General features: G+C 50.4%; 115 protein-coding genes, 1 tRNA gene and 3 pseudogenes (2 of these 119 running past the window's edge). 73 read left to right on the top strand and 46 right to left on the bottom strand.

Going from position 1 to position 115,343, the window contains the following annotated elements; all coding sequences use genetic code 11:
• The 3 genes from trpS to ABV298_RS01180 all read right to left on the bottom strand — a co-directional run.
• Window positions 1–318: the beginning of a tryptophan--tRNA ligase gene (gene trpS, locus ABV298_RS01190; protein WP_353720377.1), read on the bottom strand. 660 nt of this gene lie to the left of the window's left edge; only the first 318 of its 978 coding nucleotides appear in the window; its start codon is at window positions 316–318; its stop codon lies beyond the left edge, outside the window.
• 36 nt (window positions 319–354) lie between these two features.
• Entirely contained in the window at window positions 355–537 is a 183-nt protein-coding gene (locus ABV298_RS01185; RefSeq protein WP_353723120.1) for a hypothetical protein, read from the bottom strand.
• Window positions 538–674: 137 nt separating this feature from the next.
• On the bottom strand, window positions 675–872 hold the full coding sequence (locus ABV298_RS01180) for a hypothetical protein (protein ID WP_353720376.1): 198 nt from the start codon (window positions 870–872) through the stop codon (window positions 675–677).
• A 116-nt stretch (window positions 873–988) separates the two neighbouring features.
• Here ABV298_RS01180 and ABV298_RS01175 point away from each other — a divergent pair, with 116 nt between their 5' ends.
• The 3 genes from ABV298_RS01175 (at window position 989) to trxA (ending at window position 5,787) form a co-directional block, all read left to right on the top strand.
• Window positions 989–1,660, top strand: coding sequence for a DUF2461 domain-containing protein (locus ABV298_RS01175; protein ID WP_353720375.1), 672 nt, complete (start codon window positions 989–991; stop codon window positions 1,658–1,660).
• A 57-nt stretch (window positions 1,661–1,717) separates the two neighbouring features.
• Window positions 1,718–5,368, top strand: coding sequence for a DNA polymerase III subunit alpha (gene dnaE / locus ABV298_RS01170; protein WP_353720374.1), 3,651 nt, complete (start codon window positions 1,718–1,720; stop codon window positions 5,366–5,368).
• 86 nt (window positions 5,369–5,454) lie between these two features.
• Complete coding sequence (gene trxA, locus ABV298_RS01165; protein WP_012780045.1) at window positions 5,455–5,787, top strand: thioredoxin; 333 nt, start codon at window positions 5,455–5,457, stop codon at window positions 5,785–5,787.
• Between the two features lie 262 nt (window positions 5,788–6,049).
• On the opposite strand, the gene ABV298_RS01160 is transcribed toward trxA, so the two are convergent.
• From ABV298_RS01160 to ABV298_RS01130, 7 genes and pseudogenes are all read right to left on the bottom strand, one after another.
• Complete coding sequence (locus ABV298_RS01160) at window positions 6,050–6,928, bottom strand: aldose 1-epimerase family protein (protein WP_353720373.1); 879 nt, start codon at window positions 6,926–6,928, stop codon at window positions 6,050–6,052.
• Between the two features lie 5 nt (window positions 6,929–6,933).
• On the bottom strand, window positions 6,934–8,145 hold the full coding sequence (locus tag ABV298_RS01155; RefSeq protein WP_353720372.1) for an aminotransferase class III-fold pyridoxal phosphate-dependent enzyme: 1,212 nt from the start codon (window positions 8,143–8,145) through the stop codon (window positions 6,934–6,936).
• A gap of 1 nt (window position 8,146) precedes the next feature.
• Window positions 8,147–9,340, bottom strand: a complete 1,194-nt coding sequence (locus ABV298_RS01150; RefSeq protein WP_353720371.1) for a hypothetical protein — start codon at window positions 9,338–9,340, stop codon at window positions 8,147–8,149.
• Window positions 9,333–10,176 (bottom strand): annotated as a pseudogene (locus tag ABV298_RS01145) (GMP synthase). The gene ABV298_RS01150 and the pseudogene ABV298_RS01145 overlap by 8 nt, the downstream one beginning before the upstream one ends.
• Window positions 10,177–10,298: 122 nt before the next feature.
• A complete protein-coding gene (locus tag ABV298_RS01140; RefSeq protein WP_353720370.1) occupies window positions 10,299–11,399 on the bottom strand; it encodes a carboxylate-amine ligase in 1,101 nt (366 codons plus the stop codon).
• Window positions 11,400–11,427: 28 nt separating this feature from the next.
• Entirely contained in the window at window positions 11,428–12,714 is a 1,287-nt protein-coding gene (locus ABV298_RS01135; RefSeq protein ID WP_353720369.1) for a glutathione synthase, read from the bottom strand.
• Between the two features lie 26 nt (window positions 12,715–12,740).
• Complete coding sequence (locus tag ABV298_RS01130; protein ID WP_353720368.1) at window positions 12,741–13,454, bottom strand: alpha/beta hydrolase-fold protein; 714 nt, start codon at window positions 13,452–13,454, stop codon at window positions 12,741–12,743.
• A gap of 146 nt (window positions 13,455–13,600) precedes the next feature.
• Between ABV298_RS01130 and ABV298_RS01125 the strand changes: the two genes are divergently transcribed.
• Complete coding sequence (locus tag ABV298_RS01125) at window positions 13,601–14,440, top strand: alpha/beta hydrolase-fold protein (protein ID WP_353720367.1); 840 nt, start codon at window positions 13,601–13,603, stop codon at window positions 14,438–14,440.
• Here the strand turns inward: ABV298_RS01125 and ABV298_RS01120 are convergent.
• Window positions 14,375–15,154 carry an acyl-CoA reductase gene (locus ABV298_RS01120; RefSeq protein ID WP_353720366.1) on the bottom strand — a complete coding sequence of 260 codons (780 nt, stop codon included), beginning with the start codon at window positions 15,152–15,154 and terminating at the stop codon, window positions 14,375–14,377. The genes ABV298_RS01125 and ABV298_RS01120 overlap by 66 nt on opposite strands.
• 13 nt (window positions 15,155–15,167) lie before the next feature.
• On the bottom strand, window positions 15,168–15,401 hold the full coding sequence (locus ABV298_RS01115) for a hypothetical protein (RefSeq protein ID WP_353720365.1): 234 nt from the start codon (window positions 15,399–15,401) through the stop codon (window positions 15,168–15,170).
• A gap of 129 nt (window positions 15,402–15,530) precedes the next feature.
• On the opposite strand from ABV298_RS01115, the gene ABV298_RS01110 reads away from it, so the two are divergent.
• The 3 genes from ABV298_RS01110 to ABV298_RS01100 all read left to right on the top strand — a co-directional run bounded on the left by ABV298_RS01110 (window position 15,531) and on the right by ABV298_RS01100 (window position 18,806).
• Window positions 15,531–15,878 (top strand): 4Fe-4S dicluster domain-containing protein, encoded by a 348-nt coding sequence (locus tag ABV298_RS01110; RefSeq protein WP_353720364.1) that lies wholly within the window; start codon window positions 15,531–15,533, stop codon window positions 15,876–15,878.
• Window positions 15,879–16,223: 345 nt separating this feature from the next.
• Complete coding sequence (locus ABV298_RS01105) at window positions 16,224–17,420, top strand: porin (protein WP_353720362.1); 1,197 nt, start codon at window positions 16,224–16,226, stop codon at window positions 17,418–17,420.
• A 66-nt stretch (window positions 17,421–17,486) separates the two neighbouring features.
• A complete protein-coding gene (locus ABV298_RS01100; protein WP_353720361.1) occupies window positions 17,487–18,806 on the top strand; it encodes an ammonium transporter in 1,320 nt (439 codons plus the stop codon).
• Window positions 18,807–19,028: 222 nt separating this feature from the next.
• Here the strand turns inward: ABV298_RS01100 and mtaB are convergent, their stop codons facing one another.
• Genes mtaB through ABV298_RS01085 form a run of 3 tightly spaced genes read right to left on the bottom strand, consistent with a single transcriptional unit; the run spans window position 19,029 to window position 22,230 of the window.
• Window positions 19,029–20,357 carry a tRNA (N(6)-L-threonylcarbamoyladenosine(37)-C(2))-methylthiotransferase MtaB gene (gene mtaB / locus ABV298_RS01095; RefSeq protein ID WP_353720360.1) on the bottom strand — a complete coding sequence of 443 codons (1,329 nt, stop codon included), beginning with the start codon at window positions 20,355–20,357 and terminating at the stop codon, window positions 19,029–19,031.
• A gap of 36 nt (window positions 20,358–20,393) precedes the next feature.
• Window positions 20,394–21,311 (bottom strand): LTA synthase family protein, encoded by a 918-nt coding sequence (locus ABV298_RS01090; RefSeq protein ID WP_353723119.1) that lies wholly within the window; start codon window positions 21,309–21,311, stop codon window positions 20,394–20,396.
• A complete protein-coding gene (locus ABV298_RS01085) occupies window positions 21,283–22,230 on the bottom strand; it encodes a hypothetical protein (protein ID WP_353720359.1) in 948 nt (315 codons plus the stop codon). The genes ABV298_RS01090 and ABV298_RS01085 overlap by 29 nt, the downstream gene beginning before the upstream one ends.
• 148 nt (window positions 22,231–22,378) lie before the next feature.
• Between ABV298_RS01085 and ABV298_RS01080 the strand changes: the two genes are divergently transcribed.
• Window positions 22,379–24,565, top strand: coding sequence for a glutamine synthetase III (locus ABV298_RS01080; RefSeq protein ID WP_353720358.1), 2,187 nt, complete (start codon window positions 22,379–22,381; stop codon window positions 24,563–24,565).
• Between the two features lie 29 nt (window positions 24,566–24,594).
• Complete coding sequence (locus ABV298_RS01075; RefSeq protein ID WP_353720357.1) at window positions 24,595–25,146, top strand: hypothetical protein; 552 nt, start codon at window positions 24,595–24,597, stop codon at window positions 25,144–25,146.
• A gap of 153 nt (window positions 25,147–25,299) precedes the next feature.
• Here the strand turns inward: ABV298_RS01075 and ABV298_RS01070 are convergent, their stop codons facing one another.
• Complete coding sequence (locus ABV298_RS01070) at window positions 25,300–26,310, bottom strand: glutamine synthetase beta-grasp domain-containing protein (protein WP_353720356.1); 1,011 nt, start codon at window positions 26,308–26,310, stop codon at window positions 25,300–25,302.
• A 395-nt stretch (window positions 26,311–26,705) separates the two neighbouring features.
• Here ABV298_RS01070 and ABV298_RS01065 point away from each other — a divergent pair.
• The 4 genes and pseudogenes from ABV298_RS01065 to ABV298_RS01050 all read left to right on the top strand — a co-directional run.
• A pseudogene (locus ABV298_RS01065) lies at window positions 26,706–27,239 on the top strand (RsmE family RNA methyltransferase); the annotation flags it as partial.
• Window positions 27,240–27,297: 58 nt separating this feature from the next.
• Complete coding sequence (locus ABV298_RS01060) at window positions 27,298–27,417, top strand: 16S rRNA (uracil(1498)-N(3))-methyltransferase (protein WP_353720355.1); 120 nt, start codon at window positions 27,298–27,300, stop codon at window positions 27,415–27,417.
• Window positions 27,418–27,558: 141 nt separating this feature from the next.
• Entirely contained in the window at window positions 27,559–28,218 is a 660-nt protein-coding gene (locus tag ABV298_RS01055) for a DUF4159 domain-containing protein (RefSeq protein WP_353720354.1), read from the top strand.
• Window positions 28,219–28,346: 128 nt separating this feature from the next.
• Entirely contained in the window at window positions 28,347–29,093 is a 747-nt protein-coding gene (locus ABV298_RS01050; protein ID WP_353720353.1) for an acyl-CoA desaturase, read from the top strand.
• Between the two features lie 450 nt (window positions 29,094–29,543).
• Here ABV298_RS01050 and ABV298_RS01045 read toward each other — a convergent pair whose 3' ends face one another.
• From ABV298_RS01045 to ABV298_RS01020, 6 genes are all read right to left on the bottom strand, one after another.
• Entirely contained in the window at window positions 29,544–30,617 is a 1,074-nt protein-coding gene (locus tag ABV298_RS01045) for a HAMP domain-containing sensor histidine kinase (protein ID WP_353720352.1), read from the bottom strand.
• Window positions 30,589–30,927 (bottom strand): hypothetical protein, encoded by a 339-nt coding sequence (locus ABV298_RS01040; RefSeq protein WP_353720351.1) that lies wholly within the window; start codon window positions 30,925–30,927, stop codon window positions 30,589–30,591. Before ABV298_RS01040 ends, ABV298_RS01045 begins: the two co-directional genes overlap by 29 nt.
• 3 nt (window positions 30,928–30,930) lie before the next feature.
• A complete protein-coding gene (locus tag ABV298_RS01035) occupies window positions 30,931–31,608 on the bottom strand; it encodes a response regulator transcription factor (RefSeq protein WP_291202765.1) in 678 nt (225 codons plus the stop codon).
• The gene (locus tag ABV298_RS01030; protein WP_353720350.1) at window positions 31,605–32,138 is read right to left on the bottom strand and encodes a 5'(3')-deoxyribonucleotidase; all 534 of its coding nucleotides are present in this window, start codon (window positions 32,136–32,138) and stop codon (window positions 31,605–31,607) included. Before ABV298_RS01030 ends, ABV298_RS01035 begins: the two co-directional genes overlap by 4 nt.
• Window positions 32,138–33,427, bottom strand: coding sequence for a dihydrolipoamide acetyltransferase family protein (locus ABV298_RS01025; RefSeq protein WP_353720349.1), 1,290 nt, complete (start codon window positions 33,425–33,427; stop codon window positions 32,138–32,140). The genes ABV298_RS01030 and ABV298_RS01025 overlap by 1 nt, the downstream gene beginning before the upstream one ends.
• A 63-nt stretch (window positions 33,428–33,490) precedes the next feature.
• Window positions 33,491–34,762 carry a competence/damage-inducible protein A gene (locus ABV298_RS01020; RefSeq protein WP_353720348.1) on the bottom strand — a complete coding sequence of 424 codons (1,272 nt, stop codon included), beginning with the start codon at window positions 34,760–34,762 and terminating at the stop codon, window positions 33,491–33,493.
• A 107-nt stretch (window positions 34,763–34,869) separates the two neighbouring features.
• Between ABV298_RS01020 and ABV298_RS01015 the strand changes: the two genes are divergently transcribed.
• The 4 genes from ABV298_RS01015 (at window position 34,870) to ABV298_RS01000 (ending at window position 38,483) form a co-directional block, all read left to right on the top strand.
• The gene (locus ABV298_RS01015) at window positions 34,870–35,595 is read left to right on the top strand and encodes a DUF4197 domain-containing protein (RefSeq protein WP_353720347.1); all 726 of its coding nucleotides are present in this window, start codon (window positions 34,870–34,872) and stop codon (window positions 35,593–35,595) included.
• A gap of 70 nt (window positions 35,596–35,665) precedes the next feature.
• Complete coding sequence (gene gldC / locus ABV298_RS01010; RefSeq protein WP_353720346.1) at window positions 35,666–36,007, top strand: gliding motility protein GldC; 342 nt, start codon at window positions 35,666–35,668, stop codon at window positions 36,005–36,007.
• Window positions 36,008–37,153: 1,146 nt separating this feature from the next.
• Complete coding sequence (locus ABV298_RS01005; protein WP_353719806.1) at window positions 37,154–37,504, top strand: transposase; 351 nt, start codon at window positions 37,154–37,156, stop codon at window positions 37,502–37,504.
• A gap of 208 nt (window positions 37,505–37,712) precedes the next feature.
• Window positions 37,713–38,483 (top strand): transposase, encoded by a 771-nt coding sequence (locus ABV298_RS01000; protein WP_353720345.1) that lies wholly within the window; start codon window positions 37,713–37,715, stop codon window positions 38,481–38,483.
• On the opposite strand, the gene ABV298_RS00995 is transcribed toward ABV298_RS01000, so the two are convergent.
• The 5 genes from ABV298_RS00995 to ABV298_RS00975 all read right to left on the bottom strand — a co-directional run bounded on the left by ABV298_RS00995 (window position 38,454) and on the right by ABV298_RS00975 (window position 43,436).
• Window positions 38,454–38,852: an MmcQ/YjbR family DNA-binding protein gene (locus ABV298_RS00995; RefSeq protein WP_353720344.1), complete on the bottom strand. Its 399-nt coding sequence runs from the start codon at window positions 38,850–38,852 to the stop codon at window positions 38,454–38,456. The genes ABV298_RS01000 and ABV298_RS00995 overlap by 30 nt on opposite strands.
• Window positions 38,849–39,028 carry a DUF6728 family protein gene (locus ABV298_RS00990; RefSeq protein ID WP_223408000.1) on the bottom strand — a complete coding sequence of 60 codons (180 nt, stop codon included), beginning with the start codon at window positions 39,026–39,028 and terminating at the stop codon, window positions 38,849–38,851. Before ABV298_RS00990 ends, ABV298_RS00995 begins: the two co-directional genes overlap by 4 nt.
• An 8-nt stretch (window positions 39,029–39,036) precedes the next feature.
• The gene (gene ispG, locus ABV298_RS00985) at window positions 39,037–41,040 is read right to left on the bottom strand and encodes a (E)-4-hydroxy-3-methylbut-2-enyl-diphosphate synthase (protein ID WP_353720343.1); all 2,004 of its coding nucleotides are present in this window, start codon (window positions 41,038–41,040) and stop codon (window positions 39,037–39,039) included.
• An 85-nt stretch (window positions 41,041–41,125) separates the two neighbouring features.
• Window positions 41,126–42,208 (bottom strand): galactokinase family protein, encoded by a 1,083-nt coding sequence (locus tag ABV298_RS00980; protein ID WP_353720342.1) that lies wholly within the window; start codon window positions 42,206–42,208, stop codon window positions 41,126–41,128.
• Between the two features lie 4 nt (window positions 42,209–42,212).
• Complete coding sequence (locus ABV298_RS00975) at window positions 42,213–43,436, bottom strand: sugar MFS transporter (RefSeq protein WP_353720341.1); 1,224 nt, start codon at window positions 43,434–43,436, stop codon at window positions 42,213–42,215.
• Between the two features lie 441 nt (window positions 43,437–43,877).
• Here ABV298_RS00975 and ABV298_RS00970 point away from each other — a divergent pair, with 441 nt between their 5' ends.
• Window positions 43,878–44,294: a 6-carboxytetrahydropterin synthase gene (locus tag ABV298_RS00970; RefSeq protein ID WP_353720340.1), complete on the top strand. Its 417-nt coding sequence runs from the start codon at window positions 43,878–43,880 to the stop codon at window positions 44,292–44,294.
• The gene (folE, locus tag ABV298_RS00965; RefSeq protein WP_353720339.1) at window positions 44,254–44,943 is read left to right on the top strand and encodes a GTP cyclohydrolase I FolE; all 690 of its coding nucleotides are present in this window, start codon (window positions 44,254–44,256) and stop codon (window positions 44,941–44,943) included. The genes ABV298_RS00970 and folE overlap by 41 nt, the downstream gene beginning before the upstream one ends.
• A gap of 107 nt (window positions 44,944–45,050) precedes the next feature.
• Here folE and ABV298_RS00960 read toward each other — a convergent pair whose 3' ends face one another.
• Window positions 45,051–45,974: a sugar phosphate isomerase/epimerase family protein gene (locus ABV298_RS00960; protein WP_353720338.1), complete on the bottom strand. Its 924-nt coding sequence runs from the start codon at window positions 45,972–45,974 to the stop codon at window positions 45,051–45,053.
• Between the two features lie 26 nt (window positions 45,975–46,000).
• Entirely contained in the window at window positions 46,001–47,014 is a 1,014-nt protein-coding gene (locus ABV298_RS00955) for a cation diffusion facilitator family transporter (RefSeq protein WP_353720337.1), read from the bottom strand.
• Between the two features lie 38 nt (window positions 47,015–47,052).
• On the opposite strand from ABV298_RS00955, the gene ABV298_RS00950 reads away from it, so the two are divergent.
• The gene (locus tag ABV298_RS00950) at window positions 47,053–47,607 is read left to right on the top strand and encodes an NUDIX hydrolase (protein WP_353720336.1); all 555 of its coding nucleotides are present in this window, start codon (window positions 47,053–47,055) and stop codon (window positions 47,605–47,607) included.
• 1 nt (window position 47,608) lies between these two features.
• On the top strand, window positions 47,609–48,223 hold the full coding sequence (locus ABV298_RS00945) for a LysE family translocator (protein WP_353720335.1): 615 nt from the start codon (window positions 47,609–47,611) through the stop codon (window positions 48,221–48,223).
• 2 nt (window positions 48,224–48,225) lie between these two features.
• Here the strand turns inward: ABV298_RS00945 and ABV298_RS00940 are convergent, their stop codons facing one another.
• Window positions 48,226–49,794 (bottom strand): GH3 auxin-responsive promoter family protein, encoded by a 1,569-nt coding sequence (locus tag ABV298_RS00940; RefSeq protein WP_353720334.1) that lies wholly within the window; start codon window positions 49,792–49,794, stop codon window positions 48,226–48,228.
• A gap of 13 nt (window positions 49,795–49,807) precedes the next feature.
• Window positions 49,808–50,575, bottom strand: a complete 768-nt coding sequence (gene surE, locus ABV298_RS00935) for a 5'/3'-nucleotidase SurE (protein WP_353720333.1) — start codon at window positions 50,573–50,575, stop codon at window positions 49,808–49,810.
• 120 nt (window positions 50,576–50,695) lie between these two features.
• On the opposite strand from surE, the gene ABV298_RS00930 reads away from it, so the two are divergent.
• Window positions 50,696–51,190 carry a GNAT family N-acetyltransferase gene (locus ABV298_RS00930; RefSeq protein ID WP_353720332.1) on the top strand — a complete coding sequence of 165 codons (495 nt, stop codon included), beginning with the start codon at window positions 50,696–50,698 and terminating at the stop codon, window positions 51,188–51,190.
• A 5-nt stretch (window positions 51,191–51,195) separates the two neighbouring features.
• Here the strand turns inward: ABV298_RS00930 and ABV298_RS00925 are convergent, their stop codons facing one another.
• The gene (locus ABV298_RS00925) at window positions 51,196–52,182 is read right to left on the bottom strand and encodes a rhodanese-related sulfurtransferase (RefSeq protein ID WP_353720331.1); all 987 of its coding nucleotides are present in this window, start codon (window positions 52,180–52,182) and stop codon (window positions 51,196–51,198) included.
• Between the two features lie 209 nt (window positions 52,183–52,391).
• Here ABV298_RS00925 and ABV298_RS00920 point away from each other — a divergent pair, with 209 nt between their 5' ends.
• Window positions 52,392–53,006, top strand: coding sequence for a deoxynucleoside kinase (locus ABV298_RS00920; RefSeq protein WP_353720330.1), 615 nt, complete (start codon window positions 52,392–52,394; stop codon window positions 53,004–53,006).
• Between the two features lie 2 nt (window positions 53,007–53,008).
• On the opposite strand, the gene ABV298_RS00915 is transcribed toward ABV298_RS00920, so the two are convergent.
• From ABV298_RS00915 to ABV298_RS00900, 4 genes are all read right to left on the bottom strand, one after another.
• Window positions 53,009–53,374: a hypothetical protein gene (locus tag ABV298_RS00915; RefSeq protein WP_353720329.1), complete on the bottom strand. Its 366-nt coding sequence runs from the start codon at window positions 53,372–53,374 to the stop codon at window positions 53,009–53,011.
• A gap of 207 nt (window positions 53,375–53,581) precedes the next feature.
• The gene (locus ABV298_RS00910; RefSeq protein ID WP_353720328.1) at window positions 53,582–53,917 is read right to left on the bottom strand and encodes a helix-turn-helix transcriptional regulator; all 336 of its coding nucleotides are present in this window, start codon (window positions 53,915–53,917) and stop codon (window positions 53,582–53,584) included.
• Between the two features lie 372 nt (window positions 53,918–54,289).
• Window positions 54,290–54,574, bottom strand: a complete 285-nt coding sequence (locus tag ABV298_RS00905) for a S24 family peptidase (protein WP_353720327.1) — start codon at window positions 54,572–54,574, stop codon at window positions 54,290–54,292.
• 43 nt (window positions 54,575–54,617) lie between these two features.
• Complete coding sequence (locus ABV298_RS00900; protein WP_353720326.1) at window positions 54,618–54,995, bottom strand: helix-turn-helix transcriptional regulator; 378 nt, start codon at window positions 54,993–54,995, stop codon at window positions 54,618–54,620.
• A gap of 800 nt (window positions 54,996–55,795) precedes the next feature.
• Here ABV298_RS00900 and ABV298_RS00895 point away from each other — a divergent pair.
• The 40 genes from ABV298_RS00895 to ABV298_RS00700 all read left to right on the top strand — a co-directional run bounded on the left by ABV298_RS00895 (window position 55,796) and on the right by ABV298_RS00700 (window position 95,830).
• Window positions 55,796–55,978, top strand: coding sequence for a hypothetical protein (locus ABV298_RS00895; protein WP_353720325.1), 183 nt, complete (start codon window positions 55,796–55,798; stop codon window positions 55,976–55,978).
• Window positions 55,979–56,171: 193 nt separating this feature from the next.
• Window positions 56,172–56,474, top strand: a complete 303-nt coding sequence (locus tag ABV298_RS00890) for a hypothetical protein (RefSeq protein ID WP_353720324.1) — start codon at window positions 56,172–56,174, stop codon at window positions 56,472–56,474.
• A gap of 74 nt (window positions 56,475–56,548) precedes the next feature.
• On the top strand, window positions 56,549–57,478 hold the full coding sequence (locus tag ABV298_RS00885) for a BT4734/BF3469 family protein (RefSeq protein ID WP_353720323.1): 930 nt from the start codon (window positions 56,549–56,551) through the stop codon (window positions 57,476–57,478).
• Window positions 57,479–57,572: 94 nt separating this feature from the next.
• Window positions 57,573–59,282, top strand: coding sequence for a hypothetical protein (locus tag ABV298_RS00880; RefSeq protein WP_353720322.1), 1,710 nt, complete (start codon window positions 57,573–57,575; stop codon window positions 59,280–59,282).
• A gap of 274 nt (window positions 59,283–59,556) precedes the next feature.
• Window positions 59,557–59,856: a hypothetical protein gene (locus ABV298_RS00875; protein WP_353720321.1), complete on the top strand. Its 300-nt coding sequence runs from the start codon at window positions 59,557–59,559 to the stop codon at window positions 59,854–59,856.
• A gap of 28 nt (window positions 59,857–59,884) precedes the next feature.
• Window positions 59,885–60,289, top strand: coding sequence for a single-stranded DNA-binding protein (ssb, locus tag ABV298_RS00870; RefSeq protein ID WP_353720320.1), 405 nt, complete (start codon window positions 59,885–59,887; stop codon window positions 60,287–60,289).
• A 592-nt stretch (window positions 60,290–60,881) separates the two neighbouring features.
• Entirely contained in the window at window positions 60,882–61,061 is a 180-nt protein-coding gene (locus ABV298_RS00865) for a hypothetical protein (RefSeq protein WP_353720319.1), read from the top strand.
• Between the two features lie 14 nt (window positions 61,062–61,075).
• The gene (locus ABV298_RS00860; RefSeq protein WP_353718731.1) at window positions 61,076–61,363 is read left to right on the top strand and encodes a transposase; all 288 of its coding nucleotides are present in this window, start codon (window positions 61,076–61,078) and stop codon (window positions 61,361–61,363) included.
• Window positions 61,360–62,205 (top strand): IS3 family transposase, encoded by an 846-nt coding sequence (locus ABV298_RS00855; protein ID WP_353719349.1) that lies wholly within the window; start codon window positions 61,360–61,362, stop codon window positions 62,203–62,205. The genes ABV298_RS00860 and ABV298_RS00855 overlap by 4 nt, the downstream gene beginning before the upstream one ends.
• Window positions 62,206–62,416: 211 nt before the next feature.
• Window positions 62,417–63,373 carry a hypothetical protein gene (locus tag ABV298_RS00850; RefSeq protein WP_353720318.1) on the top strand — a complete coding sequence of 319 codons (957 nt, stop codon included), beginning with the start codon at window positions 62,417–62,419 and terminating at the stop codon, window positions 63,371–63,373.
• A gap of 980 nt (window positions 63,374–64,353) precedes the next feature.
• Window positions 64,354–65,985: a T6SS effector amidase Tae4 family protein gene (locus ABV298_RS00845; protein WP_353720317.1), complete on the top strand. Its 1,632-nt coding sequence runs from the start codon at window positions 64,354–64,356 to the stop codon at window positions 65,983–65,985.
• A 587-nt stretch (window positions 65,986–66,572) separates the two neighbouring features.
• On the top strand, window positions 66,573–67,208 hold the full coding sequence (locus ABV298_RS00840) for a hypothetical protein (RefSeq protein ID WP_353720316.1): 636 nt from the start codon (window positions 66,573–66,575) through the stop codon (window positions 67,206–67,208).
• Window positions 67,209–67,215: 7 nt separating this feature from the next.
• The gene (locus ABV298_RS00835; protein WP_353720315.1) at window positions 67,216–67,656 is read left to right on the top strand and encodes a hypothetical protein; all 441 of its coding nucleotides are present in this window, start codon (window positions 67,216–67,218) and stop codon (window positions 67,654–67,656) included.
• 58 nt (window positions 67,657–67,714) lie between these two features.
• A complete protein-coding gene (locus ABV298_RS00830) occupies window positions 67,715–68,722 on the top strand; it encodes a hypothetical protein (RefSeq protein ID WP_353720314.1) in 1,008 nt (335 codons plus the stop codon).
• A 260-nt stretch (window positions 68,723–68,982) separates the two neighbouring features.
• Window positions 68,983–69,291 carry a hypothetical protein gene (locus tag ABV298_RS00825; RefSeq protein WP_353720313.1) on the top strand — a complete coding sequence of 103 codons (309 nt, stop codon included), beginning with the start codon at window positions 68,983–68,985 and terminating at the stop codon, window positions 69,289–69,291.
• Between the two features lies 1 nt (window position 69,292).
• Window positions 69,293–70,603: a hypothetical protein gene (locus ABV298_RS00820; protein WP_353720312.1), complete on the top strand. Its 1,311-nt coding sequence runs from the start codon at window positions 69,293–69,295 to the stop codon at window positions 70,601–70,603.
• Between the two features lie 113 nt (window positions 70,604–70,716).
• Complete coding sequence (locus ABV298_RS00815; protein ID WP_353720311.1) at window positions 70,717–70,989, top strand: hypothetical protein; 273 nt, start codon at window positions 70,717–70,719, stop codon at window positions 70,987–70,989.
• Entirely contained in the window at window positions 70,986–71,471 is a 486-nt protein-coding gene (locus ABV298_RS00810; protein WP_353720310.1) for a hypothetical protein, read from the top strand. The genes ABV298_RS00815 and ABV298_RS00810 overlap by 4 nt, the downstream gene beginning before the upstream one ends.
• On the top strand, window positions 71,468–72,052 hold the full coding sequence (locus ABV298_RS00805; protein WP_353720309.1) for a hypothetical protein: 585 nt from the start codon (window positions 71,468–71,470) through the stop codon (window positions 72,050–72,052). Before ABV298_RS00810 ends, ABV298_RS00805 begins: the two co-directional genes overlap by 4 nt.
• Window positions 72,053–72,117: 65 nt before the next feature.
• Window positions 72,118–74,124: a hypothetical protein gene (locus ABV298_RS00800; protein WP_353720308.1), complete on the top strand. Its 2,007-nt coding sequence runs from the start codon at window positions 72,118–72,120 to the stop codon at window positions 74,122–74,124.
• A 4-nt stretch (window positions 74,125–74,128) separates the two neighbouring features.
• On the top strand, window positions 74,129–75,559 hold the full coding sequence (locus ABV298_RS00795; protein ID WP_353720307.1) for a hypothetical protein: 1,431 nt from the start codon (window positions 74,129–74,131) through the stop codon (window positions 75,557–75,559).
• A gap of 26 nt (window positions 75,560–75,585) precedes the next feature.
• Complete coding sequence (locus ABV298_RS00790) at window positions 75,586–76,449, top strand: hypothetical protein (protein ID WP_353720306.1); 864 nt, start codon at window positions 75,586–75,588, stop codon at window positions 76,447–76,449.
• Between the two features lie 127 nt (window positions 76,450–76,576).
• The gene (locus ABV298_RS00785; RefSeq protein ID WP_353720305.1) at window positions 76,577–80,485 is read left to right on the top strand and encodes a hypothetical protein; all 3,909 of its coding nucleotides are present in this window, start codon (window positions 76,577–76,579) and stop codon (window positions 80,483–80,485) included.
• 108 nt (window positions 80,486–80,593) lie between these two features.
• Window positions 80,594–81,136, top strand: a complete 543-nt coding sequence (locus tag ABV298_RS00780) for a hypothetical protein (protein WP_353720304.1) — start codon at window positions 80,594–80,596, stop codon at window positions 81,134–81,136.
• A 208-nt stretch (window positions 81,137–81,344) separates the two neighbouring features.
• A complete protein-coding gene (locus tag ABV298_RS00775) occupies window positions 81,345–81,815 on the top strand; it encodes a hypothetical protein (protein WP_353720303.1) in 471 nt (156 codons plus the stop codon).
• Between the two features lie 13 nt (window positions 81,816–81,828).
• The gene (locus tag ABV298_RS00770) at window positions 81,829–85,365 is read left to right on the top strand and encodes an SGNH/GDSL hydrolase family protein (protein WP_353720302.1); all 3,537 of its coding nucleotides are present in this window, start codon (window positions 81,829–81,831) and stop codon (window positions 85,363–85,365) included.
• Between the two features lie 130 nt (window positions 85,366–85,495).
• A complete protein-coding gene (locus ABV298_RS00765; protein WP_353720301.1) occupies window positions 85,496–86,341 on the top strand; it encodes a S49 family peptidase in 846 nt (281 codons plus the stop codon).
• Between the two features lie 29 nt (window positions 86,342–86,370).
• The gene (locus tag ABV298_RS00760; RefSeq protein ID WP_353720300.1) at window positions 86,371–86,880 is read left to right on the top strand and encodes a hypothetical protein; all 510 of its coding nucleotides are present in this window, start codon (window positions 86,371–86,373) and stop codon (window positions 86,878–86,880) included.
• A gap of 109 nt (window positions 86,881–86,989) precedes the next feature.
• Entirely contained in the window at window positions 86,990–87,991 is a 1,002-nt protein-coding gene (locus tag ABV298_RS00755) for a hypothetical protein (RefSeq protein WP_353720299.1), read from the top strand.
• A 93-nt stretch (window positions 87,992–88,084) separates the two neighbouring features.
• Window positions 88,085–88,786, top strand: coding sequence for a hypothetical protein (locus ABV298_RS00750; protein ID WP_353720298.1), 702 nt, complete (start codon window positions 88,085–88,087; stop codon window positions 88,784–88,786).
• Between the two features lie 72 nt (window positions 88,787–88,858).
• Window positions 88,859–89,005, top strand: coding sequence for a hypothetical protein (locus tag ABV298_RS00745; protein ID WP_353720297.1), 147 nt, complete (start codon window positions 88,859–88,861; stop codon window positions 89,003–89,005).
• A 51-nt stretch (window positions 89,006–89,056) separates the two neighbouring features.
• A complete protein-coding gene (locus tag ABV298_RS00740) occupies window positions 89,057–89,473 on the top strand; it encodes a hypothetical protein (protein ID WP_353720296.1) in 417 nt (138 codons plus the stop codon).
• 104 nt (window positions 89,474–89,577) lie between these two features.
• Window positions 89,578–89,952, top strand: a complete 375-nt coding sequence (locus ABV298_RS00735; protein WP_353720295.1) for a hypothetical protein — start codon at window positions 89,578–89,580, stop codon at window positions 89,950–89,952.
• Window positions 89,930–90,913, top strand: coding sequence for a DUF6712 family protein (locus tag ABV298_RS00730; RefSeq protein WP_353720294.1), 984 nt, complete (start codon window positions 89,930–89,932; stop codon window positions 90,911–90,913). The genes ABV298_RS00735 and ABV298_RS00730 overlap by 23 nt, the downstream gene beginning before the upstream one ends.
• Window positions 90,910–91,731: a hypothetical protein gene (locus tag ABV298_RS00725; protein WP_353720293.1), complete on the top strand. Its 822-nt coding sequence runs from the start codon at window positions 90,910–90,912 to the stop codon at window positions 91,729–91,731. The genes ABV298_RS00730 and ABV298_RS00725 overlap by 4 nt, the downstream gene beginning before the upstream one ends.
• A gap of 28 nt (window positions 91,732–91,759) precedes the next feature.
• On the top strand, window positions 91,760–94,147 hold the full coding sequence (locus ABV298_RS00720; protein WP_353720292.1) for a hypothetical protein: 2,388 nt from the start codon (window positions 91,760–91,762) through the stop codon (window positions 94,145–94,147).
• 231 nt (window positions 94,148–94,378) lie between these two features.
• Window positions 94,379–94,720 (top strand): hypothetical protein, encoded by a 342-nt coding sequence (locus tag ABV298_RS00715; RefSeq protein ID WP_353720291.1) that lies wholly within the window; start codon window positions 94,379–94,381, stop codon window positions 94,718–94,720.
• A 10-nt stretch (window positions 94,721–94,730) separates the two neighbouring features.
• Complete coding sequence (locus ABV298_RS00710) at window positions 94,731–95,060, top strand: hypothetical protein (RefSeq protein WP_353720290.1); 330 nt, start codon at window positions 94,731–94,733, stop codon at window positions 95,058–95,060.
• 1 nt (window position 95,061) lies between these two features.
• Window positions 95,062–95,520: a DUF5675 family protein gene (locus ABV298_RS00705; protein WP_353720289.1), complete on the top strand. Its 459-nt coding sequence runs from the start codon at window positions 95,062–95,064 to the stop codon at window positions 95,518–95,520.
• Between the two features lie 34 nt (window positions 95,521–95,554).
• The gene (locus tag ABV298_RS00700; protein ID WP_353720288.1) at window positions 95,555–95,830 is read left to right on the top strand and encodes a hypothetical protein; all 276 of its coding nucleotides are present in this window, start codon (window positions 95,555–95,557) and stop codon (window positions 95,828–95,830) included.
• 272 nt (window positions 95,831–96,102) lie between these two features.
• On the opposite strand, the gene ABV298_RS00695 is transcribed toward ABV298_RS00700, so the two are convergent.
• From ABV298_RS00695 to ABV298_RS00680, 4 genes are all read right to left on the bottom strand, one after another.
• Window positions 96,103–97,314, bottom strand: coding sequence for a hypothetical protein (locus ABV298_RS00695; protein WP_353720287.1), 1,212 nt, complete (start codon window positions 97,312–97,314; stop codon window positions 96,103–96,105).
• Window positions 97,315–97,357: 43 nt separating this feature from the next.
• Window positions 97,358–97,441 (bottom strand) — tRNA-Leu (locus tag ABV298_RS00690).
• 286 nt (window positions 97,442–97,727) lie between these two features.
• Window positions 97,728–99,404: a selenocysteine synthase gene (locus tag ABV298_RS00685; RefSeq protein ID WP_353720286.1), complete on the bottom strand. Its 1,677-nt coding sequence runs from the start codon at window positions 99,402–99,404 to the stop codon at window positions 97,728–97,730.
• Window positions 99,405–99,528: 124 nt separating this feature from the next.
• Window positions 99,529–100,857, bottom strand: coding sequence for an amidohydrolase/deacetylase family metallohydrolase (locus ABV298_RS00680; RefSeq protein ID WP_353720285.1), 1,329 nt, complete (start codon window positions 100,855–100,857; stop codon window positions 99,529–99,531).
• A 397-nt stretch (window positions 100,858–101,254) separates the two neighbouring features.
• On the opposite strand from ABV298_RS00680, the gene ABV298_RS00675 reads away from it, so the two are divergent.
• The gene (locus ABV298_RS00675; RefSeq protein WP_353720284.1) at window positions 101,255–101,809 is read left to right on the top strand and encodes a dihydrofolate reductase family protein; all 555 of its coding nucleotides are present in this window, start codon (window positions 101,255–101,257) and stop codon (window positions 101,807–101,809) included.
• A 372-nt stretch (window positions 101,810–102,181) separates the two neighbouring features.
• On the opposite strand, the gene ABV298_RS00670 is transcribed toward ABV298_RS00675, so the two are convergent.
• A complete protein-coding gene (locus tag ABV298_RS00670; RefSeq protein WP_353720283.1) occupies window positions 102,182–102,604 on the bottom strand; it encodes a hypothetical protein in 423 nt (140 codons plus the stop codon).
• 292 nt (window positions 102,605–102,896) lie between these two features.
• Here ABV298_RS00670 and ABV298_RS00665 point away from each other — a divergent pair, with 292 nt between their 5' ends.
• Genes ABV298_RS00665 through ABV298_RS00655 form a run of 3 tightly spaced genes read left to right on the top strand, consistent with a single transcriptional unit; the run spans window position 102,897 to window position 104,474 of the window.
• The gene (locus ABV298_RS00665) at window positions 102,897–103,250 is read left to right on the top strand and encodes a YciI family protein (protein ID WP_353720282.1); all 354 of its coding nucleotides are present in this window, start codon (window positions 102,897–102,899) and stop codon (window positions 103,248–103,250) included.
• Window positions 103,240–103,905: a sigma factor gene (locus ABV298_RS00660; protein WP_353720281.1), complete on the top strand. Its 666-nt coding sequence runs from the start codon at window positions 103,240–103,242 to the stop codon at window positions 103,903–103,905. Before ABV298_RS00665 ends, ABV298_RS00660 begins: the two co-directional genes overlap by 11 nt.
• Window positions 103,863–104,474 (top strand): DUF6596 domain-containing protein, encoded by a 612-nt coding sequence (locus ABV298_RS00655; protein ID WP_353720280.1) that lies wholly within the window; start codon window positions 103,863–103,865, stop codon window positions 104,472–104,474. Before ABV298_RS00660 ends, ABV298_RS00655 begins: the two co-directional genes overlap by 43 nt.
• 4 nt (window positions 104,475–104,478) lie before the next feature.
• Here ABV298_RS00655 and ABV298_RS00650 read toward each other — a convergent pair whose 3' ends face one another.
• The 3 genes from ABV298_RS00650 to ABV298_RS00640 all read right to left on the bottom strand — a co-directional run bounded on the left by ABV298_RS00650 (window position 104,479) and on the right by ABV298_RS00640 (window position 106,878).
• Entirely contained in the window at window positions 104,479–105,825 is a 1,347-nt protein-coding gene (locus ABV298_RS00650) for a WG repeat-containing protein (protein ID WP_353720279.1), read from the bottom strand.
• Window positions 105,826–105,989: 164 nt separating this feature from the next.
• Complete coding sequence (locus ABV298_RS00645; protein ID WP_353720278.1) at window positions 105,990–106,454, bottom strand: hypothetical protein; 465 nt, start codon at window positions 106,452–106,454, stop codon at window positions 105,990–105,992.
• Between the two features lie 55 nt (window positions 106,455–106,509).
• On the bottom strand, window positions 106,510–106,878 hold the full coding sequence (locus ABV298_RS00640; RefSeq protein WP_353720277.1) for a hypothetical protein: 369 nt from the start codon (window positions 106,876–106,878) through the stop codon (window positions 106,510–106,512).
• Between the two features lie 105 nt (window positions 106,879–106,983).
• On the opposite strand from ABV298_RS00640, the pseudogene ABV298_RS00635 reads away from it, so the two are divergent.
• Window positions 106,984–107,733 (top strand): annotated as a pseudogene (locus ABV298_RS00635) (PQQ-dependent sugar dehydrogenase); the annotation flags it as partial.
• A 193-nt stretch (window positions 107,734–107,926) separates the two neighbouring features.
• Complete coding sequence (locus ABV298_RS00630) at window positions 107,927–108,181, top strand: hypothetical protein (protein ID WP_353723286.1); 255 nt, start codon at window positions 107,927–107,929, stop codon at window positions 108,179–108,181.
• On the opposite strand, the gene ABV298_RS00625 is transcribed toward ABV298_RS00630, so the two are convergent.
• Complete coding sequence (locus tag ABV298_RS00625) at window positions 108,178–110,124, bottom strand: pectinesterase family protein (protein WP_353720276.1); 1,947 nt, start codon at window positions 110,122–110,124, stop codon at window positions 108,178–108,180. The two genes, ABV298_RS00630 and ABV298_RS00625, sit on opposite strands and share 4 nt — an antisense overlap.
• A gap of 272 nt (window positions 110,125–110,396) precedes the next feature.
• Here ABV298_RS00625 and ABV298_RS00620 point away from each other — a divergent pair, with 272 nt between their 5' ends.
• The 3 genes from ABV298_RS00620 (at window position 110,397) to ABV298_RS00610 (ending at window position 113,536) form a co-directional block, all read left to right on the top strand.
• Window positions 110,397–110,945, top strand: a complete 549-nt coding sequence (locus ABV298_RS00620; protein WP_353723118.1) for a CAP domain-containing protein — start codon at window positions 110,397–110,399, stop codon at window positions 110,943–110,945.
• Between the two features lie 228 nt (window positions 110,946–111,173).
• On the top strand, window positions 111,174–112,391 hold the full coding sequence (locus tag ABV298_RS00615) for an acyltransferase (protein WP_353720275.1): 1,218 nt from the start codon (window positions 111,174–111,176) through the stop codon (window positions 112,389–112,391).
• 17 nt (window positions 112,392–112,408) lie between these two features.
• Entirely contained in the window at window positions 112,409–113,536 is a 1,128-nt protein-coding gene (locus tag ABV298_RS00610; RefSeq protein ID WP_353720274.1) for a serine hydrolase domain-containing protein, read from the top strand.
• A gap of 66 nt (window positions 113,537–113,602) precedes the next feature.
• Here ABV298_RS00610 and ABV298_RS00605 read toward each other — a convergent pair whose 3' ends face one another.
• Window positions 113,603–115,048 (bottom strand): sulfatase, encoded by a 1,446-nt coding sequence (locus ABV298_RS00605; RefSeq protein WP_353720273.1) that lies wholly within the window; start codon window positions 115,046–115,048, stop codon window positions 113,603–113,605.
• Between the two features lie 182 nt (window positions 115,049–115,230).
• Between ABV298_RS00605 and ABV298_RS00600 the strand changes: the two genes are divergently transcribed.
• Window positions 115,231–115,343: the start of a metalloregulator ArsR/SmtB family transcription factor gene (locus ABV298_RS00600; RefSeq protein WP_353720272.1), read on the top strand. Its footprint extends 211 nt past the window's final position; only the first 113 of its 324 coding nucleotides appear in the window; the start codon lies at window positions 115,231–115,233; its stop codon lies beyond the right edge, outside the window.

Here is a 115,343-nt window from a genome sequence, read left to right as displayed (position 1 = left end):
ATTCGCCAGCATCGGGAATGGCGTGAAGCAGTTGAGGTACCACGCGAGTTCGGTATGCTCCTGCACCCGCGACTGCCGCCAGAATACATTTTTTTTGTAATCGAATCCGAATGCGAGCCAGGTAGCTGCGATCGCGCGGACATATTCTCCACGCTCGGCGCCATTTTTCAGCGTCGTGAGTGAATGGAGGTCGGCAATGAAGAAAAAAGATTCGTTCTGTGGATTTTTAGAGAGTTCGATAGCAGGTTTGATGGCTCCCAGGATGTTACCCAGGTGTGGTCGTCCGCTGCTTTGAATGCCTGTCAGGATTCTGGCCATTTGTAAAAGTGCCGGAACTGGATCCGGATGTAGGTATTAGTTAAAAATTGTTTCGATTAACTGACGGATTTGCCTTGGAGCAATGCTTTCCTGCTCCGACTTGTCATAAATGGTAAGTAAGTACAGTTCGCCGTCTTCTGTAACATAATATGTAATTACTCTCACACCGCCGCTTTTGCCCTTGCCCTTACTTTTAACTGGCCAGCGAATTTTGAACACATTTCCGCCAAGGGGGGGTACCAAGATCCGGCTTTTTACTTAACTGACTGACAAGGCCATTCATGTCCGCTTCCAGCGAGGGGAATTTTTTGGACAACCTCTTAAACTCCCTCTTGAAATGCGGTACGAAGGTGACCCTAGTCATTGAATAACTCGCTAATGTCCGGTTTGGGCAATTTACCGTCCCGCATCATCTTTAACTCTTTCAGGGACTGCGTGAACGACTCTAAAAAGTTACTTTTTTTAAGGCGGAGTTGCATATCTTCCCATTCTTCCATCGAGATCTGGACAGCAACCCTTTTCCCTTCTTCATTCGACAAATACTGCACATTCATAGCTATCAACAGGTTAGCGTTTTCGGGTAAGCATTAGCCTTTTCTTAATCCCAAAATTCGTTAAATTGAACCAGAAAACGTAGTAAATTTGAATTTTATACCTTCACCAACACGACATGGATTCTAAAACGCTGCACTTTCTCAGTCAATTAGCCGAAAACAATAACAGGGAGTGGTTTCAGGAAAATAAGAAATCGTACGAAGCCGCGAAGGCGGATATGGAAAAGCTGGTCGGGTACCTGATTACGGAGGTAGGGAAGTTTCAAGACCTGGGAAATGTGCAGGTCAAAGACTGTATGCTGCGCATTTACCGGGATGTCCGTTTTTCGAAAAACAAGGACCCGTACAAGAAAAATCTGGCCGCCGGCATCGGCCCGGGTGGCAAAAGTTCGGGCAAGATCGACTACTACCTGCAAATCCAGCCGGGCGACCAGTCGTTCCTGGGCGGTGGAATGTGGGAGGTTACAACCGAGCAACTCGCCCGTTTCCGTCAGGAGATCGATTACAATGCCGACGAACTGAAAAGCATTATCCACGAAAAGGAATTTCATAGCTATTTTCCTGAAATCCACGGGGAAAGCCTGAAAACGATGCCGAAGGGTTATGCCAAGGACCACCCGGAAATCGAGCTGCTGAAACGCAAGCAACTTTTCTTTATGCATCGCTATACGGATAAAGAGGTGGCTTCGAAGGACTTCGGCGACAAGGTTTTGAAAGGCATCAAGCTCTTGAAACCGTTTACCGATTATATGAATTATGTATTGTATGAGGAAGCGGAGGAGCATTGACCCGACACGCTGATTCCGATTTCACCAGGCTGCAAGACCCATTACAACCCGTTTAATATGCAATTTTCACATTTGCACTGTCATACGCAGTTCTCGCTGCTCGACGGTGCTGCCGATATTAAAAAGCTATTCAAGAAGGCCAAGGAGGATAACATGCCCGCCGTCGCCATTACCGACCACGGCAATATGTTCGGTGTGTTCGAGTTTGTGGCCGAGGGGAACAAGCAAGGCATCAAGCCGATCGTCGGCTGCGAATTTTATGTGGTCGAGGATAGGAGAGTCCAGCAGTTTACGAAGGATAAAAAGGACGTCCGTCACCATCAGTTGCTATTGGCCAAAGACGAGATTGGCTATAAAAACCTGGTGAAAATGTGTTCGCTGGGTTTTATCGAAGGGATGTACGGTAAATACCCGAGGATCGATAAGAGCCTGATCGTGCAATATCACCAGGGGTTGATCGCCACCACCTGTTGCATTGGCGCCATCATTCCCAAAACGATCCTGCGCCAGGGCGAAGAAGCTGCCGAACGCGAGTTCAGGTGGTGGCTGGATTTGTTTGGGGACGATTTTTACGTGGAATTGCAGCGTCACGATATTCGCGACCAGTATATCGTGAATGAGGTGCTTGTCAAGTTCGCACGGAAGTACAACGTGAAGATCATTTGCTCGAACGATTCACATTATGTCGACCGTGAGGACTGGAACGCCCACGATATCTTGCTGTGTATCAACACCGGCGACAAGCAAAGCACGCCGTCGGCTAAGGATTTTGACGACGAAAAAGGTATTCCGAAAGGTTCGCGTTTCGCCTTCTACAACGATCAGTTCTATTTCAAAAATACGGCGGAGATGCTGCAATTGTTCAACGACCTGCCCGAATCGCTGGACAATACCAATGAGATCGTAGACAAAATCAAAACGCTCGATCTCCGGAAAGATATCATGCTGCCCAACTTCCCGATTCCCGACGAATTCAAGACGCATACGCTGTCGGAAATGGTGGGCAAGAAGGAGCTTACCGCCGATGTTCTGAACCAGTGGGAGTACTTGCGGCACCTCACGTTCGAGGGGGCGCGCAAGAAATATGACGTGGTGACGCCAGAAATCGAGGAGCGGCTCAACTTCGAGCTGCAAACGATCCGGAACATGGGTTTTCCCGGTTACTTCCTTATCGTGGCCGATTTCATTGAAGCGGGGCGCAAAATGGGCGTTTTCATCGGCCCGGGACGTGGTTCGGCGGCGGGCTCGGCGGTTGCCTATTGTATCGGGATCACCAATATCGACCCTATTAAATACGACCTGCTTTTTGAGCGTTTCCTGAATCCCGACCGTATCTCGATGCCCGATATCGATACCGACTTCGACGATGACGGTCGTCAGAAAGTGATCGATTATGTGGTGAAAAAATATGGCTATAACCAGGTTGCGCAGATTGTGACCTATGGTACAATGGCCGCCAAATCGGCGATTAAGGACGTGGCGCGGGTGATGGACCTGCCGTTGCCCGAAGCGAATGCGCTGGCCAAACTCGTTCCCGACAAGCCGACGTACAATATGACACTGAACCGTATTTTCACTGCGCCGCTGGAAGGGGAGGGTAGTCTCATGAAAAAGGAGGGCATTTCGCCCGATGAACTGGAGAATGTGAAGCGAATGCGCGCCATTGCAATGGGCAACGACTTGCAGGCCAGTGTTTTGCAGGAGGCACGCAGACTTGAAGGTACCGTCCGGAACACCGGTATCCATGCGGCGGGTATCATTATCGCACCCAGCGATTTGACGGAGATCATTCCTGTAAGTACCTCTAAAGATTCCGACTTTCTCATTACCCAGTATCAGGGAAAAATCATCGAGGACGCGGGCGTAATCAAGATGGACTTTTTGGGTCTCCGGAACTTGTCCATTATCAAAGAAGCCCTCCGGATGATCAAGAATAACCATGACATAGATATTGTGATCGACGATGTACCGCTGGACGACCCGAAGGTTTTTGAACTCTTCCAGCGCGGCGACACCAATGCGATATTCCAGTTTGAATCCGACGGGATGAAGAAGTACATGCGCGACCTCATTCCCGACCGTTTCGAGCACCTTATTGCGATGAATGCATTGTACCGCCCGGGCCCGATCGCGTACATCCCCAACTTTATCCGCCGGAAGAATGGTCAGGAAGAAGTGACTTACGATTTGCCTGAACTGGAAGAATATCTGGCTGATACTTATGGTATTACGGTGTATCAGGAGCAGGTAATGCTCTTGTCGCAGAAACTGGCCGGCTTTACGAAGGGTCAGGCGGATACGCTGCGGAAAGCCATGGGTAAAAAGCAGATCGAAACGCTGAACAAGCTGAAAGGCGACTTCATGAAAGGCGGCACCGAAAAGGGCCTCGACCCCAAGAAGCTCGAAAAGATCTGGACCGACTGGGAGGCATTTGCGTCTTACGCATTCAACAAGTCCCACTCGACCTGCTACGCATTCGTGGCTTATCAAACGGCCTACCTCAAAGCGCATTATCCCGCCGAATATATGGCCTCGGTATTGACGAGCTCGCTCGGCAGCATCGATAAAATTACATTCTTTATGGAGGAATGTAAAAACCTCGGATTACCGGTTCTCGGGCCGGATATCAATGAATCGGAGCGGCAGTTTAGCGTAAACAAAAAGGGCGAAATCCGTTTCGGGCTCGCGGGCGTGAAGGGCAGCGGCGATGCGGCGGTGGAATCCATTATCGAAGAAAGGATGAAAAACGGCCCGTTCAAGGATGTTTTCGATTTCATAACACGTGTCAACCTGCGTACCGTCAACAAGAAAACCCTGGAAAGTCTGGCATACGCGGGCGCATTCGATTGCTTCACCGATTACCATCGTGCGCAGTATTTTGCCTCCGAGGCCGGGGAGAATGGTACGTTCATCGAGAAGCTGATCCGCTACGCCAACAACTACCATGCCGAAAAGTCATCCGCACAGGCATCGTTGTTCGGAATGCTGGGTGACAGCGGTTCTACATTGGCCAAGCCGAAAGCGGCCGATATCGAACCCTGGGACGATCTGGCCAAGCTCCGTTACGAGCAGGAGGTGGTAGGCTTCTACATTTCAGGCCATCCGCTCGATACTTTCCGTACCGAGCTGGATAATTTTTGCTCCTGTACGCTCGATAAAGTCCTGGAAATCCACGAAGGCGAACGGGTACCACGGTATTTTGGAAAGGAAATCAATGTGGCCGGTATCGTTACGAGCGCGCAGGAACGGATTTCCAAGAACGGTAGTTTGTTCATGATCTTTAAAATAGAAGATTACCAGGGCGCCATGGAAATGCTGATCGGAGGCGAAGATTATATTCGTTTTAAAAATTATCTGCAAACCGGTCAGTTCCTGTATATCAAAGGCAAAGTCCAGAACCGCTGGAAGCAGGAGGATCAGTTCGAATTCAAGATTTCGCAGATACAACTGCTGCCTGAAATCATGGAGAAAATGTGCAGAAAAATCAAGATCAACCTTACGCTGGATCAAATCGACGCGCAGTTCATTCATGTGCTCAACGAAACGTTCGGAAGCCACCCGGGAGGCTGCCAGGTGAGCATGACGGTGAAGGACCCGGAGACGCACCTGGAAGTTGAAATGTTGTCGCGCGGTTACAGGGTAGCGCCTAGTAATGAGCTGTTTAAGGTGCTAAGGGGTTTCCACGGCGTGAATTTCTCCCTAAACTGATCCCTATTGGTTTAAGTAAGGAACTTTTAGATATGAATATTCCTTATTAACCCAGATTGATAAATAACATTTTAGACACTTAAAACATGGGAAAAGCACTTGAAATTACCGATAGCACCTTCGACGAACTGATTCAGGGTGAGAAACCAGTACTTGTTGACTTTTGGGCTGAGTGGTGCGGGCCTTGTAAAATGATCGGTCCGGTTGTGGAGCAGCTTGCGGGTGAGTACGAAGGCAAGGCGGTTATCGGTAAAATGGATGTGGATATGAATTCTTCGGTACCTGCAAAATTTGGTATTCGGAGTATCCCTACGCTGATGATTTTCAAAGGCGGCCAATTGGTAGATAAAGTTGTAGGCGTTGTTCCCAAAACAACCCTTGAAGATAAATTGAATGCGCAAATCGAAGCGACCGTTTGATAATCGCTGATTTGTGAAAGAGTTAAAGGCCCCGGTGACGGGGCTTTTTTATTTGCCATGCATGGGGCAAATAGTTATCGTTTATCTATCTTAATCCGTCATGCACTATAAAATCATTGGAATTTCAGCGTATTGTTGTTCGGAACGGCTGTTCGATCGCCACTACCAACGCCATGTCGCGTAGCGCCGCAGTATCATAGCCAATTATCATACGCAAATCCTGGAATTCCGTAAGGGACGACCACGAAGCAAGCGAAGATGGCTATTCGTTGATTTCGATCGTGAAACTCGCTTCGAACGTCTCACCCGCTTTCAGCTTCAAAATTCCTTCTTTCGTCTCAAAATTCTGATCCGAATCCGCGCTGTCGGCGATGCCGAGCCAGGGTTCGATGCAGACGAAATGACCACCGGGTTTTGCCCAGATGCCGAGATAGGGGAAATCTTTGTAATAAACTGTAATGACCTGTCCGGATCTGGTGCTTCTCAGACTTACCTGTTTGGAGATTAAGTGTTTGAAAATCAATGCATCGTTGTCGAACAAGTGGCGGTTCAGATGCAGCACATTAGTATCTTCGAGAACCGGTTTCGTAATATCGCTTACCAGTCCGTTCTTTTCAAGCAGCCAGGTCGAGTCGTTTTCAATGGCCTCGAATTCAAGGTAATAATCCTCGTAAACCTCGCCTTCATGCAGCGGGCATTTGAATGCAGGGTGGCCTCCCAATGAGAAGAGCATTTCGGAAGCGTCGTGGTTAATCACTTTATGATCGACAACCACCCTTTTACCTTCAAGCCGGTAGGTAATTTGAAATTCGAACCGGAAAGGGTAAATGGCCAGCGTTTCTTCGCTGTATTTTAATGTAAATGTTAGACTGTCAGTTGTTTGGTTCGTCAGTCTAACATTTGTGTTGTTGCGGACCATTCCATGGCGAGGCACCGCGTATTCGCCTCCTTTGTATTTCACAAAACCATTCTTAATGGCCCCGATTACCGGGAAAAGCACGGGCGCATAGCTGGCCCAAACGGCCGGATCGGCATTCCAGAGGAAATCCTTGCCGGTTACGATCGACTGGATCTGGCAAAGCTCGGCGCCGGTTTCCTGCACCGAGATCTTTAAATGATCATTTTGAATGGAATAGTTCATATCGTTCAAGCATTCAGGACGTTGATAATAGTGGCACAGGCCTTCCGGATTTGCGCTTCGGTAATGGTGAGCGGTGGGGCAATGCGCATGGAATTATCGCAAAAAAGGAACCAGTCGGTGACGACGCCCCGCTCGATACACCGGTCGATGGTATCTTTTAACTTCTCGAACGATTCCATTTCCGCCGCAAGCATAAGGCCTTTTCCTCGGATTTCCCTGATTTTCGGATGAATTAACAGTGCTTTAAAGAGTTCGCCCTTTACGATGGCCGCCTGGGGCAGCTGGTCGTCGAGGGTTACCCGCAATGCAGCCAGCGAGGCGGCGCAGCTAACGGGATGCCCGCCAAATGTCGTAATATGTCCCAGTATCGGGTTGGTTTTCAGCACTTTCATGATTCGCTGCGATGCCATGAAAGCGCCGATAGGCATGCCTCCGCCCATGCCCTTGGCACTCAGCAGAATATCAGGGTAAATACCGTACTGCTCGAATGCCCAGAAACTTCCGGTACGGCCAAAGCCCGTCTGTATTTCATCGAGGATTAATAAAGCGCCGGTTTTATCGCATTTGCGGCGCAATGCGACCAGGTAATCGGCATCCGGTATGCGTACGCCGGATTCTCCACCGATCACTTCGATAACGACCGCGGCAGTTTGATCCGTAATTTTTTCAAGATCAGGGGAATAACCGTGCTGAATATGTTTTACGCCCGGCAGTAGCGGACGAAAATTCCGCTTGAAAAACTCCGCACCGGCCAGGCTCAGCGCACCCTGCGTCGCGCCGTGATAGGCATTGTAGCAGGAAATGAATTCACGCCGTTTCGTAAATCGTTTCGCCAGTTTCATGGCGCCCTCCACCGCCTCGGTGCCCGAATTCGTAAAATACACGTTGTCGATCAGGCCGAAGGGCGAGGGGTAGGGGGCACTGAGGCGTAACGTGTCGGACAACGCTTTCGCAAGTTGCACCTGCGCGCTTTGCACGTACTCGCCGTACACGAGCAGGTGCATATGTTTGTCCAGTTGGGCATGAATGGCTTCCAGCACTTTGGGGTGCCGGTGGCCGACGTTGCTCACGCCGATACCGGAGATCAGGTCCATATAAGACTTACCGTCCGGACCGTACATATAAACGCCCTCGGCTCTTTCTATTTCAAGGGCAAGCGGGAAATCGGAAGTTTGCGCGAGGTGGTCAAAAAAATGCTGGCGATGTGAAATATGCATTCTAATATTCAAAAAAACTGGCGCTGCCGCCCACCCAGGTGAAATCCTTGTTATACCGGACGCCGATCATTTCGCCCCGGCTCAATCGGCTCAGGCTGATCAGCAACTCGGGCTTTTCGGCATCGTCGGGCCAGCCGTACATCATGCGGATTTCGCATTTCACGAGGCCGTCGGGCGCCTGGATCACGGGTTCGTAGGCGACTTTTCGCTGCAAGATATAATTTTCCGGGTCTGGAATAGCCTCCAAGTCCTTTTTTGTGATATACAATTGTACACCGGAACCCGCAAAAGAGAACAGGGGTTTCAGCACGTAATTTTGAAGATCGGCGGGGAAACCATCCTTATAATCGCTCAGAAACCGCGTTTCCGGCACAAATTCCCCATTCAAAAAAGGCATGGCGAACTTGCTGATACGGAAAAACCAGTTGGGATGGCCTACCCATTGCACGTCCACGTCGTCGGTGAAATGATAGCTGGTTTGCAAGTCAGGATAGGTAAAGAGGTCGTCGAAAATAAGGCGGTTATAAATGCGTTTGACCTGGATTCTGCGGCCGTCTTTTTCGTAAAACAGCTGCCTGCCTTCGCGGATCAATGCCGTATAGCATAGCGGCTGAATGCCCAGCATTTGCTGGGTAACCGCGAAATCAATGCGTGTCTTCTGCTTTTCGGGGAAGATTTCAAGCAAAATCACATGCTCCGGCTCTTCGTCGCCGAGGATCAGCGCTTTCAGTTTAGACACGTATTCGTCAAGCGAAGCCGCCCCAAACAGGTATCTGAAATTCCCGGGAACATCGAAAAACTCTCTGAATGATTCGGAAAGAAATGCCTGATAGCCAAATATGGACGGAAATCCCTGTAATTCAATGAGCTGCGGGACAAGCTCGCCTGCGGCATTCCGGCAGATGGCATAGTCGATTGCCAGGAATGAGGTATGCGCGTTCTCGCCGGGCACGTGCTGGTTCGACGGCACGGCACGGTCCGTCTTTGTCCGGAAGTCAGGAGAGGTAAGCGTGGCGATGATATGATCCGATGCCCGTATGATCTTCTCTTTCAATTCTTTGGGTACAAAAACAGGCGTTTCCGCCACCCTGAAATCCAGCTGTCCGGGAAACGCCGAACTGAGCGATTCGACAAAATCCTCGTACTTTTTCTCCGTAAAGGAGTTGTTGAACGCTTCCCGGGCTTGCTTATGCATAGGCTGGCTGGAACGTTTTATTGAACGCGTTTTTCAGAAATGTCGGTATCACGACGGCTTCGGTCATCGAAATCTTGTCCGGGTCGTTCAGGTTCGCGATCATATCGTTGTATTTTTCCTCGCCGTGCGCTTTGATAATGGCTTCCTTTTTTGTCTTCTTTTAAAAAGTAGCGCAGCATTCCCTCTGCGTCGGCCTCGGGGTGAAATTGCGTGCCCACAATTTCATTTGAAAAGCGGATTGCCATCACGGCGCGTTCCAGCGGTACATGTGGACGGATTTTTTCCAGACAAAGCAGCTTCGCGCCCATGGCATCGAATGCAAACTGACTGGGCTGGGTAACCTGGAAATCGCGCGAATCGACAATCCAGAATGGGTCGTTCAATGCATTCAGCAACGGCTCTTTGCGCCCGGCCGACGTTTTATGAACCGGAAATGTGCCGAAAGAAGTTTTGCGCCGCTTGCTCACCGCGGCCAGTTCCCAGTGGACGCAGGCCATTTGAAACGAATGACAAATCAGGAACAAATGCTTTTTGATGCGGTTCTGCCGTTTTGCATTGTAAACCAGTATTTTATCCAGAAACCCAAAGAACTTTTTCTCCCATGCCTCGCCGACAGGCGCCGGGTTGCCCGGACCGCCCGTAGAAATGTATGCGTCAAAGTCCATTCCGGGCACTTCGAGCTTTTGTCTTACATCAAAAACAGTGAATTCAACCGGCACGCCTTCCTGCACTCCGAATGCGGCGATGATCTTTTTAATACATCGCATTCCCTCGTTGGGATGGCCGTTGTACATGTCCAGGATCGCAATCCGGAAATGTCTGTCATTAGTGGTCATTTCGGTCTGTGGCCGGTTGGTGTCAGCAAAACCGGCCTTTAAGTGATAAAATCGGGTAACCTATTTTTAACAAATGTGTTCCTGATTAGTTCGGGTTTCGGATTAAAAGTTTGATTTAATTCTTAACAAATTCCGATTTTGGTTTCTGAAACAATATAATCTACTACCGCGCTCAAACTGCCGGTTTTTTCAAAAACGGCTAGCTGGCGATCGGCGCCGGTGCCCATTTCGAGAATCTGGTGAATGTATTCGATCTCTTTGCGGCTGTCCAGCTCGTCCACCACGTCGTCGATGAATTCAAGTAACTCGCGGATCAGGATTTTATATTCCACTTCCTCCTGCTTTCCAAAATCGATGAGCTTGCTATGGATGCCATACCGCGCCGCACGCCATTTGTTCTCGTTGATCAGCATTCGCCGGTACGGGCGAAAACTCAGATTCTTGCTGTGCAGCTTATGGATTTTCGCCACGAGCGCCTGCATGATCGCGGCCAGGCATATGGTCTCGTCCGTACGCATGGGCACGTCGCACATGCGGAACTCGATGGTGTTGAAAAACGGGTGCACACGAATGTCCCACCAGATTTTCTTGCCATTATCGATGCAGTTTGTCCTGACCAGCAATGCAACATACTCGTCGTACTCGGCCGCGCTCGAAAAGAAGTCGGGTATGCCGGTCCTGGGAAACTTATCGAAAACCTTGGAGCGGTACGACTTGAAACCCGTATTGCGCCCGCACCAGAACGGCGAGTTGGTCGACAAGGCATAAATATGCGGGAGAAAGTACCGTACTGCATTCATGATTTGAATGCCTTCGTTCCTGCTTTCGATCCCCACATGCACGTGGAGTCCGAATATGAGGTTCCCACGGGCGACGTCGCGCATCTCGTCGATGATCCGGTCGTACCGCGGGTCGTCGGTAATGAGCTGGTCCACCCAGTCGGCGAAAGGGTGAGTGCCGGCGGCAGCTACTTGCAGGTCCTGCTTTTCGGCCAGGTCCAGGATCATTTTGCGCAGATAGGTGACTTCCTCCCGCGCTTCCCGGATATTATGGCAGATATTGGTCCCGACTTCCACCACCGCCTGGTGCATTTCCGCTTTTACACGCTCCTTTAAAGTTATTCTTCCGTCTTCAACCAACTTTGACATATGCGACCGCAGGTTGCGGGTAACCGGGTCGATGGTTTGAAATTCCTCTTCAATTCCTAGTGTGAATGTTGCCATAATGTAAAAGCGGCTGAATTTTAGTTCGTCAGGATTTCTTCAATTTGGAATTTTTAGCGGGTGCTTTGGTAACGGCCGCTCGATTGGTCGGGACTTTGGGTTCCGCCTCGGCGATAGGCTCGGTCGCGATGGCGCCCAGGGATTTGGCCGTTTTTTTCGGAGTCACGGCTTTTACTTTCACTTCCGTGGCGGAGGGTGCCGCTTCTTTTACGGGCTTTGCCGGCGCAGCTTTCGGTGCTTTGGCAGGCGCGGCGCTTTTGGCCGGAGCCTTTGTGGCAGCAGGCGCTTCTTCCGCTGTTTTCGCCGGAGCTTTGGTTTTTGCCGGTTCCACTGGCCCGGCAGCCGTCGCGACGGCTGCCGGAATACCATTCACCGCCTGGTTCATAAATGTTCCCCAGGTAAGGTTAATTTGGCCCGGAGCCTGTTTTTTCGCCCTTTCGATAGCCATATTGGCCGCAGCTTCCACTACCCATTCGAAATTATCGGGGCCTACGGAGTAAATGTCCGCGTCGGGCGCAGGGTTGCAGAAATCGATCGCGTACGGGATGCCGCCGCGTACGGCGAATTCGACGGTATTGAAGTCGTAACCCAATGCGATATTGAGTTTCAATGTATAATCTTTAATAGTTTCAAGCAGCTTTTCACGTTCCTCACCCTGCACTTTCAAGTCGGCGGCGTAGCGTAAATGGTGCGGATTGCGCGGTTCGTAAGGCATTACCAGCACATCTTTCTGGCCAATACAATAGCAGCGCACATAGTCGTCGAATACGATTTCTTCCTGCAACATCATCACCAGCTGGCCCGTTTCCTCGTGTTTGATCCACATATCCTGCGGGTTCACAACGCGGTAAACGCTCTTCCAGCCGCCGCCGTCGTGTGGTTTCATGTACGCGGGAAAGCCTACATATTGAAATATCTCTTCCCACGCCATGGGGAATGCGAGGTTGCGGAATGAGGTCTCGGAGGTGTTGGTAGGGCGTTGTTTTGAGGGAAGCAGCGCGGTCCTGGGCACCGGTATGCCCAGCTTTTCCGCCAATGCATTATTAAAGAACTTCTCGTCGGCACTCCACCAGAACGGATTGTTGATCACGGCGGTGCCGGTAAGCGCGGCATTTTTCAGATAAGACCGGTAAAACGGCACGTCCTGCGAAATGCGGTCGATAATTACGGCATATTCATTCGGTGCGGCTTGTATCACTTTATCGATGGTAACGGCTTCTGCGATAATGCCGTCCTCACCTTTGCTGTTGACCCTTTCGATAAATGCGTTCGGGAAGGTGTTTTCCATTCCAAACAAAATTCCAATCTTTTTCATATTCAGGTTTTGAGTTGTGTTTTTGATTATTGCAAAACAATGCGCGACAGGTAATCGGGAAACATCTTGTTCCAGAGCGGCCAGTCGTGCTTTTCCCAGCCACGGATGTCGAGCCAGTGTTCGATGCCGTTGTTGTTGAGAATGTTCGACATCCGGATGTTACTATCCAGGCAAATATCCCAGTCGGAAGTCCCGAGCACGATCTTCATGTGGCCGAAGCGCCAGCCTTGTTCGTTGGGCATAAAGTCGACAGGATTATTGAAATAAACCGCGTCGTCGTAAAAGTCGTCCATAAAGCCGCGGATGTCGAAGATCCCGCTCATGCTGATCAGGTAAGCGACCATATCGGGATGGCGGAAGGCGAAGTTAGCGGCGTGGAAACCGCCGAAACTGCAACCTGCGACGCCGATCTTGCCTACATTGCATTCATTTCTGATGTAGGGTACCAGCTCGTTTTTTAGAAATCTATCGTATTGAATGTGGTTCAACACGCGGTGCTCCGGGGCGAGGTGCTTGCCGTACCACGAATCGGCATCGATAGTGTCCACAAAATATAGTTTATACCTGCCCGATTCCACCAGCCATCGCACCGATTCGACCAGCCCCATATCCTTCGCCTGGTAGTACCGCCCCAGCGTGGTTGGAAAGAGAAGAATCGGGTAGCCCCAGTTGCCGAAAACAAGCATCTCCACATCTTTGTCGATATGATGAGAATAGTATTTAATGTACTTCTCTTCCAAACAGAGACGGTTTATAGTTGATAAATGAAATATACAAAACAAATCATAGGAAGCAAATTATTAACTTTCGGGTTTTATTTCCATCCATAGTTCGTGTATTTGCAGTGAAATCAGGCGCTTCTTTCCCTAAAATCTCACCCGAAAACGTGCTTTTACCATCCGCATTCCTGAGCCGGGAAGTGACTGTGACCGTATTGCCGCCGGCCGGTTTTGATCGGACCGTAACTTATCCGCTGGTGCTTTTCAACGACGGGCAGGATTTTGAGGCATTGCGCATGGTGGAAACCGCCGCGGCTTTGCAGTCCGAGGAGAAGATCGCCCCGTGCGTGATCGCGGGCATACATGCGGGCGAGGCGCGCATATACGAGTACGGGACCGCGTGCCAGCCCGACTATGCGGGCCGGGGCGACAGGGCGGGGTGTACGACTTCATTTATATTAAAGGAATTACTCCCTTACCTGACGGGGCATTATAATACCGTCACAGCCGGTGTTGCCTACGCCGGCTGTTCGTTGGGAGGCCTGATGGCGCTCGACGCCGTCTGGAACCATCCGGAGATATTCGCCCAGGCGGGTGTCTTCTCGGGTTCGCTGTGGTGGCGGCAGAAGGGGCTCGAAGAGGGTTATGCCGAAACGGATCGCATTATGCACCGGCAAATCCGGAACGCGGGGCGGACGGCTCCGCTGCGATTCTGGTTTCAGTGCGGTACCCGGGACGAGGACGACGACCGTGATAGCGACGGTGTGATCGATTCTGTCCAGGATACACTCGAATGCATTGCCGAACTGGAACGGAAAGGATATGCCTGGGGGCGGGATATCCGGTACCTGGAAGTGAAAGAAGGAACGCATAATCCCGAGACGTGGGCAAAAGCCCTTCCCGATTTCCTCGAATGGGCCATCGGGAAGGGCAGGGAAGGCCTAGTCTATCGAGGAGAGGAAAGTCATGGTGTCGATGCCGTCGGCGTAGTCGGAAAGGCCGGGTGACTGGGCGGCGCCGAAAGGCAGGGAGCCGGCCAGATGCAGTTCCGGTTTAGCAACCACGCATTGGATCTTCTCTTCCGATTGGCCGATCGATCCTTTCAGTTCTTCTAGCGAGTCATAAGGCTGGTAATGCAGCACGCTGATCGGCGACACCAGCGCTTCGCTCTCGGTTGCGAGCAAAAAGCCGTTGTCCGAATGTGCCACGCGGTTTACGAGGTAAATGGATTTGTTGTACTCGTAATTGTTGAAATACTTGTGATGGTGGACGTAGTCGTCGGCCATGTCTTCGATTGCCTGGTAAAACCCGGTAAAGTCATATCCGGACGGGACAAATACTTTGGATACGTTGCGGCAGCCGAGGCCGAAACATTGCAGGATATCGGTACCTAATGCGCGCAGTTCATCACGCGTTTCATCGCCTGTCAGCGCAGCGACCGACGTCCGGTTCTTACGGATGATGTTGGGCTTTTTGGCAAAATAGTAGTGGAAATAGCGGGCCGTATTGTCGCTTCCCGTGGCAATATAGGCGTCGGACTCGTTCAATCTTTCCACAAAATGAATGTAATCCTTGAATTCCGGCTCGATTTCGATCAGCCGGGCCAGCAACGCGCGGATGAGCAGCGGGTCGTCGGAGCTGGGTTTGGCAAGCAGCGTATGGCCGCTTACGAGCACGGACAGGGCGTCGTGAAAGCCTACGGCCGGGATATTGCCGGCCATTACCACGCCAATTTTACGCGATTGAGCAGGCTCGGGATAGCTTTCGGCCCAGTTCTTTTAGTTTTTCTTCATTTAAATACTGTTCGGCAATCGCATTGAGCGACAAGCGTACATTGGCGGGTGTAAACCAGTTGTTCCTGCTTTTTGCCGCCGCTACCCACTCCGCGATCGTTTCTTCGTTTGCCGCGTCGCCGATGAACTGGCCGAGACGGATGAATGCATTTATTCTCCGAATTCTTGATATCATTCTACTCTGACTCTAAAAAGTTAAATGGCAAGTGCCCTTTTTATTTTTCTGATTGTTGGGAAACTATAAATAGTTATATTTGTTACCCTAAACAGAAGAATAGCAACAAATATAAACAATCCGGCGACTATGGCTATAATGATAACCGATGAATGCATAAATTGTGGGGCGTGTGAGCCAGAATGCCCTAATACAGCAATTTATGAAGGAGGTGTGGAATGGACTTGGGGGGATGGAACGAGTTTAGATGAAGTGGACTTCGGTGATGGCACCATCGTAAGTGGCAAAGAAAAACAGGCCCCTGTTTCAGACGAGTTTTACTATATAGTTTCAGATAAATGTACCGAATGCGTTGGTTTTCATGAGGAACCCCAGTGCGCTGCGGTTTGCCCGGTAGACTGCTGCGTGCCCGACCCGGACAACGAGGAAGAAGAAGAGACTTTACTTGCCAAAAAGGCATGGATGCACGGTGAATAGACCCTGCTGAACATAAAAAACGCGAAGCCTGCTCCCAGCAGGCTTTTTTTGTGCCCTTTCGGCTCCGGAAATGGCATTATAATAATAAAATTTCTTAAAAATTACAACCGGTTTCTTTGAAGAAAATTCTGTATTGTAGCAGTTGTGCAGAATATTTAGTTTTTGTCAAAAAATGCGTTTTTCCTGTTTTTGTGTTTCAAAAACGATAAAAAACATGATAAAAATCAGAAAATTGGATTTTTTTCTATAAAATACTGCTTCATTATTTGAAAAATATAATTTAAGTACAATATTTGATCCAGTAATACAGCCGGAGAGTAATATTAACTTAAACAGAATATAATTATGAAAAAAGTCTATTGCACAGTATTATCTTTGACGATTCCTTTTTTGGGTTTTGCGAAGGCGGAAGAAGACAAAAAGGCTGTGAAGGCGGATACTGCGGTGGTAACGGAAGCAAAGGATGAAGAGGAGGCAAAAGGAGCATTCGCTTTCTCGGGATACCTGGATTCCTATTATATGGCTAATTTCAATAAACCCGCATCCCGCTCCAATATGGGTGCCAGCAATGCACGGGTGTTCGATCAGAAATCGGGACAGTTCTCGCTCGGGCTGGTACAGGCGAAGGTAGCCTATACCAATGCTAAGTCAGAAGCGGTGGTTGACCTGACTTTTGGCCCCAACGCGAACCTGGGTAACTACGGCAACGCGTTGTTCAGCACGGCGCTGGCTATTAAGCAAGCATACTTTACATACAAATTTACCGACAAGTTCTCGATGACGGCGGGACAGTTCGGTACGCATATCGGGTACGAAGTGATCGACGCACCGGCCAACTTCAACTACTCGTTGTCCAACCTGTTCAACAACGGTCCGTTCTACCACGCAGGTTTGAAAGCGACCTACGCATTCTCCGACAAGGCTTCGTTGATGGTGGGCGTTGTGAACAATGTCGACGGGTTGGGCGACAACAACCGCGCAAAAGGGATCATCAGCCAGTTGTACTTCAAACCGGTTGAAAACTGGAACGTTTACCTGAACTACATCGGAAGCAACGAAGCCAACACCGATTCGCTCGGCAAGCAGCCCGACGGCTTCTATCAGGTGTTCGACATTACGACGAGCTTCCAGGTAACTGAAAAGTTTCTCTTGGGGCTGAATGCCGCATACGGTTCACAAAAGGGCGACTATCAGGGTGCAGGTGGCCCGGTTGATACCGAATCTTGGGGTGGTTTCGCAGTGTATGCCAACACGGCGATTACCGACAACTTTGGAATTGGTGCACGTTACGAGTATTTCAACAACGATAACGGTGTGCGTGGTTTGCTGACTCCTGCCGGTACAGGTACCAAAGTTAATTCGGTCACCCTTACAGGTAATATCAATCTTGCGGACGGACACATTCTGGTCAAACCCGAGTTCCGCCTGGACGCATATCCTAAACAAAGCGGTGGCGAAGCACAGCAGTTCCAGGATTCGGACGGCGAGTGGACCAAAAACAGCCAGACAACTTTCGGGCTCGCATTCATTTACAAATTCTAAAATTCAACCCATAGCATTTCACACGAATACCTTCTTAATCTAATACAACAATAATTATTTACTACAATGGAAAAACGTAATTTTATCCCACTGATTATCCTCCTGGTAATCAGCATCCTCGGTGCCTTCGTCCCCAATGTTCCGACGCAGATTGCGACGGAAGGCATCAATTCAGGCGACACTGCGTGGATGCTCGTATCAGCCGCGCTGGTATTGCTCATGACCCCGGGTCTGGCGTACTTCTACGGAGGAATGGTCAACACCAAAAACGTCATTTCCACCATGCTTCAGAGCTTTATCGCAATGGGTGTGATCAGTGTGATCTGGGTAGTTTTCGGTTTCAGTCTCGCATTCGGTGAGGACATTGGCGGCTTCGTCGGTAACCCTAGTACGCACTTCATGTTCAAAGGCGTACTGGACGGCCCGATCTGGGGAACCATTCCTTTCGCATTGTTTGCGATGTTCCAGTTGAAATTCGCGGTAATCACTCCGGCGCTTGTCACTGGCTCGATGGCTGAGCGTATCAACTTCCGCTCTTACGTTCTTTTCATTATCCTGTTCTGTGTTTTCATCTACTCGCCGCTTGCCCACATGACATGGCATGCAGACGGCCTGCTCTTCAAAATGGGTGTGCTTGACTTTGCCGGTGGAACCGTGGTTCACATGTCGGCCGGCTGGGCTGCATTGGCAGGCGCTTTGTACCTGAAACGTCGCAAGTCGCTCCTGGAAGACCACGTACTTCCTCCTGCGAACATTCCATTCGTATTGTTGGGAACTGGTTTGCTTTGGTTTGGATGGTTCGGTTTCAATGCCGGTTCTGCCCTGACGGCTTCTCCACTGGCGGTTTCAGCGTTCGCTACTACCAACACCGCTGCGGGTGCCGCCGGTTTGGCCTGGGTTCTTTTCGATGCTGCGAAAGGTAAGAAAGTGTCTGCGCTCGGTTTCTGTATCGGTGCGGTTGTAGGTTTGGTTGCCATCACACCGGCCGCCGGTTTTGTAACCGTCCCTGCGTCCCTGTTTATCGGTACAGTGGCTGCGATCATTTCCAACTACATCGCTCACCTGCGTACCCGTTCAACTTTGGATGATACCCTGGACGTATTTCCATGCCACGGCGTTGGCGGTATGGTAGGTATGCTGATGACCGGTATCTTTGCAACAAGCGGTGTTAACTCGCTGGTAGTTGACCAGGGCCTTGCATTCGGCGAAACCAAGCTGTTCATCAACCACGTAATTGCCCTCGTAGGCGTATCGGTGTTCGCATTCGGAGGCTCGTTCCTGCTATTGAAAATCACCGACCTGATCCTGCCGCTCCGCGTGTCTGAGCAAGACGAAAAGGCCGGTCTGGATATCAGCCAGCACGACGAATTTCTTGTAGAAGCTTAATCTAAACTAACCTGAATAAACCGAAAGCCCGGCCAATTTAGCCGGGCTTTCTTGTTTTCCGGATTTTAAAAATTTCCAGATCCCTTTCTCTTTAAATCCCCGGGTTAAAACCCGGGGATTTAAATTTTTTTTGTTCCCTGCCGTCGACTTAAGTCGACGGTACTAGATTAGATTGATTATTAGAGCTAGATTGAATTGATTCCCAAAGCCAGCTTCTATTCTCTAATGCACCAAAATCTCTTCCTGCACCTCAGTCACTTCCATCAAGCCTTCGGCGTTGATGTGGTGGTAACGCACGTCCTTGGTTTCATTGATCAGCAGTGGGTCGTATTTGACGGCAACTCGCACGTAGTTGCCCGTAAAGCCGAGCATTTGCCCGTTTTGGACCTCGTCTTCGAACAACACTTTCCCTTCCTTGCCGATCTGGCTTTCATAGAAGAAACGTTTCTTTTTATCGGAAAGAATATGCAGCATCTTCGATCGTTCGGCACGTTCGCCCTTGTTAACGATGGGGCGAATGGCCAATGCCGCTGTATTCTCGCGCTCGGAATAGGTAAATACGTGCAAATAGGAAATGTCCAGTTCGTTCAGGAAGCGGTACGTTTCTTCAAAAAGCTCCTTCGTTTCGCCAGGATGGCCCACGATCACGTCCACGCCAATACAGCAATCCGGCATGAGCGATTTGATTTTCGCCACACGCTCGGCATACAGTTCCCGCTTGTAGCGACGCTTCATCAGCCCCAGGACTTTATTGGAACCTGATTGTAACGGAATATGAAAATGCGGGGCAAAACGTTTGGAATGCGCCACGAATTCGATGATTTCGTCGGTGAGCAGGTTGGGCTCGATGGACGAAATACGGAACCGTTCAATGCCTTCCACTTCGTCCAATGCCTTGATCAGGTCGATGAACGTTTCTTCCCGAACGCCGTTATGCAGACCGAAATCACCGATATTCACACCGGTGAGCACAATTTCCTTCACATCGCGGGCGGCAATGTCGTGGGCTGCCTTTACGATGTTTTCAATGCTGTCCGAACGGCTCCTGCCGCGTGCGAGCGGGATCGTGCAATACGCGCAAGGATAGTCGCAGCCGTCCTGCACTTTCAGGAACGTGCGCGTGCGGTCGTTGAGCGAGTAGGAGGTGTGGTACTCGACGGCATTGTCGATCGTGGAAGCGATTACCTGTGCCGGCTGGCCCGACGGCGCTTTTTCGAATGTATCGATCAGTTCCACCAACCGGAATTTCTCTGCAGCGCCCAAAACGGCGTCCACACCGGGGATTTCGGAAATTTCTTTCGGTTTCAGCTGCGCATAGCAGCCGATGATCGCCACATAGCCGTCCGCATTGATTTTCTGGGCCTCACGTACGATCTTGCGACACTTTTTGTCCGCGTTCTCGGTGACGGAGCAGGTGTTGATGATAAAAATATCCGGGTTTTCGTTGAATTCCACTTTGGTATAGCCCTTATCCTCGAACATCCGTCCGATCGAGGAGCTTTCGGAGTAATTCAATTTGCACCCTAATGTATAAAAAGCGACTTTTTTCATTGTTTTTGAATATCCTGCAAAATTACACCTTTATTATCAACGCTTTAAATAATCTCCGAAAGAAGATTGCAGGTAAGCCTTGCCAAGTTCTTCTTCCCGCTGCGGTAAAGCGCCGTTTTTCTCGGTGATATTGCCTCCGATGTTGTCCCGCACGAGGAAGCCGTCGGGACGCATCCAGCCCAGGCCATTGTTGAATGCGAAATAGGCAAAATCGTGGCGGCCTTTCCTGAAAATGTCGTTACTCCACGCAAAAGTTCCGGAAGGCAAATGCATTTGGTTTAAAAGCGTGGCGGCAAGGTCGGTTTGTGACGCGAGCGTATCCACGCGTGCAGGCGCGGCCGTGAGCGCGCCTCCGAGCCACAGCATCGGGATATAGAACTCCGAAGGCTTGTCTTTCCGCGTTTCCGGTAATGGATGGCCGTGGTCTGCGATGACGATCACGAGCGTGTTTTTCCACCACGGTTTGGTTTTTGCCTCACTCAGGAATGTTCCGAGAGATTCGTCGGTATAATGTAATGCGTTCAGGAACAAATGCTCGGGATCGCGGCCTTCTATCACGGTTTTGGTCGGTACCTCGAATGGCTCGTGGCTGCTTAAAGTGAACATTGTCGAGAAAAATGGCTGTTTCGCCCGGTCGAGATCGCGCATCAGCCTGTTAAAAACTATGTGGTCGTGCGCGCCCCATTTGGAGTTCATGTCTTTGGAATCGAACTCGTTTTTATCGACGATCCGGTCGAAACCCTGTTGAAGGAAGTAAGATTTCATATTAGCGAACTCGGTTTCGCCTCCGTAATAGAAGGAAGTTTGCCAGCCGTGTTCTTTGAAAATCGTCGGTAACGAAGGCAGCGAGGCGGTTTTCTTTGGTATTTTAATAATGGAAGTGGTTGGCTGCGCCGGGTAACCGCTCAAAATGGCCACCATACCTTTATCGCTGCGGTTGCCGCTCGCATATATATTGGTAAAGAGCAGCCCCTCTTTTGAAATCCGGTCGAACTGCGGGGTGACCCCCTTTAATCCCCCCCAGCGTCCCGACGGCCTTGGCTGTGAAACTTTCCCAAATAATGATCAGCACATTCTTTTTGCCAACCGTGTTGATAACCTGTCGCGTGGGGCCCCCGGCACGGTACAGGTCCGCCACGGTCCGGTTAGCTTTGATATCATCCGAGTATTTGAACGGGTTTTCATTGGAATACCCCTGATTCAGAACCGAACGCATAAAATTCCAGGGTACATTCACAGCCGCGTAATTGGCAAAACTCTTGTCGCTGAAAAATACAGCGCTCTCGTTCATGGGTGCAAGTTGAAAGCCGCCGCGAATGGGAATGATAAGACTGCCCGCAATAATGAGGAATGCCGGTATGGTATACACCAGCGGAGATCGCCGGAAGGAACCCGCGACGCGCCGGATAATGGTCTGTAAAATACTGTTAACGAGGAAGATCAGTGCTGCCAGCAGCAATATGAGCGGAAAAACAGGCGCCGCGCCCATCGAAGCCATGGCCTCCGCAGGCGTTTCGAGGTAAAGCAGCGAAGTAGCGTCAATGCGGAAACCCCAGGCCCGGAACAGTTCGAGGTCGACGACCGTCAGAAGCGTGATCAGGGATACGATGATGACGGTGTAAACCGACAATGTCTTCGTGTACCAGTTCCAGCGCAGGCCTGTGAACATCATTAGCAATGCAGGGATCGCGAGGATATAAGCGGCGAACGAAATGTCCATCGGCAAGCCGTGGCCCGCGCTCGCAACCCAGAGGGATGAGGGCAGTTCGAGCGCCTTCTTATAATGGTATGCCAGAAAGATAACCCGGAAAAACTGGAAAATTACGACCCAGGCCAGCCCGTACAAGGCAATAAATTCAAGTCTTTTACGCATTGGTGTCTGTAAACAATTTGCAAAGTTCTTAAAAATGCGCTAACCTGTGGCAACCGTTGGACACCTATTATGAAAATGTATAAGCGAATTATTGTTCATATCGGTAAATAGATAATTTTGGGGAGAATTAATATAAATCAATAAATACATGACGTTTCGTTCCAAAGCTTTTGAGATCGCGCAAGGTCGCGTCTTGCCTGTTTTGACCCCTCCCACAGAAAAAGTAGCCGACCTTTACGGTAGCAATACATTCAGTGATGATGTGATGAAGACCCTGCTTTCGGCAGAGGCCTATACCAAAATCTCCAACGCGATCCGCTCCGGTTCGACGATAGACCGCGAGGTGGCCGAAGAGGTAGCCGCCGCGATGAAATCGTGGGCCATTTCCAAAGGCGCTACGCACTATACCCACTGGTTTCAGCCATTAACCGGAACGACGGCCGAAAAACACGACTCGTTCTTCGACCTCACCATCGACGGCAAGGCAGTCGAGAAATTCAAAGGCAGTGCGCTGGTACAGCAGGAACCCGACGCGTCGTCCTTCCCGAGCGGTGGCCTGCGCGCGACATTCGAGGCGCGGGGTTATACCGGCTGGGACCCGAGCTCGCCGGCATTTCTGATGGATAATGGCGCGGGCGGAAAGACATTATGCATTCCTTCGGTATTCATTTCCTATAACGGGGAAGCGCTCGATTACAAAGCGCCGCTCCTGCGGTCGCTGGTGATGCTGGACAAGGCGGCTACTGGCGTTTGCCAGTTTTTCAACCGCGACGTTTCGAAAGTAACGCCTACATTGGGTATCGAGCAGGAATATTTTCTGGTTGACAAGGCATTATACTACGCCCGCCCCGATTTACTGATGTCGGGCCGGACTGTTTTTGGCCATAACCCCGCCCGGGGCCAGCAGCTAGACGATCATTACTTCGGTTCCATTTCGCCGCGCGTGAATGCATTTATGGTGGATTTCGAGTTCGAAGCATTGAAACTGGGTATCCCGGTGAGAACGCGACATAACGAGGTAGCCCCGGGGCAGTTCGAATGCGCGCCGACTTTTGAGGAGGTTAACCTTGCCATCGATCACAATGCATTGCTGATGGATTTGATGCAAAAAGTAGGCGACCGCCATAATTTTCAGGTGCTGTTTCATGAAAAACCATTTGCCGGCATTAACGGGAGCGGCAAACACAACAACTGGTCGCTGTCGACAGACACCGGTATTAACCTGCTCGCACCGACCTCGAAACCCAAGGAAAACCTGCGCTTTCTGACTTTCCTGATGAACGTCGTCAAAGCCGTGCACGATCATGCCGACTTGTTGCGGGCATCCATTTCGTCGGCTGGCAACGAGCACCGCCTGGGTGCCAACGAGGCGCCGCCGTCCATCGTGTCGGTATTTCTTGGCGGCGACCTGACGTCGATGCTCGAAGAGCTGGTCAATAAAGGGGAAATTACGCTCGAAAAAGGGGAGAATTTCTATTATAAGCTGGGTATTACCCGCATTCCCAACCTTCAACGGGACAATACCGACCGCAATCGCACGTCGCCGTTCTGTTTTACAGGAAACAAATTCGAGTATCGCGCGGTCGGAAGCTCGCAGAACAGCGCTTCGCCGATGATCATTCTCAATACGATCGTAGCGAACCAGTTGCTCGACTTCAAACGAGAAATGGACGAGCGCCTGGCAGCCGGTGAAGAGAAGAAAGTGGCGACCGTGGAGATACTGAAACGCTATTTCCTGGAATCCAAAAATATTCTTTTCGAAGGAAACGGCTACTCGGAAGAATGGATCGAGGAAGCCGCCAGACGCGGCCTGAGCAATATCCGCGAAACTTACGACGCATTGTATGCCTACAAAACGGACAAAACCATTGCCGTGTTCGAAAGAACAGGCGTGCTGAGCGCACGCGAGCTGCATGCGCGCTACGAGATCGAGCTCGAAAATTATGTGAAGAAATTGCAGATCGAATCGCGCGTGATAGGCGACCTGGCATTGAACCATATTGTATCGACGGTTGTGAAATACCAGTTCAAACTCGCACAAACCGCGCGCTCGCTGACCGACCTCGAGATGCTCGAAGAGGCCGGGCCGATCAAGGAAATCATCCGCGACATTTCATCGCACGTGGTGGTGATCAAGAAGCTGGTGCACGAAATGACCGAAAGCCGTAAGAAAGCGAACAATCTGGAAGACCTCTTCGAGCGCGCGAAATGTTATGGCTCGGAGGTGAAAGGCTATTTCGACGAGATCCGCTACCACGTCGACAAGCTGGAATTGCTGATCGACGACGAGGATTGGCCGCTGGCGAAGTACCGTGAAATGCTATTTTTGGAGTAGTTTTGCAATTGAAACAAACAACGAATAACATGAATCCCGGATTTGATCCAGAAGAAATCGCGCAGTTGAAGGCGGAATGCAAGGCCGAAAACTCGAACTTTATTTATGTAGAGGACGAGTTCGAGGAAGACGACGACAACAACGAGCACGCGCATGTGCAGTTTGTGGGCACTTACAAAAATCAGGAAGTGATCTACGACGCATTGATTTACACATTGCGCCTGCATCATTCGACGCTCGTGTACGATGAAGCGCTGGACCGTTTGAAAAAGGAGATTCCGGGCTATTTGTCGCCGGACGAGCGCCCGGCAAACTACAAGATCAGCGAGGAGCAGGAAGACGAAGCCGAACTGCTGCTGACCGAATTCATCGAGGAAATCGAGGATGGCGAGGAAATTACCGTTCGCGAACATATCGAGATCGACGATCAGTTCGAATACGGCATCGGTTTGGAAGTAGGCCTGAATAAAACGGAGATCAACGACAAGGTGATCAGCGATTTTGTAAAAGCCTATACATCTGGCAATGTCCAGCTCGATCCTACATTGTACTCGTTTACCGGCAGCGAGGACGAAGATTGATCATAGCAAACAATACGGGAGATTGTTTCATATAGAGCAAACTTTCAGTTAACTGTCACGCTGTGCGAACGGCCGCCGTCGCTCGCTCGGCGTGACAACAAAAACGACCACCTTTTCGGGGTGGTCGTTTTGCAAAATATATCGTTCTGCGGATCAGATAGCAGATTTAACAGTCTTGATGATACGAGCTGCCACTTTGTAAGGATCGGCAGCCGAGTTCGGACGACGATCTTCGAGGTATCCGCTCCATCCTTTTGCAGGAACTACAACAGGGATACGGATAGAAGCACCGCGGTCGGAAACGCCGTAGCTGAAATCGTGGATAGAAGCAGTTTCGTGCTTTCCGGTCAGACGGAGGTGGTTGTCGGCACCGTAAACTTCGATGTGCTCTTTCACCACAGGACGGAATGCTTCGCAGATTTTATCGAAAGTTTCTTTGCTTCCGGCAGTTCTCAAAGTAGAGTTCGAGAAGTTGGCGTGCATACCTGAGCCGTTCCAGTCGAGCGCGCCAAGCGGCTTGCAGTGCCAGTTGATGGAAACGCCGTATTTCTCGCCGATTCTTTCCAGGAGGTAACGGCCAAGCCAGATTTGGTCGCCAGCTTCTTTCGCGCCTTTTGCGAAGATCTGGAATTCCCACTGTCCTGCTGCAACCTCGGCGTTGATACCTTCAACGTTCAGGCCTGCATCGAGGCAAGCGTCGAGGTGCTCTTCGATGATCTCCCGACCGAAAGCATTTTTCGCGCCTACCGAGCAATAATATGGTCCTTGCGGAGCTGGGTACCCGTTTGCAGGGAAGCCCAGTGGTTTGTTGGTTTCATTGTCCCAAAGGAAATATTCTTGTTCAAATCCGAACCAGAAGTCGTTATCGTCGTCTTCGATAGTAGCACGACCGTTTGATTCGTGAGGGGTTCCGTCAGCGTTCAATACCTCGCACATTACCAGGTAGCCATTTTTACGCTGCGGATCAGGAATAATGTAAACAGGTTTCAGCAAACAGTCGGAAGAACCGCCGGGAGCCTGCTCGGTAGATGAGCCATCAAACGACCACATTGCGCAATCTTCCAGTTTTCCACTAAAATTGTTTTCAATTTTGGTTTTGCTGCGTAAACTTTGGGTCGGCTTGTAGCCATCCAACCAAATATATTCCAGCTTGGACTTTGACATAATAGTACTAGATAAAGTGGTGACGAATAATTATAACGGCACAATATTAATGCAAAAATGTATTTACAAAAAATAAATGTTAGGAAAAATTAACCTTCCGCAAAATATTATTGCGTTCGTGGTAGTATTGTCAGTAAAAAATGTACTATTCTAATAAATCAGGCTGGTTTCAAAAATGGCGGGTTGGATCGATATTTTTGTTAAAATGGTCGAAACAGGTGTAAAAATATACCTATGAAACTAAAAAATATCAGGAATGTGCAAGAAACCGGAGTGCCGGTGAACGGGCGCTTATAGAATTCTGCGGGGATGGCCAATTTTGTGCGGTTCCGGGAATTTTATATATTTTCGAATGCCCGCGAGGGATTGCTTTACATTATTACAATATTGGAAAAATGCATTTGTTTTATCAACCTGACCCACACGTTTTTGAGCTCGACGAAGAGGAGGCAAAGCATAGTTCGAAGGTTCTGAGGCTGGGTTCCGGCGACATGATTTACGTCACCGACGGCAAAGGGCTGGTGCAAAAATGCAGGCTCAATGTTCAGGGTCGAAAAGTAGGTTACGAGGTGATCGAATCTAAAATGATGGGACGGAGAGGATTTGCCGTCAATATGGCGATAGCGCCTACACGCAAGGCCGAGCGGAACGAATGGATGGTGGAGAAAATGACCGAAATAGGTGTGGAACGCATCGATTTCGTGGTGACCGAGCACACCAACCCTGAAACCCTGAACCGCGTAGTAAACCTGGCGAGGCTGAACCGCATTGCCGCTGCCGCCATGAAGCAGTCGCGGCAATATTATATGCCTTACATTACAGTAAATAACAAGTATGAGCCGTTTATTAAAAATGTGGGCGACGCCGTCCGACTGATTGCGTACGTTCCGGAACAAAATACGGTGGAACACGTTTTTAGCAAAATAAAAAAGGGAAATGATACGACATTGCTGATCGGCCCTGAGGGGGGATTTCAGTCCAAGGGAAGTGGAAGTGGCGCTGGAAAACGGTTTCCAAACCGTGTCCTTAGGCCCCACACGCCTCAGAACCGAAACCGCCGCCATAGCAGGATGCCACGCCATTAACCTGGCGCAGGTTTTGCAATGACCGAATGACCGAATGACCGAATGACACTATCTCAAAAACTGTGTAAGTGAATTCTGGTCATTCGTTAGTTTTCCACTTTAATCATTTGAAATTAATCGATCAGCCACTCATTCACTCATTCACTCATTCAATCATTCACTCATGAAAGTCCACCTCGCCGTTCTCGCCCTATTCCTCTGCGCGTCCCTGGCCTCGTTCGGGCAATCGTCGTTGAAGATCGCCAAGTTGAAATACGGCGGGGGAGGGGATTGGTATGCCAACAAGACCTCGCTGCCGAACCTGATCAAGTTCTGCAATGCGGAGCTTAAAATGAACATCAATCCGGTGGAGGATGTAGTGGAAGTGGGCAGCCCGGATATTTTCGCCTACCCGTTCGTGCACATGACGGGCCATGGAAATGTGGTTTTTTCCGAAGCGGAAGCACAGAACCTGCGGAATTACCTGCTTTCCGGAGGCTTTTTGCATGTGGACGACAACTACGGCCTCGACCAGTTTATCCGCCGCGAAATGAAAAAGGTTTTTCCCGAACTCTCGTTCGTCGAACTTCCTTACGATCATCAGATTTACCATATGAAATATAACTTCCCCGACGGTTTGCCGAAAGTCCACGAACATGACGGTAAGCAGCCGCAGGGCTTCGGATTGATATGGCAGGGGCGGTTGATATGCTTTTACAGCTACGAAACCGACCTCGGAAATGGTTGGGAGGACCAGAGTGTGTATAACGACCCTGAGGAAATGCGCCGCAAGGCATTGCAAATGGGCGCCAACCTGCTGAGTTACGCCTTTATGATCGAATAGCCGCAGAAGTCGAGGGCCTAAACGAGGCTATGGCTATATTCCAAATTTAGTTTGGGAAATTTCGGTTTTCTAACCTTTGGCACTTACTTTTGTACAAAGTTTAGCATATTAAAATTTTCTACCGTTCCATGTATATAGTTCTGATTGTATTTGTTGTACATTGGTATTTGTCATTATTCTGTCAAACCTTTTTCCTGCACCGCTATTCCGCTCATAAAATGTTCATAATGAGCAAGCCGTGGGAACGGTTCTTCTATCTGCTCACCTATCTTTCACAAGGTTCTTCCTATTTAAGCCCACGGGCATATGCGATCCTGCACCGCATGCATCATGCGTTCAGCGATACCGAAAAAGACCCGCATTCTCCGCATCATACCAAAAATGTATTTACCATGATGTGGGAAACCAAAAACATTTACAATGCCGTTTTGAATCGCAAACGGGCCATCGAAACGCGTTTCGAGCGTAACTATCCCGAGTGGAATTTTGTGGAAAAGCTGGGTGATTCCTGGATTTCGAGAATAGGCTGGGGGCTTCTTTACCTCGCATTCTACGTGCTGGCGTACATTTACCTGGATATGCACTGGGCGTTCTTTTTCCTGCTGCCGATCCATTTCCTGATGGGTCCGATCCACGGCGCGATCGTGAACTGGAGCGGGCACAAATATGGCTACCAGAATTTCGATAACCAGGACGAATCCAAGAACTCGCTGATCTTCGATTTCCTGATGATGGGAGAGCTCTTCCAGAACAATCACCACAAACGGCCTAATTCAATCAACTTTGGTTCGAAATGGTTCGAAATCGACCCGACTTACCCGGTGATCAAGCTGCTGAATAAGTTGAAGATTATCGAGATTCGAAAGAAGCACTGATGCATGATGTTCTGATCGGCTGGACGGTGTCGTGGATTGTCAGGTGTGGTCGTGGATAGTCAAGTGTAGTCTGAAATAGTTCTTGATAGGGAGGAGGAGAAATTGGTCAGTCGATCATTTTCTCCTCCTTTTTTTGCTCTCAGTCTACCAATTACAGTCCTCGACTACGCCTGACTACTAATGACAACACTTGATTATACCTGACTACCAATGCTAACACTTGACCACACCTGACTACCAATGACCACACTTGACTACCAATGACAATCCTTGACATTCCGACCATGACAAAAAAATTGGCAGGCGTGAGAGACACCTGCCAAATTTGCTTATTAACACCACAAAAAATGAAATCCTTTGAATTTGCGACCGGCGATGTTTTCGCCCTGTCGACATTACAAATAAGATCAACAATACTTAGAAAGGCGTTAATAATAAGTTAGAATTTGCTTAGAGGCGCAAAAAAGTCAGGCGAAATGTGGTGCCTTTCGGGACGTTCGATTGAATGCTGACGCTGCCGTTATGCAACTTCACGATCCGCTCCACCAGCGACAGGCCGATGCCATAGCCTTTAATGCTCGCGGTATTGTCGCTGCGGTAAAATGGCTGAAAAACGAGGCTCTTGTCCTTCTCCGGAATACCCTTGCCGTTATCCGAAAATGTCAGCCCGAGCTGCCCGCGCGACGGATGCAGGCACACGTTCACGGTGTTGTCGTCGGAGAACTTGCAAGCGTTGTCCATCAGGTTCAGGAAAGCGGTTTTAAGGAGTGTGGAGTTGCCGGTGATTTCGAGCCAGGTGTCGTCTTCGGGGAGCTCGTCGAAGTTCAGCTGGATATTGTAGGCCGGATTCGCTTCGGCCAGGTTCATCCGGCAATCGAGCAGCAGGTCGTCTACACGGATGACCTCCGTAAGCAGGTCGCGCTGGTCTTCGCTCACTTTGGCGAGTTCCAGCAGGGTGTTCGAAAGCTGGCCAAGCTCCTGAATGTCTTCGAGCACCGAGCGGATCGTCATCTGATACTCCTGTGGGTTCCGCTCTTTGAGCATACTCACTTCCAGTTGCGATTTGATTTTCGTGAGCGGGTTTTTCAGCTCGTGCGAAACATTGGCAACGAATATTTTCTGCATTTGAAAGGCCGTCTCGATACGGTCGAGCAGCTTGTTGAAGGTCACAGTCAGACGGCCGATTTCGTCCTTTTGGTTAGGCACATTCAGCCTGGTGTCGAGATTTTGGGGCAATATACCCTCCACGGCATTCATTACCTTGGAAATCGGGCGTAAGGCGCGTTTCGAGAATATCCAGCCTACAATCGCCACCACGAATGTCACGATAAAATAGAGGACGGTCAGCAGGGTTTTTAGGTTCGAAAGGTTTGCTTGTCCGTACAAGTCTTTCGCACCAAGCATTACCACGGCTTTATTGAAGGGATATTTATAATAAAGGCCTACCACTTTGTAATCGCCGTCGTCGTAACGGATCTGCCCGGCCTTGCGGATCTCATCCAGCCAGTAGTTCGAGACGTGCAATGCTTTCAGTTGGGGGGGTAGTAGAGTTGCTGTAAATGAGGCGGTTCTTCTCGTCGAAAATGAAGATGTTCTCATCATAAATCAGGTCCCGGTTGGTTTCGTCCAGGGCTTTCAGGACCTCGGCGTTGATAAGCGGTACCTGCACTTTCAGCAAAAGCTCGGCCTGCGACTTGGCCTTCGAGCGAAGGCGGTCGTAAAAGTCCTCCGTTACATTGTAATACGTAAAAAAGTAGACGGCGAGAAAGGTGATCAGCAAAATACCGCTTACCAGCAAGGAGAACTGAACCGTAAGTCGGGTGCGGATTTGCATAACTTATTCTACTTTAAGCACATAGCCCATTCCAAACTGCGTGTGGATGAGTTTGACCGGGTAATCTTTGTCAATTTTTTTACGAAGATAATTTACATATACTTCAATAACATTCGTACCGGTATCAAATCCGATATCCCATACCTGCTCGGCGATTTCGACCTTCGAAATAACCCTTCCCTGGTTACGGATCAGATAAACCAGCAGGTTGAATTCCCGCGCCGTGAGATTGATCTTGTTGCCTGAACGATAAACGGTTTTCGCATCGAGCGAAACCTCCAAGTCGGCGAAGCGCAGAACCTGCGCTGTGTGCGAAACGGTCGATCCGCGCTTCGTGAGCGCACGTACGCGTGCCAGGAGTTCCTTGAATTCAAATGGCTTGACCAGGTAGTCGTCCGCACCGGCATCGAGGCCGGTTACCTTGTCGTCGGTCGTTCCCAGTGCGGTGAGCATTAATATGGGCGTTTCATCGCCCCAACTGCGGATTTCTCGGCAAAGCTCGATACCATTGATACCGGGTATGATAATGTCGCTGATAATCAGCTGGTACACATTGCTGCGTGCCAGCTGCTTGCCAATGAGGCCGTCGTAGGCAATGTCTACCTCGTATCCGTTCTCTTCCAGCCCCTGCCGTATCGACTGCAACGTTTTGGGCTCGTCCTCTATCAGTAACAGTTTCATACGCTATGCAAAAATAATTCCGACACTTCCTTCCAGCTCGAAACGCGTTTATAGGCGGTTTCACGAAGGTTATGCGGGGATGAAAAAAGAATGCCTTTACCTTTGAAGGCAGCCAGGTTACGCACGTGGTCGTCGATCAGGTAATCCGATTGTACAATGCTTTTATACCCGCAGAAAACCACGTTGGTCCACGGAATGAACGGGAAATGCCGCTTCAACCAGTCAAATTTATCCCGAAACGAGTTAGGGAACTCCATGCAGGCGGTTGCCACAAAAAGTTCGTAGTATTTTGAAAGCTGGTAGACCGTTTCGATAGCACCTTCCTTTACCTCGATGTCGGCAAAAAAGCCCGGCGAATCCATTATCCTGTGCAGCTTCGAAAGTTGCTTCGGATGCAGCAGTTCCCTTAACCCTTTCGTCTTGAAGTCCTCCCGGTGCAAGGTGGTCGAAAAGTCGGTGAGGACAATCTCGACGAGTTTTTCGTGGGTGTTCGCCAGCACGTCGTCCATGTCCAGGGTTAATCTCAACATCAGCTAATCGTTCGGGTAATGTCGAAGTTTTCGAGGTAATCGTTTACGCGTTTGAGGAATAAACCGCCCAGCGAGCCGTCCACCACGCGATGGTCGTAGGAATGGGAGACGAACATCATGCTGCGGATACCGATCAGATCGCCCTGGGGCGTTTCTATCACCGCCGGCTTCTTCCTGATCGCCCCGAACGCCATGATCGCCACTTGCGGTTGTACGATAATAGGTGTCCCCATTAAATTCGAGAACGCGCCGATATTGGAAACGGTGTAGGTGCCGCCGGCGAGATCGTCCGCTTTCAGCTTGTTCTCCCGCGCACGCCTTGCGAGGTCGTTCACTTTGCGGGCCAGACCGGGCAGATCATAGTGGTCGGCATTGTGGATTACCGGAACGATCAGGTTACCATCCGGCAATGCTACGGCCATTCCTATGTTAATGTCCTTTTTCTTGACAATCTTGTCGCCTTCCACCGAAATATTGATCAGCGGGTAATCCCTGATGGCCTTTGCAACGGCTTCGATCAGGATCGGCGTGAATGTAATGCTGTCTCCGGTCTTTTTGCGGTATTCGGCCTTCACATGCTCCCGCCAGTTCACTACCGGCGTCATATCCGTTTCAATGAACGAAGTAACGTGGGCCGAAATCCGCTTCGACTCGACCATCCGCTGCGAAATCATCTTCCGCATCCGGTCCATTTCAATGATCTCCGTACTGCCATTCAACGAGGTGGCGGGGGCAGAGGGAGCACCTTTCTTCCGGCGGTGCTCCACATAGGAAAGAATATCGTCCTTGGTAACCCGGTTTTCCAGGCCCGTTCCTTTGATAATTTTCAACTCGTCAACCGGGATCTGCTCCTCGCGCGCGATGCTGAGGACTAGCGGCGAATAGAAAGAATTGACAGCGGTATCCGCCGGTGCGTATTCGTAAGCCGGTTCAGGCGCTCTGCTTACGGCCGCCCGGAAATCTTTTTCGAGCAATGCGGCCGTTGCGGCAACGTCTGCTTCTTCTTCCACGGGTACCAGCGGAGGAGCTTCGAGCGCTACAACGTCGTCCGCTACTTCAATCTGCGCCACCGCGCTGCCGATCGGCACCACGTCATCGACTTTTACAAGCCATTTCGTAAGTGTTCCCTCATAAGGACAGGGGACTTCGGTATCAACTTTATCGGTAGCAACTTCCAGGATGGAGTCATCGACACGCACCTTCGCACCTTCTTCCGCAAGCAGGTGAAGCACAGTGCATTCCATGATGCTTTCCCCCATCGGAGGCATTACCATTTCAATTATTTTCATAATCCTCTTTTTTCGAAGGTAAGGAAAACATGCTTTTGTTACCCCACCGGTTCTGATCTTCATTTATCCTTTTACCGCGAGCGATGTTTTTAAAATGGTTTTTCTCAGCAGATTAAGGGCATAGGAGCAGGTTAGTTCTATATTGATTTTTCTGTTGTTTCTTAATGTGAGCAGTTGTGTGAACGTCTCGTCGGGCGTGGCGCAGGCGATCCACACGGTGCCTACCGGCTTTTCCGGCGTACCGCCGTCGGGGCCTGCGATGCCGGTGGTCGAGAGGGCAAAGGTGGTATTCAGCACGCGGCGGGCCCCTTCGGCCATTTCGCGGGCGGTTTGCTCGCTCACGGCACCGTAAGCTTCGAGCGTCTCTGCTGATACACCGAGCAGGTTTATTTTCAGCGCATTGCTGTAACTTACCACCGAGCCTTCGAAATAGCGCGATGAACCCGGAACACTCGTGATCTGGTTGGCAACGTAGCCACCGGTGCAGCTTTCTGCGGTTCCCACGGTGGCATTGTTTTGCATCAGTAACGTGCCGACGACGGTTTCCAGCTCGTCGGAATCGTAGCCGAAAACATAGTCGCCGATCAGCGGGAGCGCCAATGCAACCTGCTCGTTCAGCTCTCTGTCCAAAACGGCCGGGTCGGTTCCGGTGCCGGTCAGCCGCAGCTTCACCTGCCCGAAATGCGGCAGATAGGCCAGCTTGATATGTCCAGGCAGGGCATCTTCCCATGCCGAGATTTTTTCCGCCAGAAAGGATTCACCAATGCCGATCGTTCGGATGGATTTATGTTGAATAATGTGGATCGAAAACCGCGCTTTAAGCCTCGGCAGGATTTCGAACTCCATCAGGTTTTTCATTTCGTAGGGCACGCCGGGCAGCGACACGTAAATGACCCCGTCTTTTTCGAACCACATGCCGGGAGCGGTTCCCCACAGGTTGGGAATGTAGGTACAATTTTTGGGGAGCGCCGCCTGCTGGATGTTCAGCTCGGTCATGGCGCGGCCGCGTTTTGCGAAAAATTCCGTAACGAGCGCGAGCGCGTCCTGGTTGATTTCGAGTTCGGTACCGAAATATTCGCAGAAAGTATGCTTCGTAATGTCGTCGCGCGTGGGGCCCAGGCCGCCTGTGACGATCACGATATCAGCCCGCCGGCTGGCTTGTGCGAATGCGTCGAGGATGTCCTGCCTGTTGTCGCCGACCGACGTTTTCCGCACCGGACGGATCCCGATATCAGTGAGCTGAGCGCCAATCCATTGGGTGTTTGTATCGACGATTTGGCCGAAAAGTATCTCGTCACCGATCGTGATTATTTCAGCTCTGGCAGAGGAAATCATAGGTTCGAAACAGGTTAAAGGGGACCGTTATTTTCCCAAAAATAAGTAAAATTAATCGTTATTGAGTACGTTTGAACCGTAGTGAAATATTAACAAACTCTATTGTAATGAAATACAAAATCCTTTCATTAACGCTGTTTTGGCTCATTTTTGCGCACACTTCAAAGGCGCAGTTCAATCTCGGAAAGGTGTTGGAGAAGGTGGGGGGCAAAAGTGGCGGGCTCAGTGAAAACGAGATCGTTCAGGGACTTAAAGAAGCGTTGAACGTAGGCATCACGAACGGCTCCGAATCGGCTTCGAAGGTGGACGGTTTCTTTAAAAATGAACTGATCAAAATCGCGGTACCGCCCGAGGCTCAGAAGGTAGCGGAGACATTGCGGAAAATGGGACTCGGGGAACAGGTCGATAAATTTACCCTGTCGCTCAACCGCGCCGCCGAGGACGCCGCCAAGAAGTCGAAACCGATTTTCTTCAAAGCCATCACGTCCATGACCGTCCCCGATGCATTGGGCATTCTGAAAGGGCCCGACGACGCTGCTACCCAATATTTGAAGAAATCGACCAACGACGAGCTTTTCAAGACATTCTTCCCTGTGGTGGACAGCACGTTGAACCTCAATAAGGCAACGCACTATTATGCCGATATCGTGAACACCTACAACCAGCTCCCGCTGGTAAAAAAAGTCAATCCCAACTTGAAAGAGTACGCGACCCAGAAGACGATCGACGGACTGTACGTGCTCATCGCGCAAGAGGAAAAGAAAATCCGGGAGAATCCGGGTGCCCGGGTGACTGATTTGCTCAAAAAAGTGTTTAGTCAGGCAGGCAAGTAGGGTTAACGCGAGCTGTCGGGACCGCTCGTCTGGCTCAAATGCTTACTTTTGTAAAAATTAACACCTCAATATGAAAAAATCAGAAATCCATTTCACGGTTGAACTAGACGATAAGAATATACCCGAGAAGATTTTTTGGGATGCTACCGATAACCCCAACGAGGGTATCAACGACACCCGTGCGATCGCCATCGGCGTTTGGGACCACTACCATAAAGGGACGCTGAAAATCGACCTCTGGACGAAGGATATGGAAGTTTTTGATATGAAGCGATTTTACATTGAACTCATGAGCGGTATCGCGGATACATTGCTGACTGCCACCAACGACCGGGGCATGGCCGATATGATCGAAGGTGTTTGCGATACGCTGAGCAAGCGTCTGGATGAAGAAATGAAGGCGGCGAAATAATGCACCGTTGTGCTACAAATATTACGGTGCGCTGCACCTGACGGGCGGTTTTGTTGCCAATGTTACAAATATTGCGGTGAGTTGCACCTGGCGGACGGTTTTGTTGCTAATGCTACGAATATACGGTGGGCTGTACCTGGCGGACGGTTTTGTTGCTAATGCTACGAATATTACGGTGCGCTGCACCTGCCGGATGGGTTTTGTTGCCAATGCTACAAATATTACGGTGCGCTGCACCTGACGGATGGGTTTGTTAACAATGCTACAAATATTACGGTGCGCCGCACCTGACGGATGGGTTTGTTAACAATGCTACAAATATTACGGTGCGCTGCACCTGACGGGCGGTTTTGTTGCCAATGCTACAAATATTGCGGTGCGCTGCACCTGGCGGACGGTTTTGTTGCTAATGCTACGAATATTACGGTGGGCTGTACCTGACGGGCGGTTTTGTTGCCAATGCTACAAATATTGCGGTGCGCTGCACCTGGCGGACGGTTTTGTTGCTAATGCTACGAATATTACGGTGGGCTGTACCTGACGGGCGGTTTTGTTGCCAATGCTACAAATATTGCGGCGCGCTGCACCTGGCGGACGGTTTTGTTGCTAATGCTACAAATATTACGGTGCGCTGCACCTGACAGGCGGTTTTGTTGCCAATGCTACAAATATTGCGGTGCGCTGCACCTGGCGGACGGTTTTGTTGCTAATGCTACGAATATTACGGTGGGCTGTACCTGACGGGCGGTTTTGTTGCCAATGCTACAAATATTGCGGCGCGCTGCACCTGGCGGACGGTTTTGTTGCTAATGCTACAAATATTACGGTGCGCTGCACCTGACGGATGGGTTTGTTAACAATGCTACAAATATTACGGTGCGCTGCACCTGACGGGCGGTTTGTTGCCAATGCTACAAATATTGCGGTGAGTTGCACCCTGGAAAATCGCCAAGGCGCAGAGCGCCGTAATACTTGTAGACAATAATAACCGATTAGAATGCAAAAGGTGCAGAGCACCGGAACATCCTGTTGGGTACCGCGATAAAACGTCTCAGCCAGCTGCTTCCAGCTCCTCCCGGATCAGTCCGAAAACTTGGGGAGCGGTGAAAAAAGTAGTTGTTTTGCAATGAATCAACATTGAATACATTGCAAGAGTCCTATTTAGCCCTAGTCCGCTTCCTGTTACCAGAGGGTATCCTCGATTATTTCGAGCTTTCCAAAATCGTCGAAGGCCTCACTGGTCTGCATATTTACTTGGAAGAGAAAAATCTTCCTCCTTCCGAATACAAGGATCAAAAATTAGAATCCAAAGGTTATTTACCTGAGATTTACATTCAGGACTTTCCTATTCGTAATCAAAAAGTTACGCTCTGTATCAAGCGTCGACGCTGGGAAGTCAAGGACACTGGCGAAATTATCAGCAGGGATTGGAATGTGGTGCAACAGGGAACTCGGATGACTAAAGAGTTCGCTGATTTTTTAAAAACAATGTATTGATAATAATCCTGTTAGCTGCTCACAATTAGGGAAATACTTTCATCTGGACGGCAAACAGCTTCAACAACAGTATAAAGACCATATAAGCGACTACAAAGATTGGGATCAACGCGAGCATGCTGCTGACTGGTTGTTGTACCCTGAGAACACCGGCCCGTATTTAAGCATTGACGAAACCTCTCTTTCCAACGGTGAGCTCTATACAATTGTGACTAACAAAGCAGCCAGAGGCAGAAAAGGCTCATTGGTGGCTATGGTCAAAGGCACGCAAGCTAGCTTGGTCATCGAGGTTTTGAGAAAGATTCCGAAAGGTATTCGAGGTAAAGTACGGGAAGTAACGCTGGATATGGCCGCTAACATGGGGTTGATTGTCAGTCGATGTTTTCCAAAAGCTCTGAAGGTCATCGACCGCTTTCATGTGCAAAAACTTGCCTTTGATGCAGTTCAGGAAATCAGGATACAACATCGTTGGCAAGCCCTGGATCAAGAAAATCAGGCTATTGAAGCTGGCAGGCAATCTGGTTTGGTTTACCAGCCGGAAATTCTTGCCAACGGAGATACCTTAAAACAGCTGCTTGTCAGGAGTAGATATTTGCTTTTCAAGCACCATGACAAGTGGACACCTTCACAGGTTCATCGTTCCAGGCTGCTTTTCGAGCGTTACCCACTAATCGCCCAGGCTTACACGCTCGCAACAGGCTTAGGAACCGTTTTTCGGGTTTGCAAGTCCAAAGAGCAGGCGTTTAAAAGACTGGCATTGTGGTACAATGCAGTTGAAAATTGCGGCTTAGATTCCTTTAAAACCGTTGCCCGATCTATTCAAACGCATTATCTGGACATCCTTAATTTCTTCAATAACAGGAGTACCAACGCTTCGGCAGAGTCATTCAATGCGAAGATCAAGGCTTTTAGATCCTCATCCAGAGGTGTGAGGGATATTCCATTCTTCCTATTCAGGCTTACCAAACTTTATGCTTAATCTCCCCCCAGATTTTCTGCTTGATCCCTCCTCCCGCGTTTTCTTCGGCAAGCTCGCCACGACCAGATCGTATGAATCCTTTACCCAGCTGAAAAGCTCGTCGCTCGGAATACTGCCGGTGACATACACCGTATTCCAGTGCTTTTTATTCATATGATATCCAGGCCGTACGTCGGGATATTTTTCCCTCAGCTCTTCCGCCTTCTCAGGATCGCATTTCGCATTGAACTGATGCTGGGGCGTATCCAGTGGTGTGAGCAGGAACACCTTTCCCATCACTTTGAAAACCAGCGTATCCGGACCGAATGGCAGCTCTTCCGTTACGCCGGGTAATTTCAGGCAATAGTCGCGCAGTGTTTCCAGGTTCATCGTGTTAAGGCTCTGACGATCATGATAATGACACAGATCAGGAACATGATGATGGAAATGCGGTTGATCCCGTGCATCATGCGTAAATTGAACGAATCGGGGTTATTCGGGTCGCGTTTTTTAAAAACGCGGATGAAGTAGGAAAATACCTCGCCCAGTTGAAAGTATCTTTTCATTGCAGTTGTTATGCCAGAATTTCACGTTCCTCCGGTTCAATCCACCGGCCGTCCTCCCGGATCAGCTCGATCAGCTCTTCCACCGCCTTCGATGAATGCACCGATCGCTTGATCACTTCCTGTCCGCGGTATAGCGCAATTTTGTCCTTGCCCATGCCCACGTAGCCATAATCGGCGTCGGCCATTTCGCCGGGGCCGTTCACAATGCAGCCCATAATGCCGATTTTGACCCCTTTCAGATGCTCCGTATGTTTGCGGATCATGGCCGTCGTCTCCTGCAAATCGAACAGCGTGCGGCCGCAGGAAGGGCAGGAAATGTATTCCGTTTTGGACATCCGCGTCCTCGCCGCCTGCAAAATGCCGAATGCAATGCTGTTATAGGAAGCAGCCGCTTTCAATTTGTCGGAATGCCCTGTATTTTCCGCAAATTCGGGTGAAAGCAGCGTTCCGTCACCGAAACCGTCCACCAGCAAACCACCGATGTCGGTTGCGGAATACAAGGTCAGTTTATCGCCCAGGTCCGTTTTGTAGCTCCGTCGGATAATTACCGGTACCGGGTTTTTCAGTTCTGTGAGTTTGTAAAAAAAACGTCGCATTTCCGGCATCGCATGCGCATTGTGCGTGTGCAGCACGAGTACGACGTTGTTCTTTTTCGCTATCTGTTCGAGAAATGCTTCATTGAATGTATGAATGCCGCCTTCGATAAAATTCAGTTCGGCCGAAGTTTCCTCTGCTGCGCTCCATTCGGCCAGGTCAAAGAGCGGGAACTTAATATGTTTTTCGGGATGTGCCTGCCATTGCGGGTAGTCCAGGATTTCGCGCAAACCATTCGGCAACATGAAGGGCACCGGTTTCCGGCCTGTGTAGATAAAGTCCGCTCCCTGGTCGTTCATAGCCCATTTGTCGGGTACCGGCAGGAAGAAATGGCCGATGCTCTTCAAATCTTCCAGTTGTCGGACCTCGATTTTCGAATAATCGGCAATCACCCGCGGTACATTTAAATGGCCGATATTATACACCTCGCGGGTATCGCGACGTGTATATTGAAAAGGATTGATCGGACAATGGTCGATCGGCTCAATGGGGGCGTGCGGAACCCGCGCCGTATATCGCTCGATTAGTGCGCGTGCAACCGGCGCTTCCTTCTCCGGCGCTTCCGTCAACGAAACACGCACCGTGTCGCCGAGCCCGTCTTCCAGTAAAGTACCGATCCCTACGGCGGATTTAATACGCCCGTCCTCGGCTTCGCCTGCCTCGGTAACACCCAAATGCAACGGGTAGGGTTTCAGGCCTTCCTCGTCCAGCCGTTGCACCAGCAGACGGTAAGCTTCTACCATTACCTGCGTATTGCTGGATTTCATCGACAGGGCGATATTATAGTAATTGAATTCTTCACAAATCCGCAAAAATTCGAGCGCGGACTCCACCATTCCCAGCGGCGTATCGCCATACCGGCTCAAAATGCGGTCGGAAAGCGAGCCGTGGTTGGTACCAATGCGCATTGCCGTGCCATATTCCTTGCAGATTTTAACCAGCGGTATAAACTTCTCCCTGATCCTTTCCAGCTCGGCGGCATAGGAAGCATCGGTATAATCGATCACTTCGAAACGCTTGCGGTCGGCATAGTTGCCGGGATTAATGCGTACTTTTTCCACGATGCGCGCAGCCAGTTCGGCCGCATTGGGCGTAAAGTGGATGTCGGCGATCAAAGGCACCTGAATGCCCAGTTTGCGCAATCCGTTGCGGATATTTTCCAGATTCTGCGCTTCTTTCACGCTGGGCGCGGTGATGCGCACATACTCGCAGCCCGATTCCACCATCCGGATCACCTCGTCGATCGAGCCCTGTGTATCCATCGTATCCACGGTCGTCATCGACTGCACGCGGATCGGGTAATCGGAGCCCATCGGCACGCCACCGATGTTGATGGTAATCGTCCGGCGGCGTTCATAGGCCGTCAGCGACGGGCAGTAAATATTGGTTTTTTGTTCAGAAGGTGTGATCACGGTCATTGGAAAGTAATATCGGCAAAGGTCTTAAAACTAAAACACAATTGGAATGCCAATGGTGCATTTTTCAATTTTTGCGACCGTCGCTTTATCCTTCGATCCGGGTACCCTTGTCCACCGTAATGATGTAACTCTTCCCGCCTTCGCGCTCGATGGCTTCGGCCACTTCTTCCGCGTGCGTAGGCGCGTAGGCGAACATGCAGCCGCCTCCGCCTGAGCCGTTGATTTTTCCGCCCAATGCGCCCGCATTCAATGCGGCGTTCATCATGCGTTCGATTTTGGGGGTGGAGGTGCGTTTATGGTCGCGGAGATTCTGGTAATGCTTGTAGAGGAGGCTTCCGAAGTGCTTGTCGAAACCGGTACCGGCGTGGTTTTCGGCGCTATCGATCAGCAGGGCTTTGCCCTCGACGAGGATGTCGCGGTCCTCGATGTTGGCTTTCAGCAGGCTTAGCTGATCGCCCGAGAGCACCGATCTGTAATCCCCCAGCTTTTCGACCGGCGTGGTGAAAATGGAAAATGCGGGATCGTGATCGGTGACGATTTTGATTACTTCCTCCATTCCGTAGCGGCAACGGGCTATGATGCCCAGCGTGTCTTTGGGTTCCAGCGAATCGCCGAGCACGAATGTGCCGAGCCTGGGGGTTAATGTCTCTACTTTAATGACTGGCGTCGATTCGAGATAAATGACGTTGCCGATGGCCGTAGAATAGTTGTCCATCATACCACCGGGTTCGCCGAATTCGAGCACTTCCGCCGCATTTGCTATTTCTCCGAGTTCTTTTGGGGAAAAGTTAAGCGGATTGTCGCTGAGCTTGTCCAGAAAATGCGCCCATGAAACGATGAGCGCCGACGAGCTGGATGTTCCGGAATTGATGGGAATATTGCCGTGAATGGTCACTTCGAAGCCTTTCGAGAACGTCAGGCCTTTTCTCCTGACGACATTGACGGTGCTGCGGAAATAGTCGCGCGGCTTGACGTAAGGGAAGGTCGTATCGAGTGTAAATTCCTCTTTCGAGCCCAGATCGGGCAGGTTTAGTATTATTTTATTGTCATCGCGATAACTGCCTTCGACGCTAATTCTTCGCGATATGGCCGCCGCGATCACGGGGAGCCCCAGGTAATCCTGGTGTTCCCCGAAAAAGCAGATACGGCCGGGAGTTGAAATCCTCATTGAACTACCAGCTTTTCTTTTTGTGACCGATCAGGCCGAAATACAGCATATAAATGTAAAGTGGAACCAAAATCCAGTAAGCTTTCTGCGTACTTCCGATCGAGTCGGCGATGCTTCCGTACACCAAAGGTAATATGGCGCCGCCGGAAATACCCATTACGAGCAAGGCGGATGCGATTTTTGTGAATTTACCCAGGCCACTCAGTGCCAGCGGCCACAAGGCCGGCCAGATCACCGCATTGGCAAAACCCAGAATGGCAATGCAAAGTACCGAAGTAAAACCGGTCGAATTAATGGCGATTACGGTTACCACCAGGCCCAGAACGGCCGAGAACATCAAATATGCCTGCTGGGATACATACCTCGGGATCAGCACGATCCCGAGAATGTAGCCGGTCATCATACCATATAAGGTGTAGGTGCCAAACAGACGGGCCTCTTCTTCGGGAAAGCCCAGCGACACGCCATAGCTGATAATGGTATCGCCAGCAATTACCTCCGCACCCACGTAGCAGAATAATGCGAGGACACCCAGTACAAGGTTAGGAAATTGCAAAACGCTGGTTTTCTGAGCAGTAGCTTGCTGGGCTGCGACGGGCGCGTCGTCCTCTTCCTCGCTTACTTCGACAAGCCCTCTCGACATCCTGATAATGACCGCCAAAGCCACCAGAACGGCCGTCAGCACGAGATATGGCATCGCCACCTTGTCGAGCTCCGCTTTGGGATCGGTGTCGGTTGCGCCTGCCAGCAGCAGTTTACCGAAAATAACCTGACTGATAATCCCCGCCGATTTATTGGCGATACCCATGATACTGATCCGTTGCGCGGCGCTTTCACGTGGCCCCAGGATAGTAGCATAGGGGTTCGAAGCCGTTTGCAATACGGTAAGGCCGATACCTATTGTAAATAAACCCACCAGGAACAGCGGGTAGGAAGCCATCTCGGCCGCCGGGATGAATATCAGCGTTCCGAGCGCCATTACGATGAGCGCCAGCGACATACCGTTTTTAAAACCGGTCTTTTTCAAAACCATCGAACAGGGGATGGCCATTACGGTGTAGGAGATGAAAAAAGCAAATGTTACCAGGTAGGAGCTGGTATTGTCGAGCGAAAATGCTTTTTTGAAGAAGGTGATCAGTGTTCCGTTAACCCATGTGACGAAACCCATCACAAAGAATAGAATGCCGATAATGAAGAGGGGGCCCAGGTAACTGTTCTTTTTGCTCATTTAAGTCGTATTGGATTAGGTTGTCGGGTTATGTATTTGGTTTGTGATAATACTCAATATTTGTCAATCCGGGCCAGAAATCTCTCCGCCACCGGAAAATTACTGCGGTTTCCGGTGGAAATTTACATCGACATACATCAGAATGTGTTGAAACTCACCTGGGCGGATGGAAGTATATTATTTGGCCTTCTGAGCTTCGGGGCTGCAATTTACACGCAAAAGCCAAATTTTTAAATTTTTTTATTAATTAAAAGTCGACAGTGCCGACGTTTTTGCGTAACAGGAAATGGGAATGCAATGAACAATTTCCCAACTTACGACGTTTACCCATTGCAAGAGACTTCTGAGAGCGACTCACAGCATGCTCGAACCCTTAGATGTGTTGGACACAAACTTTGTAACGACATCTAAGGCCGGTTTAATTTTTAAGTGGTTTAAAATATGGTGCAAAAGGTGGCGGTGTTCCGGAAGGAGCACTTTAATGCGGCCCATCGTCTTCACAATCCGGAATGGTCGGATGAAAAGAACGAGACGGTTTTCGGAAAGTGCAACAATCCCAACTTTCACGGACACAATTATGAGCTGATCGTGCAGGTTACCGGCCCGTTGGACCCCGACACCGGCTATGTAATGGATATGAAAGTCCTCAGCACCATATTGAAGGAATCTGTCATCGACCGGTTTGACCACCGGAACCTGAATCTCGACGTTGAAGAATTCAAAACCCTCAATCCAACCGCGGAAAATATCGCGGTGGTTATCTATTCAATTATAAGACCTAAAATTCACTCAGGTCTCGACCTGAAAATCAGATTATATGAAACAGAACGGAATTTTGTCGAGTATCCGGTCCAGTGAGGCTTTGGACATTGAAGAGGTTGGTGACGATCATTTGTTTTCAGGAATAGAGACGCCCCTCCGCAAGGACGCTTTCGCGATGGAGGATGAGCTTAAAATGGAGCTGATCGAGAAGCATTTCCGTCATATCATGGAGATCATGGGTCTGGATATGACCGACGACAGTCTCAAAGGCACGCCGAAACGGGTTGCGAAAATGTATATAAAGGAGGTTTTCAGTGGCCTCGACCCGAAGAACAAACCGGCTGTCACGCTTTTCGACAATAAATACAAATACAATCAAATGCTGGTGGAGAAGGATATTTCGGTGTTCTCCAACTGCGAGCACCACTTTGTCCCTATTTATGGCAAGGCCCATGTAGCCTATATTTCGAGCGGAAAAGTGATCGGCTTATCGAAACTGAACCGGATTGTAGAATATTATTCCAAACGTCCGCAGGTGCAGGAGCGGCTTACCGTGCAAATTGCCAACGAGTTGAAGCAGGCATTGCAAACCGAGGACGTGGCGGTGGTAATCGACGCCCAGCACATGTGCGTGCAGTCGCGCGGCATACGCGATTCGGGCAGCTCGACGGTGACCGCATATTACGGCGGGAAGTTTGAAGAGGAGACGACCAAAAAGGAGTTCCTCAGCTACCTGGGGATGTAAGAATACAAGAATTGACAACATCTGACCATAAATGACAACACCTGACAAAGACTGTCAGGTGTTGTCATTTATGGTCATGTATGGCCGGGTATTGTTCGTACTTGCGATTATACGGTTGGCCCGACGCGCTCCAGGAGTGCTTTCGTGGCTTTGATGCCGTCGTATTCCGAGAGCTTGCTTCCTTCGTATTCGATGCCGGCGATGCCTTTGAAGCCGCTGGCTTTCACGATTTTCAGGATCTTGGCATAATCGGTTTCGATACAGTTGCCTTTCTCGTCGAAATCGTACGTTTTGGCACTTACACCTTTTGCATAAGGCATGAGTTCCTGTGTTCCCTGGTAACGGTCGTAGGATTCCTCGCAGCCGTTGGCCGAACGTTTGATACAGAAGTTACCGAAATCGGGCAGGGTGCCTACGTTTTTCAGATTCACCTGCTTCATCACGCCCGACAACCATTTGCCGTTTGACGAAGAACCGCCGTGGTTTTCCACGATTACATTGATGCCCGTTTTGGCGGCGAATTCACCCAGCTTACCCAGGCCGTCCACCGCAGCTTTCGCGATTTCCTCGTCGGAACCTTTACCGAATGCATTTACCCGGATGGTTTTGCAACCGAGGTATTTGGCGGCTTCCACCCATTTATAGTGGTTTTCAACGGCTTTGTTACGAACCGCGGCATCCAGCTCGCCCAGGCCGCCTTCGCCGTCGATCATGATCAGGTGGTTGGTCACACCATTGTCCTTGGCTCTTTTGAGCAGCTCGGCAAGGTAGGTTTTATCTTCTGCTTTGTCTTTGAAAAACTGGTTTACATATTCGACAATCGAGATACCGAACTCTTTTTTGGCAAGTTCGGGGAAGTCGAGGTTGGTGAGTTTTTTCGCGAAAAGAGCCTTATGCAGCGACCATTCGGCCAGTGAAATGTCAAACCAGAGTTTTTTAGCGGCCGGTTCGGCAAACAGATCCGTGAATGCAGTGGCGGCAAGCGCGGAGGCTCCGGCCTTTTTAAGGAAATCGCGACGGGAAAAGTCCATGATTGGTTAGAATTTAGATTTGATTATTATTCCTGAATATTGATTCTGGCCTCGTGGTACAGCTTCTCGTTCTTGGTGAGCTTGGCTGAGTCCCATTCGATGTCCTGCACGAAGGCATGCTGCCGGACAGGACAATCGTCGATCCTGCAAAAGTAGCAACATTGGTATATGCACGGATCGGCATGCACGAAAATTTCCGTTTCGCCTACCTGCTGCGCTTTCAGGATATTCTCGAAGTCGTGGATCGTCTCGTGCACCTTTTGCAGCTGCCAATAATAGGGCAACGTCAAATGGCAGTCGATATGCAGATCGGAGCCGTATTGCTGCGCGCGCAGGTTGTGCACGTCGATCCATTCGTCCTTTTTGTTTTCGTTCAGCGTTTGGATGACTTTTTCCAGAAGCAGGTCGTCGCTGGCGTCCATTAACCCCGCCACCGATTTTCCCACCAATTGAGAACCGCTGTATGCCAGGAAAAGCCCGAAGAATAGCGAGGCGACGCTGTCGATCCACACATAGCCGGTGAGCATGATCAGTCCCACACTTAAAATAAGTATTACGCTGCTGATGCTGTCGGACATTAGGTGCTTTCCATCGGCTACCAACGCCAGCGAGTTGGCCCTGCGACCTTCTATCAGCAGTTTATAACCGATTGCCGTATTGACCGCTATCGTAAAAAGGATAAAACCCGAACCTTCCGCGAGGTTTTGAATGGGGGCTGGATGAAGCAGCCTTTTGACGGCCTCCACGATGATGAATATCGATGCGATAATAATCAGCGCACCTTCGAAACCGGCCGAAAAAAATTCGACTTTACCGTGGCCGTAAGGGTGGTTGCGGTCTTTCGGCTGTGCGGAAAGATAGACGCTGTAAAACGCAAAACCGCTGGCGATTACATTGATAATCGATTCGAGCGCGTCGCTCAGTATGGCATTGGAAGAGGTGAGGTAGAATGCAAAAAACTTCAATCCCGTCAAGAGAATGCTGGCCACAAAAGACAGCATGATAAGACGTTGTTTGAGCTTATTTTGGTTTATTTGCATCAGAGATTCGTCAATGAGAAGTCAAAAATACTAATAAAATGCGGGTTATATCCACTGAAAATAACTGGAAAACACTATCGTCTGAAACCGTTTATGAGAACGCCTGGCTGGAACTCAGTCACCGTGACGTGATTAACCCTTCCGGCAACAAAGGCATTTACGGGCTGGTTAAATTTAAAAACCAGGCGATAGGGGTCATCCCGGTGGACAGCGACGACAATATTTACCTCGTGGGCCAGTACCGCTACGCGATCGACGAATATTCATGGGAAATCCCGGAAGGCGGCGGACCGCTCGGCACCGACCCCCTCGAGGGCGCCAAACGGGAGCTGAAAGAGGAAACCGGCCTCGTTGCCGGCAGGTGGACCAAACTCGCGCGCATTCACACCTCCAACTCGGCTACCGACGAAGAAGGTTTTCTCTACATTGCCGAAGAACTCACGCAAGACCAGGCCGAGCCCGAGGATACGGAAGACTTGCAGGTATGGAAATTGCCTTTAAGAGAAGCAGTAGACATGGTTATGCGGTCCGAAATCACCGATTCGCTTTCGGTAGCTGCCATATTGATGACTGCCAGACTGAAAGGTATTTAATATGCTGCAAGCGCTATTTTACGGGACGCTGACGGGCGTCGCATTGTGCCTTACTTTCGGGACGGTCTTTTTTTCACTGGTTCAGAACAGCGTCGATAATGGCTACCGGACCGGCATCAAAATCGCGTTCGGCGTGTTCATATGCGACATTATCTTCGTTTTCTTCGCCATTTTCGGGACGGCGCTATTACCCGACATCCCACATTTTCAGCAATGGATGGCCGGCGCCGGGGTAGTGTTCCTGACTGCGTTGGGTTTGAGCAACATCGTTAAAGGGCAGCCTCAGATCACCGAGCCGCAAACGCGTTTCGGAAACTTTCTCTATTATTTTACGACAGGCTTTTTGCTCAACGGCCTGAACCCCGTGAACTTTATCAGCTGGGTTACTATTGCCTCGTACATCCGCACGAACTTGCATTATAACCTTAACCAGGTAATCCTGTTTTTCGCCGCGAGCGTCATTGCGGTGTTTTTGGTGGAAAGCGCTATCGCTGTTTTTGCACACCGGCTCAAAAAGCTCTTTACGCCCAGGGTAGTCACCGTATTTAACAAAGTGACAGGCGTGGTTTTTATTCTCATCGCCTGTCAGATCGCTTATACCAATTTTTTGAAGTAACGCTATTCCTTGATATAACCTTCGGTTCTCAGGAAGTTTTTCCAGTCGTCGATCAGGTCTTTTTTGAACACGCGCGGGAATTTGTTTTGGCCGCCAAGCTTGCCCTTGGACTCCATCCAGTCGTAAAATGCCTGGTTGGGCAGTACGGTTACAAAAATTTCCTTCAAGGCATGCCGGCGTTCCACGGCGTAATCGTCGTTCAGTTCGGCGAGTTTCGCGTCGAGCTTTTGTTTTAATTCGTCCGTATTTACATTCGACTCCTCCGCACCTATGTACCAGTCGTGCGCGAACATCGTGCCGTGTTCGATGCCGCAAACTGTGAATTCTTTCACCGAAATACCCATTTCCTGCGAAACAAGGTCGATCGCCTTATTCATATTGTCAACCGAGAGGTGCTCGCCGCAAAGGCTCAGGAAGTGCTTCGTGCGCCCCGTGATCACGATTTCTCCCCGCGACTTGTCCACAAACCGTACGGTATCGCCGATCAGGTAACGCCAGGCCCCCGAGCACGTCGAGAGCAACAGCGCGTATTCTTTCCCGTCTTCCACCTGATCGATCATCAGCGTTTCGGGGTTATCGAGCATCACACCGTCCGAATCGAAATTTTTGGGGGTGAAGGGGATAAATTCGAAGAAGAGACCGTTATCACATACCAGTTCCATGCCTTCCGCGCCCGGGCGTGCCTGGTAAGCGATAAAGCCTTCCGAAGCTAGGTAGGTATTAATGTAGATCATCGGCTTGCCGAGCAACTTTTCGAAACCTTTGCGATAGGGTTCGAACGACACGCCCCCGTGCGCGAAAACCTGCAAGTTCGGCCAGATTTCGTGGATGTTCTTAACATTATAATGCGCGATGATCTTCTCGAAAAGCAACTGGATCCAGGCGGGTACTCCCACGACGAAACCAATGTCCCATTCGCTGGCGACGCGGGTAATCTCTTCGAGTTTCAGGCCCCAGTCGCGCTGCGCCGCGATTTTCTGGCCCGGTTTGTAGTAGGGCCGGAACCAGCGCGGGATCTGCTGGATTTGGATACCGCTCAAATCACCAGCCAGGCTCCCCGTTTCATGCGGGTTAAGATTGGTGCTGCCGCTCAGCATTAAAAAGCCTTTTTCGTACAAATCAGGCGGAAGGTCCTTGTAATGGCCCAACGACAATATCTGCCTGATACTCGTTTTCTGAATGGCTTTCGTCATCGCCTTCGTTACCGGAATCTGCTTGGAAGCGGCCTCCGACGTTCCCGAACTCAATGCATAGTATTTCACCGTGCCGGGCCAGCAAACGTCCTTTTCTCCTTCGAGCGATTTGTGCCACCATTCGTTGAATATCTTGTTATAATCGTAAATGGGCACCGTGCGTTTGTAGAGCTCGTAAAACGCGCCTCTTTCGCCGAAAAGAATACTGGAAAGCAGCTCGTCGAAGTTATATTTCTCGCCGAACTCGGTATATCGCGCCTTTGCCAGAAGTTTGGCCAGGGTTTTCTTCTGCTGCTGGTGTAAACTTGCCTTGCGGCGGTTGGCAACGATGTTGCTGAAATGGATGCCTTTCTTTAATAAACTGCCTACTAATGCCATAGCTGTGTTTAAATTACAAATCCCAGGTCGATAGCTTTTTCAACGCTTCATACTCTGTCAGATCATATTGACATGGCACCACCGAGATATAGTTATTATCCAGTGCCCAGACATCGGTGTCTTCTTTTTCCGTATCGAAATTGACGAACTCTCCGGCCATCCAAAGGTAGCCGCGACCGTTCGGGTCGACACGATAGTCGAATTTCTCCTGCCATTTGGCATGCGCCTGACGGCAGACCTTTACTCCTCTCAGCGCCAGGTCGGTTTTCGCAGGAATGTTCACATTCAAGGCAATGCCGTTTGGAATACCATTTTTCAAAGCTTCTTCGGTAATCGACTTGATGAAAGGCACGGCATGGCTGAAATCCGCATCTTCCCTGAAATCGCAAAGCGAAAAACCGATCGCCGGAATGCCTTCGATCGCCGCTTCGATAGCCGCCGACATGGTGCCCGAATACAGCACGCTGATCGAGCTGTTGCTGCCGTGATTGATGCCGCTCACGACGAGGTCGGGCTTGCGGTCCTGCAACACGTAGTTTTTAGCGAGTTTTACGCAGTCGGCAGGGGTGCCCGAGCATTCGTATTCTGTTACATTGTCGAAAATATGGGTGGAATAGAGTCGAAGCGGCTCCCCGATGGTAATGGCGTGGCCCATTCCGGATTGCGGGCTGTTCGGGGCGACTACGATTACTTCGCCCAGCGTTTGCATGATTTCAACCAGTGTTCGGATGCCTTTTGACGTTATTCCGTCATCATTTGTAACTAAAATGAGGGGTTTCATATATTTCTACTTATCGGGCGCCTCTCTGCTTTCGTGCCGTCGTTCTGCCCGATGAAGTAACAAGGTTTTTAAGTGAATAAATATTTACTTGCGCTTTTCAAGCTGCCAAATTTAAGCAATATGCCTTCATTCGCAACACTGCGCGCCTCTGTTGAGGACATACCCACTATCATCGCCATCCAGGAAAAAACATGGGAACCCACTTACCGTGACATCCTTAGCAAAGACCAGATCGATTATATGTTCGAAAAAATATATTCTCCCGGGTCGCTCGCCGGGCAAATGCAATCGGGTCAGCAGTTCCTGATCCTGCTGGACGGCAATCGGGCCGTCGGCTTCTCGTCGGTTTCCAGGGAAGCGCCCGGGAAGTTTAAATTACATAAAATATATGTGCTTCCCGCTACGCAGGGTACCGGCGCAGGTAAATACCTTTTGCAGGAAACTGAAAACTACGTAAAGGCCGGGGGAGGAAAGGTGCTTTCGCTGAATGTAAACCGGTACAACAAAGCGAAAGCATTCTATGAAAAAATGGGTTTCCGCGTGGTCGGCGAGCGGGATATACCCATCGGGCCCTACTGGATGAACGATTATATTCTCGAAAAAACATTGAACTGAACCGGCTAGGCCGATTCAGTTTTCAATGCCAGTTTCATTTTCCTGAGATTTTTCTTTTGGCTTTTCAGGCCTTGCATCGGGTGGTAGTGGTTGCTGTTGACCACATAATAGCCGGTGCCGTCGTAAGGCCGTTTCGCAGGATGTGTTTTGCATTCCGCGGAACATGCGCCTTCCATTTCCCAGCCGCATTTCTCGCAGATAGGCACGTGGTTGTTGCATTCGGGGTTGGCACAGTTGACCATGCGGTCGCAAGCCTCCTGGCAAATGAAGCATTTCGAAATCACCGTCGGGTTGACCTTGTTCACATCCACCGTAATGCGGTTGTCGAACACGTAGCATTTGCCGTCGAAGTTTTCCCCACCTTCTTCCAGGCCGTAACGGATAATGCCGCCGTGCAGCTGGTACACGTCTTTAAAGCCCTGGTCGAGCAGGTAGGCGCTGGCTTTTTCGCATTTGATACCGCCGGTGCAATAAGTAATGATTTTCTTGTCTTTCAAATGCGCGATTTCGTGTACATGCTCGGGCAGCTCGCGCAGGTTGTGCATGTCGAATGTGATCGCACCTTTGAACTTGCCCACTTCATGTTCGTAATCCGAACGCATATCCACCAGCACCACATCGGGGTCGTTCAGCATTTTCTTGAAATCGGCCGGTTCGAGGTGCTTGCCTGTGCGCACGAGCGGGTTCACAGGAAGGTCCGAATTTACGATTTCATCCTTCACGCGCACGTGGAGCTTCTGGAATGCAACATGGTCCGACTCCTCTACCTTGAACTGGACCCCCGCAAACCGTGCGTCGGAGCGGACGTAGTCCATATAGGCCTCGCATTGCTCGGGAGTGCCCGAAACGGTGCCGTTCAGGCCTTCGGGCGCCACGATAATGCGCCCCAGAAGGTTATTTTCGACACAAAACAGGTGATGCTCGTCGCGATAGGCATCGGGATCGGCGATGGGCGTATAATAGTAATATAGGATAACCCGGTAAGGTTTCATCGGTTGTCGATTAAATATTTCCAAAGAGAAAAGGGATATGTAACGCCGGGCGCGAGCCCTGGCTCTTTTCTCCAAATCAGCCGCAAATATACGAATAATGCAAGTTTCAGGAAAATGCCGAAAATCAGTTTTACAACTGACCGGTTATTCACCGAAATACATATTTTTGCAGGAAGGCATTCTCTTACTCAACTTATCCCCGATCTCGTATGCACATCGCTATCATTGGAAACATCGGCGCCGGTAAAACCACATTGACCCAGATGCTGGGCGACTATTTTAAATGGGAAGTGATGTACGAGGCGGTGGAAGGGAATCCCTACCTGGCCGATTTTTACCAGGACATGGAGCGATGGGCATTCAATCTGCAGATTTATTTTCTGAACAACCGTTTTGCCCAGGTTCAGAAAATCCGTGAGACGACCTATTCGACGATCGTGCAGGACCGGACCATTTATGAGGACGCCTATATTTTTGCAAGAAATCTTTACGAATCGGGCGTGCTGGTCGAGCGCGATTACAAGACTTATCTGCTGCTTTTCGAATCGATTATACGCACCGTTTCCCAGCCCGATCTGCTGATTTATCTCAAAGCGGATATTCCCAAACTGCTCTCACAGATCAAAAAACGGGGACGTGATTTCGAAGCCGATATCTCGATCGAGTATCTGACCAGTCTCAATCGTTACTACGAAGACTTCGTCAGTAGCTACGAAGATGGCAAAATCATCGAAATCGACGTGAATAACATGGATTTCGAGTCGAACCCGGCAGATTTCGAAAAGATCGTGGCATTGCTTAACAAAGAGCTGTTCTACGTGTGACGCTAGCGCATGCAGGCAATGGCTTTTTGCAGCAACTGATTCTTGCGGGAGTCGATCCTGAAAATGCGTTTGTCGTCGGGGAGGAACACTTCTATTTGTACCGTACCCTTCATTTTTTCAAGGTCTTTCGGCTCTACGGGAGAAGAAATGACGAACTCGCGCTGCCAGTTGCTGCGGTCGGTCGAGCTGATGGTCGCGTATAGCGAGAAATTGCCTTTTACCGAGGAAAACCGGATTTCGGTAAACATCAGAACATGATAAACCTGATTGAATTCGTCGTTATGGTAACTGAAAATCCGTTCCTCACCTGTTTTGAGAAGGGTAAGGTATTCTTTGGGACCCGATAGCCGGACCGAGTGGTAATGCACTTTTTTTGTGATTCGACGGGCTGATTGTCTCCCTGCACTGGGCTAAACATTCGTTTTCGCCAGGCGCCGGCATACCGGCCACACCAAGCAGGAAAGCAAATCTCATGCAGAGCGCGTAATTCAAAATTTTATGATTTTCGGGGTTATTCAAACGATTGTAAAGATAATCGCCGCATTTGTAGAATCCAATAGGATAGCGGAAAACGACTACTTCGGACGCCGCTCCTCGGCCAGCTGTTTGTAAACTTCCCCCAGCTCGTCTTTCAGTTCACGTATCCGGGATTCCAGCTTTTCCAGCTCGCTTTTGTGCACGAAATCTTTGAGGTATACGATCTTTTCAGGCCCGCCCTCGTAGCCGAAAAGCCAGTTGGGATGGATGCCGAGTTCGTTGATCAATATCCCTACGGCATCGGAAGTGAATTTTTGGTCTCCGGAGAGGACTTTTGAGATTTTCGATGGAGATAGGCGCACGATTTCAGCGAGTTCGCTGGTATTCAAATGGTGTGCTTTCATGATTGCCGCTATTCTTGCAACTTCTATCATTGCCGTCAGTTCTTTGTGATACGACACCGACCGGATTTTCAGAACCGGTTGCCGTCATATGTACAATGTGTCCAGATTAAGCGCTCGTTTGTAAATATAACAAAACAGAAGCAATTCGCAGCGGACGCGGCGGAAAGCTGAAAGCCGGGCTGTTAAGGCTTAAGGGAGGGTAGCGACAGACATAAAAAAAGTGCGCTGGTTACTCCGAGCGCACTTTTTTACATTGTGACCAGAAGGAGAGTCGAACTCCTTACAGGTTTTTATAATGTGCTGTATATGAGATAGTTAATAAATCGAGTATATGAGTTTTTGGATGCTTTTCGTGTGTCTAGTGTCCCGAAATTGTCCCGGACGAAAATAGTGCGTAATTTTTTACCTGGCTGGCGCGTCTACAATTCGGATAGCCTGCCATATCTTTCTGACTTTGGAAAGCGGGATTTCGATGCTTCCACCCATTTCTATATTGTCGGAATGTAATGTCAGTTTTCCCTTAACTGGACTGGTTTTTACCCGCTTAATAACAAAGAAGCTGCCATACACCACGGCATATACGCCGCTGTTCAAATATGGCCAATCTTCGCTAGGAACTTCTTTGCACCTGAGCTTGCACCCCTCCCAGTAATAAGGTTCCATACTGTCGCCTTCAATTTCGATCACAATTTGACCAGCATAGCTTTCGTACGGGTCAAACTTGACTACTCTAAAAGGTTTCTCTCACATGTGTTAGGCTCAATGATTCCATGAAATTTACTCTTGTTTTTGTACTGATAAAAGGTAGATTTTCATAGTTAATTGAGTCGTTTTCAATCACTTTTGCCGTGTCTGTTTCTGTCGGCTGATTGAAAATTTCGCCCTCGCCAGTTTCCCACCATGCAGGGTTGATACCCAGTTCATGAATGATTTTGTACTCGACATTGCGTCCGATTGGTCGTTTCCCATTCTCGTATTTTGCGAGGGTGCTCTGGCCGGTCAGCAATTTTGCGGCCAATTGCTCTTGATTTAGGTCAAGTGTCCTTCTTATTTCAGCAAGTCGGCTTGCTTTTACTAAATCAACTTGCTGATTGTTAGTATTTTGCATTTTTTGGCTAAGATTTACAAAAAATAAATAGGTCACATGGCTTGATAATATCATGTCATGTGACCTATTTTTACAGTGTAGATTTTACAGTGTAAAAATTACAGTGTAAAAGTAGTGAAACAACAATCGAAAATGAAGACCATTATAATGACTGAAATCAAAGAGCGACTAGTGGCAGAATTCCGGGAATTGAAGGCTCGGAAGCCCGGCAAGGAGTGGCGCCGCCTACTTAAATCCTTCAATGTTTGGCACGGCTCGGACGAAGCCGGGCACATTTGGCGAAACGCAGGCAGGGGCCTGGCGGGTAGTGAAGGTTTGCGACAACTGGTAACAGATATGAACGCGATTCTGAAATCAGAGAGGGATCGGCCAGTTGTGAGATTATCCCCAGCAGAGATTCGACAGGGGCGGGAAAGTACAATAGCTTCGAGTAGTTCAAACCTGCGAAGGCGTAAAAGAGGAATAGGAGTGGTTGCAAAGTGAGCATTAGGAGAGTTAATTTTTGTCCCACAAGAATTGACCACAAATAGCCCGCCAATGATGCAAGCCACCCCCAAAACCTTCAAAAATTTAATGCGAATTGCAAAGTAAGGCATATTTCCAGACGCTGGAAAATAATGTCCTTTCAATCAGATCAATTATCAACGTTTTTGCCCCCCTCAATTAAAACCGCAGTCAAATGGAAACTTTTACCCTTTCCGTAGTGGAATTCGTGCGTAATCCCGATTCCCAGGCCATCGGCTTTTTAGTGCTGGCCATTGCCTCCCTTATTTGTTCATGTATCCTTATCCCTCGTAAAAATGACGATCCTTATTCACTTCATCGACAGCCTAAACAGGTACGATTTGCTGGCCGCCGTTATCGGCTCCGCACTTGGTTGTTTAATTGGCTACATGCTCACGGACTTTAAAAATGCACCAATATTTCCTCAAGACTATGACCTGCCAAGTAATCATCCAGCCAGTAAAAAGAAAGGTTGTTAAAACAACAGTTTCGCCCGACTACAACCAGATCCCGGCGATAAACGACCGGATCAAATGTCCAAAATGCGGGCGTATCCAAGTGGCCAGCATTTTGCAAACATGGCCCTGGGCAATCTACATACACTACTGCAACAACTGCCAACACATTATAATAGAATCTGACTGGCAGTCAGTCAAATAACCCATTCTGCAAATGACTTTATCCGAAATTTTAGCCCTTTGGGAGGCCGGACGGCTTCCCGAGGGATCCGAACAGCTTTGCGCCTGTAAAAAGGTCATGCAAGCCGCATTTGCCGTCACCGTAGAAACATGGGCCGCTACTTCAAACCGTGTTACCGGTGCAATGCTGGGAATAGAACTGGTTACCTATGAAAAAGTTATCCGGGCTATTTCCCAGCGCCTGGCCGAGCAGCCTTTGAAAGCCCACCAGATCCCAGCCGCCACCGTTCGCCGTGGCCCTAAACAAATGTTTTACCTTGCATCCAGCGTATTATAATGGCAGAATTAAAGCAAGGAACCGAGTTACCGCAGGTAAGCTTTTTTGAACCGCGTCGGAATGGAAAACCGGGAATGTTTCCGACGAAAACCGTTACACTTGACCAGGTTATACAATGGACGCGGGAGGGAAAGTACGCCGATCAGGTGGCCGATGTACGCAAGGCCCAAAGTAAGCCTGAAAAGGACTTTTTCAAAAAGCAGCTTCCGTTTGTTACCTGGTCGGGAACATTCGCCCCGCAACGCCTGGAACAGCACCAACAAACGCATTCAGGCTATATCGTTTTCGATTTTGACCACAACCCGGACCCGCAGGCGCTGAAATTGCAACTGCAAACAGATCCCTATGTGACGATCTGCTTTATATCGCCTTCGGGCGAGGGCGTAAAGGCCGTTGTCGCAATTAAGGACAAGACAAAGCACCGGGAAACTTTCGCTGATTGCGCCTATTATTTCAACAACGTATATAGACTTACGGCAAAGGAGGAAAAGGTCGATGTGTCAGGTAGCGACCCTTCCAGGGCATGTTTCATTTCCCACGACCCGGAAATTTATTACGACCCGACAAAGAAGCTTTACGCCATCCAGAATCTGGCTCCACCAAAGCCGAAAACCGAACGCCAGCTGGCCCAGGATGCCGACGATACAGAAAAGCACGTGGCGGCCGTTGTAGAGCGCCTGGAACACCATTCGATGGACATCTGCAATGACTATGGCACCGAATGGCTCCTAATCGCTTTTTCGCTTTGTACTCTGGGTGAGAATGGCCGCCAGTACTTCCACCGAGTCAGCGCCCTGAACGCCAAATACAACGAAGCCGACGCAGACAAAAAGTTTGATAATGCTTTGCATACGTCCCGTTTCACGACGGCGAGCAAATTCTTTTCGATCTGTAAGGATTACGGCGTGGACGTGAGCCGTCCGAAGAAGGAAGCGCCCGCGAAGGCGGCAAAAGGGGACAATACGGCAGCGGGCAAAACCGACAATGTAACCGGGGGGGGATGAATCGAAAAAGGGTAAGAAGGAAAAGAAAAAGCGGGAACGTAACGAAGACGACGATTACGAGGAAGAAACCGTTTGGTACACGTTCAACGGCGGAATGAAAATCAAGGGGGGTAAATACTGGGATGATGTGGCATCTAATTTTCAGATCTACATTAAGTACCGCACCGAAGACGAGCAGGAGAACGTAACCTGGGTATTGGAGATCCGCAAGAATAACGGAGAGTCGGAATTTATGGAGGTTATCCACGACGATTTTTGCAGCGCTCGGAAGCTTAAAAATACGCTGGCCACCAAACGCCTGGGGTTCAAAATTAAGGACGGTCACTTGGACGAATTACACAGTTACCTATTCACCAAAACCAATTTCGCTACCGCTATGAAAGTAGTCCGCTACGGGTTCCACCCGGAAAGCAAGGTTTATTTCTTTGCCAACAAGGCATTGAACCTGAAAACAAACGAGATGATGGCCCCTGACAGCTTCGGCATAGTCCAGGCTAACGGGCTGCACCTTTCTATCCCACAGCAGGCAAAACAACGTCAGTTACGCTACACGCTGACTGATCAGGACATTTCGTTTGCAAAGTTTTGGAACCTGTATGCGACCTGTCATTTGTATGAAAATGCATTCGTTCCCGTCTGTTTTTACATTTTCAGCCTATTCCGGGATATTGGCCTGAAACACAAAAATTTTTCTCCGATCCTGTTTTTGAAGGGTGGCGCCGGTACTGGAAAATCTTCTATGGTTAGGATCCTGACGGCGGCATTCGGCCGGAAGCAGGAAGGCGTAAACCTCAAATCAAAGAACACGGACGCGGCCCTGGTGAAACTTATGAGCCAGACGAGTAATTCCATTATCTGGTTTGATGAATTTCACAACGAGCTGCCAAATGAAGGGCTTTTGCAGGCTGCCTACGACAACGACGGCTACCACAAGTCCACCACCGATTTTAATTCAATTGATACGGCCACCGTCGAAATTCATAGCGCACTGGCGCTGACCAGTAATTACCTGCCAGAAAATGAGATATTCTTTTCCCGTTGCGTATTTATCCCTATTTCCGATCAGAAGAAGGTAGAAACGCAAATCCGGGCCTACAATGCCCTGGGCGAGATCGAGGACGGCGGGCTGGGCCAGATGACTATCGAGCTGTTAAAACACCGCCAGGTGTTGGAGGCTAACGATAACTATGCAATTAGTTACAACCGCCTTTACAACGCGCTCAAAAACCAATTTAAGGGGCAGACCGTGCCGGAAAGGTTGTTTGCCAACATGGCCCAGATTATGGCGGCCCCGTACACTTTGCACTGCATGGGCCTGATCAATATGTTACCGTTGGAAACAACTGACGAACGCGAAATCTTGGAGGGGTTCGTAGAGATCGGCGAGAAGTTTATCACCCGCCAGTTCCGTATCCAGAATGAAAGCAAGGCTATCGCCGAGTTCTTCGAAATGATCCAAATGTTATTTGAAAGCCACCAGATACATGAGGAACTGCACTTTCGATTCCACGGAAACCAAATCATGTTGAATTTCCGGAAATTGTACAATTTGTTTTCGCAGAAGTATAGACTCACTTTTCACAAAAGCCCGCCCGATCGGGATACAATTCAGTCGGAGCTTTCTACACTGGCCGGTGTCAACGACTGGGAAGACCTTTCAAAGCCCGTCAGATTCGCAAATGACGGAAGCGGTACCAGCATTGCAAAAACAATTCCACAGCCTGGATCTTGTGTATTGGAATACAGTCTATTAACTAAAAATTTTGGGCTGAATTTGGAAAAGCGCACCGGTTCCAACAACTGATTTAAGCAAAAAAAAGCGCTAGGGATTTAAACCAAAAACTTTCTACAATTCTACAAAAGAGTATAAGTATCTGATTATCAATATGTATAGTGTATATTTTTTGTAGAAAAAGCGTAGAAAAAGTGTAGAAATGTAGAATTTGTAGAAAGTGTAGAACGAGCCGTTCTACAGTTTTAACGGATATACGTCACTCTTTTTCAGTGTGTTACAAAAAAGTGTAGGTGTAGAACGAAACAGACCCCTTAAAACTCAAAAAAAAATTTTTTTTCTAATCATGGAGAATTCACAGGAAAATACAACAATCGACGAAGTGCTGCCGGTTAACGTCGACCGCTTCTTTGTTCAGAAATTCAGCCGGTGGACGGATCCCAGCGGGCGCCTGCTAGTAGTCCTGGGTTTCTACTACGGAAGCGGGGACAAGCCAGAAACCGGGCGGAATCACCGTGAGGCCCTGGATCTGCTTTCGGTTCATGACGAGAAGGTGGAGTATGTCCAGATCAGGCGATTTGTCAACTTGGTGAACCTGGGGAAACTAACGCCGTGGGCCGATCAGGATTTTAAAGCATTTGCATAATCACTTAATTTTTAACCATAACAAGACAATGAAGCAAATTCAGATTATCGGCAACATTGGCCGCGACGCAACCCTGCACAGCAATAACGGAAATGAGTTTGTAAGGTTTTCAGTGGCCGTTTCCGAGAAGTTCAAAACCGGCAACGGTGAGACGAAAGAAAATACCGACTGGTTTTCAGTGTTCCTGACGCAAAAGAGCTTGCTACCATACCTAAAAAAGGGCACGTCAGTATTCGTACAGGGCAAATTAGGCGTACAGGTTCGCCGGAATGAGCAAACCGGCGCGCATTTCGCGGATCTCACGGTTAACGCAGAGAAAGTGCAATTGCTATCAGCTGGGAATAATGGACAGAGCAGCGGCCAACCGGCAGCCCAGCCAGCGGTTCCAGCCTCGCCAAGTGCGGAAAAGTCAGACGACGATTTACCATTTTAATGCTCAATGATGGAAGAAATTAAGCCTGGCCAGGTCTGGGAGAGCCGGAACGGCGACCGCTGGCTAATCGAGCAAATTATGCCAGATGAATGGGGCCTGACGCCGGTAAGATCTGGCGAGAGGCATTGGCAAAAAAACGGACGCTTTTGGGACGATAACATTGACCATTCTAGAGATCTGACTAGACGAATTCGTTAAAGTCAGAATTAATTAAATAAATCTGTTGTGGAGAATCGTCTGCCAATTGTTCACACTTAACAAACTAATTTAATGAGCTCAATAATACGCAAAATTGCTGACGAAATCGCGATTCATGGTTCTTACAAAAGGTATCGTGACTGGGAGGAAGAACAGTACCAAGAATACCTTACAGTGAAGCAATTATGCACAGAGCTGCGAACCGTCAAGGGAGGTCAGACGGAAGAACCGTTAAGGGACCTATTTATCATTAGTTAAATTCAATTTGTCGAAAAACTGCGGGCATTCGTCGAAATGTGTGTTTCCAGAATATTCCACTATTGCGTGTATTGGGGTAGCAATATTAACTTCACGAGTGGTCATAATTCTTAGTCTATTAAACAACTTTAAACAAATGAAAAGGAAAGAATTTTTGCGAAACCTAACTGTGATGGGGGCCGGCTTTTCGATGTTCAGCTGTGGAAAAGATGTAATCGATGGAATTGTCGGCGAAAATGAAATGGAGACCATTTCGCTTGCAGAAGCCAAGAAGTATAATACTCCCAGAAATCTGGACAGCTGCTTAAATTTCTAACTTAGTAGCTGACTATGAAAAAGGAACGTAGAAAATTCAGTGCGAGCTTCAAAGCCAAAGTGGCTATTGAAGCGATTAAAGAGGTTCAGACCGTGCAGGAATTGGCCTCCAAGTACGAGATTCATCCAACACAGATAGCTGCCTGGAAGCGAGAGTTTCTGGAAAAGGCTGAATTAGTTTTCAGTAAAGAGGCACCCACCACTGGTAATGAATCCGAAAACACAAAAGAGAAGGAATTGTATTCTAAAATCGGTGAACTTCAAGTCCAAGTCGATTTTTTAAAAAAGGTCTTGGGGAAATGAGTGTTATGGAGAAACGCGGACTTGTTTCCCCTGAGTACCCTGAGCTAAGCGTCTCGGCACAGTGCAAATTGATTGGTTTACAGCGTAGTAGCTATTACTTTAAGCCGAGAGGTCAGTCTCTGTTAAACCAGCGATTGATGAAGGCCATTGATCGCCAGTTTCTAGAGTGCCCGTTTTATGGCGTAGAACGCATGCGTGATTACCTGATCGGACTGGGATATCCTGTTGGTGTGAAGCGGGTGAGAAGACTTTATAGACTTATGAATTTGCGCACAATTTATCCCAAGCGCAATCTAAGCAAATCCAAACCAACAGATTACAAATATCCATATTTGCTGAAGGGGTTGAAGATTGAGCGCCCCAATCAGGTCTGGCAAGCCGATATATCTTATATTCCAATGTTCAGAGGATTTATGTACATGTTCGCCATTATTGACGTTTACAGCCGTCGAATTGTGGGATGGAGTATCTCCAATACAATGAGTATGGAATGGTGCCGGGAAACGCTTTTGGATACGATCCGTACACAGGGAAAGCCCGAAATATTCAATACCGACCAGGGTAGCCAATTCACAAGTCAGGGTTTTATTAAGCCGCTCTTAGAGAAAGGGATACAAATTTCTATGGACGGAAAAGGACGGGCCCTAGACAATGTTTTCATCGAAAGATTTTGGAGGTCGCTCAAACAAGAGTACATATACTTAAATCCTCCAAATGGCGGGATGGATTTGTATCGGGGAGTAAAAGCATATGTGGAATTTTACAACCGTCGACGCAAACACACAGGAACCGGGTACATTCCCGATGAATTGTTTTTCCAGATCAATGCAAAAGCATCCTAATTAAACTTAATTTCATCCGTCGGCTGTCCAGCAAACCGGGAGTATTTCAAAGTATGTTGTAAATGAATACCTTCCCAAGTTCGAAGGGCTTCGTGAGCAGGGAACTAGCGGCAAATCGTGCAAACGGAAAGTAAACCTTGAAAAGGCGAAGAAAAAGAAGGACGATAGGAACAGGGAGTTTGTTTGGGTCCCCGTTGAGTACGAAGATGAAGTGCGCCCGGGTGCATTAATTGTTGAAGAAAATGCACCCTGGAAAAAAGAACTAGCTCAATACCTTACTCAACCTGTCATCGAGGGTATGGTGGTAACTAAGGTGAAGAATAAGACCGAAGCATACTTGGTTCAACTTGCTTATAATCATAACAAAGTCAGGGAGAACGGTAAAAGGTTAGATTTATCGGAACTGGACGGAGTTATCATTAGGGCAGATTGGGATGACACCCCTTCAGAGATCATTACATTTAGAAATGGCCGTAAAATTGAGATTTATGCTCCAGAAAGCCAAAACCTAAGAACGTCTGGATGTTATGTTATCGAGTATATTTCCCAACGAGTAGAAGTATTCGTGAATCCAGATGGAACCTATCGATGGGTAGTCTATCTCCATAAATCCTACCGGTATTCTTGCAGCAACGGTGCTGCCCCTGGTACGTCAATCGGGGCAGGAGTCAGTACGAATGGTGGCCCATACTATGGTGGCACGGGCGGAGTCATGGACGGTACTGAGACAGGAACTGAAACGTATCTACGGCCAAACTACCAGATTGGCCCTGCGTTAACCAGCAATGGAAGTCAGAGAGCCTTGTTAAATGGCAGGCTTGCAGACTTTTTGTCGGCAACTGGTACAGCAGTTAGCATACTTGACTGGAGTATCCAAAAAGCTGAAGCATTAGCGAATGTAGTCGGGGCACCACTTAAAACATACTTTCCAGAAGCGGTTATTTTTGGCAAAAGGGTAGGTCTTGTAGGGGTTGTGCTCGATGGCCGGGAAGTGTTTATCGCATATAGTGACGCTGGTCTGAATTGGAACAATATGAGCACCTGGGATCAGGCTAAGGCTATTATTTGGGGAGTAGGTGCAACCGCCTTTGTGTTCGAGTTCTTTTGGCTGGGGGCGGCTGCCGCCACGGTATCAATAGGCATGGGTGTTGCAAAGGAACTACTTTGACCTTATATTCGAAGGGATTTTCATCAGTTCCGTTAAGATTAGATAAATGCGACTATTCATTGCGCTGAGAGACTTCTTTTACACTCGGGGGATAGAAAGAGGGCCGATGACAAGATTTCGTTACGGGTCAATTTTCTTTTTCCTATTTTCTTTTTACTATTTTTCATTGCTAGGCTGCGCTGAAGTGGTTTTGAAAGTTTATCTGTCAGAAGATTTTACGATCATGCCCCGATCCAAGGATTTTTTGTTTGACAAACTTTTCCTGTTCCCGTTATTTTGGGCACCGTACATCCTAGCTATTTATTTTCTTCTGAGGCGATTAGAGCATTATCAAGAAACTCCGATTAGCCAAGAGAAAATGAAGACTTGGACTTTAATTGTTCTGGGAATTATGGGGTTGGGTTTTTTCAGCTTCGTGAAATTGCCGCATTTGCTAGAAACGGCTTTACATTGAGTAAGACCTTAGACAGTAAAGGAACAGGCATATACCCTGCATCCATCCTTCCCGCGCAATTTGATTATCGAGTGTTAAACTCCGATTGAAGTTTACGACGAACATGACTAGACAAAAGAAGCCGGTGGCATTGCCACCGGCTTCTTGGTTTATTACTCAACGTTATTTGCGTATTAACCGCAAGCGTACAATAATACACACACTTGCCGGGCGAAACGCTGCATTTTGATTAAGCGGTAATTTTTGGTTACTTCCGGTTGTAATAACCCAGCACCCGTTTTTGCGCCTGGTCAGTCGAGTGCTGGCCAGGCTTTTATTTGTCGAAAAGTGAAACCGATGATCGAATAAAACAATCAATTCGTCTAATTATTTCTGGTATTTGTCGAAAAAATGCGTTTCTGGATATAAAAGTTAATTCGGTAATGAATTAGAAAGTATAATTTAAGATCGGATATCTTGATGCTTTGTCACAGTGTCGATTTGATACCAGCAACTCCTTTTTTCCACTCATCAATCAGTATCTCTTATGAAAAAGCTCTCACCTGGCTTGAGATCCAGAATGTTGCTCACTACCACAATGGTTCTTATGCTTTTTGGCTGTCAAAAAGACATTCTCGATTTTAAGGAACCAACAAAGTACAACCTTTCAGTTGCAGAAGCCCGCGAATATTTTAATTCAACTGCGAGATTTAGCGGTGATTTCAATGCACGTCTGTCCGGTCGAGACTCAACGGGAAAACGGAAGCGAACGCCGGTATGGGCAAAAGCACACAATCGGAAGTCAACCTATGGGGACGCTGTTGTAGTTCCACTTGAGTCAAATATGGAGGTTATCACGGCCCCAGGAGGCGCAGGCTACCTAACTTTTGATCAGCTGAATTACTTATTTATGTTCAAGAATAGTAAAAAGGAAGTCCAAACAGAGCACGTTACATTAATGCCTGATGCGGAGTGGTTCAAAAGTGACCAACGAACCTATATAGGACAAATTTTGGTGAACTCCTTAGACCGCAAGGATCGAAAATTATACACATACCTGAAGGATGGAACGGTGAAAACCACTACAATAGTTAATCTGCCACCCTTGCCTGATTCTGCAAAAAATGGGCGGGAGAACTTTGGGGTTATCAAATACCGCATGTGCGTAACAACAACAGGGCCTTGTGGAGTGTTCGCTTTGGGAACACCTTTAAATCAGAATCAAAGCGCCGATCAATGCGCTAGCACTTACTGCAAAGATTTTTATGTTTGGGATTGGCAGGATCCTTGGGGTGGTGCAACAGGAACCGCAGGTACTGGCGGATGGGGCTCCGAAGGTGGGCTGTACCACAATTATGCTGGTTGGGCTACCGGCGGCGGCGGGGGCGGAACTGGTGGCGGTACCGGCAACTACGTGCCGAATTGCGACCCAACTATTCCCCCCGGCACGTCAGTTCCGTCTACTCAACTCCCTCCTTGTCAAACCATTACTCCCGTTCCGTACAACGGAGGTGGAATTAACATGAATTTTGTTGCACCTTCGGCTGAACCGCATTTGTTTTTCGATGAAGGAGACCCTATGGATTTGTGGTGGCAGGCTGCAACTCTGTTTGCTACGACCCAACCGATACCCCTACCGTCCTACAGTGCTTTTTATGCTGCTTATCCAAAGAATCCTAACAATACAGCGGCTGACATGCCTGCAAACGATGTTTACAATCTTATCGGGGGAAGGGTGCTGGAACTTCATCTGGAAAAACCAGAGGTCTATAAAAATGCATGCGCACTACGTATATCAAGAGCATTGAACTATTCCGGCCCGTATCACGAGATACCAAAAACCAATTGGACGGTGAAGGGAGCCGATGGGAAAAATTATTTCACTAGTCAGGCGCAGCTATTTACCTATATGATGATAAAGTACCAGTCTGCTCCTAAAACTATATTAGATACTGACGATGGGGGAGACTACGGCGTTTCTTTCGCAGGGAAATTAAGTGGGAAAAAAGGTGCATATTTTATGGAGCCAATCAATAAAGGTGAGGATGGCTATCAGGCATCTGGCCATGCTACGATTTGGACAGGTATTGGTTGTATTGGTAGATGTGATTTCTCGCCTCCGAATCCTAATAACCAAAAAAAAGGTGTTAAGCAGATAACATTATTTGAGATGAACTAGTGAACTGATAACATGAAAAATGCACTCACTCTTCTGATGATATTCATTTTGTGTCAAGGCCGAGCACCGGCACAAAATGATCCCTTGTTTGATCTTGAGTATATCGACTTTTTTTACATTCAAAACTGACAACGGTATTCTTTTAACGTATGATACAGTTCCGTTAGAAAAAGAGAAGTATATTTTTGTAATGAGTCACAAAAAGACTGCGATGATTCAGAAGAAGACCAAAAGTGACAAATTTATCTACTTCAAGCATGTTAGAACTGTAAAGCAGCAAAATGCAACTTTGGACGAGTTTGTGCAGAAAACGCCCAAAGGAGATTATCGCATTAGTCTTACGCTCACCAAGCATAATAATTTGAATCCCAGGAGTGTATCAGGAACAATATTGTTGAAGTATGGTACGAAATCCAAGACGATAAAGGTACATGGTATTGAGCGGTATTAAACCGTGCAGAATTAAGAGGGTCCTAAATGTGAAGATTTTGTATTGAAAGTAAAACCGGTGCCCAGCGCCGGTTTTTTTTATGTCCTTTCGGCGGTGCGACCAGGTGGCCAGCTTGCAATAAAAAAGCAAACGAGCCATGCAGCTGATCGTAAAAGACGACAAACTACAAAAATACCGGGATCACATCCAGACCGGTACCGAGCTGGGCGAAGCTGATAAAAAATACTTCGACCGCTATTTCTTCGCCTTCACCTTGCTACTGGACGGCATGAGCGAACGGAAGGTGGTAGAATCGCTGATGCACAGCCCGCCGCCGGTCGGAGGGTTGAGCCAGTCGATGGCCTACAACGTGGTGAACGGCTGCCAGCAGATCTTTGGCGCCCTGGATTTCGATAATGCGAAGAAGCTGGCCCAGCGCCAGGTTCACGCCGTCCGCCTGGAAGAAATGGCCTTCACTTTGGAAGAGATGGCCAACAAAGTTATAGGGGACTACAAAGTGCTATCCTACGACAAAGACGGGGAGCCAGTCTACAAAATCGACCCTGACCGCCAGGAGCAAATTGCCAACATCCTGGACAAGGCGGCCAATATCCGCATGAAAGCCGCGAAAATCCGGGGCCTGATGGAGAAGGATAAAGTCGAGAACCCCAACAAATACAAGGTGGCCCCGAATATCATTTTCACCGATGATATAGCCGCCCTTCAAATGTACCGTGAAATAGAAGACACCAAATACAGCGATGTTACCGGAGACGAAAGCCAGGCTGGATAAAGCCAGAATGATGCAGCTGGCAGAAAAGGCAAACGTCGTTTTCCTGTCACCAAAGCAGAAAATATTTTTGAAAAGCCCGGCCAAACGGAAAACGCTACTGGCCGGGCGGGCATTTGGGAAAACCTACACTTTGCTGGTTTGCGTGGCCTACATTGCCAAGCTATTACCCAAGGCCAAATTCTTTTTGGCTGGGCGAACCTTCAAACAGCTACTGGATATTGTGCTCACCGATAGCGCCGACGCCTGGGGCGGTTTGGGCTGGTATGAGTACGACGAAAAGGTTAACCCGTTCGGGAATTACGTCCTGTTCAAAGAGCCGCCGAAAGATTGGCCAAAACCCTACAAGGCCCCGAAGAGCTACAACCATTGTATCACTTTTGACAGCGGGTTTTGTTTGCAGCTTCTTTCCTTCGAAAAGCCCGATACAAACCGGGGGGCACAATTTTGACGGGGGGCTAATTGACGAATCGGCCATTTTTAAATCCGAATGGGTTTCCAAAATTCTGATGGCCACCCTTTACCGGGCCAATAGCTGGCGGTTCAAAGACAACCCCTTGCATAATGCCTTCTATGACTTCACATCTAACCCCTGGATGCAGGCGGGGCAGTGGGTATTCAAGACAGAGGAGTTAATGAAGGAGAACCCCGACAAGTATCTTTTCTTGGAGGGGACGGCCCACGACAACCCGACGTTAAGCCCGGAATATATCAGCAACATGGAGGAAAACACCGAGCCGCTGGTTTTCCGCGTGGAAGTGTTGAACGAGCGTTTGCGGAAGTTGCCCAATTGCTATTACCCTTCATTCGATACGGAAAGGCATTGCACCAGTGCCCTGTTTGATTATGACCAAAATGCAGATGGTATTTGGCTGCCTACCTTCCGGGATTACGATCCGAACAAGGCGCTGGAAGTTAGCCTGGACTTTAACAATTATATCTGTTGTGGTATCATTTGCCAGGAAGTGCCCGGCAAATTAAAGATCCTGGATAACGTGTATGTGAAGCAGGCGAAGGAGGACAAGACCCTGGCCGAGACGCTGGCCATAGCCATACACGACGCCTACCCAGACCAGGTTAAGCGGCACATTATCGTATATGGTGATGCGTCGGCCAGCTCTAAAAGCGCTGGTTCAAAGATCCCAATGTTTAACCAGGTGGCCGCCGAGCTTCGACGCCTGGGGTGGAAAGTGTACATGCGGGTATTGAAAGCCAACCCCGAACATAAGGATCGGTTCGCCCTGATCGAACGCATACTGGCCGAAGGATCCAGCATGCTGCCACGCGTGCGCATCAACCAGAACACCTGCAAAGCTTTGATCATCTCCATGCAGAATTCACCTGTGTTAGCTGAATATAAGAAAGACAAGTCGAGCGAAGGCAAGACAAGCATACAGCAAGAGTATGCAACTCACCTAAGTGATTGCTTCGACTACATCGTTTACTACAAATATTCGAGCGAATCGCAGAAGAATAAAGCGAAAGGATCCAGCATGCGGTTCCTGGGTGGTGGGTGACACCCCCGCACCCCCTGCCGGACTGCCACCAGTACCGAAACCCCTTTAAGATATTCGGAAAATTTGTCTCGCGGTAATTACCGGAAATGGAAAGGGCGCCGCCTTGCCTGGGGGAGTTTTGGAAATTAAAATGCCCGTCACCAGGTTTCCGGCTCCCAAGTGCCTGGGAATCAGCCGAAGCCCAAAAACAAAAATTGGAAGCCTTTTCGGGCGTTTTTTCTGTCTTTTCGAGCGCCTGCGCGTGGGGATAGTTTCGCAGCATGGAAGCAATCAGCATTGACACTTTTTGGAAGATCCTACACGACCCGGCCAGCCGTGGTTTTGATCTGAAATACCGCAAGACGGACGGAAGCTTTGGAATCAAACACAACCTGGGCAAATCCGGAAAGCGGTTTGAAGGAAAAAGCACGAAAGGAAAATTACGGTACGACCTGATCGAAAAAGGATCTGTGCTTTTGGAGGACATCGACGGCCTGGCACGTCCGTTCACTTTGCGAAACCGGCTATTAATCGCAATCCGCTTGCCTAGGACAAACAACTGGATCCGAATTATTCATAAAAATTACTGACATGGTAAGACAAATCGAAAAGAACCTTTACCACCTGGCCAAATCCGAGCACACGGTAAAGTTTACAAACCCGGTTATCGACGTGGCCACCGCGACCAGTGGCGAAAGCGCGACGATGGCAAAGGCTGGTTTTGAGTGGGTGAAGTGGGGAAAGGACGACAAACAGGCCCTGGAAATGCTCCGCCTTTGCTGGGAATCGCCCAGTAAACCCCAACTGATGGACAAGGCTAAAGAATTCATGCTGGGAGCAGGCGCCAAGCTTATGAAAACCGTGGTTACAGCCGAAGGCAAGGAAGAGCGGCTACTGGTGGACAATAAGGAGCTGAAACGCTGGTTCCGTAAAAAGCAGATCTATTCCAAATACCTGGAACTAGCCGCATTGAGCCTACATTTTGCTGAAATGGCTTTTGTGCGCGTGTCCATCCAGGACGACGGCCAGGTGGCTCTCGAGACAATCCAGCCCAACAAAGTACGGTTTGCAAAACCGGCCAAAGGCGGGGCCATCGAGCGCGTTTTGATCAATCCGTATTTTGGCACCAGTTCGGCCGTCAAAAAGGAGGATACCTTTTCGGTTCCCATCTTTGACATGGAAAACCCCACCCAATGGCTCGAAAGCGTCATAGTGCTCAAAAAGGCGCAAATCGGGGCGGACTTCTATAACCAGGGCCTTTGGTGGGGAACTAAGACCTGGACGAAGGTAGACAATATGACGCCTGCCTACCATGAGGCTGGACTTACCAACGGGTACAACGTAAAGCTACTAATCGAGATCGACGAAAGTTATTTCCTATTGGAAGGCGACGATGTGGAAGACCCGGAAATGCAGGAGAAAATCGAGGCCAGAAAGGACGAATTTATGGCCCGCATGGATGATTACCTTTCCGGCGTCAACAATGCGGACAAAGCCCTGGTTTTGATCGGGAACATAATGGGCGACGGTGTCAAAGCCGACCGGAAGCTGATCAGGATAACGCCGATTGAAAACAAAATGACCGACGATGCCTATATGAACCTGATCAAGCAGGCGGGCGTAAAGCAGGCCCAGGGACATGGGATATTGCCGAGCCTGGCGGGCGTGGCCGAAGGCGACAAACTGGGCGGCAGCGGATCCGAGCTAATGCATTCGGTCATGTACCACGTCCGGTATATGACGCCATCCTACCGCCGGTTACTGAAAGGGCCGCTAGACGCCGCGCTGGAAATAATGGGCTATGACCTGGAAGAAATGGAGTACCATTTTACTGACGTTGAAATGACCACCCTGGACGAAAACCCAACCGGCCAGCAGGCTGCAACCTCCAATTTACAATGAAAGCCACAACCGGCCTTTTTGTCTTTTTGCTGACCATTGCGCTGATAGTTCTTTACCGCATTATTGAACGCTGGCGGCCATCCTGGCGACCAGCAATAAACCTAATCTGTACAATGAAAATCAAAAGTCTTTTTAAAGCCCTGGGCCTGACGCTGGCCGCGCTGGCCTACTCACTTTTGGAGCTGGCCTACCAGGCTTTGCGCTTCCTGGTCAAATGGCTACTGGTGGGCATTGTGGTAGCACTGGCTAGCTGCATTTTTATTGTTTTGTTGCCGTACTCGCTCTTTAAATGCGGCGTCAGGGCCACCTCGCACCGCTCGTTTACCGCCGGTGGCCAGCTAATGAAATGGATCTGGAAGGACTTTTGGAAAGCAGCCAAACTATGAGCGTAACGCCTTTACAATCCGATATTGTGAGCCTGGAAGGCTACTTTAACGGCCTGGTTAACCAGGATCCCGAACTACATTCCTTTGTTTTGGAAACCTCGAATAGCCCCTTTGAAATGGAGCGGTTTAACGAGGTGGCCAAAACCAACCAGTTCAGCTACCCGGCCCTGGCCATGCTGATGCCTGTGATTACGGGCGATGACAACGAGATGCACAATTTCGAGGCGAAGCAGGAAGTTGGGTTTTGTATCCTGTATGCTAATGACAAGTCGCACGACGGCCGTATGGCCGCATTCAAGAAAGCCCAGCTGGCCGCCTGGCGGATCCTGCGCGGGATACGTCGTGACTCCAAGCAGCGCATTTTCCGCCTGGAAAAGCTTTACTACAAGCTGGCCCCGTTTGAATACGGGTCCGACGGCGCGGTGGGGTATTACGCCGTTGTTACGATGATCACCAGCACAAACAGTCTGATCGGGTCATGAGTGAGCTTGTAAGCTGGTCGCCGGATATTGACTACGACACCATTTGGCTTGCCGTTAGCGAGATCACCAACCAGATTAGCGGGCGCGGTATCCAGCAGCTGGAAGAAAAGCTGGCCGAAGAGGGCCTGGTAATGACCGGGGCGCTCAAAAGTTCACTTTTCCGGGAGGTACGCCAGAATAACACGGCCTGGGTTACCGAAATGGCGATGCAGTTTGAAATGTACGGCCGTTTCAAGGATTTGCAGGAAATGACCTATAAGCAGCAGGCGCCCGTCGATGAAATCGCCAAGTTCGTGCAGAAAGGTATGGACGGACAAATACCGGGCTTTACGCCCTTCAAATTCATATCTGGCCGTAAAAATGGCAGTTTCCCCCTGGAAAAGGCCGAAGCCGTCCGCCAGCTTGCCTGGGCCATTGCGCGGTCGCGGCTCTATCAGCCGGTGATCAGCCGCAAAGGGCGCGGCTGGTATATCCGCAACTACATGAAAGAGATCTACGGCGAGATTGAGGTAAATATCCAGGCCGCCGCCGCCCAGGCCGCGCTGAACACAGTGAAAAAAGCGCTGGAAGATCGGAAGTAGGCAAAGAATATTTCGGCCGGCGCGCCGATATCGCGCTGATAAACAAAATTTAATTCTGCAACCACATGAATATCGACCTACTTAAAGAGGGGCTAACCTGGTCGGACGCTGACCTGGTTAGAAACGAAATAGAGCACATTATCCCGGCAATGGATCCGGAGCTATACCCGGATCGGGCCGGGATGCGCTACTACCTGGATCTGAAAATGCCGGAATTCCCGCTTTCGCCCGTATTTGAAACCATGCTGACATTGGAGGGCCGGGAAAAGCCGCCGACCAGTATTGGCGGCGCCCAGGTGTACGAAGGGTGCTCGTTCCGCCTGGAAGAAATCCTGGCTGGCCAGCTCACCATTACTTTGCCGGAACGCGGCATGGTGGGCCTGACTGCGATAGCGACGCTTACGGCGCCCTATCAGATCGGCGAAAAGATCGAACCGGGGCTATTAGACCGGACATTACCGACCCGTTACGCCATCCGGGCGGGGCTGGCCCAGCGGGATTTTGTCGGGTATCAGCACTCGTTTTTCTCGCGTTTTCAGAGCGAAAAGCGCCGTTTCCTTACCTGGCAGCTCGACGATAAGCAGGTAAGCCCCAGACAGCCCGAATTCCTGTATTTCCTGCTGAATATGTCGCCATTCTCCGAGGTGGTAAGTTTACGGGTCAGGGCGACGGTAAAAACCGGCGAGCAGTCAATTTTCACCGTATCGACTATTGAAGGCGTCAGGCCCTACCAGGTTATTTGCGCCGCTGTGGGCGCTACGGCCCTGGGCCTGGGCGATGATGTCACCAATTACGAAATATGGCTCTCTGACGGTCAAAACCGGCGGTTAACCGAGATCCGAGCCTATAAGATCGACCGACGCAAACATAAGTTTGAGCGGTTTGTACTTTTCTCAAATTCCCTGGGCGGATTTGATACCCTGCGCGTGCTGGGTAAGGCAAGCCAGGAAACGGATGTAACCAAAGCCACGACCCGCAAGGAACGCCCGGCCGGTAGGGGCCTGGACTTTTCCGAGCTGGAAGTGATCGGCGTAACCGAGAATTCGGGCATTCAGTTTTCGACCGGCCTTTTTGAGCGGGATATTGAATATTACTCCGATTATTTGCGTGAGCTGATGGTGGCCGAAGTGGTGCTACTGGATACCGACTACGGCTTTGAAGCGCTTAACCTGATTACTTCAAATTTGAAATACCAGCAAGACCGGCCGGGCCTGGTCGAGCAGGTTTTCCAGTTTCAGCGCACGTATTCTGACAAGAATTATAGCCGCATGCCAGCGGCGGCACCGATCCCGGCCCGCGCGACCAAGTGGGTGGGTGTATCATCCAGGGCTGTACTGAACGAGGTAGGCAAACGGACGGGGAAGCTCACCTGGGAGCGCCTGCAAAAGGTGTATGCTGATGACGGCAGCAAAGTGATTCCTTACGCGGTTAAGGTCAACATTCCAGGGGATCCCGACTATATCCAGCCGTGGCGCGAGCTGTCAATTGTGCCTGGATCCACGCCGTACCCGAGCAAGGTTATTACCAGGGCCATCGACTTTAAAAAAGCCGGTTGCGGTGACGGTTTCCTGGGCACCGCGCCGGTGGTTACCATCCCGGCCGGAAGCTTTGGAGGCGAAATGCCAGGCGATGCCGACGCGCTGGCCGAAGCGAAATTTAAAACCTACAACACCCAGGAATATGCCAACCAGCACGGCACCTGCGAAATCAATAACGTGCCGGTTCACGTGGCGATTTTCCATAAAATCCCGATGAACACCGACTTAAAGGTGGTAGCAACGGGCAAATACGGGCCGGTGGTCGATATGCGGATAGACGGCAGCGTGATGGTGGTAAATACGATTGGCCAGGATCCGCCAGTGCCCCGCCAGTCGGATACAACCGTGGTAACCGGCGTTAAAAACCTTGTTTTTGAGGTGGAATACAATAATTCCCCGTTCCAGGCTTGCAAGTTGAAGGCAGTAGGCAAAAACAAAGAAATTACCATTTCAGCGCCTGGTTTTTACATCCTGGAAGATGTGCAGATCAACAGCGCCGACGAACCTTTGACCATTGAAGTAGTTTTAGCGTAGCCCTATGTATACCGAAATCAGAATAGACGGCCAGGCCCTGGATCTGGGCGAGGCCCCGAAAATGCCCATCAACCTGGTAAACCCGCATCTGACCTATGAGCAGATCCCCAACAGCGTGGCCAGTATCCCCAATTTGCCTTTTTCAACCCGAAATCAGCGCATTTTCGAATATTGCGAAATGCCGCAGGTGGGCAACGACTTGTATAAATACCTGTGCGAAGTGATCAATAATGGTGCTTTGGTCTACCAGGGCAAAGCGTATGTGAAGAATGGGAACCCGAAAACCGGCTACCAGCTGGAAGCGGGCGACGATTTGGGCCGCTTTTTCGGGACGTTTTCCGATCTGCCGCTGACTGAACTTGACCTGGGCACCGTCGAGCTGCCCCAGGTGCTTACGGCTGCCGTCCAGGTCGCTGGTAAAAATGCGGTTTGTTTCCCTTCCATGCTCAATCCTGACTATTACGGAACCAATGGCTGGGCGCTTTCCCCGCCATACACCGGCTTTGTGAACGAGTACGACGGGGCGGCATATACGGCCAGCGGCCCGAAAGTCCCAATGCTATTTATTGGGTTTTTGTTAGACCGGATCGCCGCGCTCACCGGCGTGAGCATATCAGGTTCGTTCCTCTCGCATCCGGTTTGGCAAACCCTGATTTTAACCAACTGGCGGGCGCTGGATGGCGATCAGGTGGTGACCGTTAACCGGCACGTTCCGGCCTGGACAATCGGTAAATTCATTTTGGAGCTGCGAAAAGTCGCTAACCTTCGCTACAAATTCGACACGCCAAACAAGCGGCTGGAAATCGACTTTTGGGAACCATGTCTGGACGTGCCGCCGGTGAGAGACTGGACACTGAAAGCTACGCCAGGGCACAACAAATACAACGAATTCAAACGGCGCTTACAACTGGCCTTCGAGCTGGACGGTGGCGACAGCTTAATGAAGGACAAACCCGAAGCGATGGCCGACTATTTCACGCCAGCCGACGGGAACCTGGGCACCGACGCCATCGACCTGGTGAAAGTCCCTTTCTCGCTTTCCACGTTTTTGGTAGACCAGGAATCGGGCCTACCGGTTGCCAAACAAACCGGCGTTACGACAGAGTTTAACCAACTGGCCGTAACGACCGCGCCACGCCTGTTATTCTGGCACGGTATAACCGAAGACGTTCCGCTGGCCAGCCCCGAGTCGGGTGGGATCAGCCTGTATTTGACCGGCCCGACTGGGATTGCGGCCACAAGTTGGTCCCGTATCGAGCAAATGCGCCGGGAAATGTTCTATCTGGAAAAAGGCTTTACGCTCAACGAAACAGACCTGGCCACCCTGGATTTCTCCCAGCCGATCCATTACAACGGACTTAATTACATGGTCGCCCTGATCAGTGGCGAATTGCCGGTGGAAAAGGAATTTCAGTGTTTATTAATTAAAGTTTAAATTTGAAAGATTATTGTAAATCTTTCATGAAATTTCCTAAAAAAGTGACTTCAGAACTAATTGCCTTATTTGTCGGATGGATGGGAGCTACTCTACTATTTGTTAGCGCATTTGTCCAATATAAGCAATCAGTTAAATCTGGGCAGCAAACGGATTCCTTATTGAGGACCACCACGGAACAGTTGCAAAAGACTGATGGCGTACTTCAGAGCCAAAATGACATTTTAAAAAAAGCTACCGATCAGCTAACTATTGCGCAAGAGAGTATTAAAAAAATGGAAAATCTTCTTGAAAGTCAACGCGAGCTGTTAACTATTCAAGAAGAAACCATGAAACAAATCGCCGGAGGCAACGGGATGCCCAGAGTATTAGTAAGAGTGACGGATAATCAAGACGCAATTATGTACGAGGTGAAAATCGGATTGGTAAATGACGATAAATATCCGATCCTTAATGTTAATGCGTCTGTCATGGAAGAAAGTGAAATCTATCCAAAGCGATCCCCAGATCCACATCAACAGGCTAAATTCACGGAAGAATTTCTTAAGGGCACTGAGAAATTTGGCAAAACTGCTAGCTTAGCCCCATGGTCGGCGCACGTTCTGCGAACAACTGTGTTGCAATTTAGTAAGCCATGGCAAGTTTATTTTGTCACCGTAAGTTGGATGAAAGGTAAGTATGACATAATATTCCGGTTGTCATTAAAAGACTATGTCCCAGTTGTCGAAATACTAAATTTGACACACGACAATATATCCGTTAACGAGTCGGAAAGGGAGAAGTATTTTCTGCTACGGTCAGATATATTCGAAAGGGCTCAGCAGCAAAAAGAAGAAATTGAATCAAGGATTAGGTTTCAAAATAGTCAAATGCCAATATTTAAATTTTAGAAACGCTACAATCCGTGTTATGAAAGCCACTACACCATTGTAGTGGCTTTTTTTATGTCCTTTCGGGCGCCTCTATCCCTGGTTTGCTTGCATCCTGTATTGATCCCACTAATTGAATGCAAACCAAATGTTACAGCAAAATGAAACCGTCAGTATCACCCTAAAAATCGAGGGTGACGAGGCGCGCAATAAATTGGCGCTCCTTGAAAAGGAATCCAGGAGCCTGGAAAAGGCCCTGAAAGAGGTTCCGAAAGGGTCGGCGGAATGGGCCGCCCTGAATAAGGAGCTGAACAACAACGTTAGCCAGCAACAGAAATTACGGCAGGAAATCGGGCTAACGGGCTTGAATTACAAGCAGCTGCAAACCGAGGTTAGAAACCTGACTAAGGAGCTCTCGAAAATGACGCCTGGCACGGCTGACTTTATCGCCAAATCCAAGCAGCTCAAAGAAGTGCAAGACCGGCTCAACCAGGTCGGCAAGGAAATGAAGGGCCTGAACGACGGCCTGGACAGCCCTAACAAACAGGGGCTTTGGGGGAAAATGGTCAGCGGGGTTAACACTGTAAAGGGCGCTTTCAATGCGTTTTTGGCCCTTGCCGTAGTCCAGTACCTATTCGATCTGGGCAAGCAGATTTTCAACACTACCAGCCAATTCGAGAAGTACGACAAAGTGCTCACTACGGCCCTGGGTAGCCAGAAAGAGGCGCGGCAGAGCCTGGAAGCCATCAAGAAAATGGCAGCCGAAACCACGTTTGGCGTCGATGAGCTGACCGAGGGTTACGTAAAAATGGTTAACCGCGGTTTACGGCCGTCGCAAAAGGAAATGCTTTCAATGGCGGATCTTGCCGCCAGCCAGGGGAAAACATTCGACCAGCTGACCGAAGCGGCCCTGGACGCGATGACCGGCGAAAACGAGCGCTTAAAGGAGTTTGGTATCAGCGCCAAAAAGTCGGGCGACCAGGTTACGTTTTCCTTCAAGGGGATGCAACAAACCGTTGCCAACACGCCCGAGGCGATAAACGGCGCCCTGGTGGCATTTGGCGAAATGGAGGGCGTAGCCGGATCCAATGCCAAAATGATGGAGACTTTGGGCGGCAAATCGTCCAACCTATCCGATAACATGGACGCGCTTATGGTGACCATTGGCGACGGGTTACGGCCGGTTTTTATCGCTATCCTGGATCTGATCAACGCCAGCATTCCCGCCGTTACCTTCCTGGGTAAGGTTTTCGCGTCGGCCGCCGTCGGCATAAAGGGCGTTGCTACCGTGGTTTTCGACCACATCAAGAACATTGTAATGGCGATGGTCAAGATGGGCGAGGCCGGTTTCGAAGCCGTCAGGGGCAATTTTTCAGCCGCTAAAACGGCAGCCGAAGAAGCCGCCAAGTATGCTACAAAATCAATGTCTAACATTATGCCCGAGGTCGTCAAAACGAAAGACGAAATCGTGGGCATTTGGAAGAACCCGAACGGCGAGGTGGAAGCCAAACTGGCTGGTAAAAAGCAGGGCGAGGCCCACCAAACCCAGATTACCGAGGCCCAGAAAAAGGAGGCGGAAAAACGCGCCAAAGAGAAGGAAAAGGAGCTGAAAGCCTTCGAGGATGCCGAAAAGAAGTACGACGAAAAACGGGCCGCAGACCGCGCCAAAGCGCTGGAACTAATCGCCCAGCTGGAAAGTGAGCATGAGGCCACCGTGGCCAAAAACTCGCTGGCTACCGATACGGCCAAAATCGAGGAAAAACGCCGCCGCCGGTTAAAGGAAATTAACGATTCGACCGCCGACGAGACCACCAAAGAGCAGGCCCGCGTGCTGATCAACCGGAATGCGGATGCCGAGATAGAAAAAACGGCGGCAGAATACCGGAAAAAGGCCCTGGATGCTGAAAGAGAGCATGCGGTAAAGCGGGCAGAAAACGCGCTGTTTATCTCAAATCAGCAGAAGGAAGCCGAACAGGCCCTGCTTGATTTTAAGGTAATCCAGGCAAAAGGGAATGCTGCCCAGTTGGCGGCTATCGCCAAAGAGCGGGCCGACCTGGAACTGGCCCACCTGAAAACGCAGCTGGCCCAGGAGGAAGCGGCCGAAAAGGCGCGCATTGCCGCCGACATTACCGACAACGACCAGGCAGCCGCCGCCATCCTTGCCGTCGAAGCCCGTTACCACCAGGAAAGTATTACCGCCGAAGCGAAAACCGCCGCCGAAAAGAAAGCGATTGACGACCAGCTACGCCAGCAAAAACAGCAGAACTTACAGGCGTATTCGGACATGTTCAAAAGCCTTTTGAATGGGGACATTTCCGCATTTACGGCCGGTATGGCCCAGATCGTACAAGGCCACCAGGCAGCCTGGCAACAGCGGTTAAGTGCTGATATGGCCAGTTACGAAACCGGCGCCCAAGCAGCCCAGGCGGCCGTTTCCTTCCTGAACGACCTTGCCCAGCGTAAGGCTGAGCGGGCGGTACAAATGGCCATGAAGGAACGCGACGAAAAGGTGGCCATTTTGAACGCAGAACTGGCCACCACGGAAGCGATGATAACGGCCAGCTCGAATTACGTTACGGCCCTGAAATCGGCGGAAACCCAGCGTCTGGCAGAGCTGCAACGTATACTGACCAGCGAAACGACCACGGAGGAAGAAAAACGCGACGCGCTCAAAAAGTACTATTCCGAGCAGCTGCAACAAATGAAGGCGGCCGAAGAAGCCAAAATCCAGGATCTGCAACGCCTGGCCAACCTGGCGAAAACCGAGGATGAAAAGCGCACCATTGAGGCCAAAATCCAGATGGCTAAAAAGGAGTCGGAGGAAAAAATACGCCTGGCACAAGAGGAAGCCGACCAGAAAATGGAAATGATTTCCGAGCTGGAAGATTTTTCGATGGAAAGCAGCCAAACACTGTTAGACGACGCGCAAACGGCCTCCGAAAAACAAGTTACGCTTGCTTCCGAGGAAGCCGAGCAAAAGGCCCAGTTCAAAGAGGATCTGGAAGCAACCATAGCGGCCGAAAACCGCAAGGCCCGCGCTACCGAGATTGCCGAGAAGAAGAAAGCCTGGCAGGCCCAGAAAAAGGCCGATATTGCCACGGCCCTGATCACCGGAGCGCTTGCAGTCTTGAAAGCTTTGGCCAACTTTTTCCCGTTGAATATTATTTTGGCGGCCACGGCAGCGGTGGTTACCGGCGTTCAAATCGCCAAGATCAAAAACCAGCCCGAACCCTCATTCCGCGACGGCGGCCAGCTGGGCTTTATCGCCAGGGGTGGCAAGCACGGAAGCAGCTACGGACAGGGAGGCATTGCGCTGATCGACCGGTTTACCGGCCGCGAGGTGGGCGAAATGGAAGGGGACGAGGCTATTATTTCCGCCGATCAGACGGCGGCCAATATGCCGCTGATCAATGAAATGTTCAAGAACGCCCGCACGCCTGGCATGCGCAACAAAGCCGTTTCAATGGAAACGGGCATGCAGAGCAGCTACCGCGATGGCGGCCGTGTCCACGGTGGGGCGCTTTTCAGTTCTCCTTACTGGTCGCGGGAAATGTACCTTTTCGGTTCGAAAAAGCGCAAAGCCGAGCAAGCGGCCAAAGAGGCGGAAGCGGAAGCGGCCAGGGCGCAGGCGGAAGCCGACGCCTACACGGCCGAAATGCCCAGTGCTGACACCGGCGCATTCGACGGGATCGACGGCAGCGAACCGAACCCATCAACGGCAGAAAGCCAGGCCGCCTTCGAAGCGTCGCAAAAGCAAGGCGAAATGCAGCTTAAAAAACTGGATCTGATCAATGAAACGATAGCCGAAACCGGCACTGCTACTATCGAGGCCCTGGCCAGGGTAGAAAAGGCGCTTGCGGCTAACGCCGACAGCGTGAATAGTGGGCTAAAAGGGATGGGCGACCAGGTAAGCAGCTTGCGCGGATCCATCGACGCGGTGCGGGCTGCGGTCAACGAAAACACGGCCGCCACCAGGGGCGTGGAAGGGGCTGTAAACGGGGCGAACGCACAGGGCGTGCTGCATGGAATTTTGGGCGCAATAAGTAACTTGAAGTAATGGTAATATTCAAAGAAGTAAATATATTTGTGTATTGCGTTACAAAGTAACACTACAAGCGTAAATGTAATTTTTCTCCTAAAGAGTAACTCACTTAAAACTCAACAGATGACCAAGGAAATTACCCTCTGTGTTCCCAAGTATGTTAAGAAATTCCTTTTGTCAGAACCGGACTACGAGCTATTGGGGCCGGACACGATTCTGGCCCCACAGAAAAGCGAACTGGGCAAACTGATAGCGGGATTTTCGCGAATGATCCCGTACAATCAGAACATCGAGCCGCTGGTTCTGACCAAATCCACCGAAGCGCTTACGATTCAGTACCTGTGCAAGAAAAAAGCGCTGGACGTTCCGGTAGAGCGTTACGCGACGCTGGTATCGTTTTTAGACGAACAATTCCGGGCATCACTGATCCGCGAGGTTTCCGCCATCCATGCGATTCATTCCGAACCGGAATACGCGTGGATGGTGCGTTCATTCCTGGATCGCCGTAATGTGGTCACCAACGACGAGCACGACAAAGACATGGAGTGGGACACTGCAAAGAAGATCTACCGCGACCACCTGGAACGGATAAACCGAAAAAATGTAAGAAATCGTAAACTTTCGCAGCCAGTTTTGTCAGGGCTGGGCGCTTTTTGTCGCGCATAGGACTATTTTGTCCTGATTTTGCCATTGTTGTAGGGTGTAAAAACCGCGTTTCTAAGCCAGAAATGCGGTTTTTTGTTCGCGGGGAAGGCGTTTTTTTGTCCTTTTGAATGGGCAATGGGCCGCCTACTTTTGAGGCATGGCAGCTGTTAATTCCTTATCCCCCTGGGTACCGATTGATCGCAATCAATCGGGCATACGTCGGCTTAAATTGGTTGACGCCGACGCGGTATCTTTCCTCTCTTCAAACGCCGAGCTAATCCCGCTCGAAGACCTGGTATTTTACGAGTTCATTTTTCCCAAACAGCTGGCATGCGTGGCCAGCTTCCAGCGCCAAACCACAGGCAACGGGGCTGCGTTCTGGCTGACCAGCGTTTCTTTCTCGCTCCCCCACATCAATAACCAGATCCTGCAATGGGTGGCCGATAGCCCAAACACTGAATGGCTGGCCATCGCCGAAGACTATAACGGCAACGTCAGGGCGTTGGGCGGGGCGCCTGGCGGCCTGGCTTTAAGCTTCGACGGCAACACCGGCGCCCGCCCTGGTGATGCTAACCCGATGAACTTCGCGCTGTCCGCCGAGCAGATCCAGCCATACACCGCGCTAGGCGCCTATGAAAACGACGAGCTTTTCACCAGCGGGGAATTCGATTACAGCTTTGATTTTTCTTTTACATCTTAAAACAACGTTTACCATGCAGAATTTAACCCGGTTATCGGGCCGCCTGTTACTGTTAGCCGCCGTGATGCTTGCCCATATTCAGGCGGCAGTCGGCCAATCGACCACCACGAAGTCGCTTCGGACGCAGATCAACAACACCCTTCCCACCAACACCGCCCGCTCGATCACGGCCGAGAAATTACGGGCCGTTTTCCTTTCGTCTGCTAACGCCATTGATTCGATCTACACGACGATTTCCCAGGCTAATACAATCGGCGAATATGATGCCAGTACAGGTATAGCGACCATTTCGGCGACCGATTCGACCATTACACCGGATTCAGTGGCCAATTTCGCAGACGGCAAATATTTTGACGTGGTAAAGGCAGGCAACCGGGCTATTACCGGCGTGGCCGTCGATATGCAGGTGGGCGGCAAGATCATCGCCAGGGGTGGCCGCTGGGGGTACATCCCTCCAAGCGACCTGGCCCTGGCCAAAACGGCCTACCTGGAAAATAAGCTGCCTTATAAGAACCTGGCCAATCCGGCACTGTTCACCAACGACGGGTTTATTAATGGAGCTACCGGCGCCTACGGGGCCAACACTGCTTACGGGTATACCGGGTTTATTGAAGTAACACCAGGGCTTGCGTACACCGGCAAAGGCGCTTCCGCCAACGGCATGCGCCACGTTGCGTTCTACAATGCGGCCCGCGCGTTTGTGGCAGGAGGGTATAGCGCTAATACAACTACCTTCACCGTTCCGGCAGGTGTTAAATACGTGATAGCCACCTATTACACGCAAGACAAGGCCACATTTCAATTTGAACAGAGCGATACGCCAACCAGCTTTGTGGGGTATGGAACGGCCATTCTGGCCAATACGCTGGTAAACCCGGCCCTGGTCACCACCACAGCCACCAGCCGGTTCATTACCGACGCCGAGCGTGTGGCCTGGAACAAAAAGCTAGACCAGGCCCAAATCGTTTTAGACACCCTTCCGACCAGTAAGAACCTTTTTAACCCGTCGAATATCGTAACGGGGACGAACAACGTAGTCCAGACTTCCACCGGCTCATTTTTAACCCTGGCGGGCTGGATCCGCACCGGCCCGATCAAGTGTAAGGCTAATACCACTTATACGATCAGCGGGCTAATTTCTCGCAACAGTAAGGCGGTGCGCTACGAGGATGCAAACGGCGTTTTTATTTCGTTCACTCCGCCGCCAGGAACGGTTACGGGCACCACGATGACGTTCACCACGCCAGCCGGGGCCGCAAGGATGATCATCAATTTGCAGCGGGACACGGAAACAATCGTTTTGTCGGCCGTCCAGGTTGAAGAGTCCGCCACCGCAACCAGCTTTACAGCTTACACCGAGCTGGTGACGCTCAAAACCCTGCTGGGCCGCGCCCTGACGAAAAACGACGTGGGCCTGTCTAATGTCAACAACACGGCCGACGTTTCCAAACCGGTTTCCACCGCCCAGCTGGCCGCCATTAATACAAAGGTGGATACGTCGGCCGTAGCCTGGACGCTGACCGGGAAAAGTAAGAACCTGGCAGATCCTGCCGCCTACACGGATGGCGGGTATATGGAGAATACCGGCGCGGTGGTCACCAACGCCGGTTACGGCTATACGGGCTTTATCGAGGTTACGCCCGGGCTGACGTATTCAGGCTTTGACGGCACGAATGGCATGCGGAAAACCTGCTTTTTTGACGCCAGTAAAGCGCAAGTTTCCGGCGGATCCAGCGCAAATGTTACCAGTTTCACAGTGCCCGCAGGCGTCAAGTATGTGCGCGTGAGCTACTATATAGGCGGCAAATCCACGTTCCAGTTCGAGCAGGCGCCAGCGCCTACATTTTTTGCATCCTATGCGCCGGGAACGAAGGCCCTTGCGGCCGTTTTTGGGGCGCCCGTCACGCAAAACGCGGTGAACGCAAAGCGCACCATTACCCTGGCCGATTGTGAGCGTATCTTACTGGTAGGGGATAGCTATTCGGTGGGCTACAATGCGCTTCCGGGCAAAAACTACATTTCTACCCTTAGCATGTTTTCGGACTGGAACCTGGATAACTATTCGAAATCCGGGGATGCTACGGACATGATTTTGGCCCGGCTACTGGCCAATTCCGCCCAGTACAAGGGCGTGGTGCCAACCCGGTTAAAAGGCGGCGGGTATGCGGTCATTATCAGCTTTACCAACGATGTGGGTAAATCGGTGATCAATTCCACCGATCAGCTCAATACTTACCTGGCCAATATCCGGCTGCTGGCCGAAGCGCTCAAAGGGCTGGGCTATAAACCGGTTGTGGCCACCGAATACCACGCCAGTACCGGCACAAACGGTACGGGCCTTGTGCAAGCGGCATTATCACAGCTTTGCGAGGAAAACGGCTACATTTTCATGGACATCTATGAGAAAACCCGCTACCTGAAAGGCGCTTCGAATTTTGCCAGCTACTGGGAAGGTTCGCACCCTGGAATGCGCACGAATGCGGTTTTCTGGGCAAATATGTTGCCGTACGTAAATGCGCTTCCGCGCCCTAAATGGGGGATCAAAATCTACCGGAAGCGGGATTTTGTAAGTGTTTCCAGCGTGGCGGATCTGATGTATACCGGCGCCACCGAACGGGCGAAGAAGTTTAAAGAAATCCTGGTAACCGGTCAGGCGATGACGCCCGCAACTTACAACAAGTACGACGACCAGGCCAACTGGGCGCCGACTAGCAACGTGGTCAGCGTCAGCGAGTATTACGATCTGATGAACGGCAATGCCATTGCAATGGGCGATTACTCGCTGATGGAGGTAACGGTAAACAGCACGCCGGAAAAAATCAGCCGCCTGGATATTAAAGTGGGCGCCGTCGATGCGGTCTACATCAAAAACCACATTACCCAGACCTGGGCGCCACTGACGGTTACCGGTGGGGTGGTGAGCCTGACCGATTTTGCAAGCCAGCTCAATTTTGACAAAGCCAGCTTACTGATCGTCAAGGCGGGCGGCTGGAATATGTCGGCCCCGCAAATCGACTTTTACGGCGTGGAAGGCAAAAGCTACTACCAGAAACCAGCACCGCGCGAGCTGCGCACTGCCGAGCTGGTCGCCACCCGGAATTTCAACGCCGGGACGACCGGCTGGACGGTTACCGGCACGATCTCGCCCGCAGTGCCCGAAGACAGCGGCAGTATGCCAACGGGCGTTACCCAGGTGGCCACCATCAGCACGGGGAACAGCGTGAGCCAGACGGTCACATTTGCTGCCGCCACCTATAAGCGCCGGGCACAGCTTAAAGTGATCGCCCGCCGCAACCCGCCGCGCTACGATAGTGCCAACGAGTTTCCCGTAAACAGTCCCATTACCCTGGACAGCTACGATTTCGCAAACGTCAGGGCCATTGTGACAAAGGGAACCAACACGATCAGCATGAAACAGGTAGTGGGTATGCACTGGACGGAGGCGGTTTTCGAATTCGACGTGGCCGCCGGGGACACGTCCTATACCATCGGCATCCAAAAGGATGATCAGGACTTTGAATTAGCCGATTTGAGCCTGAAAATAGAGTAATAGGTTAATTGGGTTAGGTTAGGTTCGAACGCTCGCTGGGTATCCCGGCGGGCGTTTTTTTATGTCCTTTCTGACGGCTGGCCTCGCCGGTAACATTGCGGTACGAATAGTTTACAGCTAAACAAAGTACATGACGCCGCTATCAAACCAATTCATTTGGCAAATCAATGAAGCCGAGCTGCCAGCCTTACTGGCAAAGCTTCGCACGCCGGAACAAAAAAGCAGCACCCTTGCGCTGCCGAAATCTTACGAGCCAGCCGTAAAGGCATCAGGGCTTGCCAAAGCCTGGAATGATTACCTGATCGACGTGTATTCGCCTGACAAAAGCATTCTGGTTTTGCCTGTAACGGGCGAAATGAGCCGTAGCGGTAGTTGGGGGAACTTTGGTAACGAGTTCTATATCCGCCAGTTGAAAGCGGCGGCGACGGATCCCGACATTAAAGGCGTCGTTTTGAAGTTCAACACCGGAGGCGGGACGGCCGATAGTACGCCAGCATTCGCCCAGGCCGTAGCCGATTTCAAAAAGGCGAAACCGATCATTGCCAGCGTCGCTTCCTGTTACAGCGCCGGTTACTATGTGGCCAGCCAGTGCAACGAAATCTATATCGAAAACCAGGCTGCCAGCGGCGTGGGAAGCATTGGAACCCTGATTATCTACGAAGGGTGGGCACAGTTCCTGAAAGATCAGGGCATTGATATGCGCATTATCCGCGCCAAGAAAAGCCAGGACAAGGCCCGTGCCAACTGGATAGAGGAGCTTAGCCCAGAGTCGGAAGCCGACCTGCAAGCCACTTGCGACGCATGCCAGCGCGAATTCGAAGGGGCCGTAAAACGTGGCCGGGCTGGAAAGATCAAATCCGACGAAGTTTTTACCGGCAAGACCTACAACGCCGATCAGGCGCTATCCCTGGGCCTGGTGGACTACAAAGGCGACCTACTGGCGGCGACCAAAAGGGCTTTACAGTTAGCTGCATAACCAAGTTTCAACCAAATTTTTCTATACCAATGAGCAAGTTAAAAACGACCGCCAGTGCCTGGTTAAGCAAGGTTTTCGGCGACAGCTTAAAGCCGATTTCCGAAAGCCTGACCGCCGAACAGTATAGCCAGGTGGTGCAAGGCGCTGAAAACTTCCTGAATTCCGAAGGGGATGAACAGGGCGACGGCGGCGAGGATCCCGACGGGGCCGAAGATCCCAAAAATGAAGATCCGGGTAGTACCGACCCCTCCGACACCGACCTGCAAGCCCAGGTTACAGCACTTACCAGCCAGCTGGACACGGTAAACGCAGATCTGGCCGCCGAAAAAAAAACGCACGCCGAAACGTCTGCAAAGCTGACGGCTGCCCAAACCGCGCTTTCTGCCGCGCTGGACAACAATAAGAAGCTACGCAGTGCGGTGAACCCGGTTTCAGACGAAGACCTATCTAACAAAACAGCAGAAAAGCAGACCAGCGGACTAACTAAGACGGATATAGCCGCCCGCGAAGCTTACAAGAAAAGACACCCAAAGGCGTAGGCCACCAGAAAGCAAGGGTGCATGTAGCCCCGGCGCCTGATCGAGCCAGGCAAAGGGGCTGCATTTAACAACAACTTCAAATTTTTATCAACCTCTAATTTTTTAAGTTATGCCAAGTATTGATTTAGGCGGTTTGGACAGTTCACTGAAAGTGCGCAGAGACGGTGCCAGAACGTTGTTTACCGAAAGAATGACCGACGGCTGGGGCCAATTGGCGGGGTTTCAAAAGCTACGCACGACCGACGAAGCGGTGCTGGGTTCAATGATCGGCCAAAGCCTTTTGCAGCCAGGTGCGAAGGGGACATTTAACCCAAAGCAAAACGTTTTAAAAGCGTCCGCCCGGATTGCAAAAGTTCGCCCTGGAAAGATCGACCTTTTGATCGGTCAGCCGGAAGCGCAGCAGTTGGAGGCGACCTACTGGGCACAGGTTGACGGCCACAACGCCAAAAATCCGGAAGACTTCATGTTTGCCGATCACGTTTGGAGCTGGTGTATTGGTCAGACAGGCGAGGATGTTTTGGCAGCGGTATGGAATGGTACGCTGAACTCGGCAGGAACCAACGCGGTGGATGTGGTTAATGGAATTTTGAAGCTGATCGACGACGATATCGCAAGCGACGATATCCCCGAATCAATGATTTTCACCCATTCGGAGGCTGGATTTTTCTTGAAAGAGGAAAATATCATTGCCGAGTTCAAGGGGCTCTCAAAAATCTACCGCACCAAGCTGCCACGTTACGCGAAAGTTCCGGCTACCTTGCGTTGTGCGCCTGAAAGAGCATCAGAATATCTTTTTGCTTGCCTGGAAGCGTTCGGCGAAAAGAACATTTACAACGAGTTCCAGCAGCCGGTTCTTTTCTGGGATAAGAGCATTGCCATCGAGCCGGTTTTGGACTGGGCCGGAACCGATACGGTTATGATCACCCCGAACGAAAACCTGGTTTTCTGCTCTGACCGCACCGACGACGGTATCCAATTGGATTCCGATTATTCAAAGCGCGACCGCTCTATCGCCATCGTTGGCGATATCCGATTTGCGCCGAATTACCACCGTTCGGACTTGATCGTGGTTAACGACCTTCGCGCAAGACCGGCTGGCGCTGGCGTCTAGGAATCGCCTTCCCCTTCACAAAAACATTTTTTTCAATAACCCACTAATTCCGGGAGTGCTGCCAGGCGGTAGCACTCCCACAAACAAAACCGTATGAAAAAGTATTTGAATTTCCTTTTTGTTGCGGCCGCTGCCATCCTGGCGGTCCATATCGTTCCCCAGGTTCAGGAGCTTTTCGGCGCTGCCGAGCCTGCCGGTTATGCCCTGGCCGCTTTTGTTTCCCTGATCGGTTTTAAGAACATCGAAGAGCAGCTGGCCAACCCGGCCGGTATCCGCCGTATCGGTATCGTTGCCGTAAAGGATTTGGATGATTCGACCATTGACTGGCCCAGGGCCGCTGGCGCAAATCCGCACGTCGATGTTACGACGATGGAAGTTACCGTAGCCGTTCCCTTGAAGCCAGACAAAACCATTGCGGTAATTACACCGGCCGACAACAGCGCAAATATGGCCTTTGAAATCCAGGGCGACCGCTTTTACCAAAGCTATAAGCATAGCGTCGCTTTTGATATTGCCGGGCTTACGAAGGTCCAGGCGGTCGAGTTCCGCAAATTGGTGAACACCGGTGTAATTCTGTTCGTGGAGTACTTCGACGGCGACATTCGCGTGGTAGGATCCAAGCTTTCCCCGATCATCTTGAAAAGCAAAGGGGATACCGGTAAAAAAGGCGGTGACAAACGCGGCTACGCGGTTTCTGGCGACAACGATTCCTACGTGATCGAACCGCCGTTTTATCCTGCTACTCTACCATTGCCTGGCATGGTTGAAGCGCCGGAAGCACCAGAAGCGCCATAACACGACCCGTAATGGCGAAGACCAAACGCATAAGACTGGCTTTTCAATCAGAAAAGCCAGTCCCTTTTTTGGATGCTGGGAACCCACTACTGGGTTTACCCCGGCCCCAAATGGACGTACCTAAACCAGGACGTGGCCCTGGCCATAAAAAAGCACTTCCCGACCTGGGTAGAGCTTTACACGAAGCCTACCACCGTAGCCGAACCAGCCCAGCCGTAGTTCGGATTCCCTGTACAAAACCGCATTTGCTCACTTCTTTTTAAGCTTCAAATGAAACCCAAAATCAAAATTTTGCTGCATTCCCTTATGCGCGACGTTTCCCGAGGGATCAGCACACCAGAGAAGGCCGCCGACGAATTCAAAAAGGCGACCGGCCAAAACCTGGAAGATGTTTTAGACCAGGCCGACCCGAAAGTGGGGGAGTTTTTAGCCTTCCTGGTAGGGGCCTACAAAATCCAGAACGTCCACGCGCCACAAGTGGATCTGGCGGCGTTGCGGGAAGGCTTTTTGGAAACGGATCCCACGACGCCAGTAGAATCACCAGCGGATCCGCAGGAAGACCAGGAGCCGGAAGCGCCAGTACATCCGTTCACCGAAGTAGTACCCGTGGCGACCGAAACGACCGCGCCAGCCGTCCCGGTGGATCAGCCCAAACGAACACGCAAGACCGGCAAGAAGCCAGCGTAAAGCCTGGCCAGCCGCTCACGCCAGACCAGTATAAGGTCGAATTCGCCAAATCCTGCCAGCTGATTGATGAGTACAACCGAAAGGCGGCGGATCTGGCGGAGCTTTTGGCCCAGATCCCCGAAGACCAGCCAGCGCCCAGGGAAGTGGCCGAAGTGATCAAGTACGACGACCTTTTCCGCAAAGAGCTGGCCCGCCGGAAATACATCCAGGAAAACCGCATGCTACCGGCAGACGAGCCGGTGAAAATGCCCAGGAAGGATTTCGAAATACCCAAAGCGGGCGTAGACCTGGCCCTGGCGCGGGGAAGTCTGGCAAAAAACGTTTCGGTCTGGAAAAAGCGGATCAACGACCCGAGATACCCCGAGGCAGAGCAAAAGCACGCCATGTACGTGGCATTGTACCAGGAAGCAAAAACAGCGGCGGCCACCGAGCGCGCCCGAATTCAAAGTTTAGCAAATGAATCTTATAACAACGATTGACCAGGTGCGGGCCGTGATCGGTTCGGCCATTCGCAAGGATAGTACATTCGAGATTTTAAAACCCTACCTGGACAAGGCGGAAAACGAGTTGGTAAAGGGCCTAATCGGCGCCGAGCAGCTGGCCGCATTGGAAGGGGTGCAAACCGGGAAAGCAGAGCGGCTAAAAGCGCTGACAGTAAGCGCCATTATCTGGAACGGTTACCAGGATGCCTGGTTTCAAGGATTCTATGAATTCGGCGGTAGCGGCGTGAACAAGCAGAAGGGCGACAAAACCGAAAGCCTTTTCCGATACCAGGAGGATGCCGTACAAAAGGATATTGTAAAGAAGGCCGACGAATCCATTGAAACGCTAATGACGTTCCTGGAAGTCAACCTGGCCGACTTTGAGCTTTACAAGAATTCGGCGGAATTCTCCCAGAATTTCGGCTTCCTGATCAGCACCCCCGCAGCCCTGGGCCGGGCACTGCCGGAAGTTCCCAAAAGCTACCGCATGTATTCGGTTTTGCGCCGGTTTATGGAGCGCGTCGAGCGCGAAACCGTCAAAACGATTACCGGCGACGGGCTTTACTTTTCGCTGAAAGAGAAGATCCGAACCGGCCAGGCCCTGGACTCGAATTATAAAGCGTTGCTGGACATTTGCCAGGAGTTCGCCGCTCCCGCCGTTTTGCTGGATGCATTGCCCTGGATCCGCGTACAGATCACGCCGGCCGGCGCCCGGATCGCGTCGGTACTGAACAACCTGCAAGACGAAACGCCGGTAAACGATCCACAGACCGCCTGGTTATCCAAGATCCTGGAAAACCGGATTGAGCATGCGAAAACCCGTTTACGTATGTACTTGAACGGTACCGCCGGGCCTGCCGTGTTTCCCGAGTATTACAATTCGGGTTTGTACCGCACCAACGATAGTAGAAAGTGGACTTTGCCCAACAATGAAGGGCGCAAACACATGCGGTTATGAGACGGGTAGTAGTGAATGAATTGAAGGCTGGATGCCAGCTTTACGACAGCTACCAGGATCTGAAAGGAAAGGATATTATTCCCCTTATCCGGGCCGTGTACCTGCAACCTCATAGCATGGAGGCGAAACTTTCGCTTTTGAAATCGCTTTTTGTGTGCCCGGCCGAAGTCTGGGAGCAGCTGCAACAGCGTGAAAACCGCGATGAGCTTTGGCGCCTGGTCGGGACGATGGACTGGATCCTGAAAGGGCCGGAGTTTCGCCCGGTTGCGTCGGTGAAGCTTAAAGGGCGAGAATACTTGCTGCCGGACAACGATTTGCACCAACTGGGCACGGCCGAATTCGTGGTGGCCACCGCGCACCTGATCGCCTTTTACAATTCGACCGACAAAACGCCAGCACACCTGGCCAGGTTTATGGCCACCATTGCCCGGCCGAAACCTGGCGTAATGGAGCGCTTTAAAAATGATTCTAAGGGCGATGTGCGCCAGGCTTACAATTCGGCCAAATGTGACGCCCGCGCGGCCCTTTTTGAGAAATGCGACCTGGTTACGATGATCACCACCGCCCAGTGGTTTAACAATGCCGCAAACCGCCTTTTGTCGCTCTTTGGGATGGCCAGCAAAGACCCCGACGCCGCACCGATCAGCCAGGGTATGTTCGTGCAGGATTGGGAGCGGCAAATTATCAAGGTCGCCGAAAGCCCGGTTTTCGGCGGCTACGACCAGGTAATGGCAAGGCCCCTGGCTGATGTGCTAGGCTACATCGAATTAAAGAACGATGAAGCCAAAGCCAGGGCGGCCGCAAGTAAGCGAAAATGATTTTTTAACCCACTGTAAATTCCAATCAATGAAACGTTTGCTTTCCCTGCTTACCCTATTGGTAGGCTTACAGCTCAGCGCGTCCGCGCAGCTCAAATTTGAAATTGCCATGCCCGACAGTATTGTGGGCAAACAGTACCTGAAAACCTACGTTGAAAATTACGTACGCCAGGCGCTGATCGAAGCCGGTAAACCCACGGATCCCGTGGTGGTGAAACCCGTAGAGAAAGTAAAATGTGCTGATATTGGCCAGGGGCCTAATTTACTGCGAGTATTCGAGGCAAGCGCGACCGGCATAAAGTTGGAATTCCATGGTAACAAAATCGACTCTATCCTGGTCGATATTTTAACAGAGTCCGGCCAGCCGGTAACCTCCCATCAGATCGCGCCACGGTCGAGCATAGTATCCGTACCCTTTGGCCAGCTTTTGCCCGCCGGTAACTACCAATTAAGGTTACAGGGGCAAAGCTGCAAATCCGATCCACAGGCCGGGCCGTTCACCATTCAAAATAAGGAAACCGGAGGCGGGACCAAACCCGCGCCGGATCCTGGCGCGGAAGCGCCCGGCCAGGGATCCGGGAATGGATCGGTTAACCCAGTGGGAGTTCTGCCGCTGGTTAACCTTACCCAGGGCATGGATGATCATTTAAACCTGATCTTTCGGGACTCTGCCGACGTACGCATTATGTCAGATATTGCGCCGGACAACCGGAGCGACAAAGGGAAATTTTTATACCGTTACCTGATCAATGGCCACCAGATCGACACGGACGCCAGGCTAAAAAATTACGTGGTGGCCGGAAATAACCCGCTACGCGTCCTGGTAGGCAAACTGAACCGCCAGTACAAAAGTGAGGGCTTTAATAAATGGGCCAGCACCCCGCAGGAAGCCGCCGGGGGATGGTACAAAACCGACGCTGCCGAAGCTTTTAGCTTCAATACCAGCTATGCTTTTCAAACATTCGTAGCACCGGCAGCGCAGGCGGCCAGCGGTTTTTTGAACCACGTGCCGCAGAATTACGACCCGTCGAGCCAGCAAATTTCCTGGGGCGATATTGGCGAAGACATTAAGTTACCGAAGGGCCATTTTTGGGGTTCGTCCTGGTATCCCTGGGGCGTCGAGAAGGTTTTCGCAAAAGGCGTTACGCACCTGGCGCACCATTCCTTACCCTGGGATGCGGCAACCAGCGACCAGCTGGCAAAGGATCTGAAAGCGGCCGGGAAAACTTTCAGCGATTATCAACGTATCGAGGCGGTTTTCGGCAGGACTAATAACGGAAGTCCAGAGCTATGGCCGAACGGCACCAGTAAGGCGATTTGGCCCACAGCAGACGGACTACCAGCAGATGAAGCCAGGGAATGGGCCTGGAAAACAGGCGGGGCGAGTGACGCTATTTGGCTTTCGGAAATGTCGGAAAACGTGGGCTGGCAGCCGGGTTGGTCTCCGATGTTTTCAGCATTCTATCCCGAGCTAAGAAAGCGCTACGAGCAGAATTTTGCAAGCAAGGGTATTCCCTATGAGATTATCCATAACTATTTCTGGCAGGGCGGCGAAAGCCTGAATTCTGGCCGTAGTGCTGAATATTATAAAGATCTTTTCCGCAAGGATCCCGAAGACCTGCCACGCACCGAGTTTTCGCCAGGCGCCCCGCTATCGGCTACGACCATGATAGTGGAAGCCGTTTATTTACCGGCGCCAGATCTGGCCATGAGACAGCCCACCGAGCTGGCTTTCCGCCTGGAATACTTTAAGCAGATGGGCTACCATGCGGGCGTCGTTTTGTTCGGCCAGGGAGAAACCCGGCCGAACAACCGCTATAAAATCAACTTTTCGGACGGCACGTATTACAAGGCCGATAAATTTCCGCTGGATCCGAATGTACATATTGCCAGCTTGTTTTTTGGCCACGTTTACGGAAACGCGACGTTTGAGTGGGGCGGGTACGGCTGGGCAAATCAAAAGCTGTTTGATGGCAGGCCAGGCCAGCCACTTACCGGGGACTGGTTTCCCCTGGGGTCAAAGGAGCCGCGCAACAATGAGTTTAACAAGCTTTGGAATGGATCCGGGGATTTCTACCACGGATTTACCGGCAGTGCGGATTTAACCTATTTCGCGCACCGGCTCTATGCTAAAACGTTCGGCGTGACCGATGGTGGAGAGCGCCAGTATTTGACCTACCGCCTGGATGGCGGCGCCTGGATCATACCGAGCCAGTACAAGGCCGACGAGCTGGTGGACGCCTACAAGCAGCAGCGGGGCTTTGCCCTGGCGCAGTCCAGGGACGGGAAAACCGCCTGGTTCTATCACAACAGCTTTGCCGACAATAATTGGCACACCCTGGAAGTGAAGCTGCCGAGTGGCCAGGTGATCACCGAGCGCGTGGCCGGGAACGGGATCCACGCTAAAATTCAATAATCATGAACGCCCGGGCCACCTTTAAAATCGCCGTTACGGTTTTCGTGCTTTTACTGGGCCTGGGCGCTATTGCCCTGGTCTGTACCTGGGCCTACAAAAAATATCACCAGGGTAGGGAGCCAATGCCCGCCCAGGTGATCAATGACAGCCTGAAACTCTACCGTGAAAAAGCCGCTATTCACTTTGATTCCTCACAGTTTTATTACCGCAAATATGAAACGCTTACACAATATGCTGATTCTATCGGCACTGATAGCGCCGCTTTCGCTCACCTGGTCGCCGAGTACCGGGCAAACCTTCGAGCAGCTATTGAAGCAGAAATACGTGATAGCATTGCAAGACAGCGCGGTGAAATACGAGCTGATCAAACCGCGCATGGTAACCCTTCAAAAAAGCTATGGGTTCATCGAGCAGCAGAACCAGGCGCTGAAAAATGAGCAGCGTTTTTTGTCCTTTCAACACGAGGCGTTAAAAATCAATTTTGAAGCGTCGCTGGCCGATCAGCGGAAAAAGAAATATGTGTGGGGCGCCTGTGGTGTTGGCCTGGGCGTCCTGCTAAAACTCATACTTTAACGCTGTTCCAATGCACTACTTAGAGGAATTTCTAAAAAGCCTGCAAATCAAGACGGAAAACTGGCTTTTGTCCATGTTTGTGACAACCATCATTACCGTTTACCGGATCGCCAAGCCAGACGAGCTGGTGACCTGGAAAAAAGTTATCCGGATTGTAACGTCGGGCCTTGCGTGTACCGTGGTCATTCCCGGTCTACTTCGCTACCAGTTTCAAAACGAAGATCCTTTTGTGGCAGCAGCCCTTAGCGGACTAATTGCTTACTGCTTCGAGCCGCTACTCGAAATCATTTCCAAATACCTGCTTAGAACGGCTTCCAGCAAGCTTCCAAACGCTGAATAACATGGAATTAATTTACACCCGCCGCTGGCAGGGAAATGCCAGCACGTTGGGAACGCTTACGGTCAACGGGGCCGCCCACCATTTCATTTTGGAAGACAAAGACCGGGGCCTGAATTCAGAAATGCCGCTGGCGGAAATCGCCAAATTGAAGGTGAAAAAGGAAACGGCCATACCTACCGGCCGCTACCGGGTGATTGTAGCACATTCGGCCAGGTTCAAACGGCTTTTACCGCGCCTGGTGAATGTACCCGGATATTCTGGGATACTGATCCACCCAGGGAACCGGATCCACAACACGGAAGGCTGTTTGCTACCAGGGCTTACCAACTTTATCGAGGACAAGGAATATTGCGTGGGCCAGAGCAAAACGGCTTTCGAGCGCCTTTTCGAAAAGATCCTGGAAGCCCACAAACGAGGTGAAGAAATCTGGATAACGATCCACACAGACTACAAACTATGAGCGCCGGGATTCCGGCGCTTTTACCTTATTTTCAATGGAAAAATCAATTTTATCGGCCCTGTATCGTTTGGGCTTTTCTGTGTCATGCGTAGAAGGCAACGCCATATTAGGCGAAATGTCATCCCAAAATAATGGTGTGCTAGAAGTCTACGTGGATCTTCGCGACAATACAGTTACTGCTACCATCAACGAGAGATTCGCGAGCACGCATTTATTTCTAATCCAAAAATTCAAGGATGCAGACTACCTGACAGAGTTGTTTCGAGGTAACTACGCATTCCAAGAGTGGTTTACTGAAACTACTGATTGACCGCCTTTTTATCGAATCGCAGACGTCAATCTGGCCCGGATCGCTCGTTCAAATTCGGGACAGCAGCAATCATACACCGGATCAATACTACCTGATCCCGCATAACCCGGATGTTGGATAAAGCTTATGACAGTATCGACCCGGCATGTTTTGCATTTCATTCCGGTTAGATACGGCTTGTAGAATACATCCCGCTTGTTTCTAGCTTTCTCATCCATCGCGGAACCTAACCCGGTTCTCGTATTATACTTGATCATATTCAGTAAGTTAAATTAGATTTCTGGGAATAAATTAATGCCAGTTGTGTAGTGAAATACGCCAAGATCACGCAGATACTGAACCGTCTGGCTTATATCAGAATGGCCGCATTGCTCTTTTACCAGCATGAGGTCTTTCGTTGCTTTATAAAGGGCAATTACGCCTGTGTGCTTCCATCCGTAAATATCATATCCCTGCTTTTCCAGTTCCATTTTTTCCAACACTTTGCGGTGTTTGTCGTAGAAAAAATTATGGCTAACTAGCGTTTTCCCAGGCTTATAGCCGTGAGAGAATAAGTAAAAATGGGGTGGGTATTCCCGGACATTCCATTCTTTAAAAATCGCCTCGAGACCCGGAGGGATCATTACCGACCTGTGATTAGTTTTGGACGTGTCGGCATAAATAATAATGTGATCGTCTTTAATGTCGCCCACCTGCATTTTCCGTACTTCCTCCCAGGGCCTGCAAAAGGTGTAGTAGATCATTCTAACGAAAAACCATAATTCCGGAAGTTCCAATTCTTCACATTTGGCTTTGTATTCGGCCACTTGGTGCGAATTATAGGCAATGTGCTTACTGGTTTTCGTTTTGAGGTTGAACAGTGTTTCTGAAATCGGATTAGATGTAAGCTTATAAATGGGTCTACTATATATGAAAAAGCCGCTCACAAAGCCTTTATAGGTGTTATAGGACTTGTTGCCCATGTTAAGCGTTTCCAGCGCGTGAGTGCGTAGATCCGCGGCATGCTCATTGTTGAAATCCTGGATATTCAGGTTCATTAGCTTGTACGCTTCCAGGAAGTCCAAAAAGTAATTTGTCCACTTTTCGTAGGTTTTGACGGATTGCGGCTTTAACGTCCGTTTCTTATCCGCCATGAACTGGTCGAGCGCCACCACGAGCGGCATTTGTCCAATTTCTCTAAGCTTTTTTACTGGGTCAATGTGCCCCCCTGCCTTCAACACTGTATTTACTTCTTCAATTATTATGCGGGCGGTTTCCTTTCGTTCTTTTTGGGTGCTGCCCTGTACTAACTTCTTTCTTCTTTTCAGGGTTTGATCCTTTTCCGAATACACATAATACTGCACGTACCAGGTGGATTTTTTCGGTGTTTTTAGTTCGGCTGGCTCGAATGGAAAGACCTTTTCTGACGATAGTTCCAGCTCGTATTTCGTTGCTAAAAATTGTCCCGAAACTGTCCCGAGCGCCGATTTTAAATTTTCAGACATAAAAAAAGTGCGTTTACAGCTCATAAACGCACTTTTTACATTGTGACCAGAAGGAGAGTCGAACTCCTATGCCCGAACGGGCACTACCCCCTCAAAGTAGCGTGTCTACCAATTCCACCACCTGGCCGTCAATCGTGATGCAAAAGTAGTATTTAAATGATATGGTGCAACAATCGGGACACGATTTTTTTGTCCGAAAAAACAAAAAAGCTTCGCATTTGCGCGATTAGGTCGTAGTTTCGCGGTGCCCAATGGGGGTTACTTCACGGAAGATCAGACTGTTCGGTCCCTGAAAGCGATCAGGCCCTGTATAAATTTTTTAGATTTAGTAATTAGCATAAAAGCCCTGGCAAGATCCAAGGCTTTTTATGTTAACTACCGGTTATGTCAAATCCATTATTCCAAAACTTGCCCTAGGTCGACAACGGACGTCCCGCAGGGATGTTGATTCGCTGGCGGTTGCCGGGGAATGTAGCCTTTTTCGCGGTGAACTTGGCATTCACATATTCCACCATGTCGATTTCGCCCGTAATGGTATCGCCGGAGAGTTTTCCGTAGAATGTCATTACGACATTGTCGCCAGGTATGCTGTAACGGCTCTGGAAGCGGACTTCGTCTCCATCGATATTGCCGAAAAGTTCGCGCGTGGCAAACTCGCCCTTGTGCGTTCCGTACAGGTAGTTGCCGTCCTGCCTTTCGATGATAAACGTATGCTTGCTGGTGCTGGTGTAGAATTCGATGCTCACATCCCAGCGCCCGGCAATTTCCGCCGACGGCGCTTTCATCGCCGCCTCGGCCTTCGGCGCGCTGCGTTTGCGGGTGAGAATCTCGTAAACGCGCTCCGCCACGATCTTGTCGTTACCCGGCCCCATCATATAAGCCGCTACCGTAATGGACGTGGTAGGAGGGCCCGACTGTGTTGCGGGCTGGCCTCGCCGGAAGCCGGTTCCTACGGCCACGCGCGGTTTGGTGGTTTGCAGCTCGTCGGCTACTTCCTGGCCGGTGATATTGAGCCTGGTAGGGTCCCAGGCGACGGTCAATGTAGGCGTCGCGTTGTCGAGGGCGCCCTCTTTGGGTTCGCGGATGTCGAGATTTACGCTCGGGATGCCGTTCAGCTTCTTGGAGATCGTTTCCAGCCACGACACCCACGTTTTCATTTCGGCCTTATGGTCACGCGTTGCCCATGCTTCCACGGCGGCGAGCATACCGATCATTTCTTCACGGCCTACCTTGTTGTTCCGGCACGGGCCGTGATGCGGTGCGCTGGCCTGCCAGGCCGACATCAGGATATCTTTATTGCCCAGCAGGAGACCGGCGCACTGCGGCCCGCGGATTACCTTTCCGCCGCTATACGCTACCACCGAGGCACCGGCCTGAAGGTGGATATTCGGGATCGTCAGACGTTCGGCGGCTGCATCTACCAGCAGTGGCACGCCGGCGGGCCTGGCGATATCGGCAACGCTTTTCACGCTCCACGGCTCTTCGCCCGGCATCATGTAAATCATTGCCGTGCGCGGCGTAATCGCTTTTTTTAGTTCTTCGATGGTTTCGACGGTGATGATTTTCACGCCGATATTACGTATTGCGTGGTCATACACGTTGCGCGACGACCTCGGGATGATCACCTCCGTTTTTTCAAAACCTTCCAGATTGGGAATGCGGATCAGTTTCTCGGGATTGCCGCCAGCTATGATCCCCGCAGTCACTTCGTTCATACCCGCTGCGCAACCCGACGACACCATACCCCATTCGGCTCCGGTGATTTCGGCCAGGCGCTGGCCTACACCGAATGCGAGCTCGTCGATCTGCACGTTGTACTGACAGGCATATTCCATCGCCTGACGTACTTCCGGCAGCTCAATGGACGCGCCGATGATGGTAAATGTCCCCCGGCAGTTGATAATCGGTTCCACCCCGATCGACTGATAGATCTGTGGTCCCGGTTTTAACGGGCCGGGCGCAGATACCGCCGCCGCCGCTTTTTGAAACCACTTCGGCTTGCTGCTCTCGGCAAATGCGGCCGACGTGCTGATGACACCTCCGGCGAGCGGGATCATGGTCAATTCTTTGAGGATCTCTCTGCGTTTCATTTTGTGTTTAGGAGTTTGGACAGAATGTAATAGAAAAGGTATTTGTTAACAGCCGAATATTATTGTAAGGATGCCCCACTTATCTTCAAATACCCTATTTCTTCAATAAATCTTTTTACCCTCGTTATCTGGGCCCCTGGCCCTGCTGCGCCTGGCCTGCCGGCCGTTCGGGACGGGGCAGGTTAACGGGCTCCACGCGCGCGTTGAGCGTGTACACGATGTTCCCGCCGCGGATGGTGGCTTCTGTTTCGATGCGTTTTTTGCCGGTGATCTTGCCGTCGCGGGCATAAAAGCCGAAGTTACCGTCACGCAGGTTCAGGATGGCGATGTCGGCGGGTGAGCCTACCGAAAGATTGCCAAGTTCCTCGCGATGAATTTCCTGTGCCGGGTTCCAGGTACTCGCTTTGATCACACTTTTGAAATCCATACCCATAGCCATGAACATCGACATAATATTATTCATGTCTTTCATGGCCGTATTCATGCTGCCGGTGTGAAGGTCGGTGCTGATCGAGTTGGGATAAAAACCTTGCTTGATTGCCGGTACGCCCTGCGCCAGTAGGAAACTGGCCCCGCCAAATCCAACATCGAAAATCACCCCGCGTTTCTGTGCTTCGATCGCATACGGCTTTACTTTATTGGTCGAAACATCCACAATCGATTCGCGGCCACGGCCGCTGTTATTGCTGTTGCCGCCGAAGCAATGGGTATAAATGTCGCCTTTGCGGAATTTTTTCAGGTACAATTCTTCCAGCGGCAGAATGGGGTTAGCGCTCCCGAAATCGACCATTATAGGAATGTTGGCCAACCTGCCGGCTTCGAGTGCACGGTCGGTCGGCGTCCAGTCGTGGCCCACGAAATGCGCCAGTTTTACACCCACGATGTCGTTGGGGTACTTTTTGGCCATCTCCGCGGTGGCTTTGGCGTCCATTTCATCGAGGTTGTTTTCGAATTTCCCGCCGGCCATGCCTTCTCCCACGATGTTCAACATTGCCAGTACCCGTGTTTTGGAAATGTCGATGGTCTGTTTCTTGAACGTTTCGAATGTCTTCCAGCCGGAGCTGCCTGCATCGACTACCGTGGTTACCCCCGAACGGAAGGTGAAGCCGTCGGCGGGCAGGCTGTTCGGACCATTGCGGTAGGTTCCTTTGAGATCCGTGCCCCAAAAGAAATGGACGTGGATATCGATAATCCCCGGGGTTACATACAAACCTTTGGCGTCCACAACCTGCACTGCCAGAGCGGGGTCGATGTTTTTAGCCACGAGCGCTATCCTGCCGTCGTCTCCTCCGGGCGTACCTTCCACGGCCACGTCCATAACGGCGTCGATGTTGTTTTTGGGGTCGATCACATGCCCGCCCTTGATCACGATGCTGTACTTTTTGTTTTGCGACCAGGCGGGATTGCCAACCACACAAAGCAGCAGCAGGGCTGTAAAGGAAAGAATTCTCATAATATTACGGTTTAGGAAAGATAAATGCTTCTGTACAATGCGCTTGCAGAGAGGTACACATGTGAGGACACATAATCGGAGGCCGAACCCCCATCACGTCCGGATAAATTGCTGAAATTTACAGAAGTTAAGAAAAAATTGTATTTGCCGGATAACGAGCCTGATTTTTGGAAAATACGCGTAAGCTGCCGGTCTTTACGGGCCAACTGCCTTGGTTTCCATTCCTTTTTTACCGGCTTGGGGGCGAATGGTATCGCAGGCTTCGGACACATGAATTCTGTCAGCCGGGCCGTTGGTTATGAAAATTTTTTCAGGAAATATTTCTGTTCTTGTCCTGTTTCCGGATTTCCGTTTGTAGTAGGGGCAGTTGAAACAATATAAACTCAAATGAAACGTCATGGGAAAGCTTATTGCCTACAATTTCACAACGCTTAACGGCTATTTCAAAGGACGGGATAACGATATCAGCTGGCACCGGCACGGACAGGAAGAAAACGAATTTGCCGCCGGTAACCTTGAAACCCGCGCGACATTGCTGTTTGGCAGGATAACCTACGAGATGATGGCCGGCTTCTGGCCGACACCGATGGCCATGGAAAGCATGCCCGAAGTCGCCCGGGGCATGAACGAGACCGAAAAGATCGTTTTTTCCACCACGCTCAAGACCGCCCGTTGGGCGAATACCACACTCATCAAAACCGATCTCGTCGAAGCTGTCCGCGCACTGAAAGCCGATCCGGAAAGGATGATGACCATTCTAGGCAGCGGCAGCATTATTATGCAGCTCGCCGAAGCACGCCTCATCGACGAATACCAGTTCATGATCGATCCCGTCGCCATAGGGGAGGGGACGCCGTCCTTCCAGGGCCTCACCCGCAAGCTCGACCTGGAACTGATCGACAGCCGGGTATTCGGCAGCGGGGTAGTGTTGCTGCGTTATGTGCCGCTGTGAAGCTGCTATCAATCCGGACAAAGGTCGCCGGGTAATAGAAGGTAGCCTTGATGAAGGTACTTCCGCGCCGGCGTCATAAGACTGTGCTCCGTTTTTAGCTGGCAGCTTGTGTTGCTATGAATGTGGTAGGGGAAATGGCAGCTCAGGCCTTTGTCATTCCCGCCGGAAAGGTAGTCACCGCAATTGGGGCACTTTCTGATGATTCCCGTGCCGGCGCAGTTCCGGCACGGGCCATGGGTTTCATGTTAAGACAAGAATATGGCAGAAGCGCTGTCCGGGGAGATGAAGCAATATTCTGAAACTTTCAGTGTATGGATGCCAGAGCTAGAACCCACCTGAGGTTATTGATACCTACGCATTCCCTTTTATTTATCAATCCAAAACGTCAGCTTTTTCCTGGAATGCCACCGTTCCGTTTTTAATGACTTTCAAGTCATAAAATGCGAAACCGTTGCCAGGTCTAACGAAAGTACCGGTTATCCTTCCATTTACCCCATTATGGATACAATCATTATTAAATCGTAATGTATCACCCCTTGACTCAACCAAAACATTATTGGCCTCAATAGTGATATCTTCCCAGGGGCGTCCATCCCAATACTCCCAATGAGACAAGTACATGAAATCGACGTGATTGATATCCCGTGCTGTGATCTGTATGGAAGTTTTCTGGGTAGAAAATTGCTCCTCGGACCAGACGGCATATTCACCGACAAATTTGGACGACAAATCATCAATAGCATGATCCGTACAAGACATTAAACTGGCAATCAATAAAAGTAAAATCTTTTTCATCTTTAATTTTTTGAATGTTGACAAGATTAAAGGTAATTATTTTTACATGGCTACCAATGGTGACTTACTATTTTTTGTTTGGTTCAGGTCTGTTTTTCAGTTGCATAAGTCGTCACACATGACTCCCGAGCCTTCGGGAGGCCGTTGCCGGATCGATATGCTCGGCTTTTGGTATATGAGTGCCGGCAGTACGCCAGTCCGGACCTGATATGGTGTAAAGGAGCGCCTTGCTCCGTGTATATTAAAATGGGCATTTATCTTTATTTTATGTTTGACTAACCCTGAAATCACTATGGAAGAATACATGATCATCATGCGCCTCGATCTCCTTACAAAAGACGCGCAGCCTTCGCCTGAACAAATGCAGGAATACATGAAACAGTATCATCATTGGGTCGATAGCATTGCCGGGCAGGGAAAATTCGCCGGTGGGAAGGGCCTTTCTACCGAGGGGAAAGTTTTGAGACCGAATCGAGTGATTACCGACGGTCCCTACGCGGAGACGAAGGAATCCTTGGCGGGTTTCATTGTGGTCCGGGCGGAGAGTTTCGACGAGGCGGTACAACTGGCGGTACAATGCCCGATACTGAATGGCGAAGGAAATAGCGTGGAGGTCCGGAAAATTGTTTCAGTGCATGCACAATGAGCCGCTGATCCTGCATCTTTTCCGCACGGAGTACCGCAAAATCGTATCGGTACTCTGCCGGCACTTCGGGTTCGGGGAGATCGAACTGGCGGAAGACATTGCGAGCGACACTTTCCTGGTCGCCACGCAGGCGTGGGGGATCGAAGGCCCGCCGCCAAACCCGACAGGATGGCTTTACAATACGGCAAAAAACAAGGCGAAAAATTATCTGCACCGGCTTTCCATTTATGAAGGGAAGGTAGTCCCCCGAATCACGGCGGAGGCGGGAGGGGAGGTTGCGTTCGAGCTGGACCTGACTCCCGAGAATATCATCGACAGCCAGTTGCAGATGATGTTTGCGGTCTGTCATCCGGCGATATCGGAAGAGTCGCAGGTAGGGCTGGCGCTGAGGATACTCTGCGGGTTCGGTATCCAGGAGGTCGCCGATGCATTCCTGACTAGCCGGGATGTCATCAATAAACGGCTCACACGTGCGAAGGAGCGGCTGCGCGAGAGGGGAGCCAGGATCGAAATGCCGCCGGCAAGCGAGATGGACGCCCGCCTCGAACCGGTGCTTACACCATTTATCTGCTCTTTAACGAAGGGTATTATTCGGTCTCCGCCGACCGCACGTTGCGGAAGGAGATTTGTATGGAAGCGATACGGCTTTGCGTAATGCTCGTCGAGAACGCCGCTACCAACAAGCCGCAAGTCAATGCATTGCTGGCGTTGATGTGCTTCCATGCTTCGCGTTTCGATGCCCGCACCGATCCCTCCGGCGAACTCGTACTCTACGGGGAGCAGGACACCACCCGCTGGAATGCGGTACTGATCGCCAAAGGCGGTTATTTCCTGCAATGCGCGGCGGCCGGCGACCGGCTTTCAAGGTATCACCTGGAGGCGGGCATTGCCTATTGGCACACCCGCAAAGAGGATAGCCGGGAGAAATGGCAAAGCATTCTTGATTTCTACGATCAGTTGCTGAAACTACATTACTCGCCCGTGGTGGCGCTCAACCGGCTATTCGCATTGTCGAAAGTGAAGGGCAAAAAGGCGGCTATACGCGAAATGGAAGCATTGCCGCCCGAAGGCAATCACTTTTATTTCGCATTGATGGGGGAACTTTACGACGGTGTCGATCAGCGCAAAGCGGTGGAGGGCCTGCAAAAAGCGCTGCAACTGGCCCGAACGGCGGCCGACCAGCAGACGATCCGGAAGCGCCTGACCGCATTGCAGCAACCATAACGCGCTATTTCCTCGCCTTCCTTGCCAGACGGCCTTTCCGCATTTTCCGGTAAAGCAAATTGTTCAGCCAGATAAAAATCATTACACCGATAATAATGAACACCGCATTCAGTTTGTACGAAAAACCAATGAATTTTTCTTTTCCCTCCAATGAAAGCTCGAATCGGAGCCATGATCTCTCGACCGTAGTAGTGGTGCGGTCGAAGGGGAGCGCTTCGTCGTAAATGACTTTGGTAATAAAACGCCCGGTCGTATCGATATAACCGTATTTATCAGCCACGCGGATCATGGAAATACCGTGATTGTAATACGAAGCGAAGTCGTATTTCAGCGGCGTACGAATTTTCCCGGATTTATCGATATGCCCGAATTTCCCGTTAATCGCAACAGCCGAGCGGTTTTCGGCTGTGAAACCGGTTGCCTCGTCATATAAATGCCGGATACGGAGCTTGCCGGTTTTATCGATACAACCCCATTTGCCATCCTTTTTGACCCAAAACAGGCCGTTGGTGGGCTTGCGGGTATCGGTATAATCGAATGGCACGATGAGGTCGCCGGTAAACGGACTGATATAACCGTACTTATCGCGATACCGGACCCGTTCCATTCCCTGGCCCGAGTATTTATAATCGGGATCGATGTCATCGAGGGATACTGGCACTTTAAGTATCATATTTTTATCGATAATGCCGTATTTACCCTGATATTTAAAATGGTAAATAAATTTGGAGGCTTTAATTTCCTTTTCTATAAACCGGCTGAAATTGAAGTTCAGCGTGAAGAAATCAAATGGTTTATTTATCCACCACAACACGTCCTCCTTCGTATCCTGATTGCATAGGAAATTAATTTCCGAGTCTTTAATGAGGTAATCTTTCGAATAATGGTGAATGGGAATCTTATAGATTTCCTTTCCGGTGAGATCGATGTAAGAAAGCCCGTAATGTTTGCCGGAAGGATAAATAACCCAGGTTTTTCCGCCACGGAACCGATCGGTGGAAACGTATTTCGGCTCGATGACGACTTTCCCCCGCTTATCGATGAACCCGTGAAGACCATGCCCGTCGGGACCAGGCTCCATCGGTACAAATTCCGCCAGCCCTTCCGCGAAATCCCCGATATCGCGGTAAGCGGGTGTGAGCTTCCGGCCACTTCTGTCGGTAATGAACGTCTCGTAGGAGCGGCACGGGACGCTGACCTTCCTGACTACATAAATGTCGTCATATTCCCGGTAGTCGTTGTACTCTTTCAGCCAGGCCTTTCCGGCAGCGGGCGTGGTTTGGGCAATGGCCCGGGCCGATTGGAATAGTAATAAAAGGAGTGCAAGCAAATGAAAAGTCGATCGGAGCATTCAAAAACGGGTTTCGGGTTAGTCTGCACCCATACGGAACGTGGCCCGGTAGGGTCGGGAACGCGACAGGCATTGGTTTTCAACCTGCAAAAAACAAAAACTTGGCAGGAATATCGTCGATGCCGGTAATTTAATTCGCTTTTTTTCCAAATTATCGGCGGCAGTCAGCAATGGGACAGGCAATCGGTTCCGAAGCCGATTTCACCCCTGTCCACGTCCTGTGGCCGGTCTTCGGCATGGCTGTAAATGGTCACAGAAGTGACATCGATCCAAAGCCGCTGGGAACGTCCAGCTTTTGGACAAGAACCGGCGATCAGACATATCAGCAGCCCGAGGGCGCCCGCGAGCGATACAGTCCTCAAATTCCCAAGATAATCCCAGGCCTTTGGCTTTTTGTAAGCAAAAACAACGGCTCCCCGGAAGAAAATTTGCCCCGCGCAAACGGTGAATTCGCACCGGAGCACGTCAGCGGGTAAGAACCCGGTGAGCAGCCTGGTATAAGATGCCAGTATAATCGATGTCAACAGCCAGGCAAATGCAATCCAGGCAATGCGATAAGCCAGCTTGAAAGTGCTGCACATCGTGCATTCGGCGTCGTAAAGAATAATATGGCCATGTAGTGTTTTCATATGAATAGTATATTTTGAATTTTCAGAAAAAAATGAAAGTTTAATTCAAAAAATATTACCTGAATAATTTGAAAATGCCTCCCCAAAACCAGCTTTCTTCCGCGCAAAGCATCGTTTCGATGGTTTTATCGACATTTTTCGCCAGCTTGTTGATGTCCGTAACCGATTTGTTGAAAGTAGCGAACTCCGGGTCGCCGGGGTCGCCTGTTACCTTCGATAATTCGTCGAGGATTCTCACAACCCGTTCCAATTCCCGTTTCCGACGTTCCCTGACCACTTGCCGGGCAATATTCCAAACGTCCTTGTCCGCGAAGAAATACTCTTTTCTTTCGCCGGGTTTGTGCTGTTTCCCGATCATGCCCCAACCGATCAGATCGCGCAGGGTCATGTTGGCGTTTCCGCGTGAAATACTGTGTGCTTCCATGATTTCTTCCGTGGTGAGCGGGCCGGGTGAGATGAGCAGGGTAAGCGTTGTAAAGCCGTCGGGGACCGCATTGTTCCCTGTCTTTCAAACCAAACCGGATGTGTCATGAGAACGATTCTCAAAAACGGCCTGGCTGGCCTGATTTTACTTGTGAACTGCAATGCATCCGGCCCCGGCGGCAATACGGGGGAGGTCAAGGTGGTGGAAGCCTTTCCCAAACTGCATTTCGAGTACCCGGTCGACCTGACGCACGCCAACGACGGCACCAACCGGCTGTTTGTAGTCGGGCAGGAAGGCACGGTCCGCGTTTTTGAGAACGATGCCGCAACGGCTTCTTCGAAAGAATTCCTCGACATTAAAAAGCTCGTCAGCTACGGCGGCGAAGCCGGACTCCTGGGGCTGGCCTTCCATCCCGATTACAAGCAAAACGGCTACTTTTACCTGAACTATACCACGAAAGTGTCGGGAAAACTGGAAACGGCCATCGCACGCTACAAAGTGAGCGCCGACGATCCCGATAAAGCCGATCCGGGGAGCGCCACGATACTTTTTACGTTCGACCAGCCCTATGATAACCATAATGGCGGGGCGGTCAAATTCGGAAAGGACGGTTACCTGTATATCTCTACCGGCGATGGCGGAAGCTGGGGCGATCCGGCCAACAACGGGCAGAATAAGGGTAGCCTGCTGGGCAAGATTCTGCGGATCGACGTGAATGGCAAAAGCAAACGGAACTACGGTATTCCGGCCGATAACCCGTTTGCCGGGAACAGGGAGGGGTTCCGCGAGGAAATTTATGCTTACGGCCTGCGCAATCCGTGGCGGATCAGTTTCGACGAGCCGACGAATACCCTCTGGGCCGGCGATGTGGGGCAAAACAAGCGCGAGGAAATCGATATTATCGTGAAGGGGGGGCAATTATGGCTGGCGACTCAAGGAAAGTATCGATTGCTACAACCCCAGGCGCGATTGCGGAACCGCCGGGCTGATCGACCCGGTACTCGACCTGCCACAGGCCAATGGGGAGCATTCCATTACCGGCGGATTTGTGTACCGGGGAAAAACGGTTCCTGCGCTGGAAGGCAAATATGTCTTTGGCGATTATGTGAGCGGACGGCTCTTCGCACTGGAAACCAGGGACGGAAAGGCGGTGCAAAACAGCATTATAGCGGAAGGGGTGGGCCAGATTTCCGCTTTTGGTACCGACCAATCGAACGAGCTTTATATCTGCGACCACGGGTCAGGGAAAATACTGGAAGCTGGCCAGGCCATAGCAGCATTGTCCGGCTCCGCTACGGATTAATTTCTTACCTGCCTGCCCGAAGTGACGGCGCCGCGGCCGAATACCCGTTTCAGGAAGCCGGAAATGGTGGCCAGCGTAGGCTCGAACCACGGCTCAAAGAACATGAACGTGTGCGGGGCGTCGGAAAACGTGCGTACCTCGCTGTGTGTACCGTACACGTCCAGTTTTTTGATAAAATCCTCCCTGCCCGCGTGCATACGTGCCACGGAGCTGTTGATGAAGAGAAAAGGCGGCGTTTGGTCACTCACGTGCGTAAGCGGCGAGGCGTCGTTCCAGAGGTCCGGGCGTTCCGCTTTGGGATAACCAAACCAATAGGTGGCTGCCGAAATGGATTTTGAATCGTCGCCCTCGCCCGACTCGGGGTGGATGAAGGCCAGCGTACCATCGATGTCGATCACAGCCTGGACGGTGCTTGAACCGCCCTGTTCGGCGGCATTTCCTTCAAATCTGGCCTGTCCGTTGGTTGCGCCCATGAATGCGGCCAGTTCGCCGCCCGCGGAGAATCCAAGGACGGCTATCCGGGCGGTATCGATATTAAATGTGCCGCTCCGGGCCCGCATCCAGCGCACGGCAGCTTTCAGGTCGTGTACGGCGGCAGGGTACAGGGCGTGGGTGGAGAGGCTGTAATCGGCCGTAAGGCACACATATCCCTGTGCCGCGAGCCTGCGTGCGAGGGTGTTGTTGTGGGTGCGGTCGCCCGAGCGCCAGCCTCCGCCGTGGATCATCAATATGGCCGGCAATGCGGCTTTTCCCTTTCGCTTGGGCTTGTATACATCCAGAAACAGTTTTTTGCCTGTGGAGGTGGTCCGGTAATGGACATTCCGGATGATTTGTACCGGGGCGGGAAGCGAAGAGTCGGCTATGCGGATGCCGGGGTGGTGTGCGATCTCCCGCCGGTAGGAACCCCGCACCGAAAAGCTCGTATCCTGCATTCCGGAAGGTTCGATGCGCAGTTTTCGGCCGGGAACCCAGCCCGACAGGATGTTTTCAACGGTGTATTTTTCCCTTTCCTCCTGAGTCAATTGTTTCGACCATGACACTCTCGCAGCGGGATTCGAACCTGCACCGCTGCTGTTGTACTCCGCGTAAAATGCGGTTTTTTCTTTTTCCGGAAACATATTGTCGCCCTTCCACGGGTCCCAGCCTTCTTTGATTATGTGAGGGCCCATTTCGGTGTCGATGAAAACGGTTTTGGCGAAAGGGCGCCAGGGGCGGCCGAGGTATACCTGGGTAGCTCCATCGTCCGCGATCAGTTTGCAGTCGAAGAATACATAGCCAAATGCCTGCTCTTTTGTGGTCGAAGCCGCGGTAATGTAGGAGTTGGCGAGGCTCTGTATCGTGCAGTTCTGGAAAACGGCCGTCGCCTCTCCGAAAATAAAATCGGTGGTGCCGGCAATGAGGCAGTCTTTGTAAAAACTCCGGCCGTCTTTGGAGGTGTATAATGTGTCCTGATTGCCTAGAATGCGGCAGTTAAACACTTCGATGCGGTCGCCTTCGGTAGCCAGCGCGACCGCCTGGCCGACGCGTCCGGCCGTATTTTCGATCGTGAGATTTTGCAGGGTACAATCGTTGGCCTGGACAAGCACGGTATACGATGTGTAAGTGCTGAATTTGGCATTCCCCGTAAAATCGCGGCCAGGGAAATCCTTGCCCGAAAAGTCGTTGTTGGTAATAATCGTATGCCCGGCGCTCTCGCCGACAAGCGTAATGCTCTTTTTCCATGCGGGAATTACGAGTTTTTCGTGATAGGTGCCGTTTTTGATCCGTATCGTGGCACGGATCTGCGAATGATCGCGGACGGCGTTGACGGCCTCTTGAACGCTCTTGAAATCACCGCTCCCGTCCAGGGCGACGGTAAACTGTTGCTCGATGGCCTGGACCTGGGCACCGACATTTGAATGAACGAACAGCCACAAGAGCAGAAGGCCGGTTTTCCTTAACATGTTCAATGGATTTGCTTTTGAATAACAGTCAGGAAAGAGGAGCCTGCACCGCAAAAAAATTTAGATATTAGTAGGAAAGCGCTATTCATTTATTATTATTTTCATGCGTATTGTTCTAATATGATATTGAAAATCAATTAGCAACGCCATGGAAACCCTGATCGCCCTTGCGCTCTATTTGTATTCACAATTATGGTTCGTTCCCTCAAAAGAACAATACTATACGATGAGGGAAAGCTGCTTTTTTTGCATTACCTAAATCGAAGGAGCTTATCCCGTTACAAAATCCCGACACGCTTTTTCTGGATGCCGCTATTTTTCATGCGAGCAACGAGGTCAGAAGGAAATATAACCTGCCGGTATTCCAGCATGATCCGGGTTTATATCTGGCGTCGTCGGGCCACGCTACTTCAATGGTTTACCGCACTTTTTTCAATCATATCAACCCTTACAGCCCCTATGAGCGAACGGCACGACGGCGCGTGGAGTTGTTTACCAAACGCTTCAAACGGATTGGCGAAAACATCGGGAAATACCAGACGCTCGTCAGCGGTGAATACCTGGTGGCGCGCTGGAAGCGCGAGCAAAACCAGTTTGAGTTTCTGAATGAAAGCGACCAGAAAGTCTGCCAGCCCTATACCTATGCCGGTTACGCGCGGTTTGTGGTGGAGCAATGGATGGCTTCGCCGTCGCACCGGGCCAATCTCGTAAATCCCGGCTATAATTATCTGGGATGTGCCGCACGGCTATCTCCCGAGCCATTCAAGCATAAAAAGGTGCCTTACGCCAGCCTTGTTCAAAACTTTGGCGGAGAACAATGATGAACACTATTGCAACACCGTAAAATAAAAAGGTGTCCCTGTTGATAAATGCCTTTTTAAACCGGTTTGCATTGATTTGACGATTTGGATGCGGATTCGGTACGCGTGTTTGAAATTGATTTTTCTTTTTTTGGAATAAATCAACTTTTTGTTTGCTACTTTTAATGGCTTTTTAATTTTTATTCATGTTCGTTATCGGTTCGGATTACTACCACACCCCTCTGGTCAATGATAGAAAACTTTACGCTACCCAAAACGCAAACCCCGGTAAAAAACGGACAGGAGAAAACCGATCGCATTTTCGGGCTGGATCTTATGCGTGCGGGTTCGATCGTGATGGTTTTTCTTTCGCATTCCATGCCGATTAATCCGCTGGATGCTTACTTTCCATTTGGCTGGCTCGGCATTGGCGTGGAGGCTTTTTTCGTGCTTAGCGGTTTTCTGATCGGCCGGATCATCCTGCGCACTGTGCTGCAACCCGGCATTACCTGGGAGAGAGTGAAGGTTTTCTGGGTTAACCGGTGGCTTCGTACGCTACCGGCTTATTTTGTAGCGCTGGCGGTTTATTACTGTTTCTATTCCGAAATGCGCAACGTAATTTTCTACATCTTCTTTGCGCAAAACATAATTACACCCGCGCAGGGCTTTTTCCCGCATTCATGGAGCCTGGCGGTAGAGGAGTGGTTCTATCTGACTTTTCCCCTCGTACTGCTGGTAATCGCGTCGATGACCGGGCGCAATGCGGGCAGCTACCGCATTTTCCTGACCGGCATCGGCGTTTTTTTAGTCGTTGGCATGATTACCAAATCGGTGTACCACTGGATGTACCAGCACGACCTTTTCACGGATTTGGTACGCCAGAAATTGCTGATGCCCAGCTGGAAGACGTTTGTGCCGCCTACCGGCGACTGGGACGGCATGCGCAAAATGGTTATGTTCCGGATAGACGCCATCGCTTACGGCTGCCTGATCGCCTACCTGCTCGAAAAACAGGATTTGTCGCACAAAGTCCGCGTATGGCTGCTTGCACTGGGTGGCATGTTGTTGCTGGTCGATTTTCAGGTCATCGAACACACGATTGCGGGCAGCAACATCAATTATTTTGCCGATGTGCTATTGCTTCCTCTATTTTGCGTCACCTTTGCGCTGATGCTGCCCTACGCGGTATCGTGTCCCCGGCCGGGAAGGGGGCTTACCCGGATTATCACGAATATCAGCCAGACTTCCTATTCGTTTTACCTGATGCACTTCCTCGTTCTGGATTTCGTCATAAAATGGTATGAAAGGAATCTCGCCACCGTTTCCGGCATGCAGGGGCTCGTTTTTTTAGCTACATATATTTTTATCTATTTAATAGCTTATTTAATGTACAAATTCGTAGAATTGCCGTTTATGAATTACAGAAAAAAACTATTTCCGAATTCTGTGCACGTTAGCAGATCATGAAGCAATTCTTTACTTTATTGTTACTCCTTATTACGATTTTTTCTTGCGGGCAAAAAAATACGCCCCAGCCATTGCCCGACGACCCGAATGACGGCATTGATACCGGATGCCGCACGTGCACAGGCAAGGGTTTCACCGAGCTCGATTCCACACCGATCCCGATCGCGGACCGCGACATAAGGAGCATATTCTTCAAAGACGGGGAAGCAGGTAACCTGCCCGACCCGTCGCCCATGAAGTATCGCAACCGACTTGAATTTTACAATTTTCTCCGTGCCCATTCGAAGGACTACGACGGCAACCTGATGGTGTATATCGGTCGCCGCGATACCACCGAGTTCTGTTTCAAAATAGGCCAGTACAATGCGGACACCAGGCTGCCGATTATGTCGGCGTCGAAAGCGGTAACGGCGGCGGTAATCATGAGCATCGTGGAAACGGGCAAGTTGGCGCTGGACGATAAGGTGAGCAAATACATTCCCTCGTTCAATAATGAGAAAAAGGACATTACGGTGCGGCAACTGATGTCGCACACCTCGGGAATCGTGGTAGAATCGCGCTTCGACAGCCGCAGTGACCTCACTCTCGCGCAGAATGTCGACAGCGTGGCGCTTAGGACCCAGCTATTGTTCACGCCGGGTAAGCAGGCGCTTTACGGGAGTGTCGCCTACGCCGTAGCCGCCCGCGTGGCGGAGGTTGTCGAAAAGAAAACCTGGGCGCAGATCTTCCAGGAGCGGATCGGGTCGAAGTGCGGCATGAAGGACGTGGTTTACAGCCCCGATCATCCCCGAAACCCCGAGCCGGGCTATGGCATTGTATGCTCAATGAATGAATACCTGCGCTTCCTGACCATGATTTATAACAAAGGCACCTATAATGGCGTGCGTGTTCTCAAAGAAGAATCGATCGCGATCATGGAGCAGGACAATACCAATAAGGTCGACCCGACATATGGCCTGGGGCTTTTCCGGTACGAGATCCAGAATGGTGTTTCCAAGGAGGTCGCATGCCTGAGCGCACGCGGCATACACGCATGGGTGAACCGTCAGAAAAACTTCTACGGGCTGATCTTCACGCAAGCGGGTTTCGAAAAAACGATATTGACCAACCTCGCTTTCCGCGATCTGGTAAGGGCAAAGCTGTGACGATCGCGAACCTTCTCAACCGAACGACGAGCTCGTATTACTAAAAAAGGAAGGGTATTCGGGCGATTAGAATGGCCCTTTCGCATTAATGCGGTCGGCGTGTTTGGACGCTCCCGGCATTTCGCCGCGTTTGCCCTTGGCGGGAAGCGGTTCGCCGGTTTCGCGGCTGTACCAGTCGGGTGTGAGGTTTTCCGGTGTGGTGTCGCCCGTGTCGGCCTGCCAGCCGGCAAGTACTTTTCGCATCGATTCGATTTGGCCGTCATACGTTTTGTTTTCGATCACATTGACTATCTGTGACGGGTCTTTGAAATTATCGAAAAACTCTTCCGAAGGGCGAGGCTTCCTGAACGCATCTTCCTGCAGGGGCGTCAGCTTACCATTTTTGCGGGCGCTTTTTAATGCGCCGGCCGACGGGCTTTGGTTGGCGTCGATCGGGCCGCCGTTGTCCAGCTGCGGCCTTTTATTGATGACGTACAGGAAATCAATTGTACGCACGGCCCGCTCGTATGCCTCGTAATCATGCCAGTTGTGCTCCGCGAAGACATATTTGCGGAATTCCCGCGCGGGATCGCGGAAAAGCGATGCGAAGCTCCTCCCCTGAAACGTCGGCCCGGCTTCGATACCTGCCACGGCCAGCAGCGTAGGGGCGATGTCTACCGCACTGACGAGGCTCTGGCATGTTTGTCCCGCACCGATGCCCGCGGGCCATTTCACAAGGAACGGCGCTTTGATACCGGCGTCAGTCAGCCGGGTTTTGCTGCCGGGAAACGGGCGACCGTTGTCCGCGGTGAAGACGATCAGCGTATTTTCAGAAAGGTCCTGCGCGGCAAGTTCCTTTTCAAGAAGGCCCACATAATGATCCAACCTGGCGATTTCATTATAATATGCCACAAGATCTTCCCTGGTTTCGCGGGTGTCGGCGAGTGTCGGCGGCACGGTTATGTCGAGGGCGGGGTCGTGCCGCGGACCGTTGGTGGCCGGGGACCAGGGGCGGTGTGCATCGTACGGGGCCAGCCATAAGAAGAACGGCTTCTCCCGGGGCCGCGATTTCAACAGGCTAATCCATTGCTCTTCACCGCCTTCCCCGTTCTTTGTCTGGTTCACGAGCAAGGTATCGTAAGCGCGCTTCGTCGCCGGGCCTTCGTGCCATTTGCCCGCCAGCGCCGTGTAATATCCTTTTTGTTTTAACAATTCGGGAAAGAACTTCATGTGTGCAGGCAGCGGCGTGTGAAGCTCGGCGGCACCGGTGTTGTGCGGATAGCGGCCGGTGAGAATGCTCGTCCGGCTCGGGCTGCACGAGCTGGTAGTGAGGAACATATTGGTGAATTTGATGCCCCGACGTGCAAGCGCATTCAGGTTCGGTGTTTTCACTTTTCCATTTCCGTACGCGCCGATATCGTCCCAGCTGATATCGTCGCCGATGATGAATATGATATTGACCGGCCCGGCAGCACGCAGATCCGCAAAGGTGGCCAACAATATTAAAATGCCTATCCAATACCGCCTTGTCATAACATGCTGTGATTAATGATTACCCGCCCGGAATGCCCGATAGTTTCGGGTTAAAAGGTTTGTTCCTAAACCGCTCTTATTTACCAAAAACCAATGATTTTGGAAAAATTTTGGTAAAAAAATTCAAGAAAATTTGCGTAGTTAAGTAGCTACATATAAATTCGTAGTCAAATAGCTACGCAATGAACCTGAGAAGAGATGTATTCCAAGCCATAGCAGATCCGACTCGACGGGCGATACTGCTGTTACTGGCATCGCAGTCGCTTACAGCCGGTGCGATCGCCTCGAACTTCGA

This window comes from Dyadobacter sp. 676, from assembly GCF_040448675.1.
In the GTDB taxonomy this organism is placed as follows: domain Bacteria; phylum Bacteroidota; class Bacteroidia; order Cytophagales; family Spirosomataceae; genus Dyadobacter.
The sequence above is the reverse complement of the archived record's forward strand: the minus strand, read 5'-3'. Positions and strand labels throughout refer to the sequence as shown.

Bases quoted from the DNA above. Each gene is read 5' to 3' on its own strand.
- ABV298_RS00960 (WP_353720338.1), bottom strand. From the start codon at position 45,974: ATGGACTTTTCCCGTCGCGATTTCCTTAAAAAGGCCGGAGCCTCCGCG.
- ABV298_RS01100 (WP_353720361.1), top strand. From the start codon at position 17,487: ATGGAAAAACGTAATTTTATCCCACTGATTATCCTCCTGGTAATCAGC.
- ispG (WP_353720343.1), bottom strand. From the start codon at position 41,040: ATGACCGTGATCACACCTTCTGAACAAAAAACCAATATTTACTGCCCG.
- ABV298_RS00745 (WP_353720297.1), top strand. From the start codon at position 88,859: ATGCTGGGAACCCACTACTGGGTTTACCCCGGCCCCAAATGGACGTAC.
- ABV298_RS00650 (WP_353720279.1), bottom strand. From the start codon at position 105,825: ATGCTCCGATCGACTTTTCATTTGCTTGCACTCCTTTTATTACTATTC.
- ABV298_RS01035 (WP_291202765.1), bottom strand. From the start codon at position 31,608: ATGAAACTGTTACTGATAGAGGACGAGCCCAAAACGTTGCAGTCGATA.
- ABV298_RS00680 (WP_353720285.1), bottom strand. From the start codon at position 100,857: ATGAGAATTCTTTCCTTTACAGCCCTGCTGCTGCTTTGTGTGGTTGGC.
- ABV298_RS00760 (WP_353720300.1), top strand. From the start codon at position 86,371: ATGAGCAAGTTAAAAACGACCGCCAGTGCCTGGTTAAGCAAGGTTTTC.
- ABV298_RS00950 (WP_353720336.1), top strand. From the start codon at position 47,053: ATGCGGGTTATATCCACTGAAAATAACTGGAAAACACTATCGTCTGAA.
- ABV298_RS00720 (WP_353720292.1), top strand. From the start codon at position 91,760: ATGAAACGTTTGCTTTCCCTGCTTACCCTATTGGTAGGCTTACAGCTC.
- ABV298_RS01160 (WP_353720373.1), bottom strand. From the start codon at position 6,928: ATGAACTATTCCATTCAAAATGATCATTTAAAGATCTCGGTGCAGGAA.
- ABV298_RS00810 (WP_353720310.1), top strand. From the start codon at position 70,986: ATGAGCGTAACGCCTTTACAATCCGATATTGTGAGCCTGGAAGGCTAC.
- ABV298_RS01030 (WP_353720350.1), bottom strand. From the start codon at position 32,138: ATGTTGAGATTAACCCTGGACATGGACGACGTGCTGGCGAACACCCAC.
- ABV298_RS01020 (WP_353720348.1), bottom strand. From the start codon at position 34,762: ATGATTTCCTCTGCCAGAGCTGAAATAATCACGATCGGTGACGAGATA.
- ABV298_RS00990 (WP_223408000.1), bottom strand. From the start codon at position 39,028: ATGAAAAGATACTTTCAACTGGGCGAGGTATTTTCCTACTTCATCCGC.
- ABV298_RS00845 (WP_353720317.1), top strand. From the start codon at position 64,354: ATGAAAAAGCTCTCACCTGGCTTGAGATCCAGAATGTTGCTCACTACC.
- ABV298_RS00670 (WP_353720283.1), bottom strand. From the start codon at position 102,604: ATGAAAAAGATTTTACTTTTATTGATTGCCAGTTTAATGTCTTGTACG.
- ABV298_RS00945 (WP_353720335.1), top strand. From the start codon at position 47,609: ATGCTGCAAGCGCTATTTTACGGGACGCTGACGGGCGTCGCATTGTGC.
- mtaB (WP_353720360.1), bottom strand. From the start codon at position 20,357: ATGAAAAAAGTCGCTTTTTATACATTAGGGTGCAAATTGAATTACTCC.
- ABV298_RS00785 (WP_353720305.1), top strand. From the start codon at position 76,577: ATGTTACAGCAAAATGAAACCGTCAGTATCACCCTAAAAATCGAGGGT.
- gldC (WP_353720346.1), top strand. From the start codon at position 35,666: ATGAAAAAATCAGAAATCCATTTCACGGTTGAACTAGACGATAAGAAT.
- ABV298_RS01040 (WP_353720351.1), bottom strand. From the start codon at position 30,927: ATGCAAATCCGCACCCGACTTACGGTTCAGTTCTCCTTGCTGGTAAGC.
- ABV298_RS01080 (WP_353720358.1), top strand. From the start codon at position 22,379: ATGACGTTTCGTTCCAAAGCTTTTGAGATCGCGCAAGGTCGCGTCTTG.
- ABV298_RS00800 (WP_353720308.1), top strand. From the start codon at position 72,118: ATGAATATCGACCTACTTAAAGAGGGGCTAACCTGGTCGGACGCTGAC.
- ABV298_RS00910 (WP_353720328.1), bottom strand. From the start codon at position 53,917: ATGATAGAAGTTGCAAGAATAGCGGCAATCATGAAAGCACACCATTTG.
- surE (WP_353720333.1), bottom strand. From the start codon at position 50,575: ATGAAACCCCTCATTTTAGTTACAAATGATGACGGAATAACGTCAAAA.
- ABV298_RS00880 (WP_353720322.1), top strand. From the start codon at position 57,573: ATGAAAATCAAGGGGGGTAAATACTGGGATGATGTGGCATCTAATTTT.
- ABV298_RS00980 (WP_353720342.1), bottom strand. From the start codon at position 42,208: ATGAGGATTTCAACTCCCGGCCGTATCTGCTTTTTCGGGGAACACCAG.
- ABV298_RS00765 (WP_353720301.1), top strand. From the start codon at position 85,496: ATGACGCCGCTATCAAACCAATTCATTTGGCAAATCAATGAAGCCGAG.
- ABV298_RS00835 (WP_353720315.1), top strand. From the start codon at position 67,216: ATGATGCAGCTGGCAGAAAAGGCAAACGTCGTTTTCCTGTCACCAAAG.
- ABV298_RS00770 (WP_353720302.1), top strand. From the start codon at position 81,829: ATGCAGAATTTAACCCGGTTATCGGGCCGCCTGTTACTGTTAGCCGCC.
- ABV298_RS00860 (WP_353718731.1), top strand. From the start codon at position 61,076: ATGAAAAAGGAACGTAGAAAATTCAGTGCGAGCTTCAAAGCCAAAGTG.
- ABV298_RS00665 (WP_353720282.1), top strand. From the start codon at position 102,897: ATGGAAGAATACATGATCATCATGCGCCTCGATCTCCTTACAAAAGAC.
- ABV298_RS00795 (WP_353720307.1), top strand. From the start codon at position 74,129: ATGTATACCGAAATCAGAATAGACGGCCAGGCCCTGGATCTGGGCGAG.
- ABV298_RS01025 (WP_353720349.1), bottom strand. From the start codon at position 33,427: ATGAAAATAATTGAAATGGTAATGCCTCCGATGGGGGAAAGCATCATG.
- ABV298_RS01055 (WP_353720354.1), top strand. From the start codon at position 27,559: ATGAAAGTCCACCTCGCCGTTCTCGCCCTATTCCTCTGCGCGTCCCTG.
- ABV298_RS01120 (WP_353720366.1), bottom strand. From the start codon at position 15,154: ATGGCCGGCAATATCCCGGCCGTAGGCTTTCACGACGCCCTGTCCGTG.
- ABV298_RS00995 (WP_353720344.1), bottom strand. From the start codon at position 38,852: ATGAACCTGGAAACACTGCGCGACTATTGCCTGAAATTACCCGGCGTA.
- ABV298_RS00920 (WP_353720330.1), top strand. From the start codon at position 52,392: ATGCACATCGCTATCATTGGAAACATCGGCGCCGGTAAAACCACATTG.
- ABV298_RS00890 (WP_353720324.1), top strand. From the start codon at position 56,172: ATGACTTTATCCGAAATTTTAGCCCTTTGGGAGGCCGGACGGCTTCCC.
- ABV298_RS00750 (WP_353720298.1), top strand. From the start codon at position 88,085: ATGAAAAAGTATTTGAATTTCCTTTTTGTTGCGGCCGCTGCCATCCTG.
- ssb (WP_353720320.1), top strand. From the start codon at position 59,885: ATGAAGCAAATTCAGATTATCGGCAACATTGGCCGCGACGCAACCCTG.
- ABV298_RS00815 (WP_353720311.1), top strand. From the start codon at position 70,717: ATGAAAATCAAAAGTCTTTTTAAAGCCCTGGGCCTGACGCTGGCCGCG.
- ABV298_RS00730 (WP_353720294.1), top strand. From the start codon at position 89,930: ATGAATCTTATAACAACGATTGACCAGGTGCGGGCCGTGATCGGTTCG.
- ABV298_RS00830 (WP_353720314.1), top strand. From the start codon at position 67,715: ATGGCCACCCTTTACCGGGCCAATAGCTGGCGGTTCAAAGACAACCCC.
- ABV298_RS01180 (WP_353720376.1), bottom strand. From the start codon at position 872: ATGAATGTGCAGTATTTGTCGAATGAAGAAGGGAAAAGGGTTGCTGTC.
- ABV298_RS01155 (WP_353720372.1), bottom strand. From the start codon at position 8,145: ATGCATATTTCACATCGCCAGCATTTTTTTGACCACCTCGCGCAAACT.
- ABV298_RS00930 (WP_353720332.1), top strand. From the start codon at position 50,696: ATGCCTTCATTCGCAACACTGCGCGCCTCTGTTGAGGACATACCCACT.
- ABV298_RS00780 (WP_353720304.1), top strand. From the start codon at position 80,594: ATGACCAAGGAAATTACCCTCTGTGTTCCCAAGTATGTTAAGAAATTC.
- ABV298_RS00865 (WP_353720319.1), top strand. From the start codon at position 60,882: ATGAAAAGGAAAGAATTTTTGCGAAACCTAACTGTGATGGGGGCCGGC.
- ABV298_RS01085 (WP_353720359.1), bottom strand. From the start codon at position 22,230: ATGCGTAAAAGACTTGAATTTATTGCCTTGTACGGGCTGGCCTGGGTC.
- ABV298_RS00640 (WP_353720277.1), bottom strand. From the start codon at position 106,878: ATGGAAGCACACAGTATTTCACGCGGAAACGCCAACATGACCCTGCGC.
- ABV298_RS00975 (WP_353720341.1), bottom strand. From the start codon at position 43,436: ATGAGCAAAAAGAACAGTTACCTGGGCCCCCTCTTCATTATCGGCATT.
- ABV298_RS00755 (WP_353720299.1), top strand. From the start codon at position 86,990: ATGCCAAGTATTGATTTAGGCGGTTTGGACAGTTCACTGAAAGTGCGC.
- ABV298_RS01105 (WP_353720362.1), top strand. From the start codon at position 16,224: ATGAAAAAAGTCTATTGCACAGTATTATCTTTGACGATTCCTTTTTTG.
- ABV298_RS00675 (WP_353720284.1), top strand. From the start codon at position 101,255: ATGGGAAAGCTTATTGCCTACAATTTCACAACGCTTAACGGCTATTTC.
- ABV298_RS01175 (WP_353720375.1), top strand. From the start codon at position 989: ATGGATTCTAAAACGCTGCACTTTCTCAGTCAATTAGCCGAAAACAAT.
- ABV298_RS00725 (WP_353720293.1), top strand. From the start codon at position 90,910: ATGAGACGGGTAGTAGTGAATGAATTGAAGGCTGGATGCCAGCTTTAC.
- ABV298_RS00875 (WP_353720321.1), top strand. From the start codon at position 59,557: ATGGAGAATTCACAGGAAAATACAACAATCGACGAAGTGCTGCCGGTT.
- ABV298_RS01140 (WP_353720370.1), bottom strand. From the start codon at position 11,399: ATGGCAACATTCACACTAGGAATTGAAGAGGAATTTCAAACCATCGAC.
- ABV298_RS00790 (WP_353720306.1), top strand. From the start codon at position 75,586: ATGAAATTTCCTAAAAAAGTGACTTCAGAACTAATTGCCTTATTTGTC.
- dnaE (WP_353720374.1), top strand. From the start codon at position 1,718: ATGCAATTTTCACATTTGCACTGTCATACGCAGTTCTCGCTGCTCGAC.
- trxA (WP_012780045.1), top strand. From the start codon at position 5,455: ATGGGAAAAGCACTTGAAATTACCGATAGCACCTTCGACGAACTGATT.
- ABV298_RS00685 (WP_353720286.1), bottom strand. From the start codon at position 99,404: ATGAAACGCAGAGAGATCCTCAAAGAATTGACCATGATCCCGCTCGCC.
- ABV298_RS01075 (WP_353720357.1), top strand. From the start codon at position 24,595: ATGAATCCCGGATTTGATCCAGAAGAAATCGCGCAGTTGAAGGCGGAA.
- ABV298_RS00820 (WP_353720312.1), top strand. From the start codon at position 69,293: ATGGTAAGACAAATCGAAAAGAACCTTTACCACCTGGCCAAATCCGAG.
- ABV298_RS00710 (WP_353720290.1), top strand. From the start codon at position 94,731: ATGCACTACTTAGAGGAATTTCTAAAAAGCCTGCAAATCAAGACGGAA.
- ABV298_RS00855 (WP_353719349.1), top strand. From the start codon at position 61,360: ATGAGTGTTATGGAGAAACGCGGACTTGTTTCCCCTGAGTACCCTGAG.
- ABV298_RS00900 (WP_353720326.1), bottom strand. From the start codon at position 54,995: ATGCAAAATACTAACAATCAGCAAGTTGATTTAGTAAAAGCAAGCCGA.
- ABV298_RS00615 (WP_353720275.1), top strand. From the start codon at position 111,174: ATGATAGAAAACTTTACGCTACCCAAAACGCAAACCCCGGTAAAAAAC.
- ABV298_RS00660 (WP_353720281.1), top strand. From the start codon at position 103,240: ATGCACAATGAGCCGCTGATCCTGCATCTTTTCCGCACGGAGTACCGC.
- ABV298_RS01115 (WP_353720365.1), bottom strand. From the start codon at position 15,401: ATGATATCAAGAATTCGGAGAATAAATGCATTCATCCGTCTCGGCCAG.
- ABV298_RS00695 (WP_353720287.1), bottom strand. From the start codon at position 97,314: ATGTCTGAAAATTTAAAATCGGCGCTCGGGACAGTTTCGGGACAATTT.
- ABV298_RS00605 (WP_353720273.1), bottom strand. From the start codon at position 115,048: ATGACAAGGCGGTATTGGATAGGCATTTTAATATTGTTGGCCACCTTT.
- ABV298_RS01050 (WP_353720353.1), top strand. From the start codon at position 28,347: ATGTATATAGTTCTGATTGTATTTGTTGTACATTGGTATTTGTCATTA.
- ABV298_RS00805 (WP_353720309.1), top strand. From the start codon at position 71,468: ATGAGTGAGCTTGTAAGCTGGTCGCCGGATATTGACTACGACACCATT.
- ABV298_RS01110 (WP_353720364.1), top strand. From the start codon at position 15,531: ATGGCTATAATGATAACCGATGAATGCATAAATTGTGGGGCGTGTGAG.
- ABV298_RS00885 (WP_353720323.1), top strand. From the start codon at position 56,549: ATGTTTCCGACGAAAACCGTTACACTTGACCAGGTTATACAATGGACG.
- ABV298_RS00940 (WP_353720334.1), bottom strand. From the start codon at position 49,794: ATGGCATTAGTAGGCAGTTTATTAAAGAAAGGCATCCATTTCAGCAAC.
- ABV298_RS00645 (WP_353720278.1), bottom strand. From the start codon at position 106,454: ATGAAAACACTACATGGCCATATTATTCTTTACGACGCCGAATGCACG.
- ABV298_RS00925 (WP_353720331.1), bottom strand. From the start codon at position 52,182: ATGAAACCTTACCGGGTTATCCTATATTACTATTATACGCCCATCGCC.
- ABV298_RS00955 (WP_353720337.1), bottom strand. From the start codon at position 47,014: ATGCAAATAAACCAAAATAAGCTCAAACAACGTCTTATCATGCTGTCT.
- ABV298_RS00625 (WP_353720276.1), bottom strand. From the start codon at position 110,124: ATGTTAAGGAAAACCGGCCTTCTGCTCTTGTGGCTGTTCGTTCATTCA.
- ABV298_RS00740 (WP_353720296.1), top strand. From the start codon at position 89,057: ATGAAACCCAAAATCAAAATTTTGCTGCATTCCCTTATGCGCGACGTT.
- ABV298_RS01070 (WP_353720356.1), bottom strand. From the start codon at position 26,310: ATGTCAAAGTCCAAGCTGGAATATATTTGGTTGGATGGCTACAAGCCG.
- ABV298_RS00840 (WP_353720316.1), top strand. From the start codon at position 66,573: ATGCAGCTGATCGTAAAAGACGACAAACTACAAAAATACCGGGATCAC.
- ABV298_RS00700 (WP_353720288.1), top strand. From the start codon at position 95,555: ATGGAAAAATCAATTTTATCGGCCCTGTATCGTTTGGGCTTTTCTGTG.
- ABV298_RS01015 (WP_353720347.1), top strand. From the start codon at position 34,870: ATGAAATACAAAATCCTTTCATTAACGCTGTTTTGGCTCATTTTTGCG.
- ABV298_RS00895 (WP_353720325.1), top strand. From the start codon at position 55,796: ATGACGATCCTTATTCACTTCATCGACAGCCTAAACAGGTACGATTTG.
- ABV298_RS00715 (WP_353720291.1), top strand. From the start codon at position 94,379: ATGCTGATTCTATCGGCACTGATAGCGCCGCTTTCGCTCACCTGGTCG.
- ABV298_RS00825 (WP_353720313.1), top strand. From the start codon at position 68,983: ATGGAAGCAATCAGCATTGACACTTTTTGGAAGATCCTACACGACCCG.
- ABV298_RS01135 (WP_353720369.1), bottom strand. From the start codon at position 12,714: ATGAAAAAGATTGGAATTTTGTTTGGAATGGAAAACACCTTCCCGAAC.
- ABV298_RS01150 (WP_353720371.1), bottom strand. From the start codon at position 9,340: ATGCATAAGCAAGCCCGGGAAGCGTTCAACAACTCCTTTACGGAGAAA.
- ABV298_RS00970 (WP_353720340.1), top strand. From the start codon at position 43,878: ATGGTGCAAAAGGTGGCGGTGTTCCGGAAGGAGCACTTTAATGCGGCC.
- folE (WP_353720339.1), top strand. From the start codon at position 44,254: ATGAAACAGAACGGAATTTTGTCGAGTATCCGGTCCAGTGAGGCTTTG.
- ABV298_RS00705 (WP_353720289.1), top strand. From the start codon at position 95,062: ATGGAATTAATTTACACCCGCCGCTGGCAGGGAAATGCCAGCACGTTG.